Annotated in this window: 120 protein-coding genes and 2 pseudogenes (1 of these 122 only partly in view); 82 read left to right on the top strand and 40 right to left on the bottom strand. The window is 67.3% G+C overall.

Going from position 1 to position 110259, the window contains the following annotated elements; genetic code table 11:
• Positions 1 to 6622 carry the end of a non-ribosomal peptide synthase/polyketide synthase gene (locus Y710_RS00595; RefSeq protein ID WP_062365896.1) on the top strand. It extends 36662 nt beyond the left edge of the window, so only the last 6622 of its 43284 coding nucleotides appear in the window; its start codon lies beyond the left edge, outside the window; its stop codon occupies positions 6620 to 6622.
• A gap of 50 nt (positions 6623 to 6672) precedes the next feature.
• On the opposite strand, the gene Y710_RS00590 is transcribed toward Y710_RS00595, so the two are convergent.
• Together Y710_RS00590 and Y710_RS00585 are read right to left on the bottom strand one after the other, a co-directional pair.
• Complete coding sequence (locus Y710_RS00590; RefSeq protein ID WP_062365893.1) at positions 6673 to 7551, bottom strand: glycosyltransferase family 2 protein; 879 nt, start codon at positions 7549 to 7551, stop codon at positions 6673 to 6675.
• Between the two features lie 211 nt (positions 7552 to 7762).
• The gene (locus Y710_RS00585) at positions 7763 to 8077 is read right to left on the bottom strand and encodes a hypothetical protein (RefSeq protein ID WP_156150513.1); all 315 of its coding nucleotides are present in this window, start codon (positions 8075 to 8077) and stop codon (positions 7763 to 7765) included.
• Positions 8078 to 8443: 366 nt separating this feature from the next.
• On the opposite strand from Y710_RS00585, the gene Y710_RS00580 reads away from it, so the two are divergent.
• The 5 genes from Y710_RS00580 to Y710_RS00560 all read left to right on the top strand — a co-directional run bounded on the left by Y710_RS00580 (position 8444) and on the right by Y710_RS00560 (position 13259).
• Positions 8444 to 8668, top strand: a complete 225-nt coding sequence (locus Y710_RS00580) for an MbtH family protein (protein ID WP_006895631.1) — start codon at positions 8444 to 8446, stop codon at positions 8666 to 8668.
• 67 nt (positions 8669 to 8735) lie between these two features.
• Positions 8736 to 9935 carry a sensor histidine kinase gene (locus Y710_RS00575; protein WP_062365890.1) on the top strand — a complete coding sequence of 400 codons (1200 nt, stop codon included), beginning with the start codon at positions 8736 to 8738 and terminating at the stop codon, positions 9933 to 9935.
• Between the two features lie 41 nt (positions 9936 to 9976).
• Entirely contained in the window at positions 9977 to 10990 is a 1014-nt protein-coding gene (locus tag Y710_RS00570; protein WP_231875643.1) for a hypothetical protein, read from the top strand.
• On the top strand, positions 10987 to 12147 hold the full coding sequence (locus Y710_RS00565; protein WP_231875642.1) for an ATP-binding protein: 1161 nt from the start codon (positions 10987 to 10989) through the stop codon (positions 12145 to 12147). The genes Y710_RS00570 and Y710_RS00565 overlap by 4 nt, the downstream gene beginning before the upstream one ends.
• Complete coding sequence (locus Y710_RS00560; protein ID WP_062365886.1) at positions 12132 to 13259, top strand: hypothetical protein; 1128 nt, start codon at positions 12132 to 12134, stop codon at positions 13257 to 13259. The genes Y710_RS00565 and Y710_RS00560 overlap by 16 nt, the downstream gene beginning before the upstream one ends.
• Positions 13260 to 13298: 39 nt before the next feature.
• On the opposite strand, the gene Y710_RS00555 is transcribed toward Y710_RS00560, so the two are convergent.
• Both Y710_RS00555 and Y710_RS00550 read right to left on the bottom strand, forming a co-directional pair.
• Positions 13299 to 13808, bottom strand: coding sequence for an MTB12 C-terminal domain-containing protein (locus Y710_RS00555; RefSeq protein ID WP_006895626.1), 510 nt, complete (start codon positions 13806 to 13808; stop codon positions 13299 to 13301).
• Positions 13809 to 13865: 57 nt separating this feature from the next.
• Complete coding sequence (locus Y710_RS00550) at positions 13866 to 14624, bottom strand: acetoacetate decarboxylase family protein (protein WP_039867056.1); 759 nt, start codon at positions 14622 to 14624, stop codon at positions 13866 to 13868.
• A 182-nt stretch (positions 14625 to 14806) separates the two neighbouring features.
• Here Y710_RS00550 and Y710_RS00545 point away from each other — a divergent pair, with 182 nt between their 5' ends.
• The 9 genes from Y710_RS00545 (at position 14807) to Y710_RS00505 (ending at position 20822) form a co-directional block, all read left to right on the top strand.
• A complete protein-coding gene (locus Y710_RS00545; RefSeq protein WP_062366108.1) occupies positions 14807 to 15487 on the top strand; it encodes a response regulator transcription factor in 681 nt (226 codons plus the stop codon).
• A gap of 176 nt (positions 15488 to 15663) precedes the next feature.
• A complete protein-coding gene (locus tag Y710_RS00540) occupies positions 15664 to 15999 on the top strand; it encodes a LuxR C-terminal-related transcriptional regulator (protein ID WP_006895623.1) in 336 nt (111 codons plus the stop codon).
• A 65-nt stretch (positions 16000 to 16064) separates the two neighbouring features.
• On the top strand, positions 16065 to 17243 hold the full coding sequence (locus tag Y710_RS00535; protein WP_006895622.1) for a sensor histidine kinase: 1179 nt from the start codon (positions 16065 to 16067) through the stop codon (positions 17241 to 17243).
• Positions 17240 to 18328, top strand: a complete 1089-nt coding sequence (locus Y710_RS19215; protein WP_006895621.1) for a hypothetical protein — start codon at positions 17240 to 17242, stop codon at positions 18326 to 18328. The genes Y710_RS00535 and Y710_RS19215 overlap by 4 nt, the downstream gene beginning before the upstream one ends.
• Positions 18329 to 18571: 243 nt before the next feature.
• On the top strand, positions 18572 to 18940 hold the full coding sequence (gene rplN, locus Y710_RS00525; RefSeq protein ID WP_006895620.1) for a 50S ribosomal protein L14: 369 nt from the start codon (positions 18572 to 18574) through the stop codon (positions 18938 to 18940).
• Positions 18941 to 18943: 3 nt separating this feature from the next.
• Positions 18944 to 19261: a 50S ribosomal protein L24 gene (gene rplX / locus Y710_RS00520; protein ID WP_006895619.1), complete on the top strand. Its 318-nt coding sequence runs from the start codon at positions 18944 to 18946 to the stop codon at positions 19259 to 19261.
• 1 nt (position 19262) lies between these two features.
• Entirely contained in the window at positions 19263 to 19841 is a 579-nt protein-coding gene (gene rplE, locus Y710_RS00515; RefSeq protein WP_006895618.1) for a 50S ribosomal protein L5, read from the top strand.
• A 16-nt stretch (positions 19842 to 19857) separates the two neighbouring features.
• Positions 19858 to 20043 (top strand): type Z 30S ribosomal protein S14, encoded by a 186-nt coding sequence (locus Y710_RS00510; protein WP_006895617.1) that lies wholly within the window; start codon positions 19858 to 19860, stop codon positions 20041 to 20043.
• 125 nt (positions 20044 to 20168) lie between these two features.
• Complete coding sequence (locus tag Y710_RS00505) at positions 20169 to 20822, top strand: DUF6629 family protein (protein ID WP_045537140.1); 654 nt, start codon at positions 20169 to 20171, stop codon at positions 20820 to 20822.
• A 169-nt stretch (positions 20823 to 20991) separates the two neighbouring features.
• Here Y710_RS00505 and Y710_RS00500 read toward each other — a convergent pair whose 3' ends face one another.
• Positions 20992 to 21231, bottom strand: coding sequence for a hypothetical protein (locus Y710_RS00500; RefSeq protein WP_006895614.1), 240 nt, complete (start codon positions 21229 to 21231; stop codon positions 20992 to 20994).
• A 161-nt stretch (positions 21232 to 21392) separates the two neighbouring features.
• Here Y710_RS00500 and Y710_RS00495 point away from each other — a divergent pair, with 161 nt between their 5' ends.
• The 4 genes from Y710_RS00495 to moaA all read left to right on the top strand — a co-directional run bounded on the left by Y710_RS00495 (position 21393) and on the right by moaA (position 24041).
• Positions 21393 to 22070: a trimeric intracellular cation channel family protein gene (locus Y710_RS00495; protein WP_006895613.1), complete on the top strand. Its 678-nt coding sequence runs from the start codon at positions 21393 to 21395 to the stop codon at positions 22068 to 22070.
• Between the two features lie 62 nt (positions 22071 to 22132).
• Positions 22133 to 22618, top strand: coding sequence for a MogA/MoaB family molybdenum cofactor biosynthesis protein (locus Y710_RS00490; RefSeq protein ID WP_039867092.1), 486 nt, complete (start codon positions 22133 to 22135; stop codon positions 22616 to 22618).
• A complete protein-coding gene (locus Y710_RS00485; protein WP_045537144.1) occupies positions 22615 to 23043 on the top strand; it encodes a molybdenum cofactor biosynthesis protein MoaE in 429 nt (142 codons plus the stop codon). The genes Y710_RS00490 and Y710_RS00485 overlap by 4 nt, the downstream gene beginning before the upstream one ends.
• Positions 23040 to 24041, top strand: coding sequence for a GTP 3',8-cyclase MoaA (gene moaA, locus Y710_RS00480; protein ID WP_062365885.1), 1002 nt, complete (start codon positions 23040 to 23042; stop codon positions 24039 to 24041). The genes Y710_RS00485 and moaA overlap by 4 nt, the downstream gene beginning before the upstream one ends.
• Positions 24042 to 24057: 16 nt before the next feature.
• Here the strand turns inward: moaA and Y710_RS00475 are convergent, their stop codons facing one another.
• Genes Y710_RS00475 through glp form a run of 5 tightly spaced genes read right to left on the bottom strand, consistent with a single transcriptional unit; the run spans position 24058 to position 26813 of the window.
• Entirely contained in the window at positions 24058 to 24294 is a 237-nt protein-coding gene (locus Y710_RS00475; RefSeq protein WP_006895609.1) for a MoaD/ThiS family protein, read from the bottom strand.
• Positions 24291 to 24536 (bottom strand): DUF6457 domain-containing protein, encoded by a 246-nt coding sequence (locus tag Y710_RS00470; protein WP_082083889.1) that lies wholly within the window; start codon positions 24534 to 24536, stop codon positions 24291 to 24293. Before Y710_RS00470 ends, Y710_RS00475 begins: the two co-directional genes overlap by 4 nt.
• The gene (locus Y710_RS00465) at positions 24533 to 25120 is read right to left on the bottom strand and encodes a molybdenum cofactor guanylyltransferase (protein WP_045537148.1); all 588 of its coding nucleotides are present in this window, start codon (positions 25118 to 25120) and stop codon (positions 24533 to 24535) included. The genes Y710_RS00470 and Y710_RS00465 overlap by 4 nt, the downstream gene beginning before the upstream one ends.
• Complete coding sequence (gene moaC, locus Y710_RS00460; RefSeq protein WP_006895606.1) at positions 25117 to 25590, bottom strand: cyclic pyranopterin monophosphate synthase MoaC; 474 nt, start codon at positions 25588 to 25590, stop codon at positions 25117 to 25119. Before moaC ends, Y710_RS00465 begins: the two co-directional genes overlap by 4 nt.
• The gene (glp, locus tag Y710_RS00455; protein ID WP_045537150.1) at positions 25587 to 26813 is read right to left on the bottom strand and encodes a molybdopterin molybdotransferase MoeA; all 1227 of its coding nucleotides are present in this window, start codon (positions 26811 to 26813) and stop codon (positions 25587 to 25589) included. Before glp ends, moaC begins: the two co-directional genes overlap by 4 nt.
• Before the next feature lie 181 nt (positions 26814 to 26994).
• Between glp and Y710_RS00450 the strand changes: the two genes are divergently transcribed.
• The 4 genes from Y710_RS00450 to Y710_RS00435 are packed head-to-tail and all read left to right on the top strand — an operon-like array spanning position 26995 to position 30125.
• Positions 26995 to 27405, top strand: coding sequence for a TOBE domain-containing protein (locus tag Y710_RS00450; RefSeq protein WP_062365884.1), 411 nt, complete (start codon positions 26995 to 26997; stop codon positions 27403 to 27405).
• Entirely contained in the window at positions 27405 to 28163 is a 759-nt protein-coding gene (modA, locus tag Y710_RS00445) for a molybdate ABC transporter substrate-binding protein (protein ID WP_045537154.1), read from the top strand. Before Y710_RS00450 ends, modA begins: the two co-directional genes overlap by 1 nt.
• A gap of 46 nt (positions 28164 to 28209) precedes the next feature.
• Positions 28210 to 28995 (top strand): ABC transporter permease, encoded by a 786-nt coding sequence (locus Y710_RS00440; protein WP_062365883.1) that lies wholly within the window; start codon positions 28210 to 28212, stop codon positions 28993 to 28995.
• Entirely contained in the window at positions 28992 to 30125 is a 1134-nt protein-coding gene (locus Y710_RS00435; RefSeq protein ID WP_062366106.1) for a sulfate/molybdate ABC transporter ATP-binding protein, read from the top strand. Before Y710_RS00440 ends, Y710_RS00435 begins: the two co-directional genes overlap by 4 nt.
• On the opposite strand, the gene Y710_RS00430 is transcribed toward Y710_RS00435, so the two are convergent.
• Genes Y710_RS00430 through Y710_RS00405 form a run of 6 tightly spaced genes read right to left on the bottom strand, consistent with a single transcriptional unit; the run spans position 30093 to position 38530 of the window.
• Positions 30093 to 30422: a cupin domain-containing protein gene (locus Y710_RS00430; RefSeq protein WP_006895600.1), complete on the bottom strand. Its 330-nt coding sequence runs from the start codon at positions 30420 to 30422 to the stop codon at positions 30093 to 30095. The two genes, Y710_RS00435 and Y710_RS00430, sit on opposite strands and share 33 nt — an antisense overlap.
• Positions 30419 to 31654, bottom strand: coding sequence for an MFS transporter (locus tag Y710_RS00425; protein ID WP_062365881.1), 1236 nt, complete (start codon positions 31652 to 31654; stop codon positions 30419 to 30421). The genes Y710_RS00430 and Y710_RS00425 overlap by 4 nt, the downstream gene beginning before the upstream one ends.
• Positions 31655 to 32401 carry a respiratory nitrate reductase subunit gamma gene (gene narI, locus Y710_RS00420; RefSeq protein ID WP_006895598.1) on the bottom strand — a complete coding sequence of 249 codons (747 nt, stop codon included), beginning with the start codon at positions 32399 to 32401 and terminating at the stop codon, positions 31655 to 31657.
• Entirely contained in the window at positions 32398 to 33105 is a 708-nt protein-coding gene (narJ, locus tag Y710_RS00415; RefSeq protein ID WP_006895597.1) for a nitrate reductase molybdenum cofactor assembly chaperone, read from the bottom strand. The genes narI and narJ overlap by 4 nt, the downstream gene beginning before the upstream one ends.
• Entirely contained in the window at positions 33102 to 34778 is a 1677-nt protein-coding gene (gene narH / locus Y710_RS00410; protein WP_062365880.1) for a nitrate reductase subunit beta, read from the bottom strand. The genes narJ and narH overlap by 4 nt, the downstream gene beginning before the upstream one ends.
• Positions 34778 to 38530 carry a nitrate reductase subunit alpha gene (locus Y710_RS00405; RefSeq protein WP_062365879.1) on the bottom strand — a complete coding sequence of 1251 codons (3753 nt, stop codon included), beginning with the start codon at positions 38528 to 38530 and terminating at the stop codon, positions 34778 to 34780. Before Y710_RS00405 ends, narH begins: the two co-directional genes overlap by 1 nt.
• Positions 38531 to 38942: 412 nt before the next feature.
• Between Y710_RS00405 and rpsH the strand changes: the two genes are divergently transcribed.
• The 9 genes from rpsH (at position 38943) to map (ending at position 44495) form a co-directional block, all read left to right on the top strand.
• Positions 38943 to 39341: a 30S ribosomal protein S8 gene (rpsH, locus tag Y710_RS00400; RefSeq protein ID WP_006895594.1), complete on the top strand. Its 399-nt coding sequence runs from the start codon at positions 38943 to 38945 to the stop codon at positions 39339 to 39341.
• A 13-nt stretch (positions 39342 to 39354) separates the two neighbouring features.
• Complete coding sequence (gene rplF / locus Y710_RS00395) at positions 39355 to 39891, top strand: 50S ribosomal protein L6 (protein WP_045537169.1); 537 nt, start codon at positions 39355 to 39357, stop codon at positions 39889 to 39891.
• A gap of 3 nt (positions 39892 to 39894) precedes the next feature.
• The gene (gene rplR, locus Y710_RS00390) at positions 39895 to 40293 is read left to right on the top strand and encodes a 50S ribosomal protein L18 (protein WP_006895592.1); all 399 of its coding nucleotides are present in this window, start codon (positions 39895 to 39897) and stop codon (positions 40291 to 40293) included.
• 37 nt (positions 40294 to 40330) lie between these two features.
• Positions 40331 to 40975, top strand: a complete 645-nt coding sequence (gene rpsE / locus Y710_RS00385) for a 30S ribosomal protein S5 (protein ID WP_006895591.1) — start codon at positions 40331 to 40333, stop codon at positions 40973 to 40975.
• Positions 40976 to 40978: 3 nt separating this feature from the next.
• Entirely contained in the window at positions 40979 to 41158 is a 180-nt protein-coding gene (gene rpmD / locus Y710_RS00380; RefSeq protein WP_006895590.1) for a 50S ribosomal protein L30, read from the top strand.
• A 2-nt stretch (positions 41159 to 41160) separates the two neighbouring features.
• A complete protein-coding gene (gene rplO, locus Y710_RS00375) occupies positions 41161 to 41601 on the top strand; it encodes a 50S ribosomal protein L15 (RefSeq protein ID WP_006895589.1) in 441 nt (146 codons plus the stop codon).
• Positions 41602 to 41816: 215 nt separating this feature from the next.
• Positions 41817 to 43148 carry a preprotein translocase subunit SecY gene (gene secY / locus Y710_RS00370; protein WP_006895588.1) on the top strand — a complete coding sequence of 444 codons (1332 nt, stop codon included), beginning with the start codon at positions 41817 to 41819 and terminating at the stop codon, positions 43146 to 43148.
• A complete protein-coding gene (locus Y710_RS00365; RefSeq protein WP_006895587.1) occupies positions 43145 to 43693 on the top strand; it encodes an adenylate kinase in 549 nt (182 codons plus the stop codon). Before secY ends, Y710_RS00365 begins: the two co-directional genes overlap by 4 nt.
• Positions 43694 to 43700: 7 nt before the next feature.
• A complete protein-coding gene (gene map / locus Y710_RS00360; protein WP_006895586.1) occupies positions 43701 to 44495 on the top strand; it encodes a type I methionyl aminopeptidase in 795 nt (264 codons plus the stop codon).
• 182 nt (positions 44496 to 44677) lie between these two features.
• Here the strand turns inward: map and Y710_RS00355 are convergent, their stop codons facing one another.
• The 4 genes from Y710_RS00355 to Y710_RS00345 all read right to left on the bottom strand — a co-directional run bounded on the left by Y710_RS00355 (position 44678) and on the right by Y710_RS00345 (position 47024).
• Positions 44678 to 45943, bottom strand: coding sequence for a glycosyltransferase 87 family protein (locus Y710_RS00355; RefSeq protein ID WP_006895585.1), 1266 nt, complete (start codon positions 45941 to 45943; stop codon positions 44678 to 44680).
• 64 nt (positions 45944 to 46007) lie between these two features.
• Positions 46008 to 46460, bottom strand: coding sequence for a D-aminoacyl-tRNA deacylase (gene dtd / locus Y710_RS00350; protein ID WP_006895584.1), 453 nt, complete (start codon positions 46458 to 46460; stop codon positions 46008 to 46010).
• A 1-nt stretch (position 46461) separates the two neighbouring features.
• The gene (locus Y710_RS18635) at positions 46462 to 46626 is read right to left on the bottom strand and encodes a hypothetical protein (protein ID WP_156150438.1); all 165 of its coding nucleotides are present in this window, start codon (positions 46624 to 46626) and stop codon (positions 46462 to 46464) included.
• Positions 46623 to 47024, bottom strand: a complete 402-nt coding sequence (locus Y710_RS00345) for a phage holin family protein (protein ID WP_045537174.1) — start codon at positions 47022 to 47024, stop codon at positions 46623 to 46625. Before Y710_RS00345 ends, Y710_RS18635 begins: the two co-directional genes overlap by 4 nt.
• 204 nt (positions 47025 to 47228) lie before the next feature.
• Here Y710_RS00345 and infA point away from each other — a divergent pair, with 204 nt between their 5' ends.
• The 8 genes and pseudogenes from infA (at position 47229) to truA (ending at position 51926) form a co-directional block, all read left to right on the top strand.
• Complete coding sequence (gene infA / locus Y710_RS00340; protein ID WP_005187701.1) at positions 47229 to 47450, top strand: translation initiation factor IF-1; 222 nt, start codon at positions 47229 to 47231, stop codon at positions 47448 to 47450.
• A 107-nt stretch (positions 47451 to 47557) separates the two neighbouring features.
• A complete protein-coding gene (gene rpmJ / locus Y710_RS00335; protein ID WP_009679193.1) occupies positions 47558 to 47671 on the top strand; it encodes a 50S ribosomal protein L36 in 114 nt (37 codons plus the stop codon).
• 171 nt (positions 47672 to 47842) lie between these two features.
• A complete protein-coding gene (gene rpsM, locus Y710_RS00330; RefSeq protein WP_006895582.1) occupies positions 47843 to 48211 on the top strand; it encodes a 30S ribosomal protein S13 in 369 nt (122 codons plus the stop codon).
• Entirely contained in the window at positions 48211 to 48618 is a 408-nt protein-coding gene (rpsK, locus tag Y710_RS00325; protein WP_006895581.1) for a 30S ribosomal protein S11, read from the top strand. The genes rpsM and rpsK overlap by 1 nt, the downstream gene beginning before the upstream one ends.
• A 34-nt stretch (positions 48619 to 48652) precedes the next feature.
• Positions 48653 to 49258 carry a 30S ribosomal protein S4 gene (gene rpsD, locus Y710_RS00320; RefSeq protein ID WP_006895580.1) on the top strand — a complete coding sequence of 202 codons (606 nt, stop codon included), beginning with the start codon at positions 48653 to 48655 and terminating at the stop codon, positions 49256 to 49258.
• 98 nt (positions 49259 to 49356) lie between these two features.
• Positions 49357 to 50409, top strand: a complete 1053-nt coding sequence (locus Y710_RS00315) for a DNA-directed RNA polymerase subunit alpha (RefSeq protein ID WP_006895579.1) — start codon at positions 49357 to 49359, stop codon at positions 50407 to 50409.
• A gap of 80 nt (positions 50410 to 50489) precedes the next feature.
• Positions 50490 to 50966 (top strand): annotated as a pseudogene (gene rplQ, locus Y710_RS00310) (50S ribosomal protein L17); the annotation flags it as partial.
• Between the two features lie 72 nt (positions 50967 to 51038).
• Positions 51039 to 51926 (top strand): tRNA pseudouridine(38-40) synthase TruA, encoded by an 888-nt coding sequence (truA, locus tag Y710_RS00305; RefSeq protein ID WP_062365878.1) that lies wholly within the window; start codon positions 51039 to 51041, stop codon positions 51924 to 51926.
• Between the two features lie 16 nt (positions 51927 to 51942).
• On the opposite strand, the gene Y710_RS00300 is transcribed toward truA, so the two are convergent.
• Positions 51943 to 52356, bottom strand: a complete 414-nt coding sequence (locus Y710_RS00300) for a MinD/ParA family ATP-binding protein (RefSeq protein ID WP_331709885.1) — start codon at positions 52354 to 52356, stop codon at positions 51943 to 51945.
• 48 nt (positions 52357 to 52404) lie between these two features.
• Between Y710_RS00300 and Y710_RS00295 the strand changes: the two genes are divergently transcribed.
• The 3 genes from Y710_RS00295 to Y710_RS00290 all read left to right on the top strand — a co-directional run bounded on the left by Y710_RS00295 (position 52405) and on the right by Y710_RS00290 (position 54945).
• The gene (locus Y710_RS00295; RefSeq protein ID WP_082781232.1) at positions 52405 to 53949 is read left to right on the top strand and encodes a recombinase family protein; all 1545 of its coding nucleotides are present in this window, start codon (positions 52405 to 52407) and stop codon (positions 53947 to 53949) included.
• Positions 53950 to 54379: 430 nt separating this feature from the next.
• Positions 54380 to 54514: a hypothetical protein gene (locus Y710_RS19210; RefSeq protein ID WP_269449331.1), complete on the top strand. Its 135-nt coding sequence runs from the start codon at positions 54380 to 54382 to the stop codon at positions 54512 to 54514.
• A complete protein-coding gene (locus tag Y710_RS00290; RefSeq protein ID WP_062365875.1) occupies positions 54511 to 54945 on the top strand; it encodes a hypothetical protein in 435 nt (144 codons plus the stop codon). The genes Y710_RS19210 and Y710_RS00290 overlap by 4 nt, the downstream gene beginning before the upstream one ends.
• Before the next feature lie 396 nt (positions 54946 to 55341).
• Here the strand turns inward: Y710_RS00290 and Y710_RS00285 are convergent, their stop codons facing one another.
• A complete protein-coding gene (locus Y710_RS00285; protein ID WP_062365873.1) occupies positions 55342 to 55620 on the bottom strand; it encodes a hypothetical protein in 279 nt (92 codons plus the stop codon).
• Between the two features lie 120 nt (positions 55621 to 55740).
• On the opposite strand from Y710_RS00285, the gene Y710_RS18630 reads away from it, so the two are divergent.
• Positions 55741 to 56208, top strand: a complete 468-nt coding sequence (locus tag Y710_RS18630; protein WP_156479385.1) for a hypothetical protein — start codon at positions 55741 to 55743, stop codon at positions 56206 to 56208.
• A gap of 1154 nt (positions 56209 to 57362) precedes the next feature.
• Here Y710_RS18630 and Y710_RS18625 read toward each other — a convergent pair.
• The gene (locus tag Y710_RS18625) at positions 57363 to 57521 is read right to left on the bottom strand and encodes a hypothetical protein (RefSeq protein WP_156479384.1); all 159 of its coding nucleotides are present in this window, start codon (positions 57519 to 57521) and stop codon (positions 57363 to 57365) included.
• 943 nt (positions 57522 to 58464) lie between these two features.
• On the opposite strand from Y710_RS18625, the gene Y710_RS18385 reads away from it, so the two are divergent.
• From Y710_RS18385 to Y710_RS00255, 6 genes are all read left to right on the top strand, one after another.
• Positions 58465 to 58980 (top strand): HNH endonuclease, encoded by a 516-nt coding sequence (locus Y710_RS18385; protein WP_082781231.1) that lies wholly within the window; start codon positions 58465 to 58467, stop codon positions 58978 to 58980.
• 98 nt (positions 58981 to 59078) lie between these two features.
• Positions 59079 to 59762 carry a hypothetical protein gene (locus Y710_RS00270; protein WP_156479383.1) on the top strand — a complete coding sequence of 228 codons (684 nt, stop codon included), beginning with the start codon at positions 59079 to 59081 and terminating at the stop codon, positions 59760 to 59762.
• Between the two features lie 606 nt (positions 59763 to 60368).
• Positions 60369 to 60698 (top strand): hypothetical protein, encoded by a 330-nt coding sequence (locus tag Y710_RS00265; RefSeq protein ID WP_062365865.1) that lies wholly within the window; start codon positions 60369 to 60371, stop codon positions 60696 to 60698.
• A 17-nt stretch (positions 60699 to 60715) separates the two neighbouring features.
• Complete coding sequence (locus tag Y710_RS18620; protein WP_156479382.1) at positions 60716 to 61087, top strand: hypothetical protein; 372 nt, start codon at positions 60716 to 60718, stop codon at positions 61085 to 61087.
• 14 nt (positions 61088 to 61101) lie between these two features.
• Complete coding sequence (locus tag Y710_RS00260; RefSeq protein ID WP_062365862.1) at positions 61102 to 61812, top strand: hypothetical protein; 711 nt, start codon at positions 61102 to 61104, stop codon at positions 61810 to 61812.
• Entirely contained in the window at positions 61799 to 62161 is a 363-nt protein-coding gene (locus tag Y710_RS00255) for a P27 family phage terminase small subunit (protein WP_062365860.1), read from the top strand. The genes Y710_RS00260 and Y710_RS00255 overlap by 14 nt, the downstream gene beginning before the upstream one ends.
• Before the next feature lie 937 nt (positions 62162 to 63098).
• Here Y710_RS00255 and Y710_RS18615 read toward each other — a convergent pair.
• Positions 63099 to 63734 (bottom strand): hypothetical protein, encoded by a 636-nt coding sequence (locus tag Y710_RS18615; protein ID WP_156479380.1) that lies wholly within the window; start codon positions 63732 to 63734, stop codon positions 63099 to 63101.
• A 548-nt stretch (positions 63735 to 64282) separates the two neighbouring features.
• Positions 64283 to 64804 (bottom strand): annotated as a pseudogene (locus Y710_RS00240) (AAA family ATPase); the annotation flags it as partial.
• A gap of 531 nt (positions 64805 to 65335) precedes the next feature.
• On the opposite strand from Y710_RS00240, the gene Y710_RS00235 reads away from it, so the two are divergent.
• From Y710_RS00235 to Y710_RS00210, 6 genes are all read left to right on the top strand, one after another.
• Positions 65336 to 65563 (top strand): hypothetical protein, encoded by a 228-nt coding sequence (locus Y710_RS00235; protein WP_231650027.1) that lies wholly within the window; start codon positions 65336 to 65338, stop codon positions 65561 to 65563.
• Positions 65560 to 65925, top strand: a complete 366-nt coding sequence (locus Y710_RS00230; protein ID WP_006895574.1) for a YbaB/EbfC family nucleoid-associated protein — start codon at positions 65560 to 65562, stop codon at positions 65923 to 65925. Before Y710_RS00235 ends, Y710_RS00230 begins: the two co-directional genes overlap by 4 nt.
• 31 nt (positions 65926 to 65956) lie before the next feature.
• A complete protein-coding gene (locus tag Y710_RS00225; protein ID WP_062365851.1) occupies positions 65957 to 66259 on the top strand; it encodes a hypothetical protein in 303 nt (100 codons plus the stop codon).
• Entirely contained in the window at positions 66256 to 67635 is a 1380-nt protein-coding gene (locus tag Y710_RS00220) for a hypothetical protein (protein WP_231875641.1), read from the top strand. The genes Y710_RS00225 and Y710_RS00220 overlap by 4 nt, the downstream gene beginning before the upstream one ends.
• 39 nt (positions 67636 to 67674) lie before the next feature.
• Entirely contained in the window at positions 67675 to 67986 is a 312-nt protein-coding gene (locus Y710_RS00215; RefSeq protein WP_006895571.1) for a WXG100 family type VII secretion target, read from the top strand.
• A 111-nt stretch (positions 67987 to 68097) separates the two neighbouring features.
• Positions 68098 to 68394 carry a WXG100 family type VII secretion target gene (locus Y710_RS00210; protein WP_006895570.1) on the top strand — a complete coding sequence of 99 codons (297 nt, stop codon included), beginning with the start codon at positions 68098 to 68100 and terminating at the stop codon, positions 68392 to 68394.
• Positions 68395 to 68470: 76 nt separating this feature from the next.
• On the opposite strand, the gene Y710_RS00205 is transcribed toward Y710_RS00210, so the two are convergent.
• A complete protein-coding gene (locus Y710_RS00205; protein ID WP_006895569.1) occupies positions 68471 to 69127 on the bottom strand; it encodes a CE1759 family FMN reductase in 657 nt (218 codons plus the stop codon).
• Between the two features lies 1 nt (position 69128).
• Positions 69129 to 70271 carry an LLM class flavin-dependent oxidoreductase gene (locus Y710_RS00200; protein WP_006895568.1) on the bottom strand — a complete coding sequence of 381 codons (1143 nt, stop codon included), beginning with the start codon at positions 70269 to 70271 and terminating at the stop codon, positions 69129 to 69131.
• A 181-nt stretch (positions 70272 to 70452) separates the two neighbouring features.
• On the opposite strand from Y710_RS00200, the gene Y710_RS00195 reads away from it, so the two are divergent.
• The 3 genes from Y710_RS00195 to ahcY all read left to right on the top strand — a co-directional run bounded on the left by Y710_RS00195 (position 70453) and on the right by ahcY (position 74731).
• Positions 70453 to 71379 carry a cation diffusion facilitator family transporter gene (locus Y710_RS00195; RefSeq protein ID WP_006895567.1) on the top strand — a complete coding sequence of 309 codons (927 nt, stop codon included), beginning with the start codon at positions 70453 to 70455 and terminating at the stop codon, positions 71377 to 71379.
• A 208-nt stretch (positions 71380 to 71587) separates the two neighbouring features.
• Positions 71588 to 73144, top strand: a complete 1557-nt coding sequence (locus Y710_RS00190) for an APC family permease (RefSeq protein ID WP_006895566.1) — start codon at positions 71588 to 71590, stop codon at positions 73142 to 73144.
• Between the two features lie 99 nt (positions 73145 to 73243).
• Positions 73244 to 74731, top strand: a complete 1488-nt coding sequence (gene ahcY, locus Y710_RS00185; protein WP_006895565.1) for an adenosylhomocysteinase — start codon at positions 73244 to 73246, stop codon at positions 74729 to 74731.
• Positions 74732 to 74838: 107 nt separating this feature from the next.
• On the opposite strand, the gene Y710_RS00180 is transcribed toward ahcY, so the two are convergent.
• On the bottom strand, positions 74839 to 75471 hold the full coding sequence (locus Y710_RS00180) for a dTMP kinase (protein ID WP_156479379.1): 633 nt from the start codon (positions 75469 to 75471) through the stop codon (positions 74839 to 74841).
• Between the two features lie 111 nt (positions 75472 to 75582).
• Here Y710_RS00180 and mtrA point away from each other — a divergent pair, with 111 nt between their 5' ends.
• From mtrA to secA, 6 genes are all read left to right on the top strand, one after another.
• Positions 75583 to 76269, top strand: a complete 687-nt coding sequence (mtrA, locus tag Y710_RS00175; protein ID WP_006895563.1) for an MtrAB system response regulator MtrA — start codon at positions 75583 to 75585, stop codon at positions 76267 to 76269.
• A complete protein-coding gene (gene mtrB, locus Y710_RS00170; RefSeq protein ID WP_006895562.1) occupies positions 76266 to 77888 on the top strand; it encodes an MtrAB system histidine kinase MtrB in 1623 nt (540 codons plus the stop codon). Before mtrA ends, mtrB begins: the two co-directional genes overlap by 4 nt.
• Positions 77885 to 79606, top strand: a complete 1722-nt coding sequence (locus Y710_RS00165) for an LpqB family beta-propeller domain-containing protein (protein WP_062365846.1) — start codon at positions 77885 to 77887, stop codon at positions 79604 to 79606. Before mtrB ends, Y710_RS00165 begins: the two co-directional genes overlap by 4 nt.
• Positions 79607 to 79668: 62 nt before the next feature.
• Positions 79669 to 80373 carry a ComF family protein gene (locus Y710_RS00160; RefSeq protein WP_062365843.1) on the top strand — a complete coding sequence of 235 codons (705 nt, stop codon included), beginning with the start codon at positions 79669 to 79671 and terminating at the stop codon, positions 80371 to 80373.
• 255 nt (positions 80374 to 80628) lie between these two features.
• Positions 80629 to 81354, top strand: a complete 726-nt coding sequence (gene raiA, locus Y710_RS00155; RefSeq protein ID WP_006895559.1) for a ribosome hibernation-promoting factor, HPF/YfiA family — start codon at positions 80629 to 80631, stop codon at positions 81352 to 81354.
• Between the two features lie 241 nt (positions 81355 to 81595).
• The gene (gene secA / locus Y710_RS00150; protein ID WP_062365840.1) at positions 81596 to 84367 is read left to right on the top strand and encodes a preprotein translocase subunit SecA; all 2772 of its coding nucleotides are present in this window, start codon (positions 81596 to 81598) and stop codon (positions 84365 to 84367) included.
• Between the two features lie 3 nt (positions 84368 to 84370).
• Here the strand turns inward: secA and Y710_RS00145 are convergent, their stop codons facing one another.
• Complete coding sequence (locus Y710_RS00145; RefSeq protein WP_006895557.1) at positions 84371 to 85447, bottom strand: 2,3-butanediol dehydrogenase; 1077 nt, start codon at positions 85445 to 85447, stop codon at positions 84371 to 84373.
• 188 nt (positions 85448 to 85635) lie between these two features.
• On the opposite strand from Y710_RS00145, the gene Y710_RS00140 reads away from it, so the two are divergent.
• The 7 genes from Y710_RS00140 (at position 85636) to Y710_RS00110 (ending at position 92685) form a co-directional block, all read left to right on the top strand.
• Positions 85636 to 86079, top strand: coding sequence for an Rv3235 family protein (locus Y710_RS00140; protein WP_231650127.1), 444 nt, complete (start codon positions 85636 to 85638; stop codon positions 86077 to 86079).
• 69 nt (positions 86080 to 86148) lie between these two features.
• Positions 86149 to 87609: a wax ester/triacylglycerol synthase family O-acyltransferase gene (locus tag Y710_RS00135; RefSeq protein WP_006895555.1), complete on the top strand. Its 1461-nt coding sequence runs from the start codon at positions 86149 to 86151 to the stop codon at positions 87607 to 87609.
• Between the two features lie 45 nt (positions 87610 to 87654).
• On the top strand, positions 87655 to 88152 hold the full coding sequence (locus Y710_RS00130) for a DUF6912 family protein (protein ID WP_006895554.1): 498 nt from the start codon (positions 87655 to 87657) through the stop codon (positions 88150 to 88152).
• 104 nt (positions 88153 to 88256) lie between these two features.
• A complete protein-coding gene (locus Y710_RS00125) occupies positions 88257 to 88850 on the top strand; it encodes a mycothiol transferase (RefSeq protein WP_039867081.1) in 594 nt (197 codons plus the stop codon).
• A 115-nt stretch (positions 88851 to 88965) separates the two neighbouring features.
• The gene (locus Y710_RS00120; protein WP_006895552.1) at positions 88966 to 90081 is read left to right on the top strand and encodes a ferredoxin reductase; all 1116 of its coding nucleotides are present in this window, start codon (positions 88966 to 88968) and stop codon (positions 90079 to 90081) included.
• 103 nt (positions 90082 to 90184) lie between these two features.
• The gene (locus Y710_RS00115; RefSeq protein WP_062365838.1) at positions 90185 to 91456 is read left to right on the top strand and encodes a fatty acid desaturase family protein; all 1272 of its coding nucleotides are present in this window, start codon (positions 90185 to 90187) and stop codon (positions 91454 to 91456) included.
• An 8-nt stretch (positions 91457 to 91464) separates the two neighbouring features.
• On the top strand, positions 91465 to 92685 hold the full coding sequence (locus tag Y710_RS00110; protein ID WP_006895550.1) for a fatty acid desaturase family protein: 1221 nt from the start codon (positions 91465 to 91467) through the stop codon (positions 92683 to 92685).
• 27 nt (positions 92686 to 92712) lie between these two features.
• On the opposite strand, the gene rsgA is transcribed toward Y710_RS00110, so the two are convergent.
• From rsgA to Y710_RS00095, 3 genes are read right to left on the bottom strand one after another with little or no spacing between them, the layout of a single operon-like run.
• Positions 92713 to 93771, bottom strand: coding sequence for a ribosome small subunit-dependent GTPase A (gene rsgA, locus Y710_RS00105; RefSeq protein ID WP_006895549.1), 1059 nt, complete (start codon positions 93769 to 93771; stop codon positions 92713 to 92715).
• Entirely contained in the window at positions 93768 to 95051 is a 1284-nt protein-coding gene (gene aroA / locus Y710_RS00100) for a 3-phosphoshikimate 1-carboxyvinyltransferase (protein WP_062365835.1), read from the bottom strand. Before aroA ends, rsgA begins: the two co-directional genes overlap by 4 nt.
• Before the next feature lie 21 nt (positions 95052 to 95072).
• Positions 95073 to 95456, bottom strand: coding sequence for a VOC family protein (locus Y710_RS00095; protein WP_006895547.1), 384 nt, complete (start codon positions 95454 to 95456; stop codon positions 95073 to 95075).
• Between the two features lie 35 nt (positions 95457 to 95491).
• Between Y710_RS00095 and Y710_RS00090 the strand changes: the two genes are divergently transcribed.
• Positions 95492 to 95962: an NUDIX hydrolase gene (locus tag Y710_RS00090; protein ID WP_006895546.1), complete on the top strand. Its 471-nt coding sequence runs from the start codon at positions 95492 to 95494 to the stop codon at positions 95960 to 95962.
• Here the strand turns inward: Y710_RS00090 and Y710_RS00085 are convergent.
• From Y710_RS00085 to Y710_RS00075, 3 genes are all read right to left on the bottom strand, one after another.
• Complete coding sequence (locus Y710_RS00085) at positions 95907 to 97028, bottom strand: hypothetical protein (protein WP_006895545.1); 1122 nt, start codon at positions 97026 to 97028, stop codon at positions 95907 to 95909. The genes Y710_RS00090 and Y710_RS00085 overlap by 56 nt on opposite strands.
• Positions 97029 to 97063: 35 nt before the next feature.
• The gene (locus tag Y710_RS00080; protein WP_006895544.1) at positions 97064 to 98233 is read right to left on the bottom strand and encodes an aminotransferase class I/II-fold pyridoxal phosphate-dependent enzyme; all 1170 of its coding nucleotides are present in this window, start codon (positions 98231 to 98233) and stop codon (positions 97064 to 97066) included.
• A gap of 118 nt (positions 98234 to 98351) precedes the next feature.
• Positions 98352 to 99194, bottom strand: a complete 843-nt coding sequence (locus Y710_RS00075; RefSeq protein ID WP_006895543.1) for an aldo/keto reductase — start codon at positions 99192 to 99194, stop codon at positions 98352 to 98354.
• A 119-nt stretch (positions 99195 to 99313) separates the two neighbouring features.
• Here Y710_RS00075 and Y710_RS00070 point away from each other — a divergent pair, with 119 nt between their 5' ends.
• Complete coding sequence (locus tag Y710_RS00070) at positions 99314 to 99502, top strand: hypothetical protein (protein ID WP_039867048.1); 189 nt, start codon at positions 99314 to 99316, stop codon at positions 99500 to 99502.
• A 22-nt stretch (positions 99503 to 99524) separates the two neighbouring features.
• Here the strand turns inward: Y710_RS00070 and Y710_RS00065 are convergent, their stop codons facing one another.
• Positions 99525 to 100454 (bottom strand): quinone oxidoreductase family protein, encoded by a 930-nt coding sequence (locus Y710_RS00065; protein WP_062365833.1) that lies wholly within the window; start codon positions 100452 to 100454, stop codon positions 99525 to 99527.
• Positions 100455 to 100692: 238 nt separating this feature from the next.
• Between Y710_RS00065 and Y710_RS00060 the strand changes: the two genes are divergently transcribed.
• Positions 100693 to 102183, top strand: a complete 1491-nt coding sequence (locus Y710_RS00060) for a flavin-containing monooxygenase (RefSeq protein ID WP_006895541.1) — start codon at positions 100693 to 100695, stop codon at positions 102181 to 102183.
• 405 nt (positions 102184 to 102588) lie between these two features.
• Positions 102589 to 102891: a hypothetical protein gene (locus Y710_RS19005; protein WP_231875640.1), complete on the top strand. Its 303-nt coding sequence runs from the start codon at positions 102589 to 102591 to the stop codon at positions 102889 to 102891.
• On the opposite strand, the gene Y710_RS00050 is transcribed toward Y710_RS19005, so the two are convergent.
• Positions 102833 to 103207, bottom strand: coding sequence for a DUF5313 family protein (locus Y710_RS00050; RefSeq protein ID WP_045537954.1), 375 nt, complete (start codon positions 103205 to 103207; stop codon positions 102833 to 102835). The genes Y710_RS19005 and Y710_RS00050 overlap by 59 nt on opposite strands.
• A gap of 9 nt (positions 103208 to 103216) precedes the next feature.
• On the bottom strand, positions 103217 to 103963 hold the full coding sequence (locus Y710_RS00045; protein ID WP_006895538.1) for an SOS response-associated peptidase: 747 nt from the start codon (positions 103961 to 103963) through the stop codon (positions 103217 to 103219).
• A 40-nt stretch (positions 103964 to 104003) separates the two neighbouring features.
• Here Y710_RS00045 and Y710_RS00040 point away from each other — a divergent pair, with 40 nt between their 5' ends.
• The 4 genes from Y710_RS00040 (at position 104004) to Y710_RS00025 (ending at position 107168) form a co-directional block, all read left to right on the top strand.
• A complete protein-coding gene (locus Y710_RS00040; RefSeq protein WP_101841536.1) occupies positions 104004 to 104792 on the top strand; it encodes a sigma-70 family RNA polymerase sigma factor in 789 nt (262 codons plus the stop codon).
• Positions 104789 to 105085 (top strand): mycothiol system anti-sigma-R factor, encoded by a 297-nt coding sequence (rsrA, locus tag Y710_RS00035; RefSeq protein WP_045537950.1) that lies wholly within the window; start codon positions 104789 to 104791, stop codon positions 105083 to 105085. The genes Y710_RS00040 and rsrA overlap by 4 nt, the downstream gene beginning before the upstream one ends.
• A 275-nt stretch (positions 105086 to 105360) precedes the next feature.
• Positions 105361 to 105582, top strand: coding sequence for a biotin/lipoyl-binding carrier protein (locus Y710_RS00030; RefSeq protein WP_006895535.1), 222 nt, complete (start codon positions 105361 to 105363; stop codon positions 105580 to 105582).
• 44 nt (positions 105583 to 105626) lie between these two features.
• On the top strand, positions 105627 to 107168 hold the full coding sequence (locus Y710_RS00025; RefSeq protein WP_062365830.1) for a sensor histidine kinase: 1542 nt from the start codon (positions 105627 to 105629) through the stop codon (positions 107166 to 107168).
• A gap of 100 nt (positions 107169 to 107268) precedes the next feature.
• On the opposite strand, the gene Y710_RS00020 is transcribed toward Y710_RS00025, so the two are convergent.
• Both Y710_RS00020 and Y710_RS00015 read right to left on the bottom strand, forming a co-directional pair.
• Complete coding sequence (locus tag Y710_RS00020) at positions 107269 to 107523, bottom strand: WhiB family transcriptional regulator (RefSeq protein WP_006895533.1); 255 nt, start codon at positions 107521 to 107523, stop codon at positions 107269 to 107271.
• A 252-nt stretch (positions 107524 to 107775) separates the two neighbouring features.
• Positions 107776 to 108723, bottom strand: a complete 948-nt coding sequence (locus tag Y710_RS00015) for a diacylglycerol/lipid kinase family protein (RefSeq protein WP_006895532.1) — start codon at positions 108721 to 108723, stop codon at positions 107776 to 107778.
• Between the two features lie 67 nt (positions 108724 to 108790).
• Here Y710_RS00015 and Y710_RS00010 point away from each other — a divergent pair, with 67 nt between their 5' ends.
• Both Y710_RS00010 and Y710_RS00005 read left to right on the top strand, forming a co-directional pair.
• On the top strand, positions 108791 to 109216 hold the full coding sequence (locus Y710_RS00010) for a hypothetical protein (RefSeq protein WP_039867043.1): 426 nt from the start codon (positions 108791 to 108793) through the stop codon (positions 109214 to 109216).
• A 65-nt stretch (positions 109217 to 109281) separates the two neighbouring features.
• Positions 109282 to 110073, top strand: a complete 792-nt coding sequence (locus Y710_RS00005; RefSeq protein WP_039867080.1) for a ParA family protein — start codon at positions 109282 to 109284, stop codon at positions 110071 to 110073.
• The last annotated feature ends 186 nt before the right edge of the window (positions 110074 to 110259 follow it).

Below are 110259 nucleotides of genomic sequence, written 5' to 3'. Positions count from 1 at the left end.
CCGGCTCGCGTGGATGCAGTCGGCCTACCCGCTGACCTCGGACGATGCGGTGGTGCAGAAGACGCCGTCGACCTTCGACGTGTCGGTGTGGGAGTTCTTCTGGCCCTTGCAGGTCGGTGCGTCCCTGGTGATCGCCCGCCCGGACGGCCATCGCGACCCGCAGTACCTCGCCGATCTCATCGAGGCCGAGTCGGTGACGACTGCGCACTTCGTGCCGTCGATGCTCTCCGCGTTCACCTCGCTCGTGGAGCCCGGTCGGGTTCCGTCGCTGCGGCAGGTGTTCTGCTCGGGTGAGGCGCTGACCCCGCAAGCCGCACAGGCCTTCGCCGCGCTGAGTCCGGCGCGACTGCACAACCTGTACGGTCCCACCGAGGCGTCGGTGGATGTGACGTTCCACGAGTACACCGCCTCCGACACGGTGACCGTGCCGATCGGCCGGCCGGTGTGGAACACCCGGCTGCACGTGCTCGACGCACGCCTGAACCCGGTGCCGATCGGGGTGGCCGGTGAGCTGTATCTGGCGGGCGTGCAGTTGGCCCGCGGTTACGTCGGACGCCCGGATCTGTCGGCGGACCGCTTCGTGGCGGACCCGCATGCGCCGGGCGAGCGGATGTACCGCACCGGTGACCTCGTCAAATGGGTGCGGACCGCGGACGGTGAGGGCATCGAGCTGGTCTACATCGGGCGCACCGACTTCCAGGTGAAGCTGCGCGGACTGCGGATCGAGCTCGGCGAGATCGAGTCGGTCCTGCTGGAGCAGCCGGGTGTGGCACAGGCCGTGGTGCTGGTGCGCGAAGACATCCCCGGCGCTGCGCAATTGGTCGGCTACGTGACGGCCGCTGCGGGGGAGAGCCTCGACGTCGACGCGCTCACCGCGGCACTGTCGGTGCGGTTGCCGGAGTACATGGTTCCCGCGGTGCTCATGGTGCTGCCGGCGTTTCCGCTGAACGCCTCGGGCAAACTCGACCGGAAGGCGCTGCCTGCACCCGACACGCAGTCGCGGTCGCAGACCTACCGTGCGCCCTCCACCCACACCGAGGCGGTCCTGGCGCAGCTGATCGCCGAACTCCTCGGCGCCGAGCGAGTCGGTGTGGACGATTCGTTCTTCACCCTCGGCGGCGACTCGATCATGGCGATCCAGCTCGTGTCGCGGGCCAAGAGCGCGGGGATCCTGCTCACGCCGAGGATGGTCTTCGAGCACCGCACGGTGGCCGCGCTGGCGGTGGCCGCCGAGGCGGCGGAGCTGGTGACCCTCGACGAGTTGCCGGGAGGCGGGGTCGGCGACGTTCCGATGCCGCCGATCGGCCGGTGGATGATCGAGCACGGGCGCAGCTACTCGCGGTTCTCGCAGGCCGAAGTGTTGGCGCTGCCGCGCACCGCCGCGTTCGAGGATCTGACCGCGGCGCTCGGCGCGGTCGTCGACCATCACGACATGCTGCGTGCCCGTCTGGTGGACGCCGACGGCGTCACCTCGCTGCACGTGGCGGAGGCCGGGTCGGTCGATCCGTCCGGCATCCTGACGCAGGTGCGGTACTCGGGAGAGTTCACCGCCGCGGCGTCCGCCGCACTCGAGGCGGCCGGCACCCGGCTCGATCCATGGGCCGGCCGGATGGTCCAGGCCGTGTGGCTGGTCGGCGACGACGCCGACGGGCTCGGCCACCTGCTCGTGGTGGTCCACCACCTCGCGGTCGACGGGGTGTCGTGGCCCATCCTGGCCGCCGACCTCACGGTGGCCTGGGGGCGCATCGCGAGCGGAGAACCGGTGCAGTTGCCCGAGGTGGGAACCTCCTTCCGGCGCTGGATGCACGGACTCGCCGACCTCGCCTCGACCGACGATGCGGCCGATCGCGCCCACTTCTGGGAGTCGGTGCTCGAGGGCCCCGACCCGGATCTGGGCTCGCGCCCGCTCGACCCGGCGCTCGACCTCGTCGAGACCGTGGAGGAGTTCCGCGTGGTGGTTCCCGACGACGTCACCGACGCCGTTCTGAACCGGGTGCCCGAGGCCTTCCACGGATCGGTGGACGATTCACTGCTGACGGCGCTGGCCCTGGCGCTGGTCGCCTGGCGAGCCGAACGCGGTGTCGACGAGTCGACGGCACTGGTGACGCTGGAGGGCCACGGCCGCGAGGAGCAATTGCTCCCCGGCGCGGACCTGTCGCGGACCGTGGGCTGGTTCACCTCGCAGTATCCGGTCCGGCTCGACGTCTCCGGCATCGACCTGGACGACGCCTTCGCCGCGGGACCCGAGCTGGGACGGGCGGTGAAGGCGGTCAAGGAGCAGTTGGCCGCCGTACCCGATCGAGGCGTCGACTACGGTCTGCTGCGCAGGATGAACCCGGAGACGGCGGCACGTCTGTCCACGCTGCGCACACCGCAGATCGGGTTCAACTACCTCGGACGGCGCGCCGGCGAGACACCGCAGGCAGCCGAGCAGCGGGGCGAGGCCGTGAATCTCGGCGGCACGCGCAACCCCGACATGGTGGTGCCTGCGCTGCTCGACGTGAACGCGGTCGCGGTCGGTTCGTCGCTGACGGCCGACTGGGCGTACGCCGGTGGCGTCCTGACCCGCGACGAGGTGGCGCGCCTGGCCGATCTGTGGGTGGCGGCGCTGACGGCTCTCGCGCGGCACACCGACCGGGCCGACGCGGGTGGGCACACCCCGTCGGACTTCGACCTGGTGTCGGTGAGCCAGCGTCAGATCGACGCCTGGGAGAGCGCCTACGGCGGCGTCGACGACGTGTGGTCGCTGTCGCCGCTGCAGGAGGGTCTCGTCTACCAGTCGCAGATCGCGACCGACGACGAGGACTTCTACCAGGTCCAGATGGTGCTGAAGCTCGGTGGCCGGGTGGACGCCGACCGGCTCCGCGCTGCGGGGCAGGCGATCCTGGACCGCTACCCGAACCTGCGCGTGGCCTTCAGCTACGACGCGGGTGTCGCGGCACAGGTGGTGCTCGACGGAGTGGAACTGCCCTTCCGATCGGTGTCGATGACGCAGGTGCCCGAAGCCGAACGGGATGAGGCGCTGCGGCGTCTGCTCGACGACGACCGGCGGAGCGGATTCGATCTGTCCCGGCCGCCGATGCTGCGCTTCACCCTCGTCGAGATGGCCGACGGCGATCACCGGCTGGCGGTCCTGGTCCATCACGCACTGGTCGACGGCTGGTCGACGCCGCTGTTCCTGCGGGAGCTGTTCGTGCTCTACGCGACGCACGGCGACGCGACCCACCTGCCGCCCGCGCGGTCGTACCGGGACTTCCTGGTGTGGCTCTCGAAGCAGGACCGCGCACAGTCGCTGTCGGTGTGGCGGGACGTCCTCGACGGCGTCGACGAGCCGACCCTGGTGGTCGGCGACGCGGTCGACCACGGATCGTCGTCCCGTGAGCTCGCGGTGACGCTGGACGCCGAACTGTCGCAGCGACTCAACGCCCTGGGCCGCGACCGCGGGTTCACGATGAACACCGTGGTGCAGGCGGGATGGGCACTCGTGGTGTCGGCGCTGACCGGACGCGACGACGTCGTCTTCGGCGCCACCGTCTCGGGACGGCCACCGCAGCTCGACGGCGTCGAGGAGATGATCGGCCTGTTCATCAACACCCTGCCGGTGCGGGTTCGCATCCGCGGCGGGGAGCGGCTCGAGGATCTGCTCGCACGCATCCAGACCGAACAGACCGATCTGCTCGACCATCACTACGTCGGCATGCCGGAGATTCAGGCGGTCGCCGGGCCGGGCGCCGGGTTCGACACCCTCGCGGTGTTCGAGTCGTACCCCGACGTCGAGGCGGGCGAGGGCGGCGACATCGACGGAATGACGGTGGAGGGTCTGACGGGCACCGACACGGTCCACTACCCGCTGGCGCTGGCCGCGGAGTACACGGACTCGCTGGTGCTGCGGCTCAAGTACCTCGACGGCGCCTTCTCGCCGGAGCGGGCACAGGGCGTGATGGACGTCCTGGTGGGGGCGATCACCGCGTTCGCCGAGCAGCAGACGGCGCGAGTGGTGGAGCTGGACCTGATGGACCCGGCGCAGCGCGCCGCCCTGGTGCCGGCGACCGGACGCGCGGCCTACCCGTACGCGTCGATGGCGGACATGTTCGCCGCCGCCGCGGCGGTCGACCCGGACGCGCTCGCCGTCGTCGCGCGGGAGCGCTCGGTCACGTACCGCGAACTCGACGAGTACTCCAACCGGCTGGCCCGCGAGCTGATGGCACGCGGCGTCGGTACCGAGGACGTCGTGGCGATCGCGATCGGCCGCTCGGTGGAGTCGGTGGCCGCGGTGTGGGCCGTCGTCAAATCGGGCGCGGCGTACCTGCCGGTGGACCCGAACTATCCGACCGACCGCATCGAGCACATGCTCACCGACTCCGGATCGGTCCTCGGGCTCACCGTGACCGCGCATCGGGGCGGCCCGAGCGGCGGACTGGAGTGGATCGTCCTCGACGATCCCGCGCACCACGCGCAGATCCAGGGCCGGCCGGCCGGTCCGGTCACCGACGAGGTGCGACTGCGGCCGATCCGGCCGGAGACCGCCGCGTACATGATCTACACGTCCGGGTCGACGGGTATGCCGAAGGGCGTCGTGGTGGTCCATCGGGACGTGGCCGGATCGGCGCAGGACGCGCGGGTGCGGATGGCGATCGCTCCGGGCGACCGGATGCTGCACGTCATCTCGCCGAGCTTCGACGGTTCGGTGGGCGAGTACCTGATCGCGTTCGGCGCGGCCGCGACAATGGTCGTCGCCCCGCCGGAGGTGTTCGGCGGAGCCGAACTCGCCGACCTCCTGCGCGCCGAGCGGGTGACCCACCTGCTGATGACTCCGGGTGCGCTGGCCTCGGTGAACCCGGCCGGACTCGACGATCTCCGCGTCGTCGCGGTGGGCGGCGAGGCGTGCCCGCCGGAGCTGGTGGAGCGCTGGGCGCCGGGACGCCTGTTCGTCAACGTGTACGGCCCCACCGAAGCGCTGGTCTGGTCCAACTGGATCGCCGTGGAGGCCGGGCAGCGAGTCACGATCGGTGCGCCGCGTGCCGGTTTCGGGGCAGTGGTGCTCGACGCGAACCTGCGGCCGGTGGCCGCGGGCGTGGTCGGCGAGCTGTACCTGATGGGGCCGGGTCTGGCGCGCGGCTATCACCGGCGCCCGAGTCTGACCGCCGAGCGGTTCGTGCCGAATCCGTTCGGAGAGCCGGGTGACCGCATGTACCGCACCGGCGACGTGGTCCGTTGGATTCCGGGCGGCGAGCTGAGCGGAGACGAGTGGGTGCTCGACTACGTCGGGCGGTCCGACTTCCAGGTCAAGATCCGAGGGTTCCGCATCGAGCTCGGCGAGATCGAGTCCGCGCTGAGCGCGCACCCGAGCGTCGACTTCGCACACGTCATCGGCGTTCCCGGACCGGGCGGACAGACCGTGCTGGCCGCCTACGTCCTGCCCGTGGAGGGGGCGGCGGTGGATCCCGACGCCCTGTCCGAGTTCGTCGCCCGCACGCTGCCCGCGTACATGGTTCCGGCGGCGGTGGTCGCGATCGATCACGTGCCGCTGACCGGTGCGGGCAAGATCGACCGGAAGGCTCTGCCGGTGCCGGAGTTCGCCGAACGTGCGCCGTACGTCCCGCCGTCCACGGACGAGGAGCAGATGCTGGTGGACGCGTTCGAGCGGGTGCTGGGCACCACCGACGTCGGAATCGACGACGGCTTCTTCGATCTGGGCGGTCATTCGTTGCTCGCGACCAGGCTCGTCGGCCTGATCAGCGACGAACTCGGCCTGCGGGTGCCGATGCAGTGGATGTTCGCCGATGCGACACCGCGCCGGATCGCCGAACGGCTCTCGGAGCTCGGTGCCGAGGACACCGGTGACGATCTGCAGGTGCTGCTCCCGCTCCGGACCGAGGGCCGGGCCGCCCCGCTGTTCTGCGTCCATCCGTTCATCGGCCTGTCGTGGTCGTACGGCGGGCTGACCGGATACCTCCCCGACCGTCCGGTGTACGGCATCCAGTCGCCGGTGCTGTCCGGCGGTGAGATGCCGCAGACCGTGGAAGAGGTGGCGGCGCTGTACCTGGCGAAGATCCGCGAGGTGCAGCCGGAGGGTCCGTACCACCTGCTCGGCTGGTCGCTCGGCGGTGTCATCGCGCACGCGATGGCCGTCGCACTGCGGGCCGACGGTCAGCAGGTGGCGACCCTGGCGATGCTCGACAGCCACCTGTCGCTGTCGGAGGTCGGTGAGGCAGCCGCCGCGGACAACATGGGCGAGGTGCTCGCCGGACTCGGCTTCGATTCGTCGATGCTCGCCGGACTCGAGGGTGTCAGCACCGAGCGGTTGTTCGAACTGCTTCCGCAGATGCCGGGCCTGCCGCCCTCATTGGTCGGCAAGGACCTGCGGGCGATGCTGCCGGACACCGATCTGGTGGCGCGGCAGATCGAGTCGTACCGCCCGCAGCTCTTCGACGGCCGGGTGGACTACTTCGCGGCGCGTCAGGGCCGGCTGCGGCGGGACGATCCGAGCGAGGACTGGACCGATGCGGCCGAGGCGATCGTGGTCTTCGACGTGGACGCGAGCCACAACGACATGACCACACAGCACGCGCTGGCACAGATCGGGCCCATCCTGGCACGGCTGCTGGAGGGACGCCCGTGAGACGAGTCCGCCGGGGATCGTGACCCGATCCCCGGCGGCGCCGCTCGGATTCAGACGCGGGCGGTGTCGCTCGGGTCGTCGCTTCGGAAGATCCGGCGGAACGACATCGTCCCGGTCTTCGCGTCGTACGCGCGGGTCGGCAGCCAGGTGAACAGGTGCAGGACCCGGTTGTTCAGCACCTGCAGGCGGCTCTTGCGGGCTTCGCCGTGCAGCCCGTGGATGCGGTAGGTCTCCGGCAACTGCCGCATGTACCGGCCGTAGGAGCGCGGGCTGCTGCGGAAACGGCGTGCCGAGCTGTCGGCGGCCATGCCGACGATGAAGGCGATCCGGTAGCCGGCCTCCCGGCAGCACAGCGACAGATCCAAGTCCTCGTACACGTCCGGGCGGTCGGAGACGGCGTCCCGGATCGTGGGCCACACCGCGGTGCGCAGAACGCTGTTGCCGCCGGTGGCCATGTGCAGACCGACGATTCCGCGCGGGTCGTCGGACTTGGCCCGCACCCGCGCGATGAGCCGCTGATTCGACTTCTCGAAGGTCTTCTTGAACGGAGAGTCGAACGGGGTGAGGGGGCCGGTGGCGAGCACCACGTCGTCGGGCATGTCGGCGAAGAACTCCCGGATGGAGCGGGCCCAGCCGGGGTGCGGAACCGTGTCGGCGTCCAGGCGCGCCGTCAGTTCACTCGTCGAGGCCTCGAATCCGGCGTTGCGCGCGAATATCAGTCCGGGGCGGGTCTCGCTGACCAGACGGATCCGCGGCTCCCGCGCGCTGCACTCGCTGACGATCTCGGCGGTGCGATCGGTCGAACCGTTGTCGACCACGATGATCTCGTTGAGGTCCTCGATCTGTTCGCAGAGACGGGTCAGCGTCTGCGCGATCGAATCCTCCTCGTTGAGCGCCGGAACCATGACGGAGAGAGTTGGGTGAGTCACAAAGCCGAACCCTACCGCCCAATGCGGACAGTTCGGAGTTTGTCGGCGGACAGATCTGGGTGTGTCGGCGTTTCAGATGAATCTGCGATCAGATCCGTCGAATCGGACACGCTACCCGCCCCAAGTCGTGTGTGATCTATATCGCAGACTCAACACTCGCGATGTGGATCGGAAGCTGTAACAGAATGATCGGGGTCGGCCGATAGTCCGTTCAGCTGACAGATTGAAGGCGCCGCTCTTCAACGCCCGTGCCGTGGTACGCGTTGAGCCAGCGGATGGCCGAAGAGACGATGCGAAGGTCCTCATGGGGCCCGACGGTGCGGAGGCGATAGGGGAGAAGGTTCATGAGCGCGGCGAACAGCGCGGCGTTCGCCGAGTGGTCGGAGTAACCGCCGGCCTCGAGGCGGCAAGCGATCTCGTCCGCGAGTTCGGCATAGGTGACCGGCTTGCCCGCGAGGCGGACGGCGACGAGCCGCGGCATCGTGATGCTGCGGTCTTCGATGCGTTCGAGCAGATCGCTACTCATGGTGATCACCTGTACTTCTCTAGCTGCCGCTGTGGTCGTGCGTTTGAATGAGTATGTCCTGCTGACAACGGTCCGCGATAGGGGTTAGTTCCCAGAACTGCTCGCGATCGGTCCGAACGTATGTGCAGGCGGTCCGGTTTGCCGCTGTTTTTGCAGGTGAGCGCGGTGCTGCGGGGCCTCTGTGGCCAAAGTTGCAATTGTTTAACAAAGCACATCGCAGCGCGCGCCCGGCATGTTTTTGCGGAATCGGCCGCCGGGCTGCGATTATCGTCAGGTGTGACCGGTTGACTGGCCGGAGGATGAGGCCCGCCGGGCTCTGCTGTGTGGGCCGCCGCACCGGACTGCGGCGGCCGGAAGGAATGAGTGATGACCAACCCGTTCGACGATGAAGACGGCCGGTTCTACGTTCTGGTGAACGCGGAGAACCAGCATTCGCTGTGGCCGACGTTCGCGGACATCCCGGCCGGCTGGACCAAGGTGTTCGGCGAGGACAGTCGAGAAGCGTGCCTGGAGTACGTGGAGAAGAACTGGACCGACTTGCGCCCGCAGAGTCTGATCGACGCGATGGAAGCAGACCAGAAGAACGCCTGACCGGCCCGTTCGGGCGACGTTTCACGCTTGGGGAAACCGCGGTCTCGCCGGGTCGGGAGAGGGAGCGATGCCGGCTAGTCGATCGGTGCCGTCGGTGTCGGCGCGGATGCAGGCGACCGGCACCACCGTATTCGGCTTCACCTATCTCGGTATCTTCTTCCTCGCGCCCAGCGATCTCGACCGCTACTTCGCGCTCACCGGCCACTGGTGGCGGTGGCTGGGCATCGCCGTCGTCCTGGCTTCCGCGCTCGCCGTCGTCGCCGTCGGGGTCACCCGCCGGATCGATCGGCTCGAACCGGTGGCCGTCGGCTGTGCCCTCGCCTTCCTCGCGCTGATCGCCGCCTGGTTCGCCGGGTGGGACGGGCACGTGGGCCAGGTTCCGGCGAACGGGTTCGATCACGGCATCGTCTTCATCCCCCAGATCGCGAGCTGCCTGCTGGTGTTGTGCGGCAGGCTCGGCTTCGCGGTCGCGAACCTCGTGGTCGCCGGCGGGCTCAGCCTTCTCGTCGCCTCGATCGCCTCGGGAGGCGTGGCCTGGGTGGACCTCGCCGCGGGACTGTGGGTTCTGGCCCTCGCCGGAATCTATCTGGGCATCTGCTGGGCGGTGATGAGCGCAGCGCACCGGTTCGACGAACAGCGGCAGGAGGCGGCCGCGCGAGCCGTGGCACTGCTGCGGAGCAACGTCCGCGACGCCGAACGGCGCCGGATCGACGCGATGGTGCACGACCGCCTCATCGCGCTTCTGACGGCTCTGCGACCCGGGCCGCTGTCCGTGGGCTTTCGGCAGAGCATCTCGGGTGTGCTCGACGAACTCGCGAACTGGTCGACCGAGGTGGAGCCGGGCGCGGAGCGGATCCGGGCGACCGAGTTCCTGCAGCGACTGCGTCTGTCCGTCGACGATCTCGGTTCCGGGGTCGAGGTGGAAGCCGTGGTCTCCGCTCCGCCGGGCACCGAGTTCCCGGCCGCGGCGGCCGACACCGTGATCGAAGCGGTCGGGGAAGCGGTACGCAACTTCCATCGGCACGCCGGCCCCGAGGCGTCCGGCGCCGTGCTCTGCGGCGTGGGGCCCGACCGGATCAGCGCGGTGGTCGTGGACGACGGAGTCGGATTCGACCCGGAGGCGATTCCTGCGCACCGCATCGGGGTGGCCCTCGGGATTCTGGAACGGATGCGCCAGCTCGACGGCGGCACCAGCCGGGTGGTCAGTGCTCCGGGCGCCGGAACCCGAGTGGAACTCGGCTGGGCCGATCCGGGCGCTGACCGGTGAGCGCCGCTGTGGAGCCCAGAAGAACGATCACCGAACCTGCGGTGCGTCGTGCACCGATGGTGGTGGTGTTGGCCGGATACCTCGTTGCGCTGGGCATTCTGATGGCGGTCCGCGGTGCGGTGGAACCGCGGGGCTTCGCGTACTGGGTCGGCGCCGGCTGCGGGCTGGCGCTCTACACCGCGGCTTTCGCGGTGACGCTCTCTCCGCCCCCGGGGCGATTCGGCCGTAGCCCGGCACTGGTGGCCATCGGTCTGACGCTGGTGGCGCAGGCGGTGGTGTGGGTGGCCGTCGCGGCCGACGGTGTCACCGACGCCCACGCATACCTGCCGATGTTCGTCACGGCCTTCGTGCTGGAGACACTGCTGGTGTTCCGCAGCCGGGCCGTGATCGCCTGGGTGGGTGCACTGAGCGGCATCGCCCTCGGTCTGGTGCTCGGCGCGGTCACCGGCGCGACCCACTGGTGGAGCACCGTCCAGACCACGACGGCGGTGCTCCTCGCCGCAGCCACGGCGGCCACGGCGATGCTGTCGCCGCTGTTCCGGGAACTCGACGCGCTGGCCGCCAGACACGAGCGCGCCTCCGACGAGGAGGGCGCGGGGAAGGCTGCGCTGCTGGCACGTGAGGAGCGGATCGCGCGGATCGACGGGAGGGTGCGTCCGCTGCTGGAGAACGTGCTCGACGCCGATCGGGTCACCGGAGCCGACGTCCGGACCGCACGGCTGATCGAGGCCCTCCTGCGCGATGGCATCCGAGCGCCGTCATTCGACACCTCCGAGGTCCGCAGGGCGGTGTGGCGCGCGAGAGACCGCGGCGTGTCGGTGACCCTGCTCGACGACGGCGGCCTGAGCGAGGTGACCGTCGACGAAGCCGCAGTGATCCTGGCGCAGGTCTCGACGGTCCTGTGCGCCGAACTCGACGCATTATCCGAAGGCGAGGTGGTGGCCCGCGTGGCGCCGCCCGGCCGCTGCCCGGTGGCATCGGTGACGGTGGCGCACGGCGGCACTCGGCGGCGGGTCGAGTTCAGCGGCGGACGCACCCGGGTGGTGGAGTCGTGAACGAACTCCGGATGCGGCGCGGCGCCGCGGTCTGCATGGCGATCACATCGCTGCTCGTGCCGACCCTGATGCTCGCGTACTACGACCAGGTGGTGGTCCTGGTGGAGGTGTGGTGGCTCCCGGTCAGCATCTCGCTCGTCGGCGGATCGGCGACGGCCCTGCTCCTGGACGCGTCGTTCGGGAACGGGCGCCGCGTAGGTCCGCTCTCCCTGCTCCTCGGCGTCGCCAATGCGGCCGCCGTGGTGCTGTGGCTCGTCGCGTGGAAAGGCGGTGCGGCGCCGTCGACGTACGGGTCGCCGCCGATCTGGCCCGCCAACACCGTGGTCCTGCCCGCCGTGGTGATGGCGACGGTGTACCGGCCCCGGGTGACGGTGACGTACACGGCATTCGTGCTGATCCTGCTCGCGACCGCGCAGCAGTACGTGAAGCAGGGGCAACTCGGCACCATCGGCTATGCGAACTCGTTGCTGACCGCCACACTGGTCGGTGTGTTCCTCACGGTGGAGTACTCGATGATGCGTGCGCTGCGCGAGACCGATGCGCGCCGGGACCGAATCCTGGCGGCGAGTGCGAATGCCGCGAGTCGAGCCGCCCGGACGGCTGAGCGAGAGCGGCTCGACGCGGTGGTGCGCGACGGAGTGGTCGCGATGCTCAGACTGGTGTCGGAGAACCCGGCCGACGCCGAGACGAGGAGGGAGGCGGCCACGGCGCTCGCCGACCTCGACGGCCGTTCGGCCCCCTACCGGCCGCCCCTGCACGTCTCGGCTCGCGAGTCGGTCCTCCGGCTGCGAGAGGCGGTGAACGCGATCGGCGACGACACGATGATCGACCTCCGGGTCGACGATCCGGAGATCGAGTACCCGCACGTGCTCGTCGAGTCACTCGTCGACGCGGCCGCCGAAGCGGTCGCCAACGCGGTCACCCATGCCGGGCCGGGATCCTCGCGCGCACTCGTCGGTGTCTTCGACGCACACCTCATCCGTCTCCGGATCGTCGACGACGGCGTCGGCTTCGATCCGGACCGCGTGCCGCCCGACCGTGCGGGCATCGAACTCGGAATCCTCCGCCGCATGCGCGAACAGCCCAGCGGCGGCGCCTGGATCGATTCCTCGGCGTCCGACGGAACGATGGTGTCGCTGGAATGGCGCAGGCCGTGACCGCGACGGTCCGCCGCGCCCCGCGCCCGTCCGGCGACGCGCGGCCCGGCCGGGGACCGGAGACCATGGCGGAGATGCTCGGTCTCGGCCGCCCCGGACTGCGGGTGGCCGTGGGAGCGGTGATGGTCGCGTACGTGGTGGTGGAACTGTTCCTGCCACGGCTCGACCTCAGCTTCGCACAGCTCACTGCGATGGTCGTCGGATCGATCGGTCTGGCCGCATCGTTGTGTCTGGCGACCTGCGGTGTGGACGACCCGCTGTCGCGGCCGGCGGCGATCGTCGTGGTCTGTCTCGGCGCGGCCTCGGGCGCGGTGGTGTGGTGGTCGATTCCGGTGGGACCGGCCAACTGGGTGCGCCCCAGCGCGCCGATGATCGCGTACGCGGTCGCGATGTGTCTGCTGATCGTGCGCGGCCGGGCGAGGTGGGCGTGGTTGGGGTTCGTGCTGGTGATCGGACTGTCGTGCGTGGCGGTGGCGGCGTGGGGCTGGCGTCCGGGCACGGCGGTCCCGGTGGCGCTGCGCATGCTCGCGGCGATGGTGCCGGCCTCGCTGATGATGCTCTACGTCCGGCCGCTGCTGGCGTTCGCCCGCGTGCTCGACCGCCGCGAGGTCGCGGCCGTCCAAGCGAGCGCTGCGCACGAGGCGACGCTGATTCAGCGGCGCGCGCAGCTCGACGCCCTCAACGAGGAGGTCCGGCCCTTTCTGGAACGACTCTCCGTCGGTGACGGGTTCTCGCCCGGCGAGGTGATGCGGGCGCGACTGGTGGAGGCCGAGCTGAGGGATGAGGTCCGCGGCCGCGGCTGGATGTCGCAGCCCGTGCGGGACGCCGCGGCGGCGGCGCGGGAGCGCGGTGTCGATGTCCGGCTGTTCGACGACCGGCGGGTCGACGCGCGGGGCGGGGTCGCCGACGGCCCCCTCCACGCCGAACTCGTCGCGGTGCTCACCCGGGCGCGGCGGGGCGGGGTGACCGCCCGTCTGCTTCCTGCCGGCCGGGACGTGGTGGCGTCCATCGGCGAATCCGACGGCACCCGCACGCGGCGGCGCGTGTGCGCGGTCTCGACCGCCGGTGAACTGGCCTGGAGAGACGACACCGGCGGCGCATCCTCGGACTGAGGAGCGCCGCCGGTGCGGAGACTGAGTCGAGATCCCCGGTCAGTGCTTGGGCATCATCGAGGTCAGCGTGGTGACCGAGGCGCCGGCCAGCTTCCACTGTCCGTCCTGCTTCACCATCGCGAGCTGGATGTCGACCGGTGCCGGAGCGTGCGGCGACTTGACGGCGGTCACGGCCACCGCCTTGTTCTCACCGTCGGCCTTGACCGACTTCACGGTGTAGGCGTCGGGGGTGTAGCCGGCCGGACCGGAGGCCTTGGCGAAGGCGTTGAGCGCCTCGGCCGACCCGGGAGTCGAGGTGTCGACGACCTTGGAGAGGTCGTCGATCGAGGTGTTGCCGTCGACCGCGGTCCGGATGATCTCCTGTGCCTTGGCGTTGTCGAGGCCTTCGACACCGGCCATGGCGCTCGATTCGACGCTCGCCGACTGCGAAGCGGAGGCGGTGCTCGCGGTGTCGTCGTCGGAGTTCGAGCATGCCGCCAGCAGTGCGGTGGTGGCGGCGACGGCCGCGAGCGCGGCGGCGGGGCGACGGAGGTTTCGGATGGCGGTCATGGCTCTCCTAGTGGTCAGACGGGATTATTTAGGCAAGCCTAACAGCAGATGTCGCCGTCAGGGTGCCGGGGTGAGCACGGTCGCATCGTCGAAGGTCATCGACAGGTCGGCCACCGACGACGCCATCAGCGCGCGCCGGGACAGATCCAGGCGCCGCAGTTCGTCCGCGATCGGGTGGTCGCCCAGCGTCAGGCGCGCGCCACCCAGTCGGGTCCTGGTTCCCGAGGTGGAGGTCAGACGCCACGGGGTCCGGCGCGCGACGCCGTCGAGTTGCGAATACGCCTGCAGAACGGTGTCGCGCGCGCTGTCGGGAACCGGGACGCCACGGCTCACGGTGAGGTCGGCGATGAGCCTGCCGTCCTGGCTGACGCGTCCGTGCTTCACCGCCGAGTCGTGGTCGACCTCGAAATCGGCGAGGATCTTCGGGAAGCCCCAGATCCCGCGGCCGGCCGCCAGAGTGAACTCGCCGTCCACCGGCAGATCGTGGATCAACGCATGGGCGTCGGCCGACGCCAGGGATCGCATCGCGGACAGCGCCGAGGCCTGCCGCCCGGGCGGCTGCATGAGGAAGCAGACGCCGAACTCGTTGTACGGCCCGAGGTCGCCGTCCCGGTAGTCGACGAAGACGAGCATGCACAGTGCTCGTCCGCGGCGCACCTGCAACGGTGCCAGGTCCAGGTCGCCGCGGCGGCGGACGGCGGCGCGCACGGCTTCGGTGTCGGCGGTGAACCCGGCGACGAAGCAGCGTGCCGACCGGATCCGTACGGGCATCTCGACGTCGACGCCCAGAACGTCGTGAACTCGCATGTCAGTCATCTGTCTCACGCTACGTCGTGAGTCTGGCGTTGCGGGTGAGTTCCCTGGTGAAGGAGATGGCGCATGTCACGGACTTTGGTCCCCCGAACGAAGGAACACCGAGATCTTGTCGGAGGCGTTCGATAGTTTGAAGACGTCCGAGATGTTCGTATCGGACAGGGGATGGGGAGATGACGAAGCACATGGACGACGACGGCGGTCCGCGGACGCCCGAGTCCGGGGTCGTTCGCGTCGGGATGGTCGACGACCACCAGTCGCCGGTATGGGGGATCGAAAGGATTCTGGAGCGTCAGGACGACCTCGAACTCGTCGGCTCCGCACCCACCGTGGCCGAGCTCCTGGACAAGGCGACGGATCTCGACGTCGTGATCCTCGACCTGCGTCTCAATGACGGAACCACCCCGCGGGAGAACGTCAGCACGCTCGCCGATCACGGCATCGTGACGGTCGTCTACACCTCCGGTGAGCATCCGGACCTGCTGCGCTCGGCTGCCCGCGCGGGGACGCTCGCGGTGGTTCTCAAGTCCGCCTCCGAGGAGGAGATCCTCGCCGCGATCCGCGCCGCGGCCGGCGGCGAGGAAGTGCTGACCACCGAGTGGGCGGCCGCCATCGACGGTGACCCGAACCTCGATGCCGTCGACCTGAGTCCGCAGCTGCAACGAGTGCTGACGCTGTACGCGTCCGGCGGGACGTCGGTCAGCGTCGGACAGGAGTTGGGTGTCACCCCGGACACGGTCAACGAGTACCTGAAGCGGATCCGGCAGAAGTACGCCGATGCGGGCCGTCCCACGCGCACCAAACTCGACCTGTTCAAACGTGCGGTCGAAGACGGCTGGCTCCCGATGCCGCTCCGGGACTCCTGAGGGGCCTTCTCCGCTGCTCACATGCCGTGCGTCACAGCGCGCGGAACGCCCGAAGATGTCCCTATTTCTGGGTCTACCGGGGCGGCGACGCCGTTCGTAACGTTGATTGTGAGCCTGGGCGATTCCTGTTCAGGTGCCAACCACAGCCGGTCGGGGATTTGACAGGAGGATCGCCTGTGAGCGTTGCCGAACTCGAGGTCGGAATCAACGATGGGCGGGTGCCCCGCATGACGGCGCCGGTGGTCGATGCAGCAGTACTGCCGCATCTGGTCGTCGCACCTCCGTCGCGACCCGCACTGTCGACACGTGAGGTCGAAGTGCTCCTCGCGTGGATGGCGGCGGAGTCGAAAGAGGACGCCGCGAACAAACTCTTCATCTCTCAGTCGACCGTGAGCACGCATATTTCGCGGATTCGTGCCAAGTACGCGGCCGTCGGCCGCCCGGCACCGACGAAAGCGCACCTTCTCGCTCGCGCATTGCAGGACGGGTATACGACACTAGAGGAGTGGTGACCCGGACTTTCATCAGAAGTCGCCGCCCGCTGTCCGGATCTCCGGACGGCGGGCGGCGACATTCGATGGGAACGGTTCTCGGCGGCGACCCTCAGCGTGACCGCGTCCGAACCTCCCTGGCCAGGTTCGTCGGAATCGGCTATCTCATCTACGCGGTGATCGCGCTGCCGCAGATGGCGTCTGAAGCCGATGGACGGCTGCCGCAGTGGTACCCGGTGGCCGCCGCCCTGCTCGCCTTCGGCCCGGGCTTCGCACTGTTGGCGGCCTCGCTGGTGAGAGCCTGGCATCGCGGCATCGCGGCCCTTGCACTCTCGTGCGCGATCGGCCTGTTCGCCGCGGCGGTGCTGTGGCTGGCGCTGTGCCGCGCCGAGACACAGAGCCCGGCGTTCTGGATCCTCGACTTCGCCGGCCTGGTGGGCATGGCAGCGGTCCTGGTGCGGCCGGTCCGCGAGGCGATCGCACTGCTGGCCGTCGCCAAGCTTCTGGGTGCGATGGTCGCGGTCTGGTACGTCACCGGCGCCGATGTGTGGTCGGCGGTGGAGGAGGCGCTCTTCGGGATCGTGTTCACGTCGGTGTGTGTTCTGTTGGCCCATCGGGTGCTGCGGCTCGGCGCGGAACTCGACGAGTCCCGATCGAAAGCCGAATCGGCAGTCGCTCAGGGAGTGGCAGAGGTGGAGGCGGCGCGGGTCGACGCCCTCATTCACGACTATGTGCTCTCGACCTTCGTGGCGGTGGCGGCCGACCGGGACGACCCACGAGTGGCCGACCAGGCCGCCGGTGCACTCGAGGCGCTGGACCGGCTGGCCGATGAGGCGGGAACGCCCGACGACGTGGGCGCCAGGGAGGCGGTGGCCCGGCTGCGGGCGGTGATCGCGCGGATCGACGGCGATCTGCCGGTGACGGTCGAGATCGACGACCACGCGATCGCCTGTCCCGACACGGTGATCTCGGCGTTGGCCGAGGCAGCCGCCGAGGCCGTGCGTAACAGCGTCGTCCACGCCGGCGCCGCGGCTGCGACGGCGGTGTTCATCGGAATCGGGCCCGACCTGATCCAGATCGTGGTGACCGACGACGGGGTGGGCTTCGATCCCGAATCGGTGTCGGCGGACCGCCTCGGGCTGGCGCTGAGCATCCGCCATCGCGTCGGCGCGCTCCGCGGTGGAGAGGCCGTCGTCGTCAGCAGGCCGGGACAGGGCTGCACTGTCCGTCTGCGCTGGTCACCGGCGGCGGTGAGCGTCGGATGACCGCGCCGGATCGGGTTGCGGCAGACCGCGCCGCCCAGCAGGGGAGTGCCGACGTCGCGACCGTGCTCGGTCTGCGGAGCCGGGGCGCGGCGCTGGTGGTGGCCTGTGCTTGGACGGCGTTCGCCGCACTCGGTCTGGCCAGCGGCGACGTGCGGGCGCCGGCCGCGTATGTCGGCGGGTTCGTGATCCTGGGCGCCGGCTGGGTCGCCGGACTGCGCTCGCCGTCCGACCCGATGCGGCCGTGGCACGCGGTCGCCGTGGCGGCGTCCGGCGTGGCCGCGTCCGGGCTGTCCGTCTGGGCGGCCGAGGTGAGCGACCGTGCGGCAGTCTTGTCACTCGGCGGCGCCGTGGCATTGACGTCGCTGGTCCTCGCGGTGCGCGGGCAGATCGCGATCGCGTGGGCGGGCGGACTCCTGGGCGTGCTCGCCACGGCCGTGGCGGCCCAGGCTCGCGACATCGACTTCGTGACGGCGGCGCAGATCGCGGTGCCCGGGAACATCGGGATACTGGCAGCGGCCACCTTCTTCGCGATGATCATCCGGCCACGCGTCCGGCAGATCAGTGCCATGCGCAGGCTGCGAGAACGGGGCCTGCGAGAACGGGGCCTGGGGGAACGGGGCGGGGCGGACGGGGAGCCCCTGGCGGTCCGCGGCGACCGCATCCGACAGCTGCAGGACGGGGTGCGGCCGCTGCTCGAGCGCATCGCCTCGGGTGAACCGCTGACCGACCGGGAAGTGGCGATGTGTCTGCTCGTGGAGGCCGGCTTGCGCGACCGCATCCGGGCTCCGGGGCTCGATGTCCCCGAACTGGCCGAGGCCGCGTGGCAGGCGCGAGCACGCGGCGTCCGCGTGCTGCTGCTGGACGACCGGAAGGCAGCGCCGGTCCTCGACAGCACCGTGCTGCACGACGTCCGGCAGGCCGCCGTCGGGGTGCTGACGGGGGCGCGCGCCGGCGCGCAGGTCACGGTGCGGCTCCTGCCCGAGCGGCGAGACCGGTACGCCACGATCGCCGTCGCCGAGGACGGTTCCGCCCGCAGGATCGACTTTCCACCGGAGCCCGCCGAAGGCGGACGGCCGGCACGGTGAGCACTCGCAGGCGAGGTTTCCCCAGGTCCCGGCGCTGAACTGATTTGGCTGCAGCAGGGGGATCGGCCTACACTAGAGCGGTTGCCTGCGGCGTGTGCGCCGCGAGTCGAGCCGCGAACCCACTGCGGCGTCCTCCGGAATCCGGGGAACGCCCAGGCAGGCGCGGGTTTCGATGGTGACAGACCGTGTGCGTCGGGTCGGAAATCCGGCGGACATAAGTATCCAGGTCAAGGAGACTACGCAGTGATTCAGCAGGAATCGCGGCTGCGCGTGGCCGACAACACCGGTGCGAAGGAGATCCTCTGCATCCGTGTTCTCGGTGGATCGTCGCGGCGCTACGCCGGCGTGGGTGACGTCATCGTCGCCACCGTCAAGGACGCCATCCCCGGCGGAAACATCAAGAAGGGTGAGGTCGTCAAGGCCGTCATCGTGCGCACCGTCAAGGAGCGCCGTCGCCCGGACGGCTCGTACATCAAGTTCGATGAGAACGCGGCCGTCATCCTCAAGAACGAGAGCGACCCGCGCGGTACCCGCATCTTCGGCCCGGTCGGCCGCGAGCTGCGTGACAAGCGCTTCATGAAGATCGTTTCGCTCGCACCGGAGGTGATCTGACCCATGAAGATCCATAAGGGTGACACCGTCATCGTCATCGCGGGCAAGGACAAGGGCGCCAAGGGCAAGGTCATCGAGGCCTACCCGAAGCGCGAGCGCGTGCTCGTCGAGGGCGTCAACCGCATCAAGAAGCACACCAGCGCCTCGGCGAACGAGCGCGGTGCGGAGTCCGGCGGCATCGTGACGCAGGAGGCTCCGATCCACGTCTCGAACGTGATGATCGTCGACGCCGACGGCAACCCGACCCGCGTCGGTTACCGCCGCGACGAGGAGACCGGCAAGAACGTCCGCATCTCCCGCAAGACCGGGAAGGACATCTGATATGACCACTTCTGAGAAGGTCCAGCCTCGCCTGAAGCTCAAGTACCGCGAGGAGATCAAGGGCAAGCTGAACGAAGAGTTCAACTACGCCAACGTCATGCAGATCCCCGGCGTCGTCAAGGTCGTCGTGAACATGGGTGTCGGCGACGCCGCCCGTGACGCCAAGCTGATCAACGGTGCCGTCGCCGACCTGGCGCTCATCACCGGTCAGGCTCCGGAGATCCGCCGCGCCCGCAAGTCCATCGCGCAGTTCAAGCTGCGTGAGGGCATGCCGATCGGTGCGCGCGTCACCCTCCGCGGCGACCGCATGTGGGAGTTCCTCGATCGCCTCGTGTCGATCGCCCTCCCGCGTATCCGCGACTTCCGCGGTCTGAGCGACCGCCAGTTCGACGGCAACGGCAACTACACCTTCGGCCTCAACGAGCAGTCGATGTTCCACGAGATCAACATCGACTCGATCGACCGGCCGCGTGGCATGGACATCACGGTCGTCACCTCGGCCACCACGGACGACGAAGGCCGTGCGCTGCTTCGCGCTCTGGGCTTCCCGTTCAAGAGCAACGACGCAGCCGCGAACTGAGATAGGGACAACTGAGATGGCAAAGAAGGCTCTGGTCAACAAGGCCAACAAGAAGCCCAAGTTCGCAGTCCGGGGTTACACCCGCTGCAACAAGTGCGGACGCCCGCACTCGGTGTACCGCAAGTTCGGCCTGTGCCGCGTCTGCTTCCGCGACATGGCGCACGCCGGCGAGCTGCCGGGTGTGCAGAAGTCCAGCTGGTGACTTCCCGCCGATAGGCATGTGACGAGGACCCGTCTCCTTCAAGGAGGCGGGTCCTCGTCCGTTCTGCGGCGCGGCCGAGGGTGAATGTCCGCTGCCGTGCCCGCGCGAGTGGCAGGATTCGACGCATGTGCTTCAGCGCGACTGCGAGTTTCGTGGGCGCCGGTGTGATCACCGCGGTGGGCGCCACCACCCTGTGCCTGGTCCGGGATGTGCGGCAGCTGCCCTTCGCGGCGCTGCCGTTGCTCTTCGGGGTGCATCAGGCGCTGGAGGGATGGACTTGGCTGGCGCTCGGCGACCGCAGCGAGGCGCTGCTCTCCGGCGCAGGCGTGCACATGTGGGTGATGTTCGCGTGGGCCGTGCTGCCTGCCTACATCCCGTGGGCCGTGTGGCTGATGGAATCGGAGCCACACCGGCGCCGGTTGCAGACGGTTCCGCTGGGAGTCGGCGCGGTGCTCGCGGTGTACATGCTGTATCTCGCGATCCAGCCCGGTATCAGCGTCGCGGTGGTCGACGGCAACCTCGACTACCGGCTCGGCGTCCCGTTCAGTGCTGCCTGGCTGGCCGTTCCCTATGTGTTCGCCACCTGCGTCGCGCCGATGTCGAGCTCGCACCGCTACGTCGTCGCGATGGGAGCGGGCAATCTCGTCGCGATGAGCGTCGCCGCGGTGATGAACGCCGCGGGATACGCCTCGATCTGGTGCACCTTCGCCGCATTCCTCAGCTTGATCGTGTTCGCACACTTCGCGGTGGAACAGCGGAACCGGAGGCTCGCCGCGTAGCGTCCAGACACCGATGGCCCCACCGTATTCGGCGAGGCCATCGGGTTCGGGACGGGATGCGGCGCATCCGTGGTTCGCAAGGGTCCGGCGGATGTCGGATGAGTCCGATCTCGCAGCCGGTCCGGTCAGGTGCACTGACAGCGTACGGCGCGTCGGCTCCGACCGCAGGCTAATGCGATTCGGACGGGGTGCGCTTGCGCCCGGCGAGCAGGTACACGGTGGGCAGGAGCCCCGCGGAGTTCACTCCGCCGAGCACCACGGTCCAGACCAGTTTCGGGCCGTTGACCTGGCTCTTGTCGCGTGACCGCAGATCGCGGATCGCCCAGACGCGCAGGCCCGCGTCGACCGCGGCCATCGAGATGATCCCCGCACGTGCGGCGGGTGAGAGTTCGGCCCACTTCTTCCTCATGTCTCCAGTCTGCCAGGCTCCGCGGACCCGCGGAGCCGGCGACGGGGATTCCGCTGCTCACCAGGCGCGGTGCCTGCGCTAGATTCACCTCGGGCTGATCGGGCCTCGGACGCCTCACGCGTCTGCCGCATGCAGGTCGAAGACGGACTCGGAGGTGGTCGATGTCGGTGTGGCTGTCCTCGAACCTCGACAACGCCGCGTCGCTGGTCCACCACGGCGGCGAACTGGCGGGGATCGTGGCCTTCGCGGCGTCCGGTGCGCTGCTGTCCGTGCGGCGCGACCTCGACGTCGTGGGCATCGTGCTGCTGGCCGCGGCGACCGCGCTCGGCGGAGGCATCATCCGCGACGTGATCATCGGGAAGACGCCTCCGACGGCCTTCACCGACCTGCGTCTGGTGGCAGTGGCCGTCGCGACCGCGCTCGTGATCTTCGTGTGGCACCCGCCGGCCCGGCTGACCCGATGGCCGCTGGAGGTGGCCGATGCGGTGGGTCTCGGCCTGTTCGCGGTCACCGGCACCGTGACCGCCTACGAGCACGGGCTCAGCGCGCCCAGCGCGGCGATGCTCGGTCTGACGACGGCGATCGGCGGCGGCATCATCCGGGACGTGCTCTCCGGATCGGTGCCCGCGGTGCTGCGGTCAAACGAGCATCTCTACGCGATTCCGTCGCTGGTCGGCGCGGCGGTGACGGCGCTGCTGCTGCACCTCGGCGTCTATCGGCCGTGGGTGGGGTTGCTGTGCGCGGCGCTGGTGACCGTGGTTCGTCTGGCGTCGCTGCGCTACGGCTGGCACGGTCCGCGCCCCTGGTACACCAAGACGGCGCGGCGGGACGATCGATGAGCACCGGAATGAAACGGCCGTGCGGTTCACGCCGCGGCATCGGACGTGGCACGCTCGAAGGTGTGGATTCCAAGCAGAAGCGCGCGACGGTGATCACCGTCTCCGACCGGTCGTTCGCCGGCGAACGCGAGGACGTCTCCGGTCCGCTGGCGGCCGATCTCCTCGGGGAGGCGGGCTGGAGCGCCGAGGTGATCGTCGTCCCCGACGATCGCGACGCGATCTCGAGTGTGATCGTCGAAGTGGTGGAGGCCGGTTCGGGTCTTGTCGTCACGACCGGCGGCACCGGCGTCTCGCCCCGCGATGTGACGCCCGAGGCCACGGCACCGCTGCTGACGCGTGAACTGCCCGGCGTGGCAGAGGAGATCCGGCGGGTCGGCATCGCGGCACTGCCGCACGCGATGCTCTCCAGGGGCGTCGCGGGCATGCGGCGCGGTTCCCTCGTGGTGAATCTGGCGGGGTCGACCGGCGCGGTGCGCGACGGTGTCCCCGTGATCGTGCAGATCGCCGAGCACGCCGTCGCTCAGGCCGCCGGAGGCGATCACCGATGATCGTCCTCGCCCGGATCAGTGACGTCGACCTCGACGTCGCGGCCCATGTGAACGCCGTAGCGGCACCGGATGCGGGCGCCACCGCGCTGTTCGTGGGGACGGTGCGCGACAACGATCCCGACGCGCGCGGGCAGGTAGTGGAACTGGAGTACAGCGCTCACCCCGACAGCGAGCGCATCCTGCGCGAGATCGCGGAGCGCGTCGACCGACCCGGAGTGCGGATCGCGGTCAGCCACCGGGTCGGCCGGCTGCCGGTCGGCGGCGTCGCGATCGTCGCAGCGGTCTCGTCGGTGCATCGCGGTGACGCCTTCGACCTCGATCGCGATCTGGTGGAGACGGTGAAGGCCGAACTGCCGATGTGGAAGAAGCAGATAGAGAGCGACGGCTCGCACACGTGGGTCGGCTTGGGCCGGGTCGCGACATGACCGGCCGCGAGCTCGTCGATCGATTCGGCCGCGTGCACCGAGATCTCCGGATCTCCCTGACCGACCGGTGCAACCTCCGGTGCACCTACTGCATGCCCGCCGAGGGCGTGCCGTGGATCCCGCGTCCCGAACTGCTGACCACCGACGAGATCATCCGTCTGGCGTCGGTCTTCGCGTCGCTGGGGATCGTCGAGGTACGGCTGACCGGGGGCGAGCCGCTGCTTCGACCCGACCTGGCGGACGTGGTGCACCGGCTCTCGGCGATCGAGGGCGCGGACGGACCGCTGCGCGTCTCCATCACCAGCAACGGGATCGGACTGGACACGCGGGCTCGGGAACTGGCCGATGCGGGTCTGGAGAGGTTCAACATCAGCCTCGACACGCTGCGACCGGACCGGTTCGCGACGCTGACGCGCCGGGACCGGCTCGACGACGTGCTCCGCGGAGTCGCCGCCGCACAGGTCACCGGCCTCACACCGCTCAAGATCAACACCGTCGCGATGCACGGCGTCAACGACGACGAGCTGACCGACCTCGTCCGTTTCGCGCGCGAGCACGGCGCTCAATTGCGATTCATCGAGCAGATGCCGCTCGATGCCGGGCACACCTGGTCCAGGGCGCAGATGGTCACCGGTGACGACATCCTCGCGGCCTTGTCGGCGGAGTTCGCCCTCAGCGCGTGCGACGACCGCGGCTCGAATCCGGCACAGCTGTACACGGTCGACGGCGGGCCCACCACCGTCGGGGTCATCGCCTCGGTGACCGCGCCGTTCTGCGGTTCATGCGACCGGGTGCGACTCACCGCCGACGGACAGCTCCGGAACTGCCTGTTCGCACGCGGTGAATCGGATCTGCGCGCGCTGCTGCGTTCCGGGGCACCGGACGAACGGATCGAGTCGGCCATCCGCGAGTCGGTGACCGCGAAGCTCGCCGGACACGGCATCGACGATCCCGGCTTCCTGCAACCCGACCGTCCGATGTCCGCGATCGGCGGGTGAGCCGGAGCCGGTGCCGTCAGCCGCCGGCGAAGGGCGGCAGGACGTCCACGGTGGCGTCGGCCGCCGCGACCGTCTCGTCGGTGGCGCGGACCCCGTCCACCAGGATCGAACAGCAGCTCAGCACTCGCTCGAACTCGGGGCCCAGTTCTCCGGACAGCCGAGCCTTCAAGTCGCCGACCGCCGCGGAACCGTCAGCGGTCTGCTCCGAACGGCCCGCGGCCTCCGCGGCTCCCGCGAAGTAACGGATGATCATTCGGCCGATCTCTTCTCCACCAGTTCGTGCACCCGTGCGGCCGCATCCTCTGCCGACATGCCGTTCGCGACGGCGAGGCCGATCAGATAGGTCGTGATGGGGCCGGCCGGGCGCAGGATCGAGTGAGCGACATCGCGGGTCACATCCAGCAGCAGCGCGGTGGGCACCTCGGCCTTATTCAGACCCAGGGCCGGGGCGAGTTCCTGCGCCCAGCGGTCCAGTCCGGGGGGATAGGCGGTCACGATTCGTCCTCCGTATCGACGGTTCGGGTGGTCAACCGATAATCGCGCACGTCGTCCCAGGTGTCGAGGTCGATCGCGGCGCCGGCTCGGTCGACCACCGTGCGCAGCGACAGCCCCGCGGTCAGCGCCCGCATCGACGCGTCGCGCGCACTGGTCAGCGCGGCGACCGCCCGGCGAAGCGACGCCGTCCGGTACCGTCCCGCCAGCCACTGGATCCGGCCGTCGGCGTCTTCCAGGACCACCGCGTCGTCCACGGCGGCGAGAGCGACGTCCCGGAGTTGCGCGACCACCGCCTCGGCTCGGGGCAGGTCGCAGGCGAGCAGCCACACCTCGGCGCTGTCGCCGACGGCCCCGAGTGCCGCGGCCAGTCCGGCCACCGGACCGCCGAACGGGGGATCCTCCCGGATCACCTGCACACCCGGCCGGCCCACGCTCTGCGGTCCGACCGCGATCACCGGGTCGGCGCCGGCGAGTGCGTCGTACACGGCGTCGATCAGCGTGCGCCCGCCGATGTCGATGCTCGCCTTGTCGGCACCGCCCATGCGGGCGGCACGACCTCCGGCGAGCACGATGGCCGCGGTCATCGCACCCAGTCGCCGCTCTTGCCGCCGGTCTTGCGCACCAGCCGGACGTTCTCGATCTCGACCGATTTGTCGAGGCCCTTCACCATGTCGACGAGCGCCAGCGCGGCGACGCTGACGGCGGTGAGCGCCTCCATCTCCACCCCCGTGCGATCGGCGGTGCGGACCGTCGCAGAGACGGTGACGCCGTCGTCGACGATCGCGAGGTCGACGGCCGCGCCGTGCACGCCGATCACATGGGCCAGCGGCAGCAGTTCCGGAGTGCGTTTGGCGGCCGAGATGCCCGCGATGCGCGCCACCGCCAGCACATCGCCCTTAGGGACCGCGCCGTCGCGGAGGGCGGCGACGATCTGCGGCGAGCACCGGACGAAGCCCTGCGCGGTCGCACTGCGGACCGTCGGATTCTTCTCGGTCACGTCGACCATGCGTGCCTGGCCCGCATCGTCCAGGTGAGTGAAGGGGCCGCCGCTCATGACAGCACCATCACGGTGACGGGATCTCCCTCGAATATCTCCACCACGTCCGCGGGCACGATCGCCAGCGCGGAGGCGTCGGCGAGCGAGGACACCAGGTGTGAGCCACTGCCGCCGCGGGAGGCCGGCCGGACGGTCTGTGCGTCGGCCACCGCGGGAAGGATCTGGACCCGGTCGGCGCGGCTGCGCCAGCCCGTCGCGGCGCGCCGGACCACGCGCGGCCGATCGAGGTCGGTGTGCCCGGCCATCTTCCGCAGGGCCGGCCGCACGAACATCTCGAACGACACCGCGACGCTGACCGGGTTGCCGGGCAGGCAGAACACCGGGATTCCCGTGCGTTCGGCGCTCGGGCCGCGCACTCCGAGCAGCCCGAAGCCCTGCGGTTTGCCGGGCTGCATCGCCACGGTGGTGAACTCGATGCCGCCCACCCCGTTCAGGACCGCTTTGACCACGTCGAACGCGCCGACGCTGGCGCCGCCGGTGAGGACGACCGCGTCCACGTCCGGATCGGCGAGAGTCCGCCGGAGGGCTTCCTCGTCGTCCTCGACGGTCGCCGTCCAGCCCACTTCGGCGCCCGCCTCCGTCACCGCGGCCGACAGCAGCACGGAGTTGGATTCCGGGATCTGCCCGCGGCGGGGCGTCTGCGAGGGTTCGACGAGTTCGGTTCCGGTCGAGATCACCGCGACCCGGGGCCGGCGGTAGGCCAGGACCCGGTCGTGTCCGGCCGACGCGATCGCCGACACCTGCCACGGGCCGAGAACCGTGCCCGCCGAAACGGCGACGGCGCCCGCCGGTGCGTCCTCGCCGGATCGCCGGATGTGGGCGTGCGGTTTCGGTTCCACCGTGACGGTCACGCTGTCCGGGGGCGTCGCCAGGATCTCGGTGCCGAGGTCCGTGTGCTCCAGTGGGACGATCGCGTCGGCGTCGGTGGGAACCGGCGCGCCGGTCATGATCCGGACGGCCTCTCCGGCGCCGATCGGCGGGTCGTCCGGACTGCCCGCGGGAACGTCGGCGACCACCTTCAGCGTCGCGCCCACCGCTGCGTCGACGCGCCGGACGGCGTAACCGTCCATCGCGGAGTTGTCGAACAGCGGGACCGGCCACCGGTTGGTGACGTCCTCGGCGAGGACGAGCCCGGCCGCACTGTGAATGGAGAGGATGGTCGCGGGCAGGCGCGACACGGTTGTCTGAATCCGGGAGCGGTGCTCGTCGACGGTGATCACTCGGGACTCCGGTCCGCACGCAAAGGCATGGCCTCAGCCTATCGGCTCGGGATCGGTCGGGTGCGCAGCCCGGGAGCGCAGGCGCCGGTCGCGGTCGGCGGAAGGCCCGGGCGATCGCGAGTCCTCAGATGCGCAGCGCAAGGCGAGCGAGCTGCCGCAGATGCGTATAGGTTCAGTCGTTATGACCGTGTTTCGGATTCGGGAAGCCGCGGACCTCCTCGGCGTCAGCGACGACACCCTCCGCAGATGGATCGAACAGGGCCGGATCGCATCGGGGACCGACGACTCGGGCCGCGCCACTGTCGACGGCGCCGACCTCGCAGGCTTTCTCGCCTCCGCGGAATCGGGGCGCCACGATCCGGTGACGCGCGGCACCAGCGCCCGGAACCGCTTCGTCGGGATCGTCACACATGTTCAGTCCGACCCGGTGATGAGCCAGGTGGAGATGCGCAGCGGCCCGCACCGGGTGGTGTCGCTGATGTCGACCGAGGCGGTGAGGGAACTCGGATTGGAAGTGGGATCCCTTGCGACCGCGACGGTCAAAGCGACGGCGGTGGTCGTGGAGACCCCGTCGGGAAGGAGTGCCGTCTGATGAAGAAGTTCGTGGCCGCAGTGCTCGGACTGATGCTGCTGGTAGCCGGATGCAGCAGTCAGAAGCAGGCGTCGGACGGTGCCTCGGCGCCGATCAGGATCTTCGCCGCGGCCTCGCTGCAGGGATCGTTCGACGAACTGGCCAAGTCCTTCACCGCGGCGCACCCGGAGTACTCGGTGGCGCCGATCGTGTACGACGGCTCGCAGGCCCTCGCGACCCAGATCGTGGAGGGCGCCGACGTCGACGTCATCGCCTTCGCGGACCAGTCGAGTCTCACGCCGGTCACCGACGCCGGTGTCACCGACGCGGGCACCGTCTTCGCGACCAATACGATGCAGATCGCCGTCGCGCCGGGCAACCCGAAGCACGTCACGAGCCTGGCCGACCTGACGAAGCCCGGAGTCACCACCGTGCTCTGCGCTCCGGAGGTGCCCTGTGGCGAGGCCTCGCGCAAGCTGCTCGCCGCCGCGCACGTCGACGTCTCGCCGGTCAGCGAGGAGACCAACGTGACCTCGGTGGTCAACCGCGTCGAGGCGGGCGAGGCCGACGCCGGTCTGGTCTACAAGACCGATGTGGCCGCCTCGAACGGCAAGCTGATCGGCATCACTCCCGCCGACGTTCAGGTCGCGGTCAACCGTTACCCGATCGCGGTGTCGAAGAAGGCTCCGTCGCCGGCAGCCGCCGCTGCCTTCACCGCCTACGTCCTCTCGCCCGCGGGACAGAAGATCCTGGCGAAGTACGGTTTCGGCGCGCCGTGACCTGTTCCCGGCCCGAGGCCGCCACGTCGCCACCGAGGCCCCGGTGATGCTGCCGAAGGCGCTGTACGTGCCCGCGTTGGTCGCGCTGGCTCTGTTGGTCGCGCCCATCGTCGGGTTGATCTCGCGGGTGCGGTGGGAGACGCTCGGCGCCGACCTCTTCTCGTCGGCATCGCTGACGGCACTGTGGCTGTCGCTGGTCACCGCGGCCTGTGCGACCGCCGCGTGCGGTGTGATCGGCACCCCGCTGGCCGTGGTGATCGCCCGCGCGCCGCAGCGCTGGGCGTCGGTGCTGCGCGCGACCGTCCTGATCCCCCTGGTGCTGCCACCGATGGTCGGCGGACTGGCGCTGCTGTCGTTGCTGGGTCGGTCGGGGCTGGTCGGCAAGCCGGTGTTCGAGGCGACGGGCTACAGCCTGCCGTACACCACCGCCGCGGTGGTGGTGGCGCAGACGTTCGTCGCCATGCCGTTCTACGTCATCGCGGTCGAGGGTGCGCTGCGAACCGCAGGCGACGGCTACGAGCAGATCGCCTCGACCCTCGGAGCCGGCCGTTGGCGCGTGCTCTCGCGGATCACGCTTCCGCTCGTGCTGCCGGGTCTGGCCGCCGGTGCGGCGCTCGCCTTCGCACGCGCGCTCGGCGAGTTCGGGGCGACGGCACTGTTCGCGGGGAACTCTCCGGGCGTCACCCGGACCATGCCCCTGGCCATCTACACCGCCTTCAACGGGGTGGGCGTCACGCAGGATTCGGCGGTCGCGCTCTCGTTGCTGTTGCTGGTGAGTACCGCGGTGATCGTGCTCGGGCTGCGGTCGTGGCGAACGGACGCGGTCCGGTGAGCGGGCAGCCGCTCACCGCGCGCATCGAGATCCGCCGAGCGCAGTTCACCGTCTCGGCCGCGTTCGAGGTGCCGGGCGGGGAGTGCCTGGCGGTACTGGGACCGAACGGTGCGGGCAAGTCGACGCTCCTGGGCGCGCTGGCGGGTCTCATCCGGCCGACCGCGGGCGAGATCCGCCTGGGTGGACGAGTCCTCGACGGCCGCGTCCACGTCCCGCCCGAGCAGCGCAGAGTGACCTTGCTCGAGCAGAAGCCCCGGCTCTTCCCGCACCTGTCGGTCGTCGACAATCTGGCCTTCGGGCCGCGTGCCCAGGGCCGATCCCGGCGGCAGGCGCGCGCGGTCGCTGAGGGCTGGCTCGATCGGATCGGTCTGCCCGATGCGGGCGGGTGGAAGCCGCATCGCCTCTCGGGCGGCCAACAGCAGCGGGTCGCGATCGCCCGCGCGCTCGCCGCCGAACCCGAGGTGCTGCTGCTCGATGAGCCCTTCGCCGCGCTCGATGCGGCCAGCGCTCCGCAGATCCGGCGGATGCTCTCCGACGAGCTCGCGCGCACGGGGACCACCAGCGTCCTGGTGACACACGAGTTGGCGGACGCGTGGCAGTGGGCGAGCCGGTGTCTGGTGATCGAGTCGGGCACCGTCGTCGAGGAGACGACGCCGGCGCAGATGGCCGCGGCGCCGGCTCATCCGTTCAGCGCAGCCCTGGCTGGATACGCGGTGGTGCACGGCGTCTGGAGTGAGGGCGCCCTGGTGACCGGGGACGATGTGCTGCCGGCGGTCGCGGTCGAGGACGTCGCGGAGGGGGACCGGGCGTTCGGGATCGTGGTTCCGCACGAGGTCACCGTGTCCCGGACGTCGGGCGCGGTCCGGAGCCGGGTGCGTTCGGTGTCGGTGCACGCGGGCCGGGTACTCGTCGAGAGCGACGGAGGTCTGGTGGCGCAGACTCCGGTGGGTGTGGTGCCGCCGGGTGTCGGAGAACAGGCGTGGTTCACCCCGACCGGGATGCGGGTTCGGCGCTTGCGCACGCCCGATGAGATTTCGGCTCCCGGACGGGGCTGTGAGCCCCGTCCGGGAGCCGAAATCTCCGCCGGCCCGCCGAGGTCAGCGCAGGGCGACGGTCAGCAGGACCGCTGAGTCGTCGTCGGCGACCAGTCCGTGCCGGGTCGGGGGAATATCGGTGAGGGCGCCGGCGCCCCCTTCCCAGTCGCCGTCCTCACAGGTCAGCCGAACGCGGCCATGGAGGACCTGGAGGGTCGCCTCGCCGGGACTCTCGTGGTCGGACAGTTCGGCGCCGGCGCGAAGCGCGATCACGGTGTGCCGCAGCCGGTGGTCGCTGTGACCGCGCACCGTGCGTCCGGCGCGGCCGGAGTGCGCTTCGCGCGCCTCGGACAGGAGTTCCTCGACCACTTCGGGTAACGACACCGCGCTCATGCCGCCGCCTCCGCCCGCTCACGCTCGGCCTCACTCTTCGGGATGCCGAAGACGGTGAACAGACACGCCGCCGCCGCGAAGGCCACCAGGAGCCCGAGGCCGATCGTGTACGAGTGCTCCACCGCGTTGTAGGTCGCGCCCATCACCAACGGCGGGAAGAAGCCGCCGAGGCCACCCGCCGCACCGACCAGGCCGGTGACCGCGCCCACGCGTGCGGGCGGTGAGGCCAGCGACACCCAGGCGAAGACCGAACCCGATCCCATGCCCATCATCATCGCCATCAGGATGAAGTCGACCGCGGCCAGCCCGCTGCCGAGGTCGGGCTTGGTCATCATCCACACGGCCAGCACTGCGGCGCCGCCGCACGAGATCGCGGTGATGATCCGCGGCCCGAACTTGTCGGAGAGTGCACCGCCGACCGGTCGCATCACCACCGCTGCGATGGCGAATCCGGCGGTGCGGGCGCCGGCCGACTTCAGGTCGGTGATGTCGTAGACGTCGTTCAAGTACGTCGGCAGGTAGGTGGAGAAGGCGACGAATCCGCCGAACGCCGCCGCATACAGGAAGGACATCTGCCAGGTGATCGGCAGCTTGAGAGCGCCGACGAGCTTCGGCACCGCCGACTCGGTGTTCGGCTCCCACGCCGGGGCCTCACGCATGAACATCCAGCAGGCCACCGCGACCACCACCAGCGCCACCGCGATGATGATGTGCGTGGGGAAGTAGCCGAACCATTCGCGGAACCGCGGCGTGAAGAACGCCGAGAGCGCCGTCCCGCCCATCCCGGCGCCGAAGACGCCGGTCGCGAAACCGCGGCGACTGGGTTCGTACCAGCTGTTCAGGAACGGGATGCCGACGGCGAAGGTGGTGCCCGCGATGCCGAGGAAGAAGCCGATCACCAGCAGCATCGGGTACGACTTCAGCTCACCGGCCACCGCCACCAGAATCACGAAGGGCGCCGAGATCAGCAGCAGCGCGGTGAACATGATGCGGCCGCCGTAGCGGGGCGTCAGCACGCCGACGACGATCCGGCCGAGGGAGCCGACGAGGATCGGCACCGCGACGAGCACGGACTTCTGCGTGGAGTCGAGATCGAGTTCGTTCGGTCCGGCGTAGAACACGCCCAGCGGAGCGATCAGGTTCCAGGCCCAGAAGCTGATCGCGAAGGCGACGGTGGCGAGAACGAGATTGCGGGTCTGGGCCGATTTGTCGATTGTCACGGGCGCGGTCATTCAGTCACGGTCCTTCACACCGATGGGAGCCCAGCCGCGGCGGCTCGGCGCGTTGCCCGGGGCCGGGCGCGTGTCTTTGCTGCGGTAGACGATGTACGGGCGGAACAGGTAGTGGATGGGAGCGGTGAAGATGTGGACCAGCCGCGTGAACGGCACCAGCATGAACATGACCATGCCGATCACGACGTGGATGTGGAAGCGCAGCGGGGCCGCCTCCATCGAGGAGATGTCGGGCTGGAAGTAGAAGACCGAGCGGAACCACGGGGAGACGGTCTCGCGGTAGTTCACGCCCTCGCCGTGGGGATCGATCATGCCGACGAGGGTGATGTAGCTGCCCGCGACCAGCGCCGCGACCAGGACCGCGTACATCAGCTTGTCGTTGCGCGTCGTCGCCATGAAGACCGGCCCGGTGGTGCGCCTGCGATAGATGAGGATGCCCACCCCGAGCAGCGTCGCGGCGGCGGCGATGATGCCGCCGACCGCCGCCACCCAGTGGTACATCGTCTCGGTGATCCCGACCGCGTCGGTCCATGACTGCGGGATCACCAGACCGATGGCGTGGCCGGCGATCACCGCGAGGATCCCGTAGTGGAACAGCGGCGAACCGAACCGCAGCAGCCGGGACTCGTAGAGCTCCGACGAGCGGGTGGTCCAGCCGAACTTGTCGTACCGGTACCGCCAGATGGTTCCGCCGATCACGCTGATCAGCGCGATGTACGGTAGGACGCCCCACAGAAAGATGTTCATCGGTATGCCTCTTCGCCGGAGTCGGTGAAACCGTTGCTGGTGAAGTCGTCGGTGGTGAACAGGGGAAGCAGTCGCGCGTCGTACGGCTCGAGGCCGACGGTCTCGACGGCGCGCTCGGGACCGGCCATCGCGAGTGCGGATGCGCGGTCGGGCGGCGACTGTCCGGGCAGCGTCGCGCAGACGGCGGCCAGCACACCCGCGTACGGGGAGCCCGCGTCGACCAGCGACAGCCGGATCAGTTCGAGGGACGGACGGTTCTCGGTCAGGACCTGAACGCCGCGTTCGGGGTCCGCGAGCGCCGCGAACTCCAGGACCACCGGCAGGTGGTCGGGCAGTTCGCCGTGCAGATCCACCACGAATCCGCTGTCGCGGTAGAGCTGTTTGAAGTCGGTGAGAACCGATCCGCGACGCCGTGTGTCGCCGGCCGACCAGTAGGACAGGTACAGCGTCTGCTTGCGCGACAGGTCGAAGACGTCGGTGTAGTGCTGCGCGAGTTGCGAGGGGTCGGCCGATGCGGCGTGATCGAGGAACCCGCGCAGGGCGTCGGCGGACTCACCCGCGGCGGTCTCGTCGAGCGCCGACCTCATCAGGTCGATGCGGCCGAAGAACTCGGCGTCGGGGTAGCCGAGACTCCACGCGGCGATCTGATGCACCACGCGGGCATCGGTGCGCGCGGCGGCACGTCGGCGGGGCAGCAGCCTCATGATCCGGACCCGTGTTCGGCGGACTGCTGCGGGAACATGCCCTCCGGGACGCCGTTTCCGTCCCAGTTCAACAGGTTGGTCCGACCGCGCAGAGTCGCGTCCCCGGCGGGCATGTCCGTGGTCTGCCGCTGCTTGAGCGCCTGGAAGGTCTCCACCGACACCGGGATCGGCCGGCCGCTGGCCTCGCCGAAGGAACCGGACTCGTACATGCCGGGTCCGCCCTCCTGATCGAGGGAGCAGGCCATCTCGTCGAGCTTGACGGCCTGCTCGTGATGGGCGGTCGGAATCACGTAGCGCTCGTCGTACTTGGCGATCGCCAGAAGCCGGTACATCTCGTAGACCGATTCCTCGGTCATGCCGACCGAGCCCGGGATGAGCGGGTTGGTCTCACGGCCGAGGTTGACGTCGCGCATGTACGCGCGCATGGCGGCCAGTTTCCGGAGCACGTCCTCGACGACGCCGGTGTCGCCCGCGGTGAACAGTTCCGCGAGATACTCCACGGGGATGCGCAGAGAGTCGATGGCGCCGAAGAGATTGCCGTGATCCTCGCCGTCGTGTCCCTGCTCCGACAGCAGGTCGACGATCGGCGACAGCGGCGGGATGTACCAGACCATCGGCATCGTCCGGTACTCCGGATGCAGGGGCAGTGCCACCCGGTACTTCTTCGCGAGCGCGTACACCGGCGACCGGCGCGCGGCGTCCATCCAGTCGTCGGGGATCCCCGCGGCGCGGGCCTGCGCGATCACCTCCGGATCGTCGGGGTCGAGCATCAGATCGAGTTGGGCCTCGTAGAGGTCCTTGTCGTCGGGAACCGACGCCGCCGCGGTCACGGCGTCGGCGTCGTAGAGGAAGATGCCGAGGTACCGGAGCCGTCCGACGCAGGTCTCCGAGCACACCGTGGGCTGACCCACCTCGATGCGCGGATAGCACAGCGTGCACTTCTCCGCCTTGCCCGAGCGGTGGTTGAAATAGATCTTCTTGTACGGGCAGCCGGTGATGCACTGGCGCCAGCCGCGGCAGCGGTCCTGGTCCACCAGGACGATGCCGTCCTCCTCGCGTTTGTAGATCGCACCGGACGGGCACGACGCCATGCACGCCGGATTGAGGCAGTGCTCGCAGATGCGCGGAAGATAGAACATGAAGGTCTGCTCGAAGGAGAACTGGATCTTCTCCTCCGACTCCTTGCGGATCTTCTCGACGATCGGGTCCAGATCGCCGTACTCCGTCGACCCGCCCAGGTTGTCGTCCCAGTTGGCCGACCACGTGACCTTGGTGTCCTCACCGGTGATCAGCGACTTCGGCCGTGCGACCGGGAAGTCGTCTCCCAGCGGGGCGTTCACCAGCGTCTCGTAGTCGTAGGTCCACGGCTCGTAGTAGTCGCTCAGCGTGGGCTGGACCGGGCTGTGGAAGATGGTGAAGAGCTTCTGCAGGCGCCCGCCGGTGCGGAGCCGCAGATCGCCCTTCTTATTGAGGTGCCATCCGCCCTTCCACTGCTCCTGGTCCTCGTACCGCCGCGGATATCCCTGGCCGGGACGGGTCTCGACGTTGTTGAACCACACGTACTCGGTGCCCGCACGGTTGGTCCACGCCTGCTTGCACGTGACCGAGCACGTGTGACAGCCGATGCACTTGTCGAGATTCATCACCATCCCGACCTGAGCCATGACTCGCATCAGTAGGTCACCTCCTGGCTGCGCTTGCGGATGGTCGAGACGATGTCGCGTTGATTGCCAGTCGGCCCGAGGTAGTTGAACGCGTACGTCAGCTGCGCGTAGCCGCCGATCAGATGTGAGGGCTTCACCAGCAGACGGGTCGCGGAGTTGTGGATGCCGCCGCGGCGGCCCGTGGCCTCCGACTTCGGGACGTCGATGGTCCGCTCCTGGGCGTGGTGGACGTAGCAGACCCCGACCGGCATGCGGTGGCTGACGATGGCGCGTGCGACGTAGACGCCGTTGGCGTTGACGCACTCGATCCAGTCGTTGTCGTGCACATCGATCGACGCCGCGTCCTCCGGCGACAGCCACGCGGTGGGACCGCCGCGCGAGAGCGAGAGCATGAACAGGTTGTCCTGGTACTCGGAGTGGATCGACCACTTGTTGTGCGGCGTGAGGTAGCGGACGGTGATCTGCTTGCTGCCGTCGGGGCCGAGCTTCGGTTCGCCGAACAACCGATGCATGTCGAGGGGCGGCCGGTAGATCGGCAGCGCCTCCCCGATGTCGAGCATCCAGTCGTGGTCGAGGTAGAAGTGCAGACGCCCGGTGAGCGTGTGGAAGGGTTTGTCGCGCTCGATGTTCACGGTGAACGGCGCGTACCGTCGTCCGCCGCTCTCCGAACCCGACCACTCGGGTGAGGTGATGACCGGCACCGGTGCCGACTGCGTGTCGGCGAAGGTGATGCGCTTCTCCTCCGAACCCTCCGCGAGATCGGCGAGGCGCTTGCCGACGCGGCGTTCGAGTTTGGTGAAGCCGTCCACGGCCAGTTCGCCGTTGGTGGTACCGGAGAAGGTCAAGATCGCTTCGGCGAGCTTGGCGTCGGTGTCGATGGCGGGACGTCCGACGCCCGGTCGGTCGAAGTCCGGCCCGCTCGCGCCGTCGCCGGGCCGGGGCGGCATCACTCCGTTGGACGCCGCCAGTTTGGGGATCTGCGAGGCTATGTCGTAGTTGACGTCCTTGACGGTGAAGCCCAGCTTGTCGGCGAGCGGCCCCACGGTGGCCAGCTTGTCGGCGATGGCCGTGTAGTCGCGTTCCACCACCTGGAACGAGGGCATGTTCGCGCCGGGCATCGCCGGTGCGCCGTCGCGCCAGTCCATCACCCGGCCGTGCGGCTGCGCGGTCTCGCCGGGGGTGTCGTGCTGGGCGGCGGTGGCGACGAGGTCGTAGCGGGTGCCCAGGTGGGTACGCGCCTGCCGGGACAACTCCGCGGCCAGCAGGTGGAACAGGTCGAAGTCGCTCTTGGCCTCCCACGGCGGATCGATCGCCGGACTGAAGGCGTGGACGAACGGGTGCATGTCGGTGGAGCTGAGGTCGTGCTTCTCGTACCAGGTCGCTGCGGGCAGCACGATGTCGCTCAACAGCGTCGTCGACGTCATGCGGAAATCAGCCGACAGCAGCAGGTCGAGCTTGCCCTCGGGCGCCTGCTCGTGCCACTTCACCTCCCGGGTCCTCGGGGCCTCGGGATTCTCGCTGCCGAGCACGTTGTGATGGGTGCCGAGCAGGTGGCGCAGGAAGTACTCGTCGCCCTTGGCCGACGAGCCGAGCAGATTCGACCGCCACAGCACCAGCGTGCGCGGCCAGTTCTCGGGTGCGTCGACGTCGCTGATCGCCGGCGTCAGCCCGCCGTCGACCAGCTTCCCGGCCACGTACGACGCGGGATCGGTCGCGTCGCCCGACTCGACCGCCGAGCGGGCGGCGTCGGCCACGTCGAGCGGGTTGTCGGAGAACTGCGGGTAGAAGGGCATCCATCCCAGCCGCGCCGACTGCGCGATGGCGTCGGCGGTGTGCATTCCGTCGAGCGTGCCCGATGACAGCGGTGAGGTCAGGGCCGACGTGGAGTAGCCGTCGTTGCGCCACTGGTCGGTGTGCATGTACCAGTACGAGGTGCCCGGCTGGGTACGCGGGGGACGGGTCCAGTCGAGGGCGTTGGCGAGTGAGATCCAGCCGGTGATCGGACGGCACTTCTCCTGGCCCACGTAATGGGCCCACCCGCCGCCGTTGCGGCCCATGCAGCCGGTGAGGATGAGCATGGCCAGGATCGCCCGGTAGGTGGCGTCACCGTGGAACCACTGGCAGATGCCCGCACCCATGATGATCATCGACCGGCCGCCGGACTCCTCGGCGTTGGTGGCGAACTCCCGGGCGATACGGATCGCGGATTCAGCTGGGACGCTGGTGATCTCGGCCTGCCACGCGGGCGTGTAGGGACTGGAGGCGTCGTCGTAGCCGGTGGGCCACTGGCCCGGGAGGCCATCGCGGCCCACCCCGTACTGGGCCAGCAGCAGATCGTAGACGGTGGTGACCAGACCCCCGCCGAATCGCCGTGCGGGCACTCCGCGGGTGATGACCGAGCCGCTGCCGTCGGGGGCGTCGAAGGAGGGGAACGAGACCTCGACGGCCTCCGCGCCGGTTTCGCCGAGCAGGGTGAGCCGTGGGGTGACACCGTCCAGATCGAGGTTCCACCGGCCTTCGCCGGACGGTGAGTACCGGTCGCCCAAGGTGCCGTTCGGGACCATCGGCTCGCCCGTCGCGTCGTCAATCAGGACCGTCTTCCAGACGTCCTCGGTGGGGCCGCTCGCCGGGTCCGGTCGCAACTCCTCGGAGGTCACGAACTTGCCGGGGACCAGCGTGCCGTCGCGCTCGTCGAGATGGATGAGGAAGGGGAGGTCGGTGTACTTGCGGGTGAAGTCGGCGAAGAACGGGGTCGGTCCGCCTTCTCGGCCGACGTAGAACTCCTTGAGGATCACGTGACCCATCGCCATCGCGAGCGCCGCGTCGGTGCCGGCCTGGGCGGGCAGCCACTCGTCGGCGAACTTGGAATTGTCGGCGTAGTCGGGCGAGACGCTGACCACCTTGGTGCCGCGATAGCGGACCTCGGTCATCCAGTGGGCGTCGGGCGTCCGGGTCACCGGGACGTTGGATCCCCACATCATCAGGTACGACGCGTCCCACCAGTCGCCCGACTCGGGCACATCGGTCTGGTCGCCGAACACCTGCGGGCTGGCCACCGGGAGGTCGGCGTACCAGTCGTAGAACGAGGTCATCACGCCGCCGATGAGCTGTATGAACCGCGTTCCCACGCAGTGGCTCACGATCGACATCGCAGGGATCGGGGAGAAGCCCGCGCAGCGGTCGGGGCCGTAGGTCTTGATGGTGTGGACATGCGCCGCGGCGGCCATCTCGATCGCCTCGTCCCACGTGACGCGGACCAGACCGCCCTTGCCGCGAGCCCGCTGGTAGGAGCGCCGGCGCAGCGGGTCGCCGACCACGTCGGCCCACGCGAGCACGGGATCGCCGGTGCGGCGCTTGGCCTCCCGGTACATCTCCAGGAGCACTCCGCGCGCATAGGGGTGGCGGACCCGGGTGGGCGAGTAGGTGTACCAGGAGAACGAGGCGCCGCGCGGACAGCCGCGCGGCTCGTACTCCGGCCGGTCGGGGCCGACCGACGGATAGTCGGTCTCCTGTGTCTCCCAGGTGATGATGCCGTCTTTGACGTACACCTTCCACGAACACGAGCCCGTGCAGTTCACCCCGTGGGTGGACCGGACGATCTTGTCGTGACTCCAGCGGTCGCGGTAGAAGATGTCGCCCGCACGACCGCCGTCGCGGAAGACCGCGCGTCTGTCGTCGGTCTCATCCCATTTGGTGAAGAAGCGGCCGACGTCCAACAATGCTTGTGCTGCCGGGCCCTGAACCGAGTCAGACGCTGTCATACGGCTCACTGTAAAACGGGATGTGATGCCGCGCCGGGCGAATTCGGAGGGCGCCGAATTCTCGCGACGCACGGCCGGACGATCCGGGTACGACGGCCATGTGATATGAGGACCAAAGTCTCTAGCCGGACATGCGCGCGCCGCGGGTCAGAGATGAGCTCTCGGCCCGCCGCGGTCGATTTGGGTTCTGCCAGCGCGTTCACTACACTGTTTCAGGTTGCCTGGGTGAAGTGTGCCCCCAGGGCCCACAACTTCATACAGCTTGACGGTGCCGGTGAAAAGCCAATGGCATCTTCAGGCGTTGAACAATGCACAACTATCCACTTCGTGGAAGGCCCACCAGTGCTGATCGGCAGTGATGCCGGTGACACCGCTGTATGGGAACCGCTACGAGAAAGGTTGACGGTCAACCATGACCATGACTGACCCGATCGCAGACTTTCTGACGCGTCTGCGTAACGCCAATTCGGCGTACCACGACGAGGTTTCGCTGCCTTCGTCGAAGATCAAGGTGAACATCGCCGAGATCCTCAAGCGCGAGGGCTACATCACCGACTACCGCGTCGAAGACGCCGAGGTCGGCAAGAAGCTCACCGTGACCCTGAAGTACGGCCCCAGCCGCGAGCGCAGCATCGCCGGCCTCCGCCGCGTTTCGAAGCCGGGTCTGCGTGTGTACGCAAAGTCCACCAACCTGCCCAAGGTTCTGGGCGGCCTCGGCGTGGCCATCATCTCCACGTCGTCCGGTCTGCTCACCGACCGCCAGGCAGCAAACCAGGGCGTGGGCGGCGAAGTCCTCGCTTACGTCTGGTAGGGGAGCGTAGAGAATGTCGCGTATTGGTAAGAATCCCATTGAAATCCCCGCCGGCGTCGATGTCGCGATCGACGGCCAGGACGTCAAGGTCAAGGGCCCGAAGGGCGAACTGAGCCTGACGGTCACCTCGCCGATCGCGGTGGCGAAGGAAGACAACGCCATCGTCGTCACCCGGCCGAACGACGACCGCGAGAACCGTGCCCTGCACGGTCTGAACCGTTCGCTGCTGAACAACCTCGTCGTCGGTGTGACCCAGGGTTACACCACGAAGATGGAGATCTTCGGTGTCGGTTACCGCGTCCAGGCCAAGGGCAAGGACCTCGAGTTCGCCCTCGGCTACAGCCACCCCGTGCCGATCGAGGCTCCGGAGGGCATCACCTTCGCGGTGGAGTCCCCGACCAAGTTCTCGGTCTCGGGAATCGACAAGCAGCTAGTCGGCCAGATCTCGGCGAACATCCGCCGCCTGCGTCGTCCGGACCCCTACAAGGGCAAGGGCATTCGCTACGAGGGTGAGCAGATCCGCCGCAAGGTCGGAAAGACGGGTAAGTAAGCCATGAGTGAAACAGCAACCGTTCGCAAGCCCATCGGCAAGGACGTCTCGACTCGCCGTCGCACCGCGACCAACCGTCGTCACTTCCGCCTGCGCAAGAAGATCAACGGCACCGCCGAGCGTCCGCGCATGGCCGTCAAGCGCAGCAGCCGTCACATCCACGTCCAGGTCATCGACGACCTGACCGGTCGTACCCTGGCCGCCGCCAGCAGCATCGAGGCTGACGTGCGCGCCGCCGGTGGCGACAAGTCGGCTCAGGCCGCCAAGGTCGGCGAGCTCGTCGCAGCCCGCGCCAAGGCTGCAGGCATCGAGGCCGTCGTCTTCGATCGCGGAGGCAAGGCGTACCACGGCCGCATCGCGGCTCTGGCCGACGCCGCCCGCGAGGGAGGACTGCAGTTCTGATGATGACCACCAAGATGATTAACGGAGGCGACCTCTGATGCCCGGACGTCAGCGTGATGGCGGCAACGGACCCGCCGGAAACAACAACAACGACAACCGCGGTGAGCGCCGCGGCCGCGGCGATCGTCGCGACAACCGCAACCGCGAGCGCGAGGAGAAGAACCACCTCGAGCGCGTGGTGACCATCAACCGCGTGTCGAAGGTCGTCAAGGGCGGTCGTCGCTTCAGCTTCACCGCTCTCGTGGTGGTCGGCGACGGCCAGGGCATGGTCGGCGTCGGCTACGGCAAGGCCAAGGAAGTCCCGGCGGCGATCCAGAAGGGCGTCGAAGAGGCTCGCAAGAACTTCTTCCGCGTCCCGCTGATCGCGGGCACCGTGACCCACCCGGTTCAGGGTGAGGCCGCAGCCGGTGTCGTGATGCTCCGCCCGGCCAGCTCGGGTACCGGTGTCATCGCGGGCGGCGCCGTGCGTGCCGTCCTGGAATGTGCCGGTGTCACCGACGTTCTCGCGAAGAGCCTCGGCTCGGACAACGCGATCAACGTCGTCCACGCCACGGTCGCCGCACTCAAGATGCTGCAGCAGCCTGAAGAGGTCGCTGCTCGTCGCGGGCTGACCGTCGAAGAGGTCACCCCCGCCGGCATGCTGCGCGCACGCGCGGCCGCCGCAGCGAACAAGGGAGCATAAGCCATGGCTGAGCTGAAGATCACCCAGATCAAGGGCACCATCGGTACCAAGAAGAACCAGCGTGACAGCCTGCGCACCCTTGGGCTCAAGGGCATCCGCCAGACGGTCACCCGCGAGGACACCCCGATCAACCGCGGCCTCATCAACGTGGTTCGTCACCTCGTGACAGTCGAAGAGGTTTAGTCATGACCATCAAGCTGCACCACCTTCGCCCCGCTCCGGGCGCGAAGACCGAGAAGACCCGCGTGGGTCGCGGTGAGGGCTCCAAGGGTAAGACCGCCGGTCGCGGCACCAAGGGCACCAAGGCGCGCAAGAACGTTCCGGCCCGCTTCGAGGGCGGCCAGATGCCGATTCACATGCGCCTGCCGAAGCTGAAGGGCTTCACCAACCGCAACCGCGTGGAGTACCAGGTCGTCAACGTCGGCGACATCTCGCGGCTGTTCCCGGAGGGCGGCACCATCGGCGTCGCCGATCTGGTCGCCGCGGGCGCCGTCCGCAAGAACCAGCTCGTGAAGGTTCTGGGCGACGGTGAGCTCACCGTGAAGGTCGACATCACCGCCGACAAGTTCACGGGCTCCGCCAAGGAGAAGATCGCCGCTGCCGGCGGCACCGCGACGCAGGCCTGAGCCTTCGCCGCATGCAGAACTGCCGAACCGGTCAGGTGTTGCGACGCACGACTATTGAGTCGTTGCGCCGCTCACCTGACCGGTGGCGGTTCTGGGGCTGTTAAAGTTTCACCGAGGGCGTCCGGCTGAGGACGCCCCGGTCATTTCCGAGTCGACCGCCAATGCACGATGAGGCGCACGTGCCCACCGAGTCTGCGGTGCTATAGGAGGAGTTAGTGCTTTCCCCCCTCGTGGCGACCTTCAGGACGCCCGACCTGAGGAAGAAGATCTTCTATGTCCTCGGCATCCTCATCCTGTACCGTCTCGGCACGACGCTCCCGTCGCCCGGCGTGGACTTCAAAGAGATCGAAAGCTGCGTCGATGCGGCCAGCCGCGGCGACTCGGGCCAGATCTACTCGCTGATCAACATGTTCTCCGGCGGCGCACTGCTGCAGCTGTCGGTGTTCGCGATCGGCATCATGCCGTACATCACGGCCAGCATCATCGTTCAGCTGCTCACCGTCGTCATCCCTCGGTTCGAGCAGCTGCGAAAAGAAGGCCAGTCCGGCCAGACCAAGATGACGCAGTACACCCGCTACCTCACGGTGGCGCTGGCACTGCTCCAGTCGACGGGCATCGTCGCGCTGGCGGCCACCGGCAACCTCCTGCCGTCGAACGGGGCCGACTGCAACGCAGACGCAATCCTCAACGACACCAGCGTCTTCGGCCTGTCGATCATCGTCCTGGTGATGACCGCGGGCGCCTGTCTGGTGATGTGGTTCGGCGAGCTCATCACCGAGCGCGGTGTCGGCAACGGCATGTCGCTGCTGATCTTCACCGGCATCGCCGCCCGCATCCCGGCTGAGGGCCGGACTATCCTGCAGCAGCGCGGCGGCCTGGCCTTCGGCCTCGTCTGCGTGGCGATCGTGCTCATCCTGGTGGCCGTGGTGTTCATCGAGCAGGGCACCCGCCGCGTGCCGGTTCAGTACGCCAAGCGCATGGTGGGCCGCAAGATGTACGGCGGTTCGTCGACGTACATGCCGATCAAGGTCAACACCGCGGGCGTCATCCCGGTGATCTTCGCGTCCTCGTTGCTGTACATCCCGCAGTTGATCATTCAGCTGACGAACAGCAACGACGGCGAGGCCGCCGGCTGGAAGCTGTGGCTTCAGGACAACCTGATCAACCCGTCCAGCTGGTTCCACATCGTCACGTACTTCCTGCTGATCATCTTCTTCACGTACTTCTACGTCGCCGTCACGTTCAACCCCGAAGAACGAGCCGACGACATGAAGCGGTACGGCGGCTTCATCCCGGGCATCCGCCCCGGCCAGCCGACCGCTGACTACCTGAGCTACGTGCTCAGCCGGATCACGCTGCCCGGCTCGCTGTACCTGGGCATCATCTCGATCCTCCCGAACCTGTTCATGGACATCGGCGGCGGCAGCGCCTCGAACATCCCGTTCGGCGGTACCGCGCTCCTGATCATCGTGGCCGTCGGCCTCGACACGATCAAGCAAGTGAACAGCCAGTTGATGCAACGCAAGTACGAAGGGTTCCTGAAGTGAGACTCGTCATCCTCGGACCGCCCGGAGCGGGCAAAGGCACACAGGCCGAACTGATGTCGGAGGCCCTCGGCATTCCGCACATCTCGACCGGCGACCTGTTCCGCGCGAACATCTCGCAGGGCACCCCGATCGGCGTGGAGGCCAAGAAGTACCTGGATGCGGGCAATCTGGTCCCGCCGGAGATCACCATCAACATGGTCCGCGAGCGGGTCGCGGAGCCGGACGCGGCCAAGGGCTTCATCCTCGACGGCTTCCCGCGCTCCACCGAGCAGGCGGTCGCGCTCGAGGGCATTCTCGACGATCTGTCGACCAAGCTCGACGGCGTGCTGTCGTTCAAAGTCGATACCGACGTGGTGGTGGAGCGGATGCTCGCCCGCGGTCGCGCCGACGACACCGAAGAGGTCATCCGCAACCGCATGGCCGTGTACGACGCGGAGACCGCGCCGCTGCTCGACCACTACGCCGGTCAGGTCACGGAGATCGACGCCGTGGGCTCGGTCGACGAGGTCCACCAGCGCGTGCTCGCGGCTCTCGGCAAGGCCTGATCCACCGGTGGGTTTCCGCAAGCCGAAGGCCGTTCCGTTTCGGAGCGCGGGCGAGCTGGACGCGATGGAGGCGGCGGGCGCCGTGGTCGGCGCCGCCCTCGTCGCTGTCCGGGCCGCGGCCACCGCGGGGATGAGCACCCTGGATCTGGACGAGATCGCCGAATCGGTGATCCGCGAAGCCGGTGCGGTGCCGTCCTTCAAGGGCTATCACGGCTTTCCCGGCTCCATCTGCAGCTCGGTCAACGAGGTTGTCGTGCATGGCATTCCGTCCAAGGACGTGGTGCTGGAGCAGGGTGATCTGGTATCGATCGACTGCGGCGCCATCCTCGACGGCTGGCACGGCGACTCCGCGTGGACGTTCGGCATCGGCGAACTCTCCGTCGCCGACGCCGAACTGAGCGAGGCGACCCGACTCTCGATGGAGGCGGGGATCGCTGCGATGGTCCCCGGCAACCGCCTCACCGACGTCTCACACGCGATCGAGAACGGGACGTACGCGGCGGCCGCGAAGTTCGGCCGCGAGTTCGGGATCGTCGCGGGATACGGGGGACACGGCATCGGTCGGGAGATGCACATGGACCCGTTCCTGCCCAATGAGGGCAAGCCGAATCGCGGGCCGCGGCTCGTGGTCGGATCGACTCTGGCGATCGAACCGATGCTCACCCTCGGCACGGCGGACACCACGGTGCTCGAGGACGACTGGACCGTCGTCACCGACGACGGCTCGCGGTCGGCCCACTGGGAGCACACGGTCGCCGTCACCGAGGACGGTCCGCGAATCCTCACTCCGCGCCCCGCCTGACGCGTAGTCACCTCTGACAGTGCCGCCGACCGTTCGGGTCGGCGGCACAGTCGTCTGGTCAGTGGTTTCGACACGCTCGGCGCCAGGGCGCCTCGCGGCTCAACCAGCGGGCGGGTGGGCACCGGCTCCGGTCTTTATCGCTGGTTGGGCGAGCGGTCCTGTCGCTGGTTGAGCGAGCGGTCCTATTGCTGGTTGAGCGAGCGCAGCGAGTCGAAACCCCCGTCACACCCGCTGCGACCGGCGTCGGCATCGCAGACCTCCACCGATGCGGTCGACCGCCAGCGCGCCGCACCGACGGCGAGCACGACGAAGGTGAACCACACGTACGCGTCGCCGACGATGCTCTGCCACCAACTCCAGCCGAGTTCGGTGTCGTGACCGCTCGGCAGGAGCCAGTGCGGGCCCACTGCGAAGATCACCGCCGCCAGAACGGTGGCGGCCACGAGCATCCCTCCGAAGCGTCTGGTCCAGATCGCGTAGACCGCGATCAGAAGCGCCGGCGCCACCCAGGTCCAGTGATGCGACCAGCTCACCGGGGACACGAGCAGTACCGCTGCGGCGTTGACCAGCAGCGCGGTGGCCTGCTGCCCGGCCGCCAGGAGGCGGCTCATCCAGACCGCGGCGAGCACGACGGCGACGACCGACAGGACGAGCCACGCGGCGGTCGAGACACTGTCGCTCATGCCGAACCGGAACACTGCGCCCTTGATCGACTGATTACCCGCGTAATAGGCCGCGCCGATGCGTTCGGTCTCGCCGAGAGTGTGAAACCAGTACTTCGCCGAATCGGCGGGCATCACGAGCCAGGCGACGGCGACGGCGCCGACCGTCCCCGCGACCATCGTCGCCGCCCCGCGCCAGTCGCGGCGAAGGAGGAAGTAGAGCAGGAAGCCTGCCGGCGTGAGTTTGATCGACACCGCGATGCCGATGAGGAGCCCGCGGGGCCACTTCGGATTCCGGCAGAGGACGTCGAAGGCGATCAGCGCCATCAGGACGGCGTTGATCTGTCCGTAGCTCAAGGTCTGCCTGACCGGTTCGACGAACTCGGCGATCGCGGTTGCGCCGATCACCAGTGTGGCGCGGTCGATTCGGTCCAGCTTCGGTGCGAGCCGAGCCAGGACCAACCAGAGCGTCAGTGCGACCGCCGTGAGGGTCAGCGCGAACATCACGGCGTCCGCGGCGAACGTCGGCAGCATCGCGAGCGGACTGAAGACGATCGCCGCCAGCGGGGGATAGGTGAACGGCAGGGCGTGCCCGTCCACCAGAGGCGTGGGGCCGTACAACGACTGACCGTCGAGCCACAGCCGTGCGCCCATCCGGTACACGTGCAGATCCAGGTAGCTCTGCCAGCGAATGCCGATGACCGTGCTCAGCGCGAGAAGCGCCACTGCCAGGCCGAGAAGGCGACCGTGCCGGGCGGTGATCGTTCGGCTCAGCGGGTTCGGCACCGCGTCAGCGTATCAGCGCCGCGGGGGAGTGGATCGAGCCGAGGCGGCGGGCGGTGTCGCCGATCTAGACGTCGAGGATCAGCGTCACCGGGCCGTCGTTGACCAGATCGACGTGCATGTGCGCGCCGAAGCGTCCGGTCTCGACGGTCGCGCCGAGCGCGCGCAGGGCGTCGACCACCTCGTCGACCAGTGGTTCGGCGACCGGACCCGGGGCGGCCGCACTCCACGACGGTCGCCGGCCCTTGTCGGTGTTCCCGTACAGCGTGAACTGGCTGATCACCAGGATCGGGGCGTTCAGATCCGCCGCCGAGGCCTCGCGGCGGTCGTCACCTCCGTCGAGGATCCGCAGACGCCAGATCTTGTCGGCGAGCTTGGCCGCGGCGGCCCGGTCGTCGTCGTGGGTGACGCCGACCAGTGCGACCAGACCGAGTGCCCCGCCGGACAGGTCGAGGGCGCCGACGGTCTCACCGTCGACGGTGACGGACGCGGAACTGACGCGCTGGATCACGGCCCGCATGTCAGAGCAACTCGTACACGCCGGACACCGATGCGCCGACCCGCCGTTGGCCCCCGGCGCCTGCCGAGGCTCCCATCGCCGCGACACCGAGGTCGATCCGCAGTCCATGGCAGCGCGCGGACGTCTCACCGAGGCCGCAGACCGCCACGGTGCGGCGCTCACTCACAGATTCTCGACGCTGTCGCGCATCACCATGGCCGTCAGCCATCCGACCACCGAGACGACGATCGCGCCGAAGATCGCCGCCCAGAAGAAGCTGTCCACCACGAGACCGTGGTGGAAGACGTTGTGGGTCAGCCAGCTCGTGATCTCCAGCATCAACGCGTTGATGATGATGTGGATGAGGCCGAGCGTGAGGATGTACAGCGGAATCGAGAGGATCTGGATGATCGGCTTGATGAAACCGTTCACGAGCCCGAAGACCACCGCGACGAAGAAGACGATGCCGACCTTCGCCCACCACGACTCGATGTCGCCGAACTCGAAGTGGACGCCGGGGACGATGAGGGTGGCGATCCACAGGGCCACGCCGGTCAGGGCGCTGCGGATGAGGAATGCACGCATGCCTCCAGTGTGGCACGCCGTTTGGAACGAACGCCGCAACTGGCGTAGACTCGATCGTCGGTGCGTCGTGCGGTCACGCATGCCCACGCCCGGTGCCTCACAGCACCGGACCGGGGTGACCGTTCGATAACGCCACCGTAGCGGATAGACGAAGCTGGAGTCGGCGGACACGGTAAGGCCGGTCGCCGGAGAATCGCGGAGGATATGGCGAAGAAAGATGGGGCCATTGAGGTCGAGGGACGCGTAGTCGAGCCCCTGCCCAATGCGATGTTCCGCATTGAGCTGGAGAACGGACACAAGGTCCTCGCCCACATCAGTGGCAAGATGCGGCAGCATTACATCCGCATCCTGCCTGAGGATCGAGTCGTCGTGGAGCTCTCGCCCTACGACCTCGGCCGCGGACGCATCGTCTACCGGTACAAGTAACCCTCGTACGGGCGGTGCCGGAGCGATGCGTCGCTTCGTGGTGCCCGGACACCGTGCTGCCGAGTCCTACGGCGGCACGCCACAGGAGAACAAAGGGAGAAGCTGACGTGAAGGTCAAGCCGAGCGTCAAGCCGATCTGCGAGAAGTGCAAGGTGATCCGCCGTAACGGTCGGGTCATGGTGATCTGCGACAACCTGCGTCACAAGCAGCGTCAGGGCTGATCAGCTTCTTCAGGTCGCTTGAAGACACATAACTGAACATCGTTATCGAAGAACTCCCAGAACCAGCATTCGCAGACGCGCGGATGCCGACCCCCGGTGCAGAGGCCGGGGCCCGGCGCAGAGTCCGGGGCGGGCTGGGAGCAGACCTCTGAATATGTAAGGAATCGCCACATGGCACGTGTTGCAGGTGTGGATCTCCCCCGCGAGAAGCGGCTGGAGATCGCGCTCACCTACATCTACGGGGTGGGTCGCACCACCTCGAAGGAAATCCTCGCCGCCACCGGCCTCTCGGCCGATCTGCGCGCCAAGGACCTGACCGACGCAGACGTCGCGAAGCTCCGCGAGTACATCGAGTCCTCGGTCAAGGTCGAGGGTGACCTGCGCCGCGAGGTGCAGGCCGACATCCGTCGCAAGATCGAGATCGGCTGCTACCAGGGTCTGCGCCACCGTCGCGGCCTGCCGGTCCACGGTCAGCGCACCAAGACCAATGCCCGTACTCGTAAGGGCCCGAAGAAGACCATCGCCGGGAAGAAGAAGTAATGCCCCCCAAGTCACGTAGCGCAGGCCCGAAGAAGGGCACCCGTCGTCGCGACAAGAAGAACGTTCCGCTGGGCCACGCCCACATCAAGTCGACGTTCAACAACACCATCGTCTCGATCACCGACCCCGAGGGCAACGTGATCAGCTGGGCCAGCTCCGGCCACGTCGGCTTCAAGGGCTCGCGTAAGAGCACCCCGTTCGCCGCGCAGCTCGCTGCCGAGAACGCTGCCCGCAAGGCGCAGGAGAACGGTGTCAAGAAGGTCGATGTGTTCGTCAAGGGACCGGGTTCGGGTCGCGAGACCGCCATCCGGTCGCTGCAGGCCGCCGGCCTCGAGGTCGGCACCATTTCCGATGTGACCCCGCAGCCGCACAACGGCTGCCGTCCGCCCAAGCGGCGCCGGGTCTAGCGGGACCCGGAATAGAGACAGAAGGAAGTAGAACATGGCTCGCTATACCGGCCCCGCAACCAAGAAGTCCCGTCGTCTTCGCGTCGATCTGATCGGCGGAGACCAGGCGTACGAGCGTCGCCCGTACCCGCCCGGCCAGCACGGTCGCGCGCGGATCAAGGAGACCGAGTACCTGCTCCAGCTGCAGGAGAAGCAGAAGGCCCGCTTCACCTACGGCGTCATGGAGAAGCAGTTCCGCCGCTACTACGAGGAAGCCAACCGTCGCTCGGGCAAGACCGGCGACGTGCTGCTGCAGATCCTCGAGTCGCGTCTGGACAACGTCGTGTACCGCGCCGGACTGGCCCGGACTCGTCGTCAGGCCCGCCAGATGGTCAGCCACGGCCACTTCACCGTGAACGGTGTTCGCGTGGACGTGCCCAGCTACCGCGTCAGCCAGTACGACATCATCGACGTCCGTCCGAAGTCGCTGCAGACCACGCCGTTCCAGATCGCCAAGGAGACCCTGGGCGATCGTCCGACCCCGGCCTGGCTGCAGGTGGTTCCGTCGACTCTGCGCATCCTCGTGCACTCGCTGCCCGAGCGCGCACAGATCGAGGTTCCGCTCACCGAGCAGCTCATCGTCGAGTACTACTCCAAGTAGTCTCACCCGAGCTTTCGCGAAACCTACTGAGCAGCATCAGCTGCCCGGTCCACCTCGACGCCGTCAAATAGTGGGCGGCCGAAGGAGAATCCCACCACATGCTCATCTCACAGCGACCCACTCTGTCCGAAGAGGTCATCGCCGAGAACCGCTCGAAGTTCACCATCGAACCCCTCGAGCCGGGCTTCGGCTACACCTTGGGCAACTCGCTGCGGCGCACGCTGCTGTCGTCCATCCCGGGCGCGGCGGTCACCAGCATCCGCATCGACGGTGTCCTGCACGAGTTCACCACCGTTCCCGGCGTGAAGGAGGATGTCACCAACATCATCCTGAACCTCAAGGGACTGGTCGTGAGCTCCGAAGAGGACGAGCCAGTCACCATGTACGTCCGTAAGCAGGGCCCGGGCACCGTGACCGGTGCGGACATCGTTCCGCCCGCCGGCGTCACCGTGCACAACCCGGACCTGCACATCGCGACCCTCAACGACAAGGGCAAGCTCGAGATCGAGCTGGTCGTCGAGCGGGGCCGCGGTTACGTGCCGGCCGTGCAGAACAAGGCCACCGGTGCCGAGATCGGCCGCATCCCGGTCGACTCGATCTACTCGCCGGTCCTGAAGGTGACCTACAAGGTCGAGGCCACCCGTGTCGAGCAGCGCACCGACTTCGATCGGCTGGTGCTCGACGTGGAGACCAAGAACTCCATGACCGCGCGTGACGCCCTGGCGTCGGCCGGCAAGACCCTGGTCGAGCTCTTCGGCCTGGCTCGGGAGCTCAACGTCGAGGCCGAGGGCATCGAGATCGGCCCGTCGCCGCAGGAGGCGGATCACATCGCCGCGTTCAGCCTGCCGATCGAGGATCTCGAGCTGACCGTCCGTTCGTACAACTGCCTCAAGCGCGAGGGTGTCCACACCGTCGGCGAGCTGGTTGCGCGCACCGAGTCGGATCTGCTCGACATCCGCAACTTCGGCCAGAAGTCGATCGACGAGGTCAAGGTGAAGCTGCACAGCCTGGGTCTGGCCCTCAAGGACAGCCCGGCGAGCTTCGACCCGTCGCAGGTCGCCGGCTACGACCCGGCCACCGGCACCTGGTCCGATGATGCGTCGTTCGGCGACGACGGTGGCGAGGATTACGCCGAGACCGAGCAGCTGTAGGGCTCGCAAAGAACCACCTGGTTTTTCCAGACCAACGGACTTCCGGTCGCGAGATCGTGAGTCGCTCCTAGGAGAAAGACATGCCCAAGCCCACCAAGGGTGCCCGCCTCGGCGGGTCGGCCAGCCACCAGAAGGCGATCCTGGCGAACCTCGCCACGGCTCTCTTCGAGCACGGCCGAATCACCACCACCGAAGCCAAGGCGAAGCGGCTGCGTCCGTACGCCGAGAAGCTGATCACCCACGCGAAGGCCGGCCAGCTGGCCAACCGTCGCGAGGTCATGAAGGACATCCGCGACAAGGATGTCGTTCACACCCTGTTCGCCGAGATCGGCCCGCACTTCGCGGAGCGCAACGGCGGATACACCCGCATCATCAAGACGCTGCCGCGCAAGGGCGACAACGCCCCGATGGCCGTGATCGAGCTGGTGCAGGAGAAGACGGCGTCGTCGGAGGCCAACCGTGCCACCCGCGCCGCCGCGTCCAAGGCCAAGGCGGCCGAGGAGGCTGCTCCGGCAGAAGCCGCTGACGAGGCTCCGGCCGCCGAGGCCGCTGCCGACGAGGCACAGGACCAGTAGCCGCTTCGCTCGCCGGTGACCTGACGGTCGCCGCCGAGCGAGAGGTGACACTCCATGACGACACAGCCCGTCCCCATCATCGATGGGGACGGGCTGTGTCGTCTTCGGCTGCTGATCGGCTACGACGGCACCGACTTCTCCGGCTGGGCCACGCAGCCCGGTCGACGGACGGTCTGCGAGAGTCTCGAGCAGATGCTGAGCACCGTGCTCCGCGCGCCGATTCGGCTGACTGTCGCGGGCCGGACCGACGCCGGTGTCCACGCCGCCGGGCAGGTGGCGCACTGCGACGTCCCCGTCGCGTCGTTGCAGACCAGGTCCATCGACGGGGACCCGTCGCGACTGGTTCGCAGGCTCGCCAAGATGCTCCCGGACGATGTGCGGGTGAAGCGGATCGAGACCGTTTCCGCAGACTTCGATGCGCGTTTCTCCGCACTGGCGCGCACGTACGAATACCGGCTCACCGACGCCGCGTGGGGCGCCGAGCCGACCCTCGCCCGCACCACCGCCGATTGGACCCGGCCCCTGGACGTCGAGGCCATGAACGCGGCCTCGGCGGCTTTGGTCGGGCTCAATGACTTCGCGGCCTTCTGCCGCTACCGGCCGGGCTCCACCACCATCCGCGAACTCCAGCGCTTCAGTTGGCGGCGAGACGGCGACGTGCTGGTCGGCACCGTGGTGGCCGACGCCTTCTGCTGGTCGATGGTCCGGTCCCTCGTGGGCGCGGTGGCCTCGGTCGGCGACGGTCGCCGCGGCGTCGACTGGTGTGCCGGGCTGTTGTCTGAGCGCGCACGCTCCGCGCAGGTGCCCGTGGCGCAGGCCCGTGGCCTGTGCCTGACGAGCGTGAGCTACCCGCCGCCCGAGGAGTGGGCGGCGCGCAACGAACGGACGCGGGACGTCCGCGACGCCGGTGATCTCGGGTGTGCGGGTCCGGTCGTGGAGTAGTCCGCCGCGCCCTCGGTCACCCGCCGGTTCTGCGCCGCGGGGGATTGGCGAAGTCGTCGGCGACGGTGGCGGCCAGTTCGACGAACGACCGGCGGGTGGACTTGCTGAGGAGTTCCAGATCGATGTCGGCGCCTTCGGCGAGGTGATCGTCGAATCCGATGGTGTGTACCGCCCGGCAGCGGGTCAGGAAGTGTTGTGCGAGCTGGTCGACGTCGATGGTCGACGAACCCGGTCGGGATGAGCTGAGCACCACCACGCTGTGCGGGATGAGGTGGCCGTAGCCGTGTCCGACCAGCCAGTCCAGCGTGGAACCGGCGCTGCGTGCTCCGTCGAGTGCGGGAGAGGAGACCAGGACCAGAGCGTCGGCGGTGTCGAGGACGCCGCGCATGGCGTCGGCGCTCATTCCGGTGCCGCAATCGGTGAGGATCACGTTGTAGAAGCGGAAGAGTACGCACTGAGAAGTGCTAACGTCAACCGTATGTCGACTTCAAAGGCTCCGCTCCGCTGCATCGTCGGTGCTCGGGTCTCGGTGCTCACCGGACCGCAGAAGGTGTCTCAGCTAGCGCAGATCGAGACGGGTGCGAAGTGGGTAGCGGCTGAAGGCGGGGAGGTCGTAGGCACCTTCGAAGACCTTGGAGTGTCGGCAACCGTCGAGCCGTTCAAGCGTCCGGATCTCGGGACGTGGTTCCGAGACGACCGTGTCGACACTTGGGATGCTCTTGTCTTCTCGAAGATGGACAGAGCGTTTCGGTCTACGAGTCATTGTGTGGATCTCGCTAGGTGGTGCGAGGAACGTCGGAAGGTGCTGGTCTTCGCCGAAGACGGGCTGAGACTCGACTACCGAGACGGAGACGGTCCGAAGACCGTGGACTCGATGCTCTCCGAACTCTTCGTGTACCTCGGATCGTTCTTCGCTCAGCTTGAACTCAACAGGTTCAAGACACGTGCTCTGGACTCGCACCGGGTACTGCGACCGACGACTCGATGGGCGGCTGGTACTCCACCGCTGGGTTATCGGACCATCGATCACCCATCGGGTAAGGGGAAGGGTCTGGAGCTCAATCCGGACGAACAAGCGGTGCTTCACGAGATGGGTCGAAGGCTGATCGACGGAGAGTCGTTCACGCGGATAACTGAATGGCTGAAGGCCGACCATCCGGATCTCCGCAGATGGTCGACGTCGAACGTCACAATCGCGTTGACGTCTCCGCGGACTCAGGGCTGGAAGGTTAACCGGAACGGCTACGTTCTCGACAATGACGGTGAGCCTATCCGCATGGCAGAGCCGACGTTCGACGAAGACACGTGGGCACAGATCCAGGACGCAGCAGCGAAGCGGAGGATCACCCGGACTCGGACGAACTCGGTGAACCCGATGCTCGGTGTCGGGTTCTGTGCAGCGACTCGACATACTCCGACGTGTAAGGAAAGTGGGAACGCTGCCGAATGTAACTCATGTAACTGTCCTCCGTGTGGCGCGTCATTGGCACACCAGGTCACTGTGTACAGGCTTGCGGACGGTTCGCAGGGAGAGACGAAGCGCTACCGATGCGGTGCAAACCCGCGAGCTTGTGTCGGAACATCGACCCCGGTTGACGTCCTCGACGGCTTCCTCGAAGACCACATGCTCCAAGAGTACGGAGACCTCCCGATCACTACGAAGCGTTGGGAGCCCGGTAACGATCTCGCCGGCGAACTCGAAGTCATCGAGCAAAGAATCAGACGCCTACGGGCTGAACAGGACGCCGGGCTGATCGTCTCTGACGAAGACCACGACGATTACCTCCGTCGTATGGCGGTCCTTATCGAGAAGCGGACCACGCTCGAAGCCGAAGAGCCGAAGCGTCCCGGTTGGGTCTATGACGAGACGGGGCAGACGTTCCGAGAGGCTTGGTCCGACGCTACTCGGGAGGAACGCCGGAACATGCTGATCGATCGGGGAGTCAGGCTCGAACTGACTTCGGCCATGCCGTTCGTTGCCGATCTGATCGTTCCGGAGTTGACACCGGACAACGAACCGTGACTAGCTGAGTCTAGCCGGAGTTTGCTCTCCGGCTAGTTTCGCGTCTCTATCGGCCCGCTAGCGCATCGTCGTAGCTAGGTCAGGTTGAGCCAAGCGGAGCAGCATGACAACGGTACGACCTCCGATAGGTCTATTCGGTGCTGCTCTGTGCTCCCTGGACTAAGAGAAAGCCCGATGATGAATCAACCTCTGTCGCTTAGAGAAGCGATCACCTGATCGAGCCGTGCCAGAACATGCGGAGGCATCTCAACCTCCCCGTCGTGGCACTTGCACTCGGGATTCTCGCACTCGGTTGCCATAGCCGACGACTTTAACACTTGCTAGACGACGGAACGTCGTCAACCCCTAATGGGGTCGTAATGGCCTCTAGATCGAACGCTGACGGACTTTTAGGTTTGGTATGTCAGCGCCCCCCCGCAAAAGGAAAGCAATGAACACTAACGGTATCAGCCCGGACCAGATCGTCTGGCTCCAGATTGACGACAACATCGGCTACTGGATCACGGTCGAGCACTTTATGTCGATCGCCAGGTCTCAGCGAAACGATTGGGAGCTTGCAGCGTGACCGCCGTTCTCGACGACACCGTCGAAGGTATCAACAACCCGTGGTCGAGCGACTTCGTTCCGGAGCACCTTCGAGGAGATCGGACACCGGAGGTCGTAGAGCTCCCGACGATCAATACGCCGGTACCGCTCAAGGGCAACGGGCTTTCGGCTATCCGTGATTGGGTCGTCGCTGTGGAGCGACACTTCGGAGCCGGCCAGCGGGCGACCGTACAGTACGCGTCCTTCCTTGGGTACTTCGTCAACCTCTATACGTTCCGTGTCGAGCGCTCCGACCGAGCGTTGGCTAGGGAGCTTGGCGCTCACCGGGACAGGTTCAACGGGTGCGCGAGTCGGCTTGCTGAAGCCGGATTCTTGGTCAAGATCCCGAAGAAGCCGGGGGAGAAAGGTGTCGGCTACGTTTTGTCGATGCCCTCAGAGATCGCCTTGTGACACCTGAAGGTGGCCTGTATATGCTGTCCACTTTCCAAATGGAAATACAGGCCATTTTGGGGGTGTAGTGGCCTGTAAACACAGGCCGATAGGAAATGGGATTGGCCTGTAAACACAGACCGTTTCCTTAGAGTAGCCGCCGGAGGCAAGGTGTAGCCGTCGGAGACGCAAGACCCATCCGGAGGTAGCAGGATGGGGCTGCAACGGAGAGTGATGAGACATCATCACGACATCTACAGGGCAGACTCTCGCTTTGGTGCTTCGTCTGCCCGATGACCACCGGGAGACGGAGATCAGAGTCCGTCGACCAGAACCCAGTAGCGCAAGCCTGATGGGCTTGCCCTCTGAGTCGAAGTCTCGACCACCAGGGAGAGACTGGGACGTGTTACAGAGGTTCTACAACTCCTCTCTCAGGACAGACACGACTAAATACAGCACAAAATTGACGATGAGCGCTAACGCAACTCCAATAAGCAGATCGACGATGAACCATCCGGCTTGCTCGAACGCAGATCCGGTTGACTCCCGTTTGAAAGGGAGCCAGAAGATGAACAAGGCCCACGCTGTCACGTATGCGCCCGTGAGCATCTGTTTCACGACCTCCCAGTGTTTGGAGATCAGTCTCACTGCGACGACGAAGAGTGCAATCCCGCCGATGATGTACCAAGGAGTCACCCGACGACTGTAGACGCGAGTTGGGACTATTCCGACATGTCGTCCGATCGAATGAACAATCGAGGGCGTGTGTACCTATCCGCTATGACGCGAGCCGCTAGATGCTGTACGACAGTAGTCGTGAAGAAGATCGCCGGAGTTGTCCTAGTTGGTCTGGTACTCGCCGGTTGCTCGTCGTACGAGCCGTACATCCCTGATCCGACGACCGCGCCGGCGACGACTGCTAGGTCCGTCGCGGAGCGAGTCCAGACCGCCGTCCCGGAGGCGATGAGTCTTGTCGACCTCACCGAAGACAACGATGCGAACAACCTTCTCGGTCGTCCGAACGGCTATTCACAAGCAACCGTGATCGTTGACAAACGGGCTGAGTGTGACGACTCACCCGGAGTCGATTGTGGCGCTGTTGTGGAACTCTGGCCTTCCGAGGAAGCGGCGAACAAGCGCAAGGACTACATTCAGTCGATCTTGACTGACTCTCCGATGCTCGGGTCCGAGTACGACACCGTCCGAGGTCCGATGATCCTCCGGGTTTCCGGTGACCTGAAGCCGTCTCAGGCGAAGGTGTACGAGCAAGCGTTCGTGGGATGACCAAGAAACTCTATTGTCCGAAGTGCTTCGCAGGCGTCGAAGCCAGCGCTAGCGGACGGCTCGGCAAGCATTACAGAGTTCCTGGGGAACGGTAAGCACCGCAAGTGTCCCGGCAGGTTGGGACTCGACTCTCGTCCGTCGTCGGTCAAGGTGATCTCGGGAGGTCTGCCGAACAGCAAGCGATAGCACGAAGAGGAGGAGACCCTCCCCGCCGAAGACAACGAGGAGGGTCTTTGCGAAGGTCGCAGCCTCGCTAGTCGATCTTGAATGACCCCCTGTAGATCGAGATTCCTGGAGTGTTTGTAGCCACGCTCCCGTGGACACTGACGTCGGCGTAGCCGGACGGTGACGCCTTCATGGCTTCGTGCTCAACCATGAGCCAGAAGTCATCAAACGACGTTGACGACGGAAGCTTGCGCTTGACCTCGATCGTTCTCACTTCTTCCCCTTCCTCCGTTCGGTCACGGTCGTGTTGGGATGCTTGCGCGCATACGACTTCGTGACGTACCGCCCGGTGATCGCGCTCCGGTTATCGGAGCCCTTCTTGTTGGACATGCTTCCTCCTCGGGAAGCTCACGTCGAAGGTGACACATCGAACATCGGGATCAGTGGTGACCTCTCCGCCCCGGAGGAGTAACGTCTCCGACTGCAACATGTGAACGGCCAAGTTCGTTGCAGTCGAAGATGCTCCCGCTCCGGAGGATGTGTCCAACTCCCTGGGTGGGAGCCTTCGTGTCTTCGACCAGCCCAAACACTACACCTAGTGGCTGACGTTTTCCCGGACCACAAGAGCTTGTGAATCACATTCGTGAAACTCCCAGGTCGATCGACGGCTATCCACAGGCTGCTCCGGCGTGTCTCGGTGCTTCCGGCGTGTCTCAGAAGCCTCGAACCTACTCGGGTTCGATGAACTCCATAGTCCAGTATCCGGGAGGGTACGCCTCGGGCTTGACTCTCAACGTTCCTGAAGGGAGATCAGGCTTCGTCTCATGAGTCGTCTCTTCAACGGTTCAACCGATGAATAAGGTTCTAGACCCCGAGATCGGTACGTGTTGGGCGTGCTCGACGGGTCGTCGGTTTCCCGAGCCGAGGTAGAACGGACGGTCCTCCCCGCCGACGCAGGGAGGACCGCCGATCATTAGGTGTCGTAGCTGCTAGACGACGTATGTCCCGTAATACTCCGAGTACCCCGGAACGTCGGAAGCGGTCCAAGACAGGACCTTGACGCCCGTCGCGTGTCCGGTGTGACTGATCGCCTCAGCGCCGAACAGGCGCTCGACGACGACGGGATCGGTCCCGGTAGGCAGCGTCATACGCACTTCGTTGGTCATAGGTGACCACCAATCCGGCCGATAACCTGGGCTACGTTCAGGAGCATCTACCCCGGAGCGCACCGGAAGAGGTAACGTCGTAGTTGCAACTAGCTGGCCAAAGTTTGTTGCTGACGATACGCCCGAACCGGTAGGCCCAGTGCCCGAGGTTCGGGCGTTTTCGACCTGTTCCTAAGTATAGGAGCAGGGTCGTACATTTCCTCCCTAAGTCACCAACCTGTGGACAACGTACCTCCGGGGTTCAGTCAGTACCTCCGCTCCAGCTACCGGGGCGACGGGCTTGGATGTACCCCCTCTCTGTCGGATAGGGAGGGGGATCTGCTACCTACTCCCTAGTGGACAGAGGGGAGCTAGGGGGAGGCGTACAGGGGGAGTACAGGGAGGCGTGCAGGGGAGCACTTCCCCTACTAGGGGGAGGGGGAGAGCAGAGGGGGAGTACTACCCACTAGGCCGGCACAGAGGAGGCCGGCAGAGGGGAGCTAGGTTAGCTTGCACTTGCTTAGGCTTGCCTCGCTTGCACTTGCTAGCGCTTGTGGCCGGCGACCCCAGGGGGGAGCCCCTCCCTACGGGGCTTGAGACCGCCGCGTAATGCGGGTGAGACCTCGGCTGAGGAAGTACCGGGTCATTTTTCAGAGTCCCCGCAGCTCGGGGTGTCGAAGTCCCCCGAACGGATGAATATCGAACGCGTGTTTGACATCGAACGCAAGTTCGGGTATGTTGATAGGTGGAGGGGAGTAGGCCGAGCGCTGCTCGCTCATCCGCTGGCGGAAGCCGAGATCAATCTCGTGCAAGCCAATTCAACGCAGGTAGATCGACGGATCTCGTCGACGACCAACCAATTCACAGCAAGCCGTATTTGCGTTCGACTCTTTCTGGAGTCGAACACGAAGCGGCGTTTTGTGCTGCCTACAAACAGGAGTGAAGCATGCAAGAGAAGATATGCACCGTATGCGGTGAGACGAAGCCGCTCGACGAGTACGGGCCCAAGAAGAACGGCAAGTTCGGGAGAAACAGTCGTTGCCGGGAGTGTCACCGTGAGAAGTGCAGAGATTCGACGAGGAAGTTCCGGGAGAGGAATCCCGACTACGACAAGAATCTGAGAGAGCAGTATCGAGCTACCGACGAAGGAAAACTCGCTCGATCCCGTGGACACTACATTGAGGCATGCAAGAGGCAGGGCTTAGAGCCCGTCGTCTATCCGTTCACCGCTGAACAGTTCTGCGCGGTGAATCGACGGGACGTCTGCAACGCTTGTGGGACGACTGAAGGTCCGTTCGAATTCGATCACATTCTCCCTATCTCGATGGGCGGGTTCCACAGGCTTCAGAATCTACAGATTCTCTGCGCCGGCTGTAATGGCTCGAAGAGCTCGAATCTGCTCCACCGAGCAGGAGCGCAACAGATGACGGTTATCGCCATTCCGTCGAAGGTTACCGCGTAGAGACACGCATAATGCCCCCCTAGATTCAATCCTAAGCGGCTTTCTCCTACTTCTTGACCACTAAGACTGGAGAACCGCTCTGACTCGTTAGAGAGAAGATGAATACAAAAACTGTTGAACCCCCGACAACCGGCGATCTCGTACGAGTCGTCAATGCCGAATCCATCATCGACCAACCCGGAGTTCTCGACGCTATTAACCGCGCTTGCTCGCGGGTTTCGTACGACTGGTACGGGTTGGTCGCAGCGGAGGATCTCGCGTCCGACGTTGTCGAGCGTCTACTGAAGATTGAGCGCAAGAACAGGCTTGCTAGGGATCTCTACCCCTACGGTTACCCGAAGACCGGAGAACCCGACTCGCTCGAAGCCGTCGTTTACGGTGCTGCCCGATCCTGGGCCGGTGGAATCTGCGCCGACGAGAAGGCTCGAACCGAGTTAGGGTACACCAACCCCGAGATACTCGATGCCGTTATTGTCTACGGCCTCGTTTCCGACGCTCCGGACTGGGACTCGATGCCGGACCGTATCAGGCGTATAGCTGACGAGCTCCCGAATCTATCCTACGGAGATCTCGGGCAGCTTGAACGGTGGGAGCGTGGAGATAAGACTCAGAAGTCGAACATCAACCGTGCCGCGAAGAACCTCGGGAAGCTTGTCGCCGGATCAGCCGCTAGGGCGACGGCAGAACACGACGGACCTGGTAGCCGATTCGCTACCAACCGATCCAGCGCAATCGCGGCGACGGCGTTCGACGTTAGGGGTCCGGACGTCGAATCGGCGTAGAACAGCAGGTGATGGGCTAATCAGGGAACTAGTCCAACAAGGGAGCGAAGGACTGCTCCCGGCCATTACCCGGCGCTTCGACAGCGCCGATGACTGGCTCTTTTGTGAGAGCCTGCGACGACGGGAGACGGCTCCGCTTCCAGCTTGGTAGACGTCACTCCTGGCCCTGTCGTCGACGACCGAGCTCCGGGTTCGCTCCTGGCCTGTAGAGCTCGGTCCATCCAACGTCCCCGAGCCTATCCCCCTCGGGGAGCGCTACCAGCAGAGAAAGTCCTCTTCGGTTACCCAGGTCTCTGCTCGGATCGGTCGCATGGGAAATAGGCCGATCCTTCGGCTCCGGTGACTACTGGTGTCAGTCTCCGGAGCTATTTTTTGTGCCCTGTTGTCAGAGCGATGCATACAATAAGGAGGTTCGATGCCGAAAGCAACCGATCAATGCGGTCGCGGTCACGGTCCCGATTACTGGGTGCCAAGATCGAGCGGGTCGGGACACCGCTGTCAGATTTGTTCGCGGGAGTCTAATCGACGCTACCGGGAACGAGGCCGAGAAGCTCGCCGGTTGGTAGCCGAGATGGGAATCCTCTCGACTGTAGATCTCGTTCGAGAATGACCGATCTCACCAGCCGGCTGCGCGAAGGTCCGGTTCCGTACGACGAGTACGTCGATTTGATCGACAGAGGCTTCCGACGGTCGATTCTGAAGTTGATCGACTCACTTATACCAACTCGTGAGCAATGGGATGCGCTCAACGAGACCGCAAGAGATCACCGACCTCTCGACGAGCGTGTCGAGACACTCCGGTACAGGTTCGGAGTCAACAAGCGAAACAAAGACCGATTCGCTGAGCGAGTCTTGGCCGGCGAAGCGCCCGAAGTAGTCGCGCGGGATCTCTCCGACTGGACTCGATTCAACCAACGATCCCGTTTCGACGGATGAACAAATAGGAGTACACAATGGGCTACCTGCCTAATAGTCGGGTCGAGAAGATGCTCGACGCCGCAGATGCTCGACGCCGAGCACAAAACCCGGCACTGAAGAATAGACCGGAACAGGAAAAGAGGCGGGAACGACACAAACGAGAACTCGACGAGTACGACGCTCGACTCGATATGTATCTTCCGCCGCCGATCACGAGAGACGACCACGAGCAGACGAACAGCCCCGCCGAAACTGTCGCAGAGATATTCCGGACGGATAAGCCGTCGCGTAAAGGCACCAGTCGTCCTATGCCGCTCAATGGCGACCTTCCCGGACTTATTTCGGGGCTACTCGGACCACAACCTTCCAGCGGTTCACCCGATGATGTCGTGAACCGCTACTACTAGAATCAGGAGAGACCATGTACGATACGAATCTCACGAACATCGTCAACGGGCTTTCGTCGTTCGGCTACAAGCCGTCGAAGGCTGCTCAGTCCTTCATCGACTCCGTCGACGCAATCGAATACGCCTACGACGGTCGTCCGACGGTCCCGAACGTACCGGTTACTGAGGGCGAGGAAGCCGAGGCACTGCTCTACGAGTTCGCCGGGACTCTCGCCGGCCACGAGAAGATAGCGGAGGCTCGGCGGCTGCTTCGCGATGCCCACACTCGGCAGGCTCTCGAAGAGATCCGGAAGGACTCGGACGAGATCCTCGCGCTAATCAACAAGATCGTGACCGAGGCCGGTGATCGCCTCACGGCTGCGGTGTCACTGTTGCCAGAGAGGCTGACTTCAGAAGACCTGGTAGCTGCCGGTGCGACTGCTGTCGCTGCCTACGCGGACGCTGAGGACGCCGGCCAGGTGCTTCAGAATATTTCGCTCTGGATCTTCTCGAACGGAAACAGCGTCGGTGTCGGACCAACGACCGAGCGCGCGTTTCAGCTCGTTCGTCCGGACACCGCGGAGCAGTACGCGAAGATCAAGGAAGCGCAGTCGACTTCGGCGTCGAACGTGATGGAGCAACGGATTGGCAGAGTCTTCCTCTGTGCTGCTCGGGTCGGCGCTGATTTCAGCCTTAACGACAACCAGCGCATCGCTGAGTTCAAGGCGTCCATTGGGATCGTCTGAGACACCGTCCGGTCTTGGAACCAAAGGGCTCCGGATCTGGACTGATGCTGTCGGAGAGTTCGATCTGACCGAAGCGCAACTCGTCATCCTCGAAGGAGCCTGTCGCCAAGCCGATCAGATCGACGAACTCTACGACCAGTTAGCGAAGCTCGACGGAAACTACCGGGTCCGGGGCTCGATGGGCCAACCAACCGCTGCACCGGAGCTTGACCAGATCCGGAAGGCTCAGGCCGAGATGCGGACGGCGCTGGCTTCGATCGGACTCACCAAGCCCCAAGATGCAGAGCAGGCTATCGAGCCGGCGAAGGCATCGGGGGTCGTCAAACGAGCATCGTTCAAGGTGAAGTAGTGCCACCGCGGACCTATACCCCGCCGCGACGGAGAACCACGGAGGCGACGGGTATCGAAGCCGTCGTCTCTAGGCTTCCAGATCGGTTCTTCTCCCCGTCGATCGAGACGAACACAGCGCTCGGTTCCGGTGTCGACACTCCGAGGTCAATCCGGGCGTGGATCGGGGATCTCGAAGATTATCTCGACCACGAAGGCATGAGAGCAGATGCAACAGAAATCCTGCTCGCCCTCGGTGTCCCGGTGTCGATGTGGTTCCTAGAAGCAGCACAACGGAAGAAGTCGAATTGATTGAGAAACCGAAGTACGACCGTCCGGTAGATCCGTCGCAGGGTAGCGGAACGGTTCACGTACCGAATCAGCTGAGGTGTGACCCTTTGCTAGCGGCTCTGATCGCAAAGTCGTCTTGACGGTAGTTCGGCACCAACCTAATCGACGGGCTGAGTCTCTAGTGGCTCTGAGCCCGTCTTTCCGCATCTGAAAGCCACTATTCAACGAAAGGCACAGATGACCTCACCAGGTGGTAAGGAAGTCGGGCGCGTACCTACCCGGACTGCTCGATTCGTTCATGCAGCTCGCCACAGTCGCGTTTCCTTGGTTGATGAGCGCGATCGAAACCGTGATGCCGCTAGCAATTGAATACAGGCGATCGAAGAGAAGGTAAACGATTGGGTTGTACGACGAAGGCGACGGAGTCATTAGCGTCGTCCGCTCCGAGAGCCTGTTCGAGTCAGACCCTCGGTTTGAACGGGCTTACTCGTAGTCGACGGCGGCCACGGTCTGAGCTGCTTCGAGTAGGATCGACACCGTACGTCTTGATGGGAAGGTCGAACCATCATCGTTGAACAATGGGTGAGGCTGATCTAGCTCTCCGACTCCGGAGTAGAAGGCTCCCGGCTTTTCGTAGCCGGGGGTTCTTCCGAGATTCGGGCGGGTTCCTACAATTGGAGTTTGTAGCTTCGCACTAGTTCGCGTCTAAGTTTCTTGGCAACATTCGATAGTTCTTCTCGCTCTGTTTCAATCTCTTCTAGATCACGATTTGGTAGAGCTATGCCGTTCTCCTTTGCTTTCTTTCTGATCGAGTTTATTCTTCTCCGTGTGCTCCTCAGTCTGAGCGACATCACGACCACTTTGCACCAGAGTCGAATGGCGGAAGGTGTCGCTTTCAAGAACGGATGGATTGCGAGTAATAGGGACCAGAAGCCCGCAACTGTTAGGGTTATCATCAGTGTCCAGGCCATGTGCCGGACGGAGTCGAGAAAGATCCCAGGGTTTAGTCCCAGATAGATAGCCGTAGCAAGCAGAAGAAGGGAGTATCCGAGTAGGGCAAGCTGTGATAGGTGGCTGCGCCGAATTGTGTCGGAGGCGTTTGCTGAGATGATTATAGTCCGGATTTCAATCGATCGCTGGAGCGCGTCTTTCGCCTTTCCTTCTGGAAGGTTGCGGACGATGTCGAGATCTTTCTGAATGTTTCGTCGAGCCAATGGTGAGCCTTCTCGATGCACGAGCAAAGGCACCGCGGTCAAGACAGATGCACTGGCTGCGATAATTGCTGCCACGACTCCACTATCCATGTCGGATAGATTACGGGTCCCTCGATAGTGGCATGACACGCGTGGCACAGAAAACCCCCGGAAGGTCTTGAGACCGATCGGGGGCTTCGTCGTACGGGTATACCTACGACCAGACTTCTACGATAACGTGAGAGCCGATCCACCAGTTGTGGTGAGGATGCTCCTCCCGAAGCTCCAGAGTCCTGTCTCCGACGTGCTGCAAGCACTCGACGTACTTCGGGTCCGTCTCACGGATCAAGCACGACCGGGTGATGTACACGCGATCCTCGATCGTCTTGTGAACCGAGATCCATCCCGGATCGTCGTACAACGCGAAGGGCGGGAACGCCTCGACGAACCTAGCGGGTGTTGTCATGCGGTCACCTTCCGAAGGTCTGCCGGGTGGAACTCACAGACTCGTCCGGTGGCGTCCAGCGGTACCAGCACGTGAGTACGGTGAGCCCGGACGACTGTACCGGGATCGTTCTTGCTACCGAACAGTCCAACCCGACGGACTCGTTGACCAAGGGTGAAGTGGTGCATGTTCAACTTTCTCGAAGTGATTTGCAATGTAAGCGCTGGAGAATGTCGACGACGCCGAGGTACTCCCGTTCGCTGAACGCCTCGGCGGCAGCGGGGTCGCGTTCTGAGGCCAGCACTTCGAGCCGGCTGGGGGCTTGCGAGGTGTGCGCCCGGACATCGGAGTACCGGTGCACCGCGGTGTCGGCGAGCAGGTCGCGGACGGTGGAGGCGGTCTGCTGCGGAATGCGCTGCGCGAGGGTTCCGAGATCCGGATTGGCGTCCACCGCGATCACCCGGTCGCCGCGGAGCGATGCGAACGTGGAACCGAGTCCGATCGTCGTGGTGGTCTTGCCCACGCCGCCCTTCAACGACAGCACCGCGATGCGGTAGTCGCCGCGAATCGGGCGCCGGAGTCGTTCCAGCAGCTGCTGGTACTCGATTTCGGCGGGCGACTCGCCGGGGTTCACCAACCCGGCGGTCACCGCGTGCACGGCGCGCCGCCATCCGCGCACGGGGGCACGCCGTGCCTTGCGCAGGATCGCGACTTGATCCAGGGCTGGACCGGCGGGCGGGAGCGGTGCGGCCGGTGCGGCCGGGACGAACCCGCTGACGGGCGGCCCGAGCGGCGCGGGTGCCGGTGGCACCGGATACGGCATCGGTGCGGGATGGACCGTCGCGTCGATCTCCGGTGCGGCGCGCAGCGGTGCAGCCTCATCGGGCTCTGCGGAGGCGTGCTCTGCGGAGACGGGCGGCGAGAGACCGATGATCGCGGACAGATCGATGTCCGGCCGCGGTTCGTGCGGCTGATGGTCGAGCCAGGGCGGAGTGTCGCTCATCTGGACTTCTGATGGTGTCATGTGTCCCCCTCGGGTCGCTCGCAGCGACGATGCTGCGGTCGGGGTGGAACGTTAGACGTCGCCGACCCAGACACGCCCGCGTTCGAATCGATGGAACCGAAAACGAGTCACGCGCGTCTAAGTCACATGGCAGAAGAGAATCGACATCAGGGTTCCGACACGGAACCGGCGGGGCTGACCACTGTCGCATCGAGATCCGGGGCCATCTCCGTCACGTGCACGGCCGCGGGACTGCCGGTGGGGATGACTATTTCGTCTCGGGCGATGCGGCGGTCTCCGGCGGCACTGGCGCGCGAGATCATGGCGCTGTGCACCCTCGCGAGCACGACCGCGGGAGTGCAGGCCAGGCACCGGTTGCGGGGGCGCGGTGTCGATGAGGAGGCACTCGATCTGCTCGGGCTGCCGTCACGCAAGGAGCTGGTGAACGCCGAGGCGGCAGCGGATGCCTCGAGTGCAGGACGGAATCGGTGAACCCCGAGATGGACGCCGTCGCCGATCGGGCGCAGCGGCAGCTGGGGGCGCTGGAGGACGTGCACCGGAGACTGCAGCAACTGCGCGCGACCGGAGTCGGCGACGACGGTCGCGTGCGCGTGACGGTGAACGGCAACGGAGCCCTCATCGAGTTGGAGATCGCCGCCGGCGCCGGCGGCGGAAAGGGCGCACGACTGTCGGAGGAGATCGTGGGTGCGGCAGTGCGCGCCGCGACGGATGCCTTCGCCGAGCGCAGCGAGATCATGCAGTCGTTCTGCGGCGAGTTCGCCGCACTGACCGGAGTCGACGACTCCGGCGCGGCGGTGGAACCGAACCGGGATCCGGTGCGTCCAATTACATGAGGGCTCGATTCTTCAAGCATCAGGGGGAGACGTGAACGAGACGATGGTGCACCCGGAAGCGGTGCAGACGTTCGGCGCCACATCGGCGGCGCTGGGAACGGCGACGGCCACTGCCGGAGCGTTCGACACGGCGGCGGTGGGGGCCGCAATGACGGCGGTATTCGGTCTGATCGGGCAGGAGTTCGCCGCCGCCTACTCGGTGGCACAGGCCAATCACCTCCGCGGAGTCGGGCTTCTCGCCGCCGCGCATGCGGCGACCGCAGCCGCGGTGTCGGCCGGAATCGCCTCGTTCTCCGACGCCGACGGCACCGGTGCCTGCGGGGTCCGAGTGTGAGCCGGCACCGAACCTCCGACGATGCGGGGCCGGCGTCCGGACCGGATGCCCACACGTGCGGGAGCCCCGAGGTGGCCACCGCGGCGGACTGCGGCGCGGGGGACGCGCTCGCGAGATTCGGGATCGCGCCGGTTCAGGCACCGTTGAACGTGCACCTGCCGGCGAGCCTTCCCGAGTTGCCGGTGCTGCCCGCGATCGATCCGGCGATGTTGCTGAAGCCGATCACCGATCTGCTCGCGACATTCGGTACCGGAAGGCTCGGCGGAATCGGGAACCCCGCAGCCGCCCACAACGATCTCGCCGGCCTGCTCGACGGCGGCGTGACGCTGCTGCTCAACGCTGCCCGTTCGGTGGATGGCGGATGGGTGGGACAGGCTGCGACATCGGCGGTCACGGCTGCGTCGCGGTCGGCGTCGGAGTCCGGCATGCTGGCGACGCAGGGAGCGGCGATCTCTGCCGATCTGCAGGCCGCGGCAGCGGTGGTGGCCGCCGGTCTGACTCAACTGCAGGGAGTAGTGGTGAAGACGGCAGGGGCGCTCGCCGCCGCACTGCCGACGCTGGCGACCCCACCCGGGCAGCTCGCGGCGCTCGGGATCGCGGCGGAGGGGCTGGCAGAGGGGCTCTCGGTGGTCGCGGCCACTCGCACTCAGCTGGCCGGTCCCACGGCGCACATGGCGGCGAACGGCAGGCCGATACCGGTCACCGCGGTGCCGGGGCCGGGCGGCGACGGATTCGCGGTGGCGGCGAAACTGCTGGAGTCGGCGCTCCCGATGGTCCAGGCGGGAACGACTCTCGCTACGAAGCTCTTGGCGGGTACGGGGTCGGACGGCGCACCGGAGGTCCCGGCTCCGAACCCGAACCACCGGGATGCGCTCGGAACCCCCGCTGCCGTGCCCGCACCCTGTCCGTCGGCCTGCGACCGCGGACCGACGACGCCTGGGGCAGCGTCGGCCGGATCATCCGGTGCTGGAGCGCCGGCGGTCGGAGGCGCGGGTGCCGGTGGACCGGCGGTCAGACCGGCAGCCTCCGTTCCCGGCGCCGCTGTGAGTGCGATGACCGCCTCGGTCGCCGCGGAACCGGTGTCGCTGGCCGATCGGCCCATGACCACCAACGCCGCGGTGGTCGGGGCAGCGCAGGCGACTGTGTCAACGGACTCGGCGGCGGCGCCCGCCGTGCCGCTGGCACCGGTCGTGCCGGCCACGGCACGTCAGTCCGCGGACGGACCGCGGATCGTGCCCGCCGCCGTAGCGCCTGAGCCCGCTAGCAGCGAGGCGGTGGACCGGGACTGGCTCACGGCCATGACCGCGGAGTCGCTTGACTTCGACGTGGCGCTGGAGTTGGGACTGGGCGGCCAGAAGCTCGCCGGATCGGTGTGATCCGGGGATCGAGAAGAACACCAAGGAAAGGACTGCGACATGCAGGCTCTCAAACTCGACGTCGCCGCCGGACAGGCCTCGGCGGCGTCGATCAAAGGAGTGGTGGACGAGATGCAGCGCATCGTCGGCCAGATCCAGAAGTCGGCGGTGAACGGCAAGTCGGGCTGGGACGGCAAGGCGTCCACCGCGTTCGAGACCACGCATACCGATTGGCACGGGGTCGCGACCAAACTGCAGGGCGCGCTGGACGAGATCGAGTCGAAGCTGACCGCCGGCTTCCGCGGTTACGACGACGAAGACGTGACGGTGGCGGGCCAGCTCACCGGCCTGCAGGGACATCTGTCGTTGTAGCGGGGCCGCCGCGGGGGAGCGGTGGCGCGGCTCGCTCGTCGCAGACGCACGAGCTCGACGCGCATATCTTCGACTGACACATCCGATTCAACACACTCACAGGGGGATGACATGAGCAACGGACTCATTCGGTACGACTTCGCAAGTCTCGGAACGCTTTCGGGCGACCTGCGTGGACAGTTTCAGCGGTTGGAAGAGCTGTCGGGTCAGCTCAAGCGCCAGGTGACGGCGCTCGCCGCGCACTGGGACTCGGGAGGCGCCGCGTCGTACCAGCAGGCGCAGGGCAACTGGGATCGGATCTTCGCCGACGCGCGCGCTCGGCTCGACTCGCTCGGCACGGGAGTCGCGAAGGCCGCCACGCATATGCGGGAGACCGACGTCCGGGTGGGCAAGACCTTCGCGGTGTGAGACACGGTCGCCCCGGGCGGCAGCCGCATCGGCTGCCACCCGGGGCGGACACCGAGCGAGGACGGTGCCTGATCGGTCAGTCTCCGGTGTGGCCTCGCAACAGCTCGGCGAAGGGAGTCACCTCGCCGAGGTCGTTCGCCCCCGCCGATCGACGCGGCCGGGTCTCGAGGTCGGTGGGGCCGCCGAATCCGGCGACCGCGGACGCACCGACGAGCCGCTGTGCCAGCTCGCCGGCGGCGCGGTGGACTCGGTCGCCGAGCTCGCTGCTGCCGAAGTCCTCGGTGGCGGCGAAGACCGCGGTCGGCACCGTGTCGGCCCGCAGGTAGCTCATCAGCGGGCGCACGGCGTGATCGAGGACCAGACTGTGCCGCGGAGTGCCCGCCGTTGCTGCCACCAGCACCGGGACGCCGGTCATCGCGTCGGGGTCGAGCAGGTCGAAGAACATCTTGAACAGTCCGCTGTAGGAGGCGGTGAAGACCGGGGTCACGGCGACGATGCCGTCGGCGGCGGCTACCTCGTCACGGGCGGCGCTAACCTCCGCTGTCGCGACACCGGTGGTCACCGTGGTGGCCAGACCGGCGGCGAGCGGCGCCAGCTCCAGAACCCGCACGTCGACGCTCTCGCCCCGGGCGGTCACTCCCGCGGTGACGGCGTCGGCGATCTGGTCGGCCAGGAGCCGCGTGGACGACGGCGTCGAGACGCCGGCGCTGATCACGAGGAGACGTCGCGCCATCTCAGTTCTCTCCCTTCGCCGCCGCGGTCGCGACGGATGCGGCCGGAGCGACCCGGCGGTGCGGTGAGCCCGGGCCGGCGGCCACCAAAGACTCGTGGGTGGGCGGATCGGAGGGCACGTGGGCGGGTCGGCGGCGGTCGAATTCCGCACGCAGGACCGGCACCACCTGAGTGCCCAGGATCTCGATCTGCTCGAGCACCTGCGGCAGGGGAAGTCCGGCGTGGTCGACGAGGAACAGCTGCCGCTGGTAGTCGCCCGCGTAGTCGGCGAATGAGAGGGTCTTGTCGATCACCATCTCCGGCGTGCCGACGGTCAGCGGGGTCATGTCGGTGAAGTCTTCGAGCGACGGACCGTGGCCGTACACGGGCGCGTTGTCGAAGTAGGGACGGAACCGGCGTTTGGCCTCGTTCTCGGTGTCCGCCATGAAGACCTGACCGCCGAGACCGACGATGGCCTGATCGGCGGAACCGTGGCCGTAGTGCTCGAAACGGCGACGGTACAGGTTCACCATCTGCTCGGTGTGCTCCTTGTTCCAGAAGATGTTGTTGTGGAAGAAGCCGTCGCCGTAGAACGCGGCCTGCTCGGCGATCTCCGGGGAGCGGATGGAGCCGTGCCATACGAACGGCGGAGTGTCGTCGAGGGGAGCGGGTGTGGAGGTGTAGCCCTGCAGCGGCGTCCGGAACCGGCCCTCCCAGTCGATGTTCTTCTCCCGCCACAGGCGCCGGAGGAGGTGATAGTTCTCGACGGCGAGGGGGATGCCCTGCCGGATGTCCTTGCCGAACCACGGGTACACCGGACCGGTGTTGCCGCGACCGAGTGTCAGGTCCGCCCGGCCCCCGGACAGGTGCTGAAGCATCGCGAAGTCCTCGGCGATCTTGACCGGGTCGTTCGTGGTGATGAGCGTGGTCGCGGTCGACAGCCGCAGTTTCTCGGTGCGAGCCGCTATCCAGCCGAGCATGGTGGTCGGCGAACTGGGGACGAACGGCGGGTTGTGGTGCTCACCCGTGGCGAACACGTCCAGACCGACCTCCTCGGCCTTCAGGGCGATAGCGGTCATCGCCTGAATCCGCTCGTGTTCGCTGACCGTGGTGCCGGTGGTGGGGTCGGTGGTCACGTCACCGACGCTGAAGATTCCGAACTGCATCGAACGCTTCCTTCCTGGTGGGTCCGCTCGCCGCGGCTTTCACACAGAGTAACCGGACCGTGGTCCGGTTAATTCCCGGCCCTCGTTCCGCGTGCCGCTGGACGGTCGGGTCCGCCGCCACCGATTAGTCTTCCTTTGCGGCCGCCCGGCCGACACCACGTGCACAGACGGAAGGTCCTCCATGTCCGCAGAAGGGTCGACACGCGCGATCGTCGCCGCCCTGGCCGCCAATGCGGGAATCGCCGCGGCCAAGTTCGTCGGCTTCGCGATCACCGGTTCCTCATCGATGCTCGCCGAAGGCGTCCACTCCGTCGCCGACACGTCGAACCAGGGCCTGCTTCTGCTCGGCCAGAAGAGCGCGGCGCGCAAGGCCGACGAACTGCATCCGTTCGGGTACGGCCGCAGCAGGTACTTCTACTCGTTCATCGTCGCGCTCGTGATCTTCACCCTCGGCTCGATGTTCGCGCTCTACGAAGGCGTCGAGAAGATCCGCCACGCGGGCGATCACGGGCTCGACTCACCACTGGTCGCGGTGGTGATCCTCCTGGTCGCGATCTGCCTCGAGGGCTACAGCTTCCACACCGCCCGGAAGGAGTCCAGGCCACTCAAGGGCGGGGCGTCCTGGTGGCAGTTCATCCGCACCTCGCGCAATCCCGAATTGCCGGTGGTCCTGCTCGAGGACAGCGGCGCGCTGATCGGTCTGGTGCTGGCGCTCGCGGGTGTCGGGCTGACGATGATCACCGGTGATGCGATCTGGGACGGCATCGGCACCCTCTCGATCGGCGTACTGCTCGGCCTGATCGCGATCGTCCTGATCGTCGAGATGAAGAGCCTGCTGATCGGCGAGGGCGCGACCGAGGCCGAGTCGGAGACGCTGCGTTCGGTGATCCCGGGGCAGGACGTCGATCGCGTCATCCATATGAAGACGCAGTACCTCGGACCCGAGGAACTCCTGGTGGCGGCGAAGATCGCGATCGCGCCGGGTCTGGGGGCCGTCGAGATCGCTCGGGCGATCGACGGGGCGGAGGCCCGGGTGCGGGCCGCGGTGCCGCAGGCCCGGGTGATTTACCTCGAACCGGACATCGACAGGGGTGAGAACGCTTCGTGACCAACTCCTGACCTGGATGCGGCCTACGGGAACGCGTCGATGCGCTAGCCTCTGAAACCGCAATGAATGTGGAGGGGATCACATCGATGGTGTCAGCTCGGGCGAGGCCACAGGGCTACTCGACGAGGGCGCACACCCTGGCGCAGGCACCACGCCCCGACCGTTCATCCCGCAGCGGAAACCCCGCGAATCAGCAAGGAGAACGTACGTGACCACTTTCTTCGGTCGTGTGAAATCGGTCGAGCAATCGATGGCCGACACCGACGAGCCCGAAACCAAGCTCCGGAAGGACCTGACGGCCTGGGACCTGACAGTCTTCGGCGTCGCCGTGGTCGTCGGCGCCGGCATCTTCACCCTCACCGCGCGGACGGCCGGCAACGTCGCGGGCCCCTCGGTGTCTCTGGCCTTCGTCCTCGCCGCGATCGCCTGCGGTCTGGCAGCTCTCTGCTACGCGGAGTTCGCCTCCACGGTCCCGGTGGCGGGATCGGCCTACACGTTCTCCTATGCGACCTTCGGTGAATTCGTCGCCTGGATCATCGGTTGGGACCTCATCCTGGAATTCGCGCTCGCCGCCTCCGTCGTGGCGAAGGGCTGGTCGTCGTACCTCGGCAACGTGATCGGCGCGGGCAACAACGTCTTCGTCATCGGCGGGCACACCTACGACTGGGGTGCGGCGGTGCTGATCGCGGTGCTCATCACCCTGCTGGTGCTCGGTACCAAGCTGTCGTCCCGGGTCTCGGTGATCATCACCGCGATCAAGGTGGCCGTGGTGCTGCTCGTGATCATCGTGGGCGCCTTCTACATCACCGGCAAGAACTACTCGCCGTACGTGCCGCCGGCCAAGCCGGGCGAGTCGACCGGGACGGGAATCCATCAGACGCTCTTCTCGTGGGCCACCGGTGCCACCGGCAGCCAGTACGGCTGGTACGGACTGCTCGCCGCCGCGTCGCTCGTGTTCTTCGCGTTCATCGGCTTCGACGTCGTCGCGACCACCGCGGAGGAGACCAAGGACCCGCAGAAGTCGCTGCCGCGCGGCATCCTGGGATCGCTGGCCATCGTCACGATCCTCTACGTCGGCGTTTCGCTGGTGCTCACCGGAATGGTTCCGTACACCGACCTCGCGGATAAGAAGCTGCCGAACGGGACGGTGGAATCGTCGACGCTCGCCACGGCCTTCGAGGCGCACGGCATCACCTGGGCGCAGTGGGCGATCAACATCGGTGCGCTGGCGGGTCTGACGACAGTCGTGATGGTGATGCTCCTCGGACAGACCCGAGTCGGTTTCGCCATGGCCCGCGACGGACTGCTCCCGCGCGGACTGGCCAAGACCGGCAGCCGCGGCACGCCGGTGCGCATCACCCTGATCGTCGGCGTGGTCTCCGGCGCGCTCGCCTTCTTCTTCCCGATGGGCACGCTCGAAGAGATGGTCAACATCGGTACCCTGTTCGCGTTCGTCCTGGTGTGCGTCGGTGTCGTGGTGCTGCGTCGCACCCGGCCGGATCTCAAGCGCGGCTTCTCCGTGCCGTTCGTACCGCTGGTGCCGATCCTGGCGGTCATCGCCTGCTTCTGGCTGATGATCAACCTGTCGATCGAGACCTGGCTGCGATTCCTGGTCTGGATGATGATCGGCATCGTCGTATACCTGACCTACGGTGCAAAGCACTCCGTGCTCGGTATGCGTGAGCGCAAAGAACTGCCCTCCTACGACACCGTCACCCCTGATTCGGCCGACCGGCCGGACGGTGGTCCGACCGGCAGTGCGTGAGCGCGATAGCGTAGAAGGACCTAGGGCACTGGTACCGGCCGCCGAATCGGCGGCCGGTACCGTCGTTCACGATCAAAGATGTCAATCGAGAGGGACCAGATGACCGCGCCTTCCAGCGCTCTGACCACCGAAACCCGCAACGGCGTCGAGTTCAGGGTCGCCGACCTCTCCGAGGCCGAGTACGGCCGCAAGGAGATCCGCCTCGCCGAGCACGAGATGCCGGGTCTGATGGAGTTGCGCCGCGAATACGCCGACGTCAAGCCCCTCAAGGGCGCTCGCATCTCGGGGTCGCTGCACATGACCGTGCAGACCGCCGTCCTGATCGAGACGCTCGTCGATCTGGGCGCCGAGGTCCGCTGGGCCTCGTGCAACATCTTCTCCACCCAGGACCACGCGGCCGCGGCCGTCGTCGTCGGCCCGTACGGAACCGTCGAGGAGCCCAAGGGTGTGCCGGTCTTCGCCTGGAAGGGCGAGACCCTGGAGGAGTACTGGTGGGCGGCCGAGCAGATGCTGACCTGGCCGGACGTCGACGGCGAGCCGCGGCGCGCCAACATGATCCTCGACGACGGCGGCGACGCGACCATGCTGGTCCTGCGTGGCGCGGAGTTCGAGAAGGCCGGCGTCGTTCCGCCCGCCGACGACAATCACCCCGCCGAGTACAAGGTGTTCCTGGAACTGCTGCGCCGCTCGCTGGCCGCAGACCCGGGCAAGTGGACGGCGATCGCCGAGTCGGTGCAGGGCGTCACCGAGGAGACCACCACCGGTGTGCTCCGTCTGTACCAGTTCGCCGCCGCCGGTGAACTCGACTTCCCGGCGATCAACGTCAACGACTCGGTCACCAAGAGCAAGTTCGACAACAAGTACGGCACCCGCCACTCGCTGATCGACGGCATCAACCGCGGCACCGACGTCCTCATCGGCGGCAAGAAGGTGCTGATCTGCGGCTACGGCGACGTCGGCAAGGGCTGCGCGGAGTCGCTGGCGGGGCAGGGCGCCCGTGTTCAGGTCACCGAGATCGACCCGATCAACGCACTGCAGGCGATGATGGACGGCTATGACGTCGTCACCGTCGATGAGGCGATCGGCAACGCGGACATCGTCGTCACGGCCACCGGCAACCTGGGCATCATCACCTTCGAGCACATGAAGAAGATGAAGAACCAGGCGGTGCTGGGCAACATCGGTCACTTCGACAACGAGATCGACATGGCCGGACTCGAGTCCGCCGAAGGAATGACGCGGATCAACATCAAGCCGCAGGTGGACCAGTGGGTGTTCCCCGACGGCCACAGCATCATCGTGCTGTCCGAAGGGCGACTGCTGAACCTGGGCAACGCCACCGGCCACCCGTCGTTCGTGATGAGCAACAGCTTCGCCAACCAGGTGATCGCCCAGATCGAGCTGTGGACCAAGGGCGACGAGTACGACAACGAGGTGTACCGCCTGCCCAAGCATCTCGACGAGAAGGTCGCGCGCATCCACGTCGAAGCGCTCGGCGGCAGCCTGACCAAGCTCACCAAGGAGCAGGCCGAGTACATCGGCGTCGACGTCGAGGGCCCCTACAAGCCCGAGCACTACCGCTACTGACGCACCGAACCGGCTGGATGCACCGCACCGCCGCCGGTCGGGGAGCCGAGCTCTCCCGACCGGCGGCGGTCGTTCGTTGCGGCCGGCTCCCTGCGGCCGGCTCCGGACTACCCGAGCTGTGCGAGAACGGCGTCGACGGCCGCGTCGCCGTCGGCCCACGACCAGGTCGACATCCACTGTGCTTGCACGAGTTCGCCGTAGACGCGGTAGACGGCGTGTTGCAGGTCGGCGTCGCGCTCGTAGGTGTCCACGGGTCGGTCGGCCTCGGCCTCCGCGCGACCGCTGGCGCGGCCCATCGCGACTTCCGGCGGAACTCCGAGGAGCAACTGGTGGTCGGGAACCGGGAGTTGAAACCGTCGGAACTCGAGGTCGGCGACCCAGTCGACGACCTCGGACGCGGCGCCCGCACCCAGGCGCGCGGCGCTGTAGGCCGCATTCGACGCGGTGTAGCGGTCGCAGATGACGAGGTCGTTCCCGGCGAGGGCGTCGTGCAGTTGACGCCGTGCCGCGGCCCGGTCGAGGGCGAAGAGCAGGGCCATCGCGTAGACGCTGTCCCGGAGATCACCGTGCCGTCCGTGCAGCGCCTCCGAGGCGATGTCCGCGGTGATCGATTCGCCGTAGCGGGGGAACGCGAGCGTCCGGACCGACGCGCCACGGTCGATCGCAGCGGCTTCGAGGCGTCCGACGATGGTGCGTTTGCCCGCACCGTCGAGACCTTCGACAGCAACCAGAATGCCCACGCGGACAGTCTAGGCAGTCGCCTGCGCCACGTGGATGCGGCGCGCCGCACGCCGTCCGGACCTGCGCGGCAAGGCGTGTCGCACCGCGCTATCCGCGGCAGAAGTGACACCATGGCAGGCATGAAGCCACGCATCCTGGTCGTTGACGATGACGCCGCTCTCGCCGAGATGCTCACGATCGTTCTGAAGAACGAAGGCTTCGAGCCGTTCGTCGTCGGAGACGGGACGCAGGCGCTGACCGCGGTGCGCGAGGTTCGACCCGACCTCGTCCTGCTCGACCTGATGCTGCCGGGAATGAACGGCATCGATGTCTGTCGGGTGCTCCGCGCCGACTCCGGTGTGCCGATCGTGATGCTGACCGCCAAATCCGACACCGTCGACGTGGTGCTCGGCCTGGAATCCGGTGCCGACGACTACATGGTGAAGCCGTTCAAGCCGAAGGAACTCGTCGCGCGCATCCGAGCCCGGCTGCGGCGCACCGAGGACGATCCGGCCGAACTCCTGGCGATCGGTCCGGTGGAGATCGACGTCCCGGCGCACAAGGTCACCCGCGACGGGGTGCCGATCTCGCTGACTCCGCTGGAGTTCGACCTTCTGGTGGCGCTGGCGCGCAAGCCCCGTCAGGTGTTCACCCGTGACGTCCTCCTCGAACAGGTGTGGGGCTACCGGCATCCCGCCGACACTCGTCTGGTGAACGTCCACGTCCAGCGGCTGCGCGCCAAGGTCGAGATCGATCCGGAGAACCCCGAGATCGTGCTCACCGTGAGAGGGGTCGGTTACAAGGCCGGTCCGCCGTGATCGGTGGCCGCCGGATTCACCGGGGGCCGATCGAACGCCTCATCACAGCGGTCCGGCGCGCCGCGGCGACCGTCGGACGGGTGGCCGGACAGATCTGGCGCCGCTCGGTTCAGACGCGAGTCATCGTCTCGACGCTGGTTCTGTCCTTCGTGGTCTTGCTGATTCTCGGTTTCGTCCTGATCAGTCAGATCACCGGGCGCCTGTTGGATGCCAAGGAGGAAGTCGCCACCGACGAGATCGCGCGGATGCGCGCGGTGGTGGAACGGGTGCTGAGCAGCGGGGAATCGAACACCGCTGTGCAGAATCGGCTGGCCCGAGCGCGATCGTTGCTCACCGACCAGGACACCGAGTCGCCGCAGACGTCGTCGGTCGCCGGCTCGTTCGACTCCGTGCTCGTGGTTCCCGGCGAGCCGAACGAGCAGGAGATCGCGGTGGGGCCGGTGCGCGACGTGCCGACCGCCCTGCGCAAGATGGTGGCCGGGGGCCAGGTCGCCTTCCAGTACACATCCATCGATCAGGCCGGGGACACCGTCCCCGCGCTGGTGATCGGTTCCCCGGTGGAGAGCCCGATCCAGGGGCTGGAGATCTACCTCGTATTCCCCCTGGGCACCGAGGAGAACACGGTGTCGCTGGTGCGCGGAACGCTGCTGACCGGTGCGGTGGTGCTGCTCGGTCTGCTCGCGGCGATCGCTTGGCTGGTGACCCGACAGGTGATCGCACCGCTGCGGTCGGCGACCCGGATCGCCGTGCGTTTCGCCGACGGCCGTCTCTCCGAGCGGATGCCGGTGCACGGCGAGGACGAGTTCGCGCGGCTGGCGGTCTCGTTCAACGACATGGCCGAGAGCCTCTCCCGTCAGATCAACCACCTCGAGGAGTTCGGCGGGCTGCAGCGGCAGTTCACCTCCGACGTCAGCCACGAGCTGCGCACGCCGCTCACCACGGTCCGGATGGCCGCCGACCTTCTCTACGACAACCGCGAGGGACTCGACCCGGTGCAGCGCCGTTCGGTGGAACTGCTCGACAAGGAACTGAACCGGTTCGAGACGCTGCTGACCGAGCTCCTGGAGATCTCGCGTCACGACGCGGGGATGGCGGAGCTGGCGGCACAGAAGCTCGACATCGCGGTGCCCATCGACGCGGCCGTCTCCACGGTGGCTCCACTGGCCGCCGAGACGGGCAGCGACCTGATCATCGACATGCCGACGGAGCCGGTGATGGCCGAGATCGATCCGCGCCGGGTGGAGCGGATCCTGCGTAACCTGCTCGCCAACGCCATCGATCACGGCGAGCACAAGCCGGTCACGCTCACCATGCGCTCCGACGGCGACGCGGTGGCGATCACCGTCCGCGACCACGGGATAGGCCTGCGTCCGGGAGAGGAGAAGCTCGTCTTCAACAGATTCTGGCGATCGGATCCGTCGCGTGTGCGGCGCTCGGGCGGCACGGGCCTCGGCCTGGCGATCAGCATCGAGGACGCCCGTCTGCACCAGGGCCGACTGGAGGCCTGGGGAGCGCCGGGGGAGGGCTCCTGCTTCCGCCTCACGCTGCCACTGGTTCGTGGCCACAAGCTCCTCGGCAGCCCGCTGCCGTTGAAGCCGATCGGGGAGACGCCCCGATGAGGCGGGTCGCGGTGCTGGTCGCGCTGCTGCTGTCCGCGACGATGGTTCTCACCGGATGCGTCGACATTCCGGACTCCTCGTCTCCGCAGCCCATCCAGGCGTTCGACCGCAAACGGCCGACCAACATCGTGCCCTCGCCCCGACGGGGCGACGACCCGGAGACCGTCGCGCGCAACTTCGTGAAGGCGATGTCCGACCCCACCGCCGGGCATCGGGCGGCGCGCAAGTTCCTGACCGCGGGCGCCAGCCAACGATGGGACGACCAGGGAGACATGACCGTGGTCCGCGACGTCGGCGTCACCGTCGACGAGCGCACCGACGACGCGGTCCGACTCCGGGTCACCGGCGAGAAGACGGGAGTGCTGTCGCCCGGCGGCACGCTCCGGCCCGTCACGGGCGACTGGGTGATGGCGCTGTCGCTGGAGCAGAGCGGCGGGACGTGGCGGATCAGCGGCGACCCGCCCGTGGGATCGGTCACCGACTCGTCGCAGTTCCTCACGGCGTATCGGCAGGCCGACCTGTTCTTCCCCGATCGCACGCTGAGCCGGCTGGTGGCCGACCCGCGCTGGCTGTTCGGTCCCGAACTCGATGCGAGCGTCCTGGTCAACCGGCTGCTGGCGGGTCCGGCGCCCGAACTCGCCGGTGCGGTGAGCCAGGGAGCGGCGCGCGGCAGCGCCGCCGCCGGACCGGTCACCACCAAGGGCGACGTCGTGACGGTTCCGCTCGGCAACGTCGCCGACGGCGACCAGAAGGCGCGAACCACTCTCGCGGCGCAGATCGTCTGGACCCTCGATTACGCCGGGTTCTCGGGCACGTACCGGATCACCGCCGACGGCGCTCCGCTGGTTCCCGGCCGCGACGAGGGCTGGCACACCGCCGATGTCAGCACCTTCGAACCCGAGCCGGAGAAGCGCGCCGTCGACCCGGTGCACCTGGTGCGCGACGGGGGCCTGGCCAGGCTCACCGGGAACCGGGCGGTACCCGTCGACGGCGCACTCGGCGCCGCCCACGACCTCCAGTCGGCGGCCATCTCCGCGGATATGAGCCGAAGTGCCGCCGTCGCCGACCGCGGCGGTCGCCGGGTGCTGCTGGTGGGGCCGTACGGCGGCGATGCCGTGGAGGTGGCCGCGGGCGCCTCGGTGACGACGCCGTCCTTCGGGCCGGATCCCGCCACCGGATACGCGGTGGTCGACGGCCGTCCGATCCATTGGATGTCGGACGGCGACGGCACGCGGATCGAGTCCATCGACACCGCGGAGGTCCGCGCGGTGGCGCCGGGGCCGATCACCGGTCTGCAGGTCTCACCGGACGGCGTGCGCGTGGCCCTGGTGGTCGGCGGCCGGCTCCTGCTCGCCGTGCTGTCCGTGAACGATGTCGGCGTGCCGGCACTGACCGGCGTCTACCTGCTGGCGCCGGAGGTGGCGGGCATCGGCATCGGTATCGCCTGGTCGTCGTCGAAGACGATGTACTTCGCGGTGAACGGCGGCGACAGCCCGGTGTGGAAGACGTCGATCGTCGGCACGCAGCCGGTCGCGATGGTCAGCGGCAACCTCAAGCCGCCGCTGGTGGACGTCGCGGCATCGTCGACCACGGTGTACGTCTCGGACAATCGCGGTATCCAGCAGATCGGCACCGGCCAGATCCGGCCGGATCAGTACTGGACCGCGCTGGGCCCCGATGCCGGACCGGGAACGAGGCCGGTGATCCCCGGCGGCTGACCGGCGGTCGCTGTGGAACAACCGGGTGACAGTCCGGCATCGCAGGAGGACGATGCTCGGGCATGGCGGGTGATCGGGCACGCTCCCGAGCCGTGTTGGCGGCCTTGGCGGACCTCGCGGTGCCGCGGGAGTGCGGAGGGTGCGGGCGCCCGGGAACGCCGTGGTGCGACGCTTGCCGGGCTCGACTCGACGATGTGCCGCGGCAGCTGTCTCCGCGTGTGGATCCGGGTGTGCCTGTATGGGCGATGGCCCGGTACGGCGGACCGATGGCGTCGGCCGTCGTGAATCTCAAGGAGCATCGCCGACGCGATCTCGCGCCCGTTCTGGGCCGCGTGCTGGCCGACGGGATCCTCTCGCTCGCGCAGTGGGGTGAGTTGCCCGCCTCCGATCGACTCGCACTCGTCCCCGCACCCACGCGGGCGTGGGCGGCCCGGAGCAGGGGAGGCGACACCGTGACCGCGCTCGCCCGTGAGGCCGCGGACGTCCTCGGCGGCCGCGTCCGAGTGGTGCCGGCGCTGGTGACCGCGGCCTGGACGCGAGACTCGGCGGGGCTGGGGGCCGGGGCGCGCGGCGCGAACCTCGCGGGAGCGGTGCGATTGCGCCGCCCACTGCCGTCCGCGCTGGTCGGCGCCGGTGCCGGGCCCGCCGTACCGGTGGTGGTGGTCGACGACGTCCTCACAACCGGTGCGACCGTCGCGCAGGCGGTGAGACGCCTTCGGTGTTCCGGTGCCGCTGTGACCGGAGCGGTGGTTCTGGCGGGTGCATGATCGGCAAAACGTGGCCGGAACCGAAGTTTGCGGATACCTTCGGAAGTGGCAGTGATGAACATCGAGTGCCGGGAGGTGAGGAAGCCTTTTCCACCGCGCCGATGTGTTCACGAGCGCGGTAGATCCTCCGCTTCAGCTCAGCGGGTCACTGCCCATCGCGCCAAACCGCTACCTGAATGTGGTTGCGCGACTAGCGAATTGGTACCCCGATCCGGTCTCGATTCCGGACGGGAGCAACCTGAGGAGGATGTCGATATGACGGTCGTTCACCGCAAGGGACAGCGCGAGTCGAAAGCCGCACCCGCTGAACGCGTCGACCTCAAAGCCGCTTTCGAGCTGCCGTCCACCGTCGACACGTCGGACGCGGGCGAGTTGAAGGCGGAGCTCGTCATGAGTGGCCGGAACGTGGAGATACCGGATCACTTCCGGGTCTACATGAGCAGCAAGCTCTCCCGGCTCGAGCACTTCGACCCCACGATCTTCCGCTTCGAAGTGGTCCTGTACCACGAACCGAATCCACGGCAGTCCAAGAGCGCCGAGATCGTCGAGATCACCGGCCGTGGCCGCGGTCCGGTGATCCGCGCACAGGCCGCCGGCGAGAACTTCTACGCCGCCAGTGAGCTGGCCTTCGACAAGCTGCACAAGCGGCTGCGCCGCGCCAAGAGCCGGAAGCGGATCCGCAAGGACGGGATGCACCGTCCCACCTCGCTCGCCGAGGCGGCGGCCGACGCGCCGCACCTGCTTCCCGAGACGCCTGCGCCGTCCCCGGATCCGTTCGAGGACAGTGTCGAGGACCACTCGCCCGGTCAGGTGGTGCGCGTGAAGGATCACCCGTCGTCGCCGATGTCGGTGGACGAGGCGCTCTACGAGATGGAACTCGTCGGTCACGACTTCTACCTGTTCCATGACTGCGAGACCGACAAGCCGTCGGTGGTCTATCGCCGTCACGCATTCGACTACGGACTCATCAGGCTCGCCTGAGGTCTCGTCCCAGCAGCGGTGGCCGTCGCCCTGACCGGGTGGCGGCCACCGTCGCGTTCACCCACGCGTCGCCGAGCGCGTCAACAATCGTTGACGTCATGTGCGATGCAGTGCCGGTCGGACATGCCTGCATACGGCGTCGTCGACGACGGACCCGTACCATGGACCGAGGTCTGTCCGCCACGTCGACGGTTCGGCGGGGCGCGACGGTGAATCGAAACGTGAACCCAGAGGATTGCCGGTGCTCAACAAGCTGCTCAGACTGGGCGAAGGCCGCATGGTCAAGCGCCTGGACGCTATCGCGACGAGCGTCGAGGCGCTCTCCGACGAGATGGAAGCGCTCTCAGACGACAAACTGCGGGGCAAGACCGTCGAGTTCCGCGAGCGGCTCGAGGGCGATGAGACACTCGACGATCTGCTGCTCGAGGCCTTCGCGGTGGCTCGTGAGGCCGCGTGGCGCGTCCTCGACCAGAAGCACTTCCACGTGCAGATCATGGGTGGCGCGGCGCTGCACTTCGGCAACATCGCGGAGATGAAGACCGGTGAGGGCAAGACGCTGACCTGTGTTCTCCCGGCGTACCTGAACGCGCTGAACGGCAAGGGCGTGCACGTCGTCACCGTGAACGACTACCTCGCCAAGCGCGACGCGGAGTGGATGGGCCGCGTGCATCGCTTCCTCGGTCTCGAGACCGCGGTGATCCTGACCGGCATGTCGCCCGATCAGCGTCGTGAGGCGTACGCGGCCGACATCACCTACGGCACCAACAACGAGTTCGGCTTCGACTACCTGCGCGACAACATGGCGCATTCACTCGAAGACCTGGTGCAGCGGGAACACGCCTACGCCATCGTCGACGAGGTCGACTCGATTCTCATCGACGAGGCCCGCACCCCGCTGATCATCTCGGGCCCGGCCGACTCGTCGAGCAAGTGGTACGCCGAGTTCGCGCGCATCGCGCCGCTGCTGGAGAAGGACGTCCACTACGAGGTCGACATCAAGAAGAAGACCGTCGGCGTCCACGAGGCCGGTGTCTCCTTCGTCGAGGACCGGCTCGGCATCGACAACCTCTACGAGCCGGAGAACTCTCAGCTCGTCGGCTACTTGAACAACGCGATCAAGGTCAAGGAGCTCTTCCACAAGGACAAGGACTACATCGTCCGCAAGGGCGAGGTGATGATCGTCGACGAGTTCACCGGGCGTGTGCTCGACGGCCGGCGCTTCAACGAGGGCCTGCACCAGGCGATCGAGGCCAAGGAAGGCGTCGAGATCAAGGCCGAGAACCAGACTCTCGCCACGATCACCCTCCAGAACTACTTCCGCCTGTACAAGAAGCTCGCAGGCATGACCGGTACGGCCGAGACCGAGGCCGCCGAGTTCCAGCAGATCTACAAGCTGGGCGTGGTGCCGATCCCGACCAACCGTCCGCTGATCCGCAAGGACCAGACCGACCTGATCTACAAGACCGAAGAGGCCAAGTTCTACGCGGTGGTCGACGACATCGCCGAGCGCAACGCCAAGGGCCAGCCGGTCCTGATCGGTACCACGAGCGTCGAGCGCTCGGAGTACCTGTCGCGGCTGCTGACCGAGCGGGAGATCAAGCACACCGTCCTCAACGCGAAGTACCACGAGCAGGAGGCACAGATCGTCGCCGAGGCCGGTCGGCTCGGGGCGGTCACGGTGGCCACCAACATGGCCGGCCGAGGCACCGACGTCGTATTGGGCGGCAACCCGGACGTCATCGCCGACACCCGGCTGCGCAAGGCGGGACTCGACCCCGTCAACACTCCCGAGGAGTACGAGGCGGCGTGGGACGAGGCGATCGAGATCGCCCGCACCGAGGCCGCCAAGGAGGCCGACGACGTCCGTGAGGTGGGCGGACTCTACGTCCTCGGCACCGAGCGTCACGAATCGCGCCGCATCGACAATCAGCTGCGTGGCCGGTCCGGCCGCCAGGGCGACCCCGGCGAGTCCCGGTTCTACCTCTCCCTGGGCGACGAACTGATGCGGCGGTTCAACGGCGCCGCGCTCGAGACCATCATGGCCCGCCTCAACCTGCCCGACGACGTCCCGATCGACGCCAAGATGGTCACCCGCGCCATCCGCAGTGCGCAGACGCAGGTGGAGGAGCAGAACTTCGAGATCCGCAAGAACGTCCTCAAGTACGACGAGGTGATGAACGAGCAGCGCAAGGTCATCTACGGCGAGCGCCGCGAGATCCTCGAGGGCGAGGATCATCGGGATCAGGTGCGCGAGATGGTGCGCGACGTGGTCGGTGCCTACGTCGACGGTGCCACGGAGGTCGGATACGCCGAGGACTGGGACCTCGAGACGCTGTGGGAGGCGTTGTCGAAGCTGTACCCGATCGCGCTCGATCCCAAGCGGGTCGTCGGCGAGAACGAGTACGGCGAACGCGACGACATCTCCCGCGAGCAACTGCGCGAGGTGCTGGTCGACGACGCGCTCGCCGCCTACGACCGCCGCGAGAAGGAACTGGCGGAGATCGCCGGCGACGGCGCGATGCGTCAACTGGAACGGTCGATCCTGCTCACGGTCATGGACCGCAAGTGGCGCGATCATCTCTACGAGATGGATTACCTCCGCGAGGGGATCCACCTGCGGTCGGTCGCTCAGCGCGACCCGGTGGTGGAGTACCAGCGCGAGGGCTACGACATGTTCCAGGGCATGTTGGAGGGCATGAAGGAAGAGGCCGTCACCTACATCTTCAACGCACAGGTGGAGACGCAGGCCCCGGCTCCGGCGCTGGGCACGTCGGTCAGCGACATGCTGGCCGGAGCGGCCTTCGGCGGCGACGAGGCCGCCGACGGCGCCGAACCGGCGATGACCTACAGCGGGCCGTCGGAGACCGGCGACGCGGAGGTGCTCTCCGAGGTCGAGGAGCACGCCTCGGGAACTCCGTCGGAGGTGCTCGGCAGCCGTCGCGAACGGCGCGCCGCCGCCCGTTCGGGCGCCAAGCCGTCGAACAAGCCTCCGAAGTCGCGCAAGAAGCGCTGACGGTCACACTCCCGCGCCGGACGGCGAGACCAGGATCTTCACGGCGGTCTCGTTGCGGTGCAGCAGGGTGTCGTAGCCTTCGGTGACCAGATCGGCGAGGTCGATCTTGCCCGTGATGAACGGGGCGAGATCGATCTCGCCGCTCTCCACCAGCGCGATCGTCTCGGGATGAGAGTTCACGTAGGCGATGGTGCCGCGCAGGTCGATCTCCTTCAGCACCAGCTTCTGCATGTCCAGTCCGGCGGGGCTGCCCCAGATCGACACCACCACGACGACCCCGGTCGGCTTCACGGCATCGAGCAGGGTGTCGAACGCGGGCTGAACCGATGTGCATTCGAAACCGACGTCCGCGCCGCGTCCGGAGGTGAGCTCCGATACCCGAGCGACCACGTCCTGCGCCGCGGGATCCAGCACGTGATCGGCGACTCCGGTGTCCGCGGCCTTGGCTCGGCGCAGCGGGCTCGGCTCGCTGATGATCACCGAGATGCCTCGCGCCCGGCAGATGGCCGCGGTGAGCAGTCCGATCGGTCCGGCGCCGGTGATGAGCGCGATCGCACCCGACTGCGCGCCGCTGCGCTGTACGGCGTGGAAACCGACCGCCAGCGGCTCGATCAGCGCGGCCTGGTCGAGCGGTACCGATGCGTCGATCCGATGCACCCACCTCCGTTTCACCGCGATCTTCTCTGCGAGTCCGCCACCGCAGCCGCCCAGTCCGATGAAGTTCATGTCTCGCGACAGGTGGTAGTCGTGGCTGTGCGGACCGGTATCGACGTCGTCGGCGAGGATGTAGGGCTCCACGACCACGTGATCGCCGACCGCCAGATCGGTCACGCCGTCGCCCACCTCCGAGACGACGCCCGACATCTCGTGTCCGATCGTGACCGGAGCGCTCTCGCCGCTGATCGGCTGCGGATGTCCGGCCGGCGGGATGAAGATCGGGCCGTCGGCGTACTCGTGCAGGTCGGTGCCGCAGATGCCGCACCAGGCGATGTCGATGCCGACCATGCCGGGCCCGACCTCCGGCGGGTCGATCTCTTCGATGCGGACGTCTCCGCGGTCGTAGTAGCGTGCGGCTCTCATCGGTGCTCCTTCTGAGCGTCGGAACGGGAAGTGTGGACTGTGATGTGAATCACCCGCCCAGAAACGAGCGTGCGCCCACCGCCGGCGGGGCGCAACGGTTGCAGGGGGTTGCAGCGGACGGGGGTCGGCCGTGCTCTCGGCGCGTCGCGGAACCGAACCCGCCCCGGGTGCGTCCGATAGATATGACGGTGAACACACTCGGGGGTAATGGGATCGTCGACCGGCCGGCGCCGCCGGTTCGGAACGGCGCTGAGCGGACGGATGCGGACCGTGCCGGTGCAGCGCGGTCGGCGACGGTGTACGCGTTGCAGCAGATGCTGGAGGTGCTCGACGGTCGCCGACCGGTGGACCATCTGCTGCGCACGGTCTCGGCCGAGGTGCAATCGCAGGTGGGCTCACTGCTCCAGCATCGGGCCGGGCCGTCGGGGAGTGCTGAGACGGCGCGGCTGCTGCGAGTCCACCTGCAGATCGGTGGACCGCGCCAGGCCGCCTACTTCGGCACCTTCGTGCGGGGACGCCGAGTGCGTGCGGTGGCCGGCCGCATCGAGATCCGGTCGGTGCCGTTGCCGTCGCGGGGCGGACCGCGCCGGATCGCGGAACGCTGGGTGATCGTCGAGTTCGCGATCGTCTGAGGCCGTGGTGTGAGGCCGCGCCGGCGATGATTCCGCGGACGCCCGCGATCGGCATAAACTCGACGCATCATGGTGAATCGGCTGTCGCCGGACGAGGCGATGTTCTACTTCCTGGACGGGGCGGGGACGACCGCCCACCTCGGAGCGCTGTTGATCCTCGACCCGAGCAAGCTTCGGAAGGACGACGCGACCGGGATCGACTACCACTCGCTCGTCTCGCTGGTGGAGAACCGACTGCAGGCGGCACCCCGGTACCGCCAGGTGATCACCGAGGTGACGCTCGGGCTGGCGCGTCCGGTGTGGGTGGACGACCGTGAGTTCGACATCAACTACCACATCAGATTGTCCGCGCTGCCGCAGCCGGGTGACTCCGAACAACTGCAGGAGTTGGTCTCGCGGCTCATGTCGCGCCCACTCGACCGGACCCGGCCGCTGTGGGAGATGTACCTGATCGAGGGACTCAGCCGCGGCCGGTCGGTGATCCTGACCAAGACGCACCGCTGTCTGCTGGGCGGCACCGGCAACCCGGAATTGAGCGAGGTGATCTGCGACGACGTCGCGGACGCCGCCCCGATGGCGGAGGATCTGTGGATGCCGCGGCGGCCGCCCGGAGCGGCCTCGTTGACCGTCGGAGCGCTGGCCGAGGCGATGGCCCGGCCCGGTGAGATGGTCGACACCCTGCTGCGCGGCAACGGCCCGGTCGCCGATCTCTGGTCGGTGGCCGACAAATCGGTCCGTCTGGTCGGCGACGCCGTCTCTCAGATGGTCAACTCCGCCCCCGACAGCCCGCTGAACGCGGTCACCACGTCGTCGCGGCTGTTCGCCTTCTCGTCGGTGTCCCGCCGCGATCTCGAGGCGGTGGCGAACCGTTTCGAGTGCTCGTTCAACGACGTGGTGCTGGCCATCATCACCGGCGTGCTGCGCCGGTGGTCGCTGTCGATCAAGGACACCGTCGGCCACGGCGAGACGATGCGGGCCACCATGCCGCTCGCGGCTCGCGATCCGGACACCGTCGAAGGAGAGCCGAGCGGCTCGTGGATCGTGGTCGGCGGGACGGAGTTCGTCACCGACCTGCCGGTGGGGGAGGACGCACCCGCCGTCCGGCTGATGCAGGTGGCCGGTCTCGCGAATCGCTACTCCCAGTCCACACGGCGGATGTCGCAGGGGCTGCGCCCCCTGCTTCCGGAGTTCGGGCTGGTGCCCTTCGCCGACCGGTCCACGCGGGCGTTCGCGGGCCTGTTCCAGCGGTCGTACAACGTGCCGATCTCGATGAGCGCCAAGCGGATCGGCCGCAAGTTCGTCGGCGGGATCCCCATCACCGGAATCTTCACCATTCCGACGCTCGCCGCGCAGAGAGCTCTGGGCATCAGTGTCAACGAGTACGCGAACCAGGTGCAGTTCGCCTTCATCGCCGACCGGGCCGTGGTGGTCGACCTCCCCGCCATGGCCGAATACGTCACCGAGTCGCTGGACGAACTGCTTGCGAGCGGGCAGTCGTACGACGGTTCCCCGGACCCCGGCAACCGGTGACGACAGGGCCCGCCGACCCTCCCGACCCCGATCGAAAGGCATCTCATGCGCGTCTATCTGCCGGCCACCCTGGCGATGATCGAACGGCTGGTGGCCGAACCCGGCCGGGCCTTCGAACCGGTCGGAGGCACCGGTTTCGCGCTGACACCGGCGCTGCGCGAGGCGTATGTGGCCGGTGACGACGAGGAACTGTCGGAGGTGGCGCTCCGGGAGGCCGCCCGGGCGTCGCTGCGACTGCTGGCCGTCGACGACTCGGAGCTTCCGGTGCGTCGGGTGGTGGTGGTCGCGGACGCCGAAGCGACGCCGCGTCCGGATCTCGACGACGCGGTGGTCAGGGTCGCCGGAACGATCCCGCACGGCGACATCGTCGCCGTCCACGTCGACGGTTCAGACGCCGAGAACGCAGTGCGGGCGGCGGTCGAGGTGATCGACCGCGCCGACCTCGGCGATGAGGACGGCGAGCTGGCTGTCGGAGACGTGGAGGACCACGACCTCGGCTGGTACGCCACGCAGGAACTGCCGTTCCTCCTGGAACTGCTCTGAAGTCCCCGAAGACTTCTCCAGAGAAACTTTCAGTACCGGACGAGAACTGACCGGAATGCTTGCGAGTCTGAATGGGCGAGGAACACCGACCCCAGGAGGACACCATGTACGCACCGGCCCGAGACGACGAACTCACCGGCCTCATCAACTACGCCGATCAACAGCTCGGAGCGCTGCGGGCCGCGGCGTTCGGACTCACGGAGGCTCAGGCCCGACAGACGCCGTGTCGCAGCGTGCTCTCGATCGGCGGACTCATCAAACACATCGAACGCGGTCTACGCGGGGCCGCAGCGCAGTTGAACGGCACCGCCGGCGAACTGGTGCTCGACGAGGCGGCGTTGGCCGAGTACATGGGGAGCTTCGCGCTCACCGACGACGAGACTGCGGCCGGGATCATCGAGCGGTTCGACGCCGCGCGCGCCGAGTTCCTCGAAGCGATGCGGAGCAGCGATCCCGACGGGGAGGCGATGGCGCCGCCCGCGCCGTGGGCGGGTGTCTACGAGTCGCGGCCGATGAAGAATCGGTACTACATGTGCCACCAGGTGGAGGAGTACGCCCGGCATGCCGGGCACGCCGACATCATCCGCGAGCAGATCGACGGAATGTCGGTGGCCGCGCTGGAGATGACGCTGGCCGGTGCGCCGGCCAATCAGTTCTTCACGCCGTACACACCGGCCCCGGGGACGCTGCTGGCCTGATCCGCGACGCGACTGACGTGCGCTCCATTCGCCCTCGGCGCCCCGAAACGCTAACCTACGGAATCGTAAGTTAGGTGTTCCGGGGCGGCCCGGAACCGGGCGGAGGAGGCGCGCGATGGCGTGGCGTGAACGATTCGAGGCACCGGCGGCCGACGTGGCGGCCAGGCACAAGCGTGCCAGGCTGCTTCGAGCGGCCTTCGCTCGCGTGACGACCCCCCTGTTGCCGGACGACTACCTGCACCTGGCCAATCCGCTGTGGTCGGCGCGGGAATTGCGCGGCAAGGTGGTCTCGGTGACCGAGGAGACCGCGGACAGCGCGACCATCGTCATCCGGCCGGGCTGGGGCTTCTCGTTCGACTACCACCCGGGCCAGTACATCGGCATCGGCGTCCTGGTCGACGGACGCTGGACGTGGCGTTCCTACTCACTGACCTCCGAGCCGGAGTCGTCGCGCGCGCAGCGGACGGTATCGATCACGGTGAAGGCGATGCCGGAGGGATTCCTCTCGTCGCATCTGGTGAAGGGGCTGGCACCCGGCACCGTGGTGCGCCTGGCGGCGCCCGCCGGTGAATTCGTCCTGCCCGACCCGCTGCCGGAGAAGATCCTGTTCGCGACCGCGGGCAGCGGTCTGACGCCCATCATCTCGATGCTGCGCACGATGCGCCGACGCGCTCAGCGCGCCGACGTCCGGCTGATCCACTCGGTTCCCACGGAGGACGATCTGCTCTTCGGCGACGAACTCCGGCGGATGGCTGACGAGGGCCTGATCGACCTGCACCTGCAGTTCACCCGCACCGACGGCAAGGTGACGCCGGCGCAGCTGCGAGCGCTGTGTCCGGATTGGGCCGAGCGCGCCACCTGGGCCTGTGGTCCGGGCGGGTTCCTGGACATGCTCAGCGAACAGTTCGACGAAGCGGGTATTCAGGAGAATCTGCACATCGAGCGGTTCGCGCTGGAACGCGGTGCTCACGGTGCCGAGGGCGGCGTCGTCACGTTCGGCACGCCGGATCGGCAGATCGAGGTCGACGGTGCCACGACGCTTCTCGAGGCCGGCGAACAGGCGGGCGTGCTGATGCCCTTCGGCTGCCGCATGGGGATCTGCCAGAGCTGCGTCGTGATGCTCGACAAGGGGTGCGTGCGTGATCTGCGGACGGGCGTGGAGCACGTGGAGGGTGAGCGCATCCAGACCTGCGTGAGCGCCGCGGCGGGAGACTGCACGCTCGACGTGTGAATCGGTGCCTATGACGTGGACCACGTCGTCGCGGGGTGGACAGCCTACGGAACCGTAACCTACGCTTACGTAAGTTACGAAGTCGTAGGCAACGAGGAGTGGCATGGCGATCTCCGACATCCCCGAATACGCCCATCTGACCGACGCGGACGTCGAAGAACTGGGTGCGAAGCTCGACCAGATCCGCGCGGACATCGAAGCCGATCGCGGTGAACGCGACGCGCGGTACATCCGCAACACGATCGCATTCCAGCGGATGCTCGAGGCCGCCGGTCGCGCGCTGACCTTCGGTGCGCGCAATCGGGCTCTGTGGTGGGCCGGGGCGTCGGCTCTCGGAGTCGCGAAGATCGTCGAGAACATGGAGCTCGGGCACAACGTGATGCACGGGCAGTGGGATTGGATGAACGATCCCGAGGTGCATTCCACTTCGTGGGAATGGGACAACACCGGACCCAGTGCTCACTGGAAGCACACGCACAACTTCATCCATCACAAGTACACCAACGTGCTCGGCATGGACGACGATGTGGGCTACGGCCTGCTCCGCGTGACGCGCGACCAGCGCTGGCGGCCGTTCAACCTCGGCAACATCGCCTACAACACGGTCCTGGCGCTCGCTTTCCAGTACGGTGTCGCCGCGCAACATCTCGAGTTGGGACGTAAGCGCCGGACGCAGGAGGAGAAGGACCAGTTCCGGAAGGACCTGCGCGACGTGGGCGTCAAGATCGGGCGCCAGGCGGGTAAGGACTACGTGGTGTACCCGGCGCTCGTCGGGGCCGTCACCCGCTCGCGCTCCGGGGCCCGCAAGGCCTTCACCGCGAATGTGATGGCCAACGTGATCCGCAATGTGTGGTCGAACGCGGTCATCTTCTGCGGGCACTTCCCGGACGGTGCGGAGAAGTTCACCAAGCAGGACGTCGACAGCGAGACTCGCGGTGAGTGGTACCTGCGCCAGATGCTCGGAAGCGCCAACTTCCGGTCGGGCCCGGTCCTGGCCTTCATGAGCGGGAACCTCTCGTACCAGATCGAGCACCACATCTTCCCCGATCTGCCCAGCAATCGGCTCGCGGAGATCGCGGTGCGGGTGCAGGCGCTGTGCGCGGAGTACGACCTGCCGTACACGACGGGTTCGTTCCCCGTGCAGTACGCGAAGTCGTGGCGCACCATCGCCAAGCTGTCGTTGCCGAACAAGTACCTCTCGGGCACGGTGGACGACGCTCCGGAGACCGCCTCGGAGAGGCGGTTCAAGGAGTCTGAACAGGTGCGTCTGGTGTCGACGGTCGATCCCGCGACCGGACGTCGCCGGGGCCTCAAGACTGCGATCGTGAGCCTGAATGAGCGCCGGAGGAGCCGCCGCGCACCCGCGCGGGCATAATGTGATCGATGGCGATTTCAGATATCAATGAGTACGCGCACCTGACGGACGCCGATGTCGAGGCACTGGGTGCGGAACTCGATATGCTGCGCCGCGAGATCGAGTCGAGTCTGGGCGAGCAGGACCGCCGCTACCTGCGGCGGACCATCTACGCCCAGCGCGGACTCGAGGTCCTGGGCCGGCTCGCACTGCTCGGCAGCCACCGCCGGTCGCTGTGGCTGCTCGGCACCGGCGCACTGTCGGTCGCCAAGATCATCGAGAACATGGAACTCGGCCACAATGTGATGCACGGCCAGTGGGACTGGATGAACGATCCCGAGGTGCACTCCACGACGTGGGAGTGGGACATGGTCTGCGCCTCACCTCACTGGAAGCACTCCCACAACTACATCCATCACAAGTACACCAACGTGATCGGCATGGATCACGATGTGGGTTACAAGATCCTCCGGGTGACGCGCGACGAGCCGTGGGAACCCCGCCGCGCGTTCCAGCCGCTGTTCAATCTCATGCTCGCCGCCACCTTCGAGTGGGGCATCGGCCTGCACGACCTCGACCTCAAAGAGGTCATCGCCGGCCGCAAACCGATGGAGCAGGCGCGTCCGGAGATCGAATTGTTCGCGCGCAAGATCGTCCGGCAGATCGGCAAGGACTACGTCCTGTTCCCAGCGCTGTCGGGCCCCAACTTCACGCGCACGCTGACAGCGAATCTGACGGCCAATCTCATCCGGAATCTCTGGGCCTACGTGGTCATCTTCTGCGGGCACTTCCCGGACGGTGCGGAGAAGTTCACCGTCGAGACACTCGAGGACGAGACGTCCGGCCAGTGGTACCTGCGCCAGATGCTGGGTACGGCCAACTTCGAGGCCGGGCCCGCGCTGGCCTTCCTCAGCGGCAACCTCTGCTACCAGATCGAGCATCATCTGTACCCCGATCTGCCGAGCAACCGGATGGCCGAGATCTCGGTGCGGGTGCGCGAACTGTGCGAGAAGTACGACCTGCCGTACAACACCGGTTCGCTCACCATGCAGTACCTCCGTACGCTGCGGACCATCAACAAACTCGCGCTGCCGGACCGCTTCCTCATCGCGACCAGCGACGACGCGCCCGAGACCGCCTCTGAGCGCCGGTTCGACGGACTGCCGAAGCTCGGCGGCGGGCTCAAGACCGCGCTGGCGCAAGTGCGCGCCAGGCGACGGAGCCGCCGGCGCACCGAACGGCGCCGCTGATGCCGCACGGCTGGCCGCCGTCCGCGGTCAGCCCTCCGGCTGCTGAACCGGTGTCTCGTCCGCAGCGGTGGACGTCGCGGACCTGAGCAGTTCCCGCACGGCCATCGCCCGCCGATGGGAGCTGCCGGTGAGTGCGTCGAGCGCACATTCGGGATCGGCCGGCGGGCCGAGGTGGGTGCAGCCGCGCGGGCAGTCGTCGATCGCGTCGCGCAGATCGTCGAAGGCGTCGACGATCTGATCCGGCGTCACGTGCGCGAGGCCGAACGAGCGGATGCCCGGGGTGTCGACCACCCAGCCGCGCGGCGGCGCCCCGGGGGATTCTCCGGGCAGCGGCAGTGCCACCGATTGTGTCGACGTGTGGCGGCCCTTGCCGACGCCGGACACTTCGCCGGTGGCCCGGTCCGCATCGGGGACGAGCCGGTTGACGAGAGTCGACTTGCCGACGCCGGAGTGTCCGATGAGGGCGGTGAGATGACCGTCGAGGGTGTCCCACAGCGGACCGAGGTCGTCGTCGCGGCCCGCCGTCACCACCGGCAGTTCGAGGTCGGCGAAGTGTGCGGCGAACTCCTCTGGCTCGGCGAGATCCGACTTGGTCAGACACAGGATCGGCGACAGTCCGCCGGCGTACGCCGCGGCCAGGGCGCGTTCGACGAAACCGGTCCGGGGCGGAGGGTCGGCCAGCGCGGTGACGATCAGCAATCGGTCGGCGTTGGCGACAACGATCCGCTCGTACGGATCGTTGTCGTCCGCGGTGCGGCGGAGCACCGTGCTGCGGTCGTCGACCCGGACGATGCGGGCGAGCGTGTCGGGGCGGCCGGAGAGGTCGCCGACGACACCCACGCGGTCGCCGACCACGATCGGCGTCCGGCCGAGTTCGCGGGCGCGCATGGTGACGAGCGGGCGGGAGGGATCGCCGTCCAGAACGCAACCCCAGCGGCCGCGATCCACCGAGACCACCATGGCCGTCTCGGCGTCGTCGTGCGCCGGACGGTTCTTGGTGCGCGGCCGACTGCCCTTGCCGGGCCGGATCCGTACGTCGGACTCGTCGTAGGTGCGGCCGCGAACCGTTCCCGCCCGGGTGCTCACGATGCGGTCCCCGCCATCGCCTCCCACATCTTCACGAAACCGGGCAGGGTCTTCGCGGTGGTCTCGACGTTCTCGACGGTGAGACCGTCGACGCGGAGGCCGATGAGGGCGCCCGCCGTGGCCATGCGGTGGTCGGCGTAACTGTGCCAGAGTGCGGGTTCCAAGGCGGCTGCCTCGCGCCCGGTGATGACGAGGCCGTCGTCAGTCTCCCGGCACTGCCCGCCGATGCGGTTGATCTCGGTGCTCAACGCGGAGAGCCGATCGGTCTCGTGGCCTCGGAGGTGGGCGATGCCGCGCAGTACGGAGGTGCCGTCGGCGAGCGCGCACAGGGCGGCGACCGTCGGAGTCAACTCGCCCACCTCGTGCAGATCCACCTCGATCGCCCTCGGGCGGCCGTTGCCGCGGACCGTGAGGAGGCCGTCGGGCGCGTGGACTACCGAAGCGCCCATCCGTTCAAGAATGCCGACGATCGCGGACCCCGGCTGGGTGGTGGTGGCGGGCCAGCGCGGCACGCTGACCCGCCCGCCGGTGGCCGGTGCGGCCGCGAGGAAGGCGGCAGCGTTCGACAGGTCCGGCTCCACCGTCCAGTCGACGGCTGCGACGGCCGTCGGCGCCACCTGCCAGCGGGTGGCCGTCGCATCGAACTCCACTCGGACGCCGGCCTTTTCGAGCATGTCCACGGTCATGTCGATGTGCGGCATGGATGGCACCGGTGCCCCGGAGTGGATGATCGAGATGCCGGATTCGAAACGGGCGGCCGACAGCAGAAGGCCGGAGACGAACTGGGACGAGGCCGATGCGTCGATGGTGACCGGTCCGCCCGGCACCCCGCCCCGGCCGTGAACGGTGAACGGCAGCCCGTCGCCGTCGATCTCGGCGCCGAGCGCACGGAGCGCGTCGAGGACGGTGCCGAGCGGTCGGCTGCGCGCCTGTTCGTCGCCGTCGAAGGTCACGTCGCCGGTCGCGAGCGCCGCCACCGCGGGCAGGAAACGCATCACGGTCCCGGCCAGGCCGCAGTCGATGGAGCCGGCATGCAGGGGACGCGGAGTGATGTCGACGGTGGTCGGGTCGTCCGGGTGGCAGTCGACGCCGACCCCGATGGCGGCGAGTCCATCGAGCATGAGGTCGGTGTCGCGGGATCGGAGGGTGCCGGTGATGCGGGACGGGCCGGTGGCGAGCGCGGCCAGGATGAGCGCGCGATTGGTGATGGACTTGGAGCCGGGGAGGTCGACCACGGAGTCGACGGGGCGGTCAAGGAAGGGCGCGACCCAATTGCTCATGGGTTTCAGTCTCTCACGTCGTCAACCGCGCACGTCCCGGCGCAGCGGATGGTCCGCGGGGATCTCGACCACGATCAGGCGGCGCCCATCGGGATCGGCCACGGTCATCTCGATCAGGCCCCACGGTTTGGTCTCCGGTTCGGCGACGATCGGGACCTGTTCGGCGGCGAGGGCCTCCCGGGTGGCGGCGATGTCGCGGACTTGCAGCCACAGCACGTCACCGGTCTCGCCGGCGGCGGTGGCGGCCATGTGCGCGGGAATCTCGATCAGACCCGTGCCCGCGTGGAAGACGGTGCCGCCCGGGTACTCGCGGGCCACCGCCAGTCGCAGTCGGTCGCGGTAGAAGGCGGTCAGCGCCTCGGGGTCGGGTGAGATCAGCAGGGTCCGGCTCGAAAGGATCTCCATGGCTCCACCGTAGTCGTGGGGCCTACCCTGGTCGCATGCCCAAGGCCCAGTTCAGCGCCGGAATCCTGCTCTACCGCCGTCGGCCGGCGGGATTCGAGGTGCTGCTGGTGCATCCGGGCGGCCCGTTCTTCGCACGCAGGGACGACGGTGCGTGGTCGATCCCGAAGGGGCTGATCGACGAGGGCGAGGAGCCGCTCGCGGCCGCCCGCCGCGAGTTCGCCGAAGAGACCGGTCGGCCTGCGCCCGACGGCCCGGCAATCGACCTCGGCGAGGTCCGACTGCGCAGCGGCAAACGCGTCGTCGGCTTCGCACTCGAGGGCGATCTCGACGCCGGCGCCATCGTGAGCAACACCTTCGAGACGGTGTGGCCGCCCAAGTCGGGCCGGGTGCAGGAGTTCCCCGAGATCGACCGTGGGGAGTGGTTCGGGGCTGACGCGGCGCGGATCAAGCTCAACGCCGCCCAGGCGGTGTTCGTGGAGCGGTTGGCCGAGGCGCTGAGCGTATGACGTCCGCGGCGCCGGTGACGTCGATCCCGCCGTCGGTGAGACCCGGCAGCCACGGGAGCCGAATCGGTGCGCGGATCTGGCGTCCGGTCCGCAGGTCGTACTCGCCGTAGGCGGGTTCGTCTCGCCCGGATACCACGAGCACCTTGGCTCCGCTCACGAACATCCTGGTCGTCGAGTGGGCGCCGGGGAGTTGCCAGACCTTGTCCGGCGCCGCGGGTTCTCCGGACACCGGTGACCGGTACACCCCGTTGTCCGAGCCGATGAGGTACACATCGTGGTCGAGACGGGTGAAGGCCTGAACATGGCCGCGCAACGGATGATCCGGCCCGGCCAATTCGCGAGACACCGTTCGCCCGGTTTCGGGATCGATGGACATCAGTAGCGGGCCGGTGTCGTCGTCGATCGGTTTCAGCAGCGTGATGAGGTCGCGACCGTTCGGGGCGCAGACCGCCGGCAGTCGGGTGAAGACATCCGCAGGCAGGTCGACCGCGACGCTCGCGCCAGGTTCGCCGAGGCGCCGGAGCTGGACGCGTGACGAGGGGCGTCCGGTCTCGGTGGTGGCCGCGTACCAGCCGTGTTCACAGTGCGCGACCATGGCGAGCCGGCCCGGGATCTCGGATCCGAACGGCTTGCGGTGGGGATCGACGAGCACGTACCGGGTGGTGTCGAAGGTGTTCCACATGACGGCGTGCCCGGTGTCGGGGTCGGTTGCGGAGCCGACGATGCGTCGGCGGCCTCCGGGGCCGGTCACGGTCTTCTCCCCGGGCCGCAGCACCACGGCACCGCTTCCGGCGATGCCGAAGATCCCGTCGCCGAGCCGCGCCACGGTCGAGTCGTACTCGCTGCCGCCGGTGATCCGGCCGACCTCGTCGCCTTTCGCGTCGAACGCGACGATCACGTTCGCGGCCGAGGTCGGGTTCGGCAGAACCACCTGACCGACGGAGATCGCCGCGATCGCGGTCGGCGGGAGTTCGCCCATGTCGGGCGGTGCCGCGGTGCACGAGGCTACGCCCGAGACCGTCGCGATCGCGACCGAGGCGAACAGGGACCGTCGTCGAAGGCGCATGCGACATTCTTAGCCTGTCGGGCAGAACGCCGCGATCAGATCCGGTTCATCAGGTCGCCCAGTCGGTCGATCGCCAGGGCGAGATCCTCTTCGGACGCCGCGTAGCTGAGCCGGACGAAGCGCTCCGCTCCGGCGTCGCCGAAGTCCTTGCCGGGGGTCAGCGCCACGTGGGCCTGCGCGAGGGCGGTCTCGCAGAACTCGCTGGACGTGAGCCCGGTGCCCGACACGTCGAGGTAGACGTAGAAGGCGCCGTCGGGCCGGACCGGCACATCGAGACCGATGCGCTCCAGCCCGTCGAGAACCAGTCGGCGACGTGCCCGGAACTGAGCGCGACGGTCCTCGGCCACTGCGAGGGTCTCGGGCTCGAAGCACGTGAGCGCGGCGACTTGAGACGGTGTCGGCGGGCAGATGTAGTAGTTCTGGGCGAGCCGCTCGGCGACGGGGATCATCGCCTCCGGCACGATGGCCCATCCGAGCCGCCAGCCCGTCATACCGAAGTACTTCGAGAAGCTGTTGATCACGATGGCGCCCGGGTCGTCGGCCGCGACACTGCGGGGCGGCCCGTCCGGCCCGTCATCGGCCAGGCCGAGGTAGATCTCGTCGACGATGCGCCACCCTCCGCGTTCGGAGACCGTTCCGCACAACTCGACCAGCTCGGTGTGCGGCAGTGACGTACCCGTGGGATTCGACGGAGTCGCCGCCATCACCCCGCGCGTCTCGGGGCGCCATCGGTCTGCCACCGTTTGCGCGTCGAGCTGGAAACGCGTCGCCGGCGAGGTCTCCAGCAACCGCACTCGGCCGCCGAAGCTCTCGGCGAAACGCCGGTTGCACGGGTACGAGGGGTCGGCCACCAGCACCTCGTCACCGGGATCGATCAGGGCCGCGCAGGACAGGAGCAGCGCCGCCGAGGCACCGGTGGTGACCACGACGCGTTCCGGCGCCACTCGTGCACCGAAGTGCTCGGTGGTGAATCCGGCGATCGCCCGCCGCAGGTCGTCGAGGCCGAGAGCACCGGTGTAGGGGAGGGGCCGCCCGTCGCTGATGCGCCGGACCTCGCGCAGAAACGCCGGAGGCGCTCCGAAATCGGGTTCACCGAGATTGAGCTTCACGACGTGATGCCCCTGTGCCTCGAGCGCCGCGGCGTGCTTGCCGAATTCCATCGCGTAGAACGGGCTGACGGCTTCGGCGCGGCGGGAGAACTTCATACCGTCGATGCTATGCGGCGCGGTCGGCACACCAGAATCCCCGCGCACCGGTCGGCGTCGTGCGCGCGCCGGTGCGCGGGGAGTCCGGATCGATCCTCGGGCTATCGGGGTGCGGGGCTCACTCGGGAATCCAGTTGAACTCGTCCGGGTTCGGGCCGCGGCGACGGTCGGCGTTGAGCGAATCGATGCGGGACATCTGCTCGTCGGTCAGTTCGAAGTCGAAGATGTCCCGGTTCTCGACGATCCGTGACGGGGTGGTCGACTTCGGAAAGACGATGTTGCCGAGCTGGACATGCCACCGCAGCACCACCTGCGCGACCGTCCGGCCCGTCTGCGCCGCGATCGCCTTCAACTCCGGGTCGTCGAGAACGTCGCCCTGGGCGATGGGCGACCACGCTTCGGTCTCGATGCCCTTGGACGCGTTGTACTCGCGCAGTTCGGTCTGAGAGAGGTACGGGTGGACCTCGATCTGATTCACCGCGGGCACCACCTCGGTCTCGGCGAGCAGTCGCTCGAGGTGTCCGATCTGGAAGTTCGAGACGCCGATCGCACGCGTCTGTCCGTCCTCGTAGAAGCGCTCCATGGCACGCCAGGTATCGGTGAAGTCGCCGACCGCGGGCATCGGCCAGTGGACCAGATACAGATCCATCGGGCCGATGCCCAGTGCGTCGATGCTGCGCGCGGTGGCGTCGCGAGCCGCCTCCGGATCATGCGCGTTGTTGTTGAGCTTGCTGGTCACGAAGATCTCGGCGCGGTCGAGCCCGGACTCTCGGACGGCCTCGCCCACCTCGCGCTCGTTGCCGTACATCTGGGCGGTGTCGATGTGGCGATAACCGGCTTCCAAGGCCGTCAGGACGGCCTCCTTGGTGTCGGCGGGTGCGATCTGGAAGACGCCGAACCCGAGTTGCGGAATGCGGACGTCGTTGTTGAGGGTGATCTCCGGAATCGTGTTCTCTGCCATTCAACGACCAACGCCCGCGGGCCCTCTCGGTATTCCACCGGTCCGGGAGGACCCTGAACTTTCCCTGGTATCGGCGGTCGAGGGGTGACATATCGGCCGGGAGCGACCACCGTGGAGTCATGAGTACAAACCTGGAACCCCGGAAGTCCAACAGCACGTCGGTCTGGAAGATCGTGCTGATCGTCATCGCCGTGCTGATCGCCCTGTCGATCATCGGCCCGCTGCTGAAGGCCGCGTTCTGGGTGGTCCTCATCGGGCTGGCGATCGTCGGCGCGGGAGCGCTCTTCTTCGGCGGCCGCAAGTCCTGACGCCGCCCCGTACGAACGCCCGCTACTTCGGCTCGAAGACGTACTTCCCGCGAGGGTGCGCACCGAGCAGTTCGTCGAAGGCCTCGGCCGCATCGTCGAACCCGAAGGTGCGGGCGATCTCGACAGTGATCCGTCCGGAAGCGGCGTCCTCGAGGAGCGGCTCGACTGCCGCACGGCGATGGTGGCGACTCTGCTCGCTGCTTCCGTCGACGACGACGATGCCGTCGTCGACTCTGCCCCACGCGGCAACGCTCACGATCCGGTGCGGCGCGACGAGGTCGAGGGAGACGTCGATCGCCTCGTCGGTGCCGACGGTGTCGATCACCCCGGTGACGCGCTTGCCGTCCCGAGCCTCGGTGATGGCCTCGGCCAGGCCCTCTCCGTACGCCACCGGGACCGCGCCCGACTCGCGCAGATGATCGTGGTTGCGGTCGGAGGCCGTGGCGATGACCGTGGCTCCGGCGGCCACCGCCTCGCTCACGACGATCGACCCGACCGCACCGGCGCCACCGTGAACCAACAGGACGTCGTCTCCGGTGACACCGAGGGTGGCGAGCGTGTCGACCGCGGTGACGCCGGCCAAGAGCAACGACGACGCCTCGGCGAAGCCTAGATCGGCCGGCTTGCGGTGGACGCGATCGGCGTCGGCGAGGACGTACTCGGCGAGTGCGGCCGCCGCCGGGTAGACGACCACCTCGTCGCCGGCTCGGTATCCGGACTCCGCGCCCGCGGCATGGACGACGCCCGCGACCTCGGCGCCGAGCGACAGCGGGAGCTTCTCGGGTTTGGTGCCCATGACGCCGCGCACGAGCTTCACGTCGTACGGGTTGAGACCGGCGGCGCGCACGGCGACGACCACGTCGGTGGGGCCGGGGGAGGGGACGTCGACGTCGGTCACCGCGAGGACGTCGGCCGGGTCGCCGTAACCGGTGGCAATGATCTTCTTGGCCATGTCTGCTCCAACTCTCTTGTGTGTCAATCGGATTCGGCCCTGATCGTGCAGCCGGCCCGCCCTTCGCGCGCCTGGTGGGCGAAGGGCTCGTGCATGCGGGCCCTCGAATCCATCATGCCAACCGTGCCCCGGCCCGCAAACGATGCTCGCGGCGATCGCGGAACCTGTTCATCGTCGGCCTCGCGAGTTAACGTGTACTGCACGTCACACTAAAGAGGTTCGTGGATCGGAGACGGTGATGAGTCAGCGACGGGTCGACCACGAGGTGGTGATCGTCGGAGCGGGCTTCGGCGGCATGGGCGCGGGAATCGAGTTCAAACGGCTCGGCGTCGACGACATCGCGATCCTCGAACGGGAGGACGACCTCGGCGGCACCTGGCACGTGAACCACTATCCGGGACTGGCCGTCGACATCGCATCGGTCACCTACTCGTACTCCTTCGAACCCAACCCCTACTGGTCGCGGCTGTTCGCGCCCGGAGCCGAACTCAAGAGGTACGCCGAACACGTCGCCGACAAGTACGACCTCCGGCGCCATATGGAGTTCGGGGCGGTCGTCGAGCGCGCCGACTGGGACGAGGCGAAGGAGTGCTGGGCCGTGCGCACCGCCGACGGTACAGTCCGCACGGCCCGGTACCTGGTGACCGCGACCGGGTTCCTCTCGCAGCCGCACACCCCCGACTTCCCGGGGATCGACACCTTCGCGGGCGACATCATTCACACCACGGCGTGGCCCGACGGATACGACTTCGGCGGCAAGCGCGCCGCGGTGATCGGGACCGGTGCCACCGCGGTGCAGTTGATTCCCGAGATCGCCCGCACGGCGCGCGAACTCACTGTCTTCCAACGGACGCCCATCTGGGTGGTGCCGAAGATCGACTTTCCGATCCCGCGTCCCGTGCAGCATCTCTTCGCCCGGATCCCGTTGGCGCAGAAGGCGGCCCGCGCGGTCAACACCTCGCTGCTCGAGGCGTTGATGGTATTCGGGGTGCTGCACTACCGGCAGGCCAAGCCGGGCAATCGGCTCGCGGCGCTGCTCGCGAAGACCCACATGCGGCTGCAGGTGCGCGACGAGGCGATCAGGAGAGCGTTGACGCCGCATTACGACTTCGGTTGCAAGCGGCCGACGTTCTCCAACACGTACTTCCGCGTGTTCAACCAGCCGACCGTCCATCTCGAGACGGCCACGATCGATTCCGTCGTGCCCGGCGGAATCGTCCTGGCCGACGGACGGCGGGTCGACGTCGACACCCTGGTCCTGGCGACTGGGTTCAACCTGTGGGATGTGAACTTTCCCGCGTTCACGATCGTCGGCCGTGACGGCCGCGATCTCGGGAAGTGGTGGCGCGAGGGCAGGTTTCAGGCGTACGAGGGGATCAGTGTTCCGAAGTTCCCGAACTTCCTGACGCTGAACAGCCCGTACTCGTACAGCGGATTGTCGTACTTCACCACCATCGAAGGCCAGATGAAGCACATCGCGAGGCTGTTCGGGGAGATGCGCCGCCGCGGTGCGACTCGCTTCGAGGTCACGGAGCGGGCCAATGCCGAGTTCCTCGACCGCGCGACCCGAAACCTCGCATCGTCGGTGTTCTACGCCGGTGATTGCTCCACGTCGCGCAGCTACTACTTCAACCAGCACGGTGAGGCGACGCTCCTGCGGCCCAACGCGACCCTGACGACGCTGTACGAGCAGGCCAACTTCCCGGTCAGTGATTACGTGTACTCGTGATCTCGCGGCACCGGTGGGGGAGGGGTATCGCCTACGTCCGTCAGACCTGACCCGGCGATCATAGGGCGTCCAGAACGCTCGATGACCAAGTGGCGGCGATCGAGCAGGCCATGACCCGGGCTGAGGCCTCCGAGACACAGCCGGTGGTCGTCGTGGCGCACAGCGGAGCCAATTCTCCGATGAGCCTTGTGCTCGATCGCCATCCCGGACTCATCGGCCGGGTGGTGTGGGTCGACAGTGGGCCGGTCGCCTCCGGCAGCGTCTTCGCACCGGATGCGTCCGACGACTCGGACGAGCTCCCCCTGCCGCCCTTCGACGTGCTCGGGCAGCAGGCCAATCTCGAGGGCCTGAGCCCCGACGCTCTCGACCGTTTTCGAGTCAGGGCAGTGCCGGAGCCCCGGTCCGGTGCTGCGCGGGCGCGTGGAACTCACCGACGACGCGCGTCTGGCGGTCCCGGCCACTCTGGTGTGCTGCTCGATTCCGGCAGCGCGGATCATGGAGTCGGCCGAAGCGGGTCACCCGATGTTCGCCGAGGTGTTGAACCTCGAGAACGTCGACTTCGTCGACCTGCCGACCGGACACTGGCCGATGTGGAGTCGTCCCGGCGACCTCGCGCGCATCCTCGCCGCGGCGGCTGCCCGACTACCGCTCAGCGCCCGTACCGCTCGCGGTACTCGTCGTGAATCGAATCGGCGCGCTGGATCCTGACCTTGTCGAGCAGCGCCGGGTCGAGGCCGTTGTTGACCAGCAGATGTCGGCGGTAGACGCGGCTGAGCGCCACCTGGAAGTACAGGAACGGGATCAGTAGCAGAACCACCATTCCCAGCTTCACCCACAGCATCCCCGGAATGAACATGAAGGCGACGAACAGGGGGATCACCGGCAGCAGCCCGCGGATCACGTAGCGACGGATATGTCCCGGACCGGTGAGGTCCTCGACGATCCAGTCCCGCATCGATCCGGGCAGCGGTCGGCCGAGCAGATAGCCGATCTTCTGCAGGAATCCGGGACGTTCAGGGCTCATGGCCACCGACTATCCCACGGTTCCGACGGGTTCGAGAAGTTCGGGACCGTCGTTTGCGACACGGTTCACCAGGCTCGACACCTCGCGGATCTCGATCGCCTCGGCCAACTCGGCGGCCGGCGGCGCCAACAGATCGGGATCCGCGCGGTGATCGGGATCGAGCCAGGCGTCCCAGAACTCCACCGGCATGATCAGCGGCATTCGGTCATGGACTTCGCGCAACGGCCCCACCGAGTCGGTGGTGATGATCGTCGTACTCGAGATCCACTGCGAATCGTCGCCGGCGGCGCGGGCCTGCGCCGGCCGCCACGCCGCCCACAGACCGCCCATGAACAGGCGGGTGCCGTCGGCGGGCGTCATGTAGAACGGGACCTTGGTCGGTTTGCCGTTCGCTCCCGGCGGACCGGGCTTCCACTCGTACCAGCCGTCCATCGGCACCAGGCACCGCTTGCCTCCCAGCGACCCGCGGAAGGCCGGTTTGTCGGCGAGGGTCTCGGCGCGTGCGTTGAACAGCAGCGGCCCCTTGCCCAGTTCCTTCGTCCACGACGGCACCAGGCCCCACCGCATCGCCCGCACGCGCCGCGCGGGGATGTCGTCGGGCCGACCGTGCTCGTGGCGTTGCACCACCGTCATCACCGTCGTGGTCGGCGCGACGTTGTACGACTCCCGTACCGTGTCCGCAGGCACCTCGTTCACCGCGTCGATCTCGGCGGCGAGTCTGGCCGGGTCGGTGGTCACTGCATAGCGTCCGCACATCCTTCAATGCTGGCACGCCGGAACAAACTGCGCGGACGGGTTGTTGACCGAGTCGATGAGCGAACGACCCGACTCGGGTGGACGGACTGAAGGAGGTGGCGCAGGCGTGGCTGCAGCAACCCTGGACCGTGGTGCGACCGTGCGTGGACGGCCGGAGGGCGCCCGCGCGGCGCGTGGATCGCTAGACTTGGTGGAGCACATTTCCGGCGAAGGGAAGTTCGTGTCATCTGACAGTCCAGCACCGGCCGAGACGCCCGAGCAGCTCACCGAGCGGTTCGAGCGGGACGCGTTGCCCCTCCTCGACCAGATGTACGGTGCCGCGCTGCGCATGACGCGCAACCCGGCCGACGCCGAAGACCTGGTGCAGGAGACCTACATCAAGGCGTTCTCGGCGTTCGCGTCGTTCCGCGAGGGCACCAATCTCAAGGCCTGGTTGTACCGGATCCTGACGAACACCTACATCAACTCCTACCGCAAGAAGCAGCGCCAGCCGGCGCAGTATCCGACCGACGAGATCACCGACTGGCAGCTCGCGGCCAACGCGGAGCACACGTCCACGGGTCTGCGTTCGGCGGAGATCGAGGCGCTCGACGCGTTGCCGGACGACGAGATCAAAGAGGCGTTGAGCAAGCTGCCGGAGGACTTCCGGATGGCCGTGTATTACGCCGACGTCGAAGGGCTCCCGTACAAGGAGATCGCCGAGATCATGGACACCCCGATCGGCACCGTCATGTCGCGTCTGCACCGCGGCCGCCGCCAGTTGCGCGATCTGCTGGCCGACGTCGCTCGGGAGCGTGGTTTCGGACGGACCAGCGAGGTGGCGAAATGAGTGGCGCCGGCGAGAGTGAATTCGAGAACCTGGACTGCTCCGCGGTCCTGGCAGACATCTGGCTTCTCCTCGACAACGAGTGCGACGCCGGTGCGCGCGAGCGACTGGAGGGCCACGTGAACGCGTGCCCGTCCTGCCTCGAGCACTACGGGGTGCAGCAGCAGCTGAAGGAGCTGATCAGCCGCAAGTGCGGCGGGGACCACGCCCCGGACGGTCTGCGCGAACGGCTCCGCGTCGAGATCCGCCGATCGGTGAGTATCCGGCAGACGACGTACCGCGTCGAGTCCGACTGACACCGCGCCAGAACAGACGAAGCGGCCCGGATCCCCTCGAGGAGCCGGGCCGCTTCGTCGTCGTTGAGTGCGACGACTCAGGCGTTGGGACGCTTGCCGTGGTTGGCTGCGTTCTTCTTACGACTGCGCTTCTTACGTCCGCGCTTACCCATGACGGACCTCCTTAGATCGTGCGGGCCGGTATGCGACGACGATTATTTCACGTCGCCGGGCGCGGACGTTAATCACGACGACAAGCGAACGCGCCGAACGGCCGCTCGGTTACCATGTCATCCATGGCGGAAGACGTGGTCAATGAAATCGTTGCGACTGTCCTCGAGGTCTCGGCGCAAGCCGGTCAGCGGGTCGACGTGGGCGACACCCTCGTGCTGCTCGAGTCGATGAAGATGGAGATCCCGGTGCTGGCCGAGGACGCCGGCGTGCTCTCCGAGGTCAAGGTCAACGTCGGCGACGTGATCCAGGCCGGCGACATCATCGCCACCTACGAGAAGGACTGACCACCGTTACGGGCCGCCGCACCGATTCGCTCTGAACCGCGCCCATGGCGACACTCACTGATCTCCTCGCCGAGCACACGACGCTTTCCGCGGCGGCCGCCGAGCACCTCCAGCGGCTGGTGGCCGAATGGCAGTTGCTGGCCGACCTCTCCTTCGCCGACTACCTCCTCGCGGTCCGCGATGAGGACGGTCGTGCGGGCGGAGAGCCCCCGAGCCTGGTCTATGTGGCTCAGGTGCGGCCGAACACGGCGTCGACGGTGTTCCCCCGGGACGAGGTGGGGCATCGGGTGGACCGGCCGGCGAGTGCCCAGGGCGCCAACCCGCTGATGGCCGCGGCGCTGCGGTCGGGGGTCATCGAGCGCGAGGGCATCGCCACCCGTTTCGGGAACGTGCTCATCGAACGCACCGCCATCCCCGTCGGTTTCGACGGCGAGGTGATCGCGGTGCTCGGCCGCGCCGGCGACGCCTCCGATCCGCGTCCGCCGTCACCGCTCGAATCCGCGTACCGCGACGCCGCCGAGGCGCTCTGCCGGATGGTCGTCGAGGGTGCCTTTCCGCTCGACGAGGCCAATACGCTCGGACTGTCGACGCCGCGGGCGGGTGACGGGTTCATCCGCATCGAGGTCGACGGCTCGGTCACGTACGCCAGCCCCAATGCACTGTCGGCCGTGCACCGGATGGGCTGGACCACCGACCTCGGCGGCTCGCGCATCGCTGAGGTTCTCGCCGCCCTGCTGACGGATCCCTTCGAGTCTGCCGATGCCGAGGCGATGATCGCCGCGGCCGCCGGAACCCCCGACGGCGCCTGCCTGCCCTCTCCGGATATCGCGCTGCGGATGGAACTCGACGCGCGCCGTGCCACCGTGCTGCTGCGGGCGGTGCCGCTCCGATCGGCGGGGCAGTCGCGGGGAGCGGTCCTGCTGATCCGCGACGTGACCGAAGTGCGCAGGCGCGATCTCGCGCTCATCAGCAAGGACGCGACGATCCGCGAGATCCATCATCGCGTCAAGAACAACTTGCAGAGTGTGTCGGCGCTGCTGCGCCTGCAGGCGCGCCGTTCGGGCAACCCGGAGACCACCGCGGCCCTCGGAGAAGCGGTACGGCGCGTCTCGTCGATCGCGCTGGTGCACGAGATGCTCTCCGGCAGCGTCGACGAAGAGGTGGACCTCGACACCGTGGTCGACCGACTGGGGTCGTCGCTGGTGGACGTGTGGCTGCCCGACGGCGGTACGCGCGTGACGGTGCGGCGGGAGAACCGACTCGGAGTCCTGCCCGCCGATCTGGCCATGCCTTTGGTCATGGTGCTCACCGAGGTGATCCAGAATTCGATCGAGCACGGCTTCGCTCCTGGCCAGGACGGTGCGGAGATCGTGGTCGGCGCGATCCGCGACGTGCGCGACCTGCAGGTGACGGTCACCGACAACGGGTGCGGTCTGCCGGAGGGGTTCGATCTGGCGGCTTCGGACCGGCTGGGACTGCAGATCGTCCGGACTCTGGTGTCCAACGACCTCGGCGGGCAGATCGAGATCGCACCGGTGCCGGAGACCGGCGGCACCCGGGTGCGGCTCGACATTCCCCTGCACTGAGGAGCCCCGCTGAGGACCGACCTCCACTGAGGACATGGACGCGACCACGAAGGGAGCCCCCGGTCTCGGACCGGGGGCTCCCTTCGTGAACTGGGTCGCGTCAGACGGCGCTGCGGGCGCGGGTACGCGCGTTGCGGCGCTTGAGCGCGCGACGCTCGTCCTCGCTCATGCCGCCCCAGACGCCGGCGTCCTGACCGGTCTCAAGGGCCCATGCCAGGCACTCAGCGGTCACCGGGCAGCGCTGGCAGACCAGCTTCGCATCAGCAACCTGGGCGATCGCCGGGCCCGACGTGCCGACCGGAAAGAACAGCTCCGGATCCTCGTCACGACAAATAGCCTTGTGGCGCCAGTCCATTACGTACTCCTTCTAAACCTGCGGCGTTGTCGCGCACGCATGCGTGATCGTCAAAATTCGACTTGGGCTGCAATACCGAATTCACCTGGCTTGGGGCGCAGGACGTCGCTTGGCAGGGGGTGGGTGATTGCGTCAACAACTGTTGTACTACTGTGCATCGCCGCTTGGCTATAGCTGCGCGGCGAATGCCGGATAGATCACAACAGGTTGGCAAGCGGCCCAACACGTGCTTACCGGCCAGTAGCGCAGGGGTTAACCGGCCTTCTGCGCCGCCACCACATCCAGTACTGCGCGACGGTAGCCGAACTCCATCTTGTCGTAAACGCCCAGGTAGTCGCCGTCCATCTGGACGTCGGCCGGCTCGGGTGAAGTGAATCGGACCCATTCCACATCGTCGTCGCGATACAGATGGTGAGCCCTGGGTTCGGTGCCGGCCAGGAGGCGAGCGCCGAGCACCACATTCCGTGCCACGGAGACCGACGTGGCGGCGAAGATGCCGAGTCCGTGGTCGAAGTCGGTGTGTGGATTCGTCCGGATCTCCCGGGTGCCGAAGTAGGTCCACGGGCCGGTATTGCTGACGAAGCCGAACCGCACGCCGTCGATCGCGGGGCGTCCGGGGACTTCGACGGTGAACGTCGGGGGAGTGATGGAGGGTTTCACGAACGAACTGACCGTGGTCCGGAAGTAGCGACCCGCGGTCGCCTTCTTGCCCTTGTGTCGCAGTTCCTCCATCCGGCGGACGACGATCGCGTCCATGCCCATACCGGCGTTGAAGAGGAACCAGCGGTTGAGTGTGTGGCCGAGGCTGATCGAGCGGCGTTCGCCGCGGTCGAGTATCGCCATGAGTTGCGCGGTCGCGGTCAAGGGGTCACGGTCGATCCCGAGGGCCCGCGCGAAGACGTTGGCGCTTCCTCCGGGAACGACGCCCAGAGCCGGCAGGCTCGAAGGAGGGCGGGACAAGGAGTCCGGGGAGCCGAGGATGCCGTTGGCCGCCTCGTTCACCGAGCCGTCGCCGCCGTGCACCACCACCGCGTCGTAGCCTTCGGCGGCCGCGCGCGCCCCGAGTTCTCCGGCGTGGCCGCGATGTGTGGTGTGTTCCACATCGACGTGATATCGGGAATCGAGAGTGTTGGCCAGCGCGTCACGTCCCTCAGCAGTCGTGAAGGTGGCGAACGGATTGGTGATGAGCATGACGCGCACGAGGCATCACACTATCGGGCACGAGCCCGATTCACGAGTCGGGGGTGCTCGGCCATACCCTGGAGTAGTGAGCAGTTCTGATCCCATCCGCCGAGTTCCCGGCGTCCCGAGCACCCTCCGCTGGGCGGGCTACGTGACGGCGGTCCAGGGTGCACTGGGTCTCATCGTCGCGGTGGTCCTTGTGATTCGCGAGATGGCAGGGCACCACGAGGCCGCGATCAGCGGGTACGGCACCGCCGCGTGGTTCGCGGCGATCGGCGGCGGCGTCTTCGCGGGAGGCCTCGCCCTGACTCGCGGACGGCGCTGGGGTCGCGGGGTCTCGTTGATGGCGCAGATTCTGCTGTTGCCGGTGGCCTACACCCTCATCACCGGCAGCGGACTTCCCCTCATCGGGGTGCCGGTCGCGATCGTCGCGCTGGCGGTCCTCGTGCTGCTCTTCGCGCCGGCGTCGCTCACCTGGCTGAATGCGGACGATCTGCCGCCGGACGCGTGAGCCGGACGTGTGACCCGGACGCCTGATCCCGGTGGTATGAGGGACGCCACCGTATGGTGGTGGCCATGACGCGCACCCTTGCCATCGCGAATCAGAAAGGTGGAGTGGCGAAGACCACCACCACCGCGTCGATCGGCGCCGCCCTGGCCGACGAGGACGTCTCGGTTCTCGTGGTCGATCTCGATCCCCAGGGCTGCCTCACTTTCTCGCTGGGGCACGACCCGGATCAGCTGACCAAGTCGGTGCACGACGTGCTGATCGGCGCCGAGGACATCGCCGACGTTCTGCTCGATACCGACGACAATGTGACCTTGTTGCCCGCCACCATCGACCTCGCCGGTGCCGAAGCGCTGCTGTTGATGCGGCCGGGCCGCGAATACGCGCTGAAACGGGCCTTGGCGGAGGTGGCGCAGGATTACGACGTGGTGCTCATCGACTGCCCGCCGTCGCTGGGGGTTCTGACGCTCAACGGACTCACCGCTGCCGACGAGGTGGTGGTCCCGCTGCAATGTGAGACGCTCGCGCACCGCGGCGTCGGACAGTTGCTGCGTACCGTCACTGAAGTTCAGCAGATCACCAATCCGGACCTCAAGATGCTCGGTGCGGTCGCGACCCTGTTCGATGCCCGGACCACCCACAGTCGCGACGTGCTGTCGGACGTCTCGGACCGCTATGCGCTGCCTGTGCTGGACCCGCCGATCCCGCGGACCGTCCGCTTCGCCGAGGCCTCGGCCTCCGGTGCGTCAGTGATGCGCGGGCGGAAGAACAAGGGCGCCACCGCGTACCGCGACCTCGCCGACAACCTTTGGCAGTCGTGGAATGGTGCCGACGTCCGGACGTATGAGTTGGAGATCTAGCGAGGCGAACTGTCGGTCGATTGGTTCGGGAGTTCTGTCAGACCCCCTTGGTAGTGTTCGGATAGGTCAAGAAAACATGGTGTGACCAGCTGAAACACTCGGGGGAGGTGGCGGCGATGAGCGATTCGATCACTGATTCGGTCGCGACTGTCGTTGCCACAGGTGCGCTGCCGGACCAGCCCGCGG

Source organism: Gordonia sp. QH-12, assembly GCF_001578675.1.
In the GTDB taxonomy this organism is placed as follows: Bacteria; Actinomycetota; Actinomycetes; order Mycobacteriales; family Mycobacteriaceae; genus Gordonia; species Gordonia sihwensis.
Note: the sequence above shows the minus strand (reverse complement) of the source record. Positions and strands in the feature narration are given on the sequence as shown.

What these genes read in the sequence shown, in the direction of transcription:
- Y710_RS18625 (WP_156479384.1), bottom strand. Translation starts at nt 57,521, where the DNA reads ATGACGCTGCCTACCGGGACCGATCCCGTCGTCGTCGAGCGCCTGTTC.
- Y710_RS00425 (WP_062365881.1), bottom strand. Translation starts at nt 31,654, where the DNA reads ATGACCGCGCCCGTGACAATCGACAAATCGGCCCAGACCCGCAATCTC.
- Y710_RS19215 (WP_006895621.1), top strand. Translation starts at nt 17,240, where the DNA reads ATGACCGCGCCGGATCGGGTTGCGGCAGACCGCGCCGCCCAGCAGGGG.
- rpmD (WP_006895590.1), top strand. Translation starts at nt 40,979, where the DNA reads ATGGCTGAGCTGAAGATCACCCAGATCAAGGGCACCATCGGTACCAAG.
- modA (WP_045537154.1), top strand. Translation starts at nt 27,405, where the DNA reads ATGAAGAAGTTCGTGGCCGCAGTGCTCGGACTGATGCTGCTGGTAGCC.
- Y710_RS00560 (WP_062365886.1), top strand. Translation starts at nt 12,132, where the DNA reads ATGGCGCAGGCCGTGACCGCGACGGTCCGCCGCGCCCCGCGCCCGTCC.
- Y710_RS00210 (WP_006895570.1), top strand. Translation starts at nt 68,098, where the DNA reads ATGAGCAACGGACTCATTCGGTACGACTTCGCAAGTCTCGGAACGCTT.
- dtd (WP_006895584.1), bottom strand. Translation starts at nt 46,460, where the DNA reads ATGCGGGCCGTGATCCAGCGCGTCAGTTCCGCGTCCGTCACCGTCGAC.
- Y710_RS00215 (WP_006895571.1), top strand. Translation starts at nt 67,675, where the DNA reads ATGCAGGCTCTCAAACTCGACGTCGCCGCCGGACAGGCCTCGGCGGCG.
- infA (WP_005187701.1), top strand. Translation starts at nt 47,229, where the DNA reads ATGGCGAAGAAAGATGGGGCCATTGAGGTCGAGGGACGCGTAGTCGAG.
- rpsK (WP_006895581.1), top strand. Translation starts at nt 48,211, where the DNA reads ATGCCCCCCAAGTCACGTAGCGCAGGCCCGAAGAAGGGCACCCGTCGT.
- Y710_RS00475 (WP_006895609.1), bottom strand. Translation starts at nt 24,294, where the DNA reads ATGATCATCCGTTACTTCGCGGGAGCCGCGGAGGCCGCGGGCCGTTCG.
- rpsH (WP_006895594.1), top strand. Translation starts at nt 38,943, where the DNA reads ATGACCATGACTGACCCGATCGCAGACTTTCTGACGCGTCTGCGTAAC.
- Y710_RS00295 (WP_082781232.1), top strand. Translation starts at nt 52,405, where the DNA reads ATGTCGACTTCAAAGGCTCCGCTCCGCTGCATCGTCGGTGCTCGGGTC.
- Y710_RS00125 (WP_039867081.1), top strand. Translation starts at nt 88,257, where the DNA reads ATGTACGCACCGGCCCGAGACGACGAACTCACCGGCCTCATCAACTAC.
- rplX (WP_006895619.1), top strand. Translation starts at nt 18,944, where the DNA reads ATGAAGATCCATAAGGGTGACACCGTCATCGTCATCGCGGGCAAGGAC.
- Y710_RS00450 (WP_062365884.1), top strand. Translation starts at nt 26,995, where the DNA reads ATGACCGTGTTTCGGATTCGGGAAGCCGCGGACCTCCTCGGCGTCAGC.
- Y710_RS00405 (WP_062365879.1), bottom strand. Translation starts at nt 38,530, where the DNA reads ATGACAGCGTCTGACTCGGTTCAGGGCCCGGCAGCACAAGCATTGTTG.
- Y710_RS00265 (WP_062365865.1), top strand. Translation starts at nt 60,369, where the DNA reads ATGACCGATCTCACCAGCCGGCTGCGCGAAGGTCCGGTTCCGTACGAC.
- Y710_RS00585 (WP_156150513.1), bottom strand. Translation starts at nt 8,077, where the DNA reads ATGAGTAGCGATCTGCTCGAACGCATCGAAGACCGCAGCATCACGATG.
- Y710_RS00165 (WP_062365846.1), top strand. Translation starts at nt 77,885, where the DNA reads ATGAGGCGGGTCGCGGTGCTGGTCGCGCTGCTGCTGTCCGCGACGATG.
- Y710_RS00020 (WP_006895533.1), bottom strand. Translation starts at nt 107,523, where the DNA reads ATGGACTGGCGCCACAAGGCTATTTGTCGTGACGAGGATCCGGAGCTG.
- mtrA (WP_006895563.1), top strand. Translation starts at nt 75,583, where the DNA reads ATGGCAGGCATGAAGCCACGCATCCTGGTCGTTGACGATGACGCCGCT.
- Y710_RS00025 (WP_062365830.1), top strand. Translation starts at nt 105,627, where the DNA reads ATGGCGACACTCACTGATCTCCTCGCCGAGCACACGACGCTTTCCGCG.
- Y710_RS00070 (WP_039867048.1), top strand. Translation starts at nt 99,314, where the DNA reads ATGAGTACAAACCTGGAACCCCGGAAGTCCAACAGCACGTCGGTCTGG.
- rplR (WP_006895592.1), top strand. Translation starts at nt 39,895, where the DNA reads ATGAGTGAAACAGCAACCGTTCGCAAGCCCATCGGCAAGGACGTCTCG.
- Y710_RS00115 (WP_062365838.1), top strand. Translation starts at nt 90,185, where the DNA reads ATGGCGATCTCCGACATCCCCGAATACGCCCATCTGACCGACGCGGAC.
- Y710_RS00135 (WP_006895555.1), top strand. Translation starts at nt 86,149, where the DNA reads ATGGTGAATCGGCTGTCGCCGGACGAGGCGATGTTCTACTTCCTGGAC.
- Y710_RS00160 (WP_062365843.1), top strand. Translation starts at nt 79,669, where the DNA reads ATGGCGGGTGATCGGGCACGCTCCCGAGCCGTGTTGGCGGCCTTGGCG.
- Y710_RS00195 (WP_006895567.1), top strand. Translation starts at nt 70,453, where the DNA reads ATGTCCGCAGAAGGGTCGACACGCGCGATCGTCGCCGCCCTGGCCGCC.
- Y710_RS00090 (WP_006895546.1), top strand. Translation starts at nt 95,492, where the DNA reads ATGCCCAAGGCCCAGTTCAGCGCCGGAATCCTGCTCTACCGCCGTCGG.
- Y710_RS00535 (WP_006895622.1), top strand. Translation starts at nt 16,065, where the DNA reads ATGGGAACGGTTCTCGGCGGCGACCCTCAGCGTGACCGCGTCCGAACC.
- Y710_RS00080 (WP_006895544.1), bottom strand. Translation starts at nt 98,233, where the DNA reads ATGAAGTTCTCCCGCCGCGCCGAAGCCGTCAGCCCGTTCTACGCGATG.
- Y710_RS00120 (WP_006895552.1), top strand. Translation starts at nt 88,966, where the DNA reads ATGGCGTGGCGTGAACGATTCGAGGCACCGGCGGCCGACGTGGCGGCC.
- aroA (WP_062365835.1), bottom strand. Translation starts at nt 95,051, where the DNA reads ATGAGCAATTGGGTCGCGCCCTTCCTTGACCGCCCCGTCGACTCCGTG.
- truA (WP_062365878.1), top strand. Translation starts at nt 51,039, where the DNA reads ATGACGACACAGCCCGTCCCCATCATCGATGGGGACGGGCTGTGTCGT.
- Y710_RS00545 (WP_062366108.1), top strand. Translation starts at nt 14,807, where the DNA reads ATGGACGACGACGGCGGTCCGCGGACGCCCGAGTCCGGGGTCGTTCGC.
- rplE (WP_006895618.1), top strand. Translation starts at nt 19,263, where the DNA reads ATGACCACTTCTGAGAAGGTCCAGCCTCGCCTGAAGCTCAAGTACCGC.
- Y710_RS00095 (WP_006895547.1), bottom strand. Translation starts at nt 95,456, where the DNA reads ATGGAGATCCTTTCGAGCCGGACCCTGCTGATCTCACCCGACCCCGAG.
- moaA (WP_062365885.1), top strand. Translation starts at nt 23,040, where the DNA reads ATGACCGGCCGCGAGCTCGTCGATCGATTCGGCCGCGTGCACCGAGAT.
- Y710_RS00575 (WP_062365890.1), top strand. Translation starts at nt 8,736, where the DNA reads ATGCCGGCTAGTCGATCGGTGCCGTCGGTGTCGGCGCGGATGCAGGCG.
- Y710_RS00495 (WP_006895613.1), top strand. Translation starts at nt 21,393, where the DNA reads ATGTCGGTGTGGCTGTCCTCGAACCTCGACAACGCCGCGTCGCTGGTC.
- Y710_RS00430 (WP_006895600.1), bottom strand. Translation starts at nt 30,422, where the DNA reads ATGAGCGCGGTGTCGTTACCCGAAGTGGTCGAGGAACTCCTGTCCGAG.
- narI (WP_006895598.1), bottom strand. Translation starts at nt 32,401, where the DNA reads ATGAACATCTTTCTGTGGGGCGTCCTACCGTACATCGCGCTGATCAGC.
- Y710_RS00085 (WP_006895545.1), bottom strand. Translation starts at nt 97,028, where the DNA reads ATGCGCCTTCGACGACGGTCCCTGTTCGCCTCGGTCGCGATCGCGACG.
- Y710_RS00065 (WP_062365833.1), bottom strand. Translation starts at nt 100,454, where the DNA reads ATGGCCAAGAAGATCATTGCCACCGGTTACGGCGACCCGGCCGACGTC.
- Y710_RS00580 (WP_006895631.1), top strand. Translation starts at nt 8,444, where the DNA reads ATGACCAACCCGTTCGACGATGAAGACGGCCGGTTCTACGTTCTGGTG.
- Y710_RS00505 (WP_045537140.1), top strand. Translation starts at nt 20,169, where the DNA reads ATGTGCTTCAGCGCGACTGCGAGTTTCGTGGGCGCCGGTGTGATCACC.
- rpsD (WP_006895580.1), top strand. Translation starts at nt 48,653, where the DNA reads ATGGCTCGCTATACCGGCCCCGCAACCAAGAAGTCCCGTCGTCTTCGC.
- Y710_RS00110 (WP_006895550.1), top strand. Translation starts at nt 91,465, where the DNA reads ATGGCGATTTCAGATATCAATGAGTACGCGCACCTGACGGACGCCGAT.
- rsrA (WP_045537950.1), top strand. Translation starts at nt 104,789, where the DNA reads ATGAGTGGCGCCGGCGAGAGTGAATTCGAGAACCTGGACTGCTCCGCG.
- Y710_RS00005 (WP_039867080.1), top strand. Translation starts at nt 109,282, where the DNA reads ATGACGCGCACCCTTGCCATCGCGAATCAGAAAGGTGGAGTGGCGAAG.
- Y710_RS19210 (WP_269449331.1), top strand. Translation starts at nt 54,380, where the DNA reads ATGAACACTAACGGTATCAGCCCGGACCAGATCGTCTGGCTCCAGATT.
- rpsM (WP_006895582.1), top strand. Translation starts at nt 47,843, where the DNA reads ATGGCACGTGTTGCAGGTGTGGATCTCCCCCGCGAGAAGCGGCTGGAG.
- Y710_RS00550 (WP_039867056.1), bottom strand. Translation starts at nt 14,624, where the DNA reads ATGACTGACATGCGAGTTCACGACGTTCTGGGCGTCGACGTCGAGATG.
- Y710_RS00270 (WP_156479383.1), top strand. Translation starts at nt 59,079, where the DNA reads ATGAATACAAAAACTGTTGAACCCCCGACAACCGGCGATCTCGTACGA.
- Y710_RS00500 (WP_006895614.1), bottom strand. Translation starts at nt 21,231, where the DNA reads ATGAGGAAGAAGTGGGCCGAACTCTCACCCGCCGCACGTGCGGGGATC.
- Y710_RS00260 (WP_062365862.1), top strand. Translation starts at nt 61,102, where the DNA reads ATGTACGATACGAATCTCACGAACATCGTCAACGGGCTTTCGTCGTTC.
- ahcY (WP_006895565.1), top strand. Translation starts at nt 73,244, where the DNA reads ATGACCGCGCCTTCCAGCGCTCTGACCACCGAAACCCGCAACGGCGTC.
- Y710_RS00050 (WP_045537954.1), bottom strand. Translation starts at nt 103,207, where the DNA reads ATGAGCCCTGAACGTCCCGGATTCCTGCAGAAGATCGGCTATCTGCTC.
- rpsE (WP_006895591.1), top strand. Translation starts at nt 40,331, where the DNA reads ATGCCCGGACGTCAGCGTGATGGCGGCAACGGACCCGCCGGAAACAAC.
- rplF (WP_045537169.1), top strand. Translation starts at nt 39,355, where the DNA reads ATGTCGCGTATTGGTAAGAATCCCATTGAAATCCCCGCCGGCGTCGAT.
- Y710_RS00440 (WP_062365883.1), top strand. Translation starts at nt 28,210, where the DNA reads ATGCTGCCGAAGGCGCTGTACGTGCCCGCGTTGGTCGCGCTGGCTCTG.
- Y710_RS00045 (WP_006895538.1), bottom strand. Translation starts at nt 103,963, where the DNA reads ATGTGCGGACGCTATGCAGTGACCACCGACCCGGCCAGACTCGCCGCC.
- Y710_RS00510 (WP_006895617.1), top strand. Translation starts at nt 19,858, where the DNA reads ATGGCAAAGAAGGCTCTGGTCAACAAGGCCAACAAGAAGCCCAAGTTC.
- Y710_RS00555 (WP_006895626.1), bottom strand. Translation starts at nt 13,808, where the DNA reads ATGACCGCCATCCGAAACCTCCGTCGCCCCGCCGCCGCGCTCGCGGCC.
- Y710_RS00130 (WP_006895554.1), top strand. Translation starts at nt 87,655, where the DNA reads ATGCGCGTCTATCTGCCGGCCACCCTGGCGATGATCGAACGGCTGGTG.
- Y710_RS00145 (WP_006895557.1), bottom strand. Translation starts at nt 85,447, where the DNA reads ATGAGAGCCGCACGCTACTACGACCGCGGAGACGTCCGCATCGAAGAG.
- Y710_RS18620 (WP_156479382.1), top strand. Translation starts at nt 60,716, where the DNA reads ATGGGCTACCTGCCTAATAGTCGGGTCGAGAAGATGCTCGACGCCGCA.
- Y710_RS00205 (WP_006895569.1), bottom strand. Translation starts at nt 69,127, where the DNA reads ATGGCGCGACGTCTCCTCGTGATCAGCGCCGGCGTCTCGACGCCGTCG.
- Y710_RS00485 (WP_045537144.1), top strand. Translation starts at nt 22,615, where the DNA reads ATGATCGTCCTCGCCCGGATCAGTGACGTCGACCTCGACGTCGCGGCC.
- moaC (WP_006895606.1), bottom strand. Translation starts at nt 25,590, where the DNA reads ATGAGCGGCGGCCCCTTCACTCACCTGGACGATGCGGGCCAGGCACGC.
- Y710_RS00235 (WP_231650027.1), top strand. Translation starts at nt 65,336, where the DNA reads ATGACTATTTCGTCTCGGGCGATGCGGCGGTCTCCGGCGGCACTGGCG.
- narJ (WP_006895597.1), bottom strand. Translation starts at nt 33,105, where the DNA reads ATGAGGCTGCTGCCCCGCCGACGTGCCGCCGCGCGCACCGATGCCCGC.
- Y710_RS00030 (WP_006895535.1), top strand. Translation starts at nt 105,361, where the DNA reads ATGGCGGAAGACGTGGTCAATGAAATCGTTGCGACTGTCCTCGAGGTC.
- Y710_RS00315 (WP_006895579.1), top strand. Translation starts at nt 49,357, where the DNA reads ATGCTCATCTCACAGCGACCCACTCTGTCCGAAGAGGTCATCGCCGAG.
- raiA (WP_006895559.1), top strand. Translation starts at nt 80,629, where the DNA reads ATGACGGTCGTTCACCGCAAGGGACAGCGCGAGTCGAAAGCCGCACCC.
- Y710_RS00465 (WP_045537148.1), bottom strand. Translation starts at nt 25,120, where the DNA reads ATGACCGCGGCCATCGTGCTCGCCGGAGGTCGTGCCGCCCGCATGGGC.
- Y710_RS00075 (WP_006895543.1), bottom strand. Translation starts at nt 99,194, where the DNA reads ATGGCAGAGAACACGATTCCGGAGATCACCCTCAACAACGACGTCCGC.
- Y710_RS00345 (WP_045537174.1), bottom strand. Translation starts at nt 47,024, where the DNA reads ATGCGTGCATTCCTCATCCGCAGCGCCCTGACCGGCGTGGCCCTGTGG.
- rplO (WP_006895589.1), top strand. Translation starts at nt 41,161, where the DNA reads ATGACCATCAAGCTGCACCACCTTCGCCCCGCTCCGGGCGCGAAGACC.
- Y710_RS18615 (WP_156479380.1), bottom strand. Translation starts at nt 63,734, where the DNA reads ATGGATAGTGGAGTCGTGGCAGCAATTATCGCAGCCAGTGCATCTGTC.
- Y710_RS00060 (WP_006895541.1), top strand. Translation starts at nt 100,693, where the DNA reads ATGAGTCAGCGACGGGTCGACCACGAGGTGGTGATCGTCGGAGCGGGC.
- Y710_RS00200 (WP_006895568.1), bottom strand. Translation starts at nt 70,271, where the DNA reads ATGCAGTTCGGAATCTTCAGCGTCGGTGACGTGACCACCGACCCCACC.
- Y710_RS18385 (WP_082781231.1), top strand. Translation starts at nt 58,465, where the DNA reads ATGCAAGAGAAGATATGCACCGTATGCGGTGAGACGAAGCCGCTCGAC.
- narH (WP_062365880.1), bottom strand. Translation starts at nt 34,778, where the DNA reads ATGCGAGTCATGGCTCAGGTCGGGATGGTGATGAATCTCGACAAGTGC.